This is a genomic window from Komagataeibacter oboediens, from assembly GCF_003207815.1.
GTDB lineage: Bacteria > Pseudomonadota > Alphaproteobacteria > Acetobacterales > Acetobacteraceae > Komagataeibacter > Komagataeibacter oboediens.
In genome coordinates this window covers 1-115,343 of record NZ_NKTX01000001.1, presented here as the reverse complement: position 1 = coordinate 115,343, position 115,343 = coordinate 1, and the positions used below count along the sequence as shown (strand labels likewise).

The 115,343-nt window shown below is 64.5% G+C and carries 96 protein-coding genes, 1 tRNA gene, 1 pseudogene and 1 riboswitch; of the genes and pseudogenes, 44 read left to right on the top strand and 54 right to left on the bottom strand.

Annotation, left to right across the window (positions count from 1 at the left end; all coding sequences use genetic code 11):
• Positions 1–123: 123 nt before the first annotated feature.
• A pseudogene (locus CFR80_RS00505) lies at positions 124–691 on the top strand (ferritin-like domain-containing protein).
• 162 nt (positions 692–853) lie between these two features.
• Entirely contained in the window at positions 854–2,302 is a 1,449-nt protein-coding gene (aldA, locus tag CFR80_RS00500) for an aldehyde dehydrogenase (RefSeq protein WP_010513934.1), read from the top strand.
• A 220-nt stretch (positions 2,303–2,522) separates the two neighbouring features.
• Here the strand turns inward: aldA and coaA are convergent, their stop codons facing one another.
• Entirely contained in the window at positions 2,523–3,500 is a 978-nt protein-coding gene (gene coaA / locus CFR80_RS00495; RefSeq protein ID WP_110507006.1) for a type I pantothenate kinase, read from the bottom strand.
• A gap of 294 nt (positions 3,501–3,794) precedes the next feature.
• Between coaA and CFR80_RS00490 the strand changes: the two genes are divergently transcribed.
• Positions 3,795–5,120: a glycerate kinase type-2 family protein gene (locus CFR80_RS00490; protein ID WP_029329387.1), complete on the top strand. Its 1,326-nt coding sequence runs from the start codon at positions 3,795–3,797 to the stop codon at positions 5,118–5,120.
• Between the two features lie 99 nt (positions 5,121–5,219).
• On the opposite strand, the gene CFR80_RS00485 is transcribed toward CFR80_RS00490, so the two are convergent.
• The 3 genes from CFR80_RS00485 to CFR80_RS00475 all read right to left on the bottom strand — a co-directional run bounded on the left by CFR80_RS00485 (position 5,220) and on the right by CFR80_RS00475 (position 8,358).
• Positions 5,220–5,591, bottom strand: coding sequence for a hypothetical protein (locus CFR80_RS00485; protein ID WP_029329388.1), 372 nt, complete (start codon positions 5,589–5,591; stop codon positions 5,220–5,222).
• Positions 5,592–5,713: 122 nt separating this feature from the next.
• On the bottom strand, positions 5,714–6,760 hold the full coding sequence (gene recA / locus CFR80_RS00480) for a recombinase RecA (RefSeq protein WP_010513938.1): 1,047 nt from the start codon (positions 6,758–6,760) through the stop codon (positions 5,714–5,716).
• 176 nt (positions 6,761–6,936) lie between these two features.
• Positions 6,937–8,358, bottom strand: coding sequence for a gamma-glutamyltransferase (locus CFR80_RS00475; RefSeq protein ID WP_042658810.1), 1,422 nt, complete (start codon positions 8,356–8,358; stop codon positions 6,937–6,939).
• 245 nt (positions 8,359–8,603) lie between these two features.
• Between CFR80_RS00475 and CFR80_RS00470 the strand changes: the two genes are divergently transcribed.
• Positions 8,604–9,404: a DsbA family protein gene (locus CFR80_RS00470; RefSeq protein ID WP_010513941.1), complete on the top strand. Its 801-nt coding sequence runs from the start codon at positions 8,604–8,606 to the stop codon at positions 9,402–9,404.
• Positions 9,405–9,464: 60 nt separating this feature from the next.
• On the opposite strand, the gene hemA is transcribed toward CFR80_RS00470, so the two are convergent.
• The gene (gene hemA, locus CFR80_RS00465) at positions 9,465–10,796 is read right to left on the bottom strand and encodes a 5-aminolevulinate synthase (protein WP_372380130.1); all 1,332 of its coding nucleotides are present in this window, start codon (positions 10,794–10,796) and stop codon (positions 9,465–9,467) included.
• A 133-nt stretch (positions 10,797–10,929) separates the two neighbouring features.
• Complete coding sequence (locus tag CFR80_RS00460) at positions 10,930–11,394, bottom strand: hypothetical protein (protein ID WP_010513944.1); 465 nt, start codon at positions 11,392–11,394, stop codon at positions 10,930–10,932.
• Between the two features lie 134 nt (positions 11,395–11,528).
• Between CFR80_RS00460 and CFR80_RS00455 the strand changes: the two genes are divergently transcribed.
• Genes CFR80_RS00455 through CFR80_RS00445 form a run of 3 tightly spaced genes read left to right on the top strand, consistent with a single transcriptional unit; the run spans position 11,529 to position 15,736 of the window.
• On the top strand, positions 11,529–13,460 hold the full coding sequence (locus tag CFR80_RS00455; protein ID WP_010513945.1) for a transketolase-like TK C-terminal-containing protein: 1,932 nt from the start codon (positions 11,529–11,531) through the stop codon (positions 13,458–13,460).
• Positions 13,461–13,490: 30 nt separating this feature from the next.
• Positions 13,491–14,513 carry a type I glyceraldehyde-3-phosphate dehydrogenase gene (gene gap / locus CFR80_RS00450; protein ID WP_010513946.1) on the top strand — a complete coding sequence of 341 codons (1,023 nt, stop codon included), beginning with the start codon at positions 13,491–13,493 and terminating at the stop codon, positions 14,511–14,513.
• Positions 14,513–15,736, top strand: a complete 1,224-nt coding sequence (locus CFR80_RS00445) for a phosphoglycerate kinase (protein WP_010513947.1) — start codon at positions 14,513–14,515, stop codon at positions 15,734–15,736. The genes gap and CFR80_RS00445 overlap by 1 nt, the downstream gene beginning before the upstream one ends.
• Positions 15,737–15,914: 178 nt before the next feature.
• On the opposite strand, the gene ftsY is transcribed toward CFR80_RS00445, so the two are convergent.
• From ftsY to CFR80_RS00425, 4 genes are all read right to left on the bottom strand, one after another.
• On the bottom strand, positions 15,915–16,931 hold the full coding sequence (gene ftsY / locus CFR80_RS00440; RefSeq protein WP_010513948.1) for a signal recognition particle-docking protein FtsY: 1,017 nt from the start codon (positions 16,929–16,931) through the stop codon (positions 15,915–15,917).
• A 1-nt stretch (position 16,932) separates the two neighbouring features.
• Entirely contained in the window at positions 16,933–18,180 is a 1,248-nt protein-coding gene (gene mtaB / locus CFR80_RS00435) for a tRNA (N(6)-L-threonylcarbamoyladenosine(37)-C(2))-methylthiotransferase MtaB (RefSeq protein WP_010513949.1), read from the bottom strand.
• The gene (dapF, locus tag CFR80_RS00430; protein ID WP_029329390.1) at positions 18,177–19,001 is read right to left on the bottom strand and encodes a diaminopimelate epimerase; all 825 of its coding nucleotides are present in this window, start codon (positions 18,999–19,001) and stop codon (positions 18,177–18,179) included. Before dapF ends, mtaB begins: the two co-directional genes overlap by 4 nt.
• 73 nt (positions 19,002–19,074) lie before the next feature.
• Positions 19,075–19,476: a VOC family protein gene (locus tag CFR80_RS00425; protein WP_048856186.1), complete on the bottom strand. Its 402-nt coding sequence runs from the start codon at positions 19,474–19,476 to the stop codon at positions 19,075–19,077.
• Between the two features lie 89 nt (positions 19,477–19,565).
• Here CFR80_RS00425 and CFR80_RS00420 point away from each other — a divergent pair, with 89 nt between their 5' ends.
• The 3 genes from CFR80_RS00420 to CFR80_RS00410 all read left to right on the top strand — a co-directional run bounded on the left by CFR80_RS00420 (position 19,566) and on the right by CFR80_RS00410 (position 22,717).
• A complete protein-coding gene (locus CFR80_RS00420; protein WP_110507005.1) occupies positions 19,566–20,213 on the top strand; it encodes a class I SAM-dependent methyltransferase in 648 nt (215 codons plus the stop codon).
• A 162-nt stretch (positions 20,214–20,375) separates the two neighbouring features.
• The gene (locus tag CFR80_RS00415; protein ID WP_010513954.1) at positions 20,376–22,259 is read left to right on the top strand and encodes a hypothetical protein; all 1,884 of its coding nucleotides are present in this window, start codon (positions 20,376–20,378) and stop codon (positions 22,257–22,259) included.
• A 155-nt stretch (positions 22,260–22,414) separates the two neighbouring features.
• Positions 22,415–22,717 (top strand): hypothetical protein, encoded by a 303-nt coding sequence (locus tag CFR80_RS00410; RefSeq protein ID WP_029329391.1) that lies wholly within the window; start codon positions 22,415–22,417, stop codon positions 22,715–22,717.
• A gap of 7 nt (positions 22,718–22,724) precedes the next feature.
• Here CFR80_RS00410 and CFR80_RS00405 read toward each other — a convergent pair whose 3' ends face one another.
• The 7 genes from CFR80_RS00405 to CFR80_RS19175 all read right to left on the bottom strand — a co-directional run bounded on the left by CFR80_RS00405 (position 22,725) and on the right by CFR80_RS19175 (position 30,343).
• Positions 22,725–23,471 (bottom strand): ABC transporter ATP-binding protein, encoded by a 747-nt coding sequence (locus CFR80_RS00405; RefSeq protein ID WP_010513957.1) that lies wholly within the window; start codon positions 23,469–23,471, stop codon positions 22,725–22,727.
• Entirely contained in the window at positions 23,468–24,469 is a 1,002-nt protein-coding gene (locus tag CFR80_RS00400) for a FecCD family ABC transporter permease (RefSeq protein WP_373636449.1), read from the bottom strand. Before CFR80_RS00400 ends, CFR80_RS00405 begins: the two co-directional genes overlap by 4 nt.
• 2 nt (positions 24,470–24,471) lie before the next feature.
• A complete protein-coding gene (locus CFR80_RS00395) occupies positions 24,472–25,482 on the bottom strand; it encodes an ABC transporter substrate-binding protein (protein WP_083819078.1) in 1,011 nt (336 codons plus the stop codon).
• A gap of 252 nt (positions 25,483–25,734) precedes the next feature.
• Positions 25,735–28,629, bottom strand: a complete 2,895-nt coding sequence (gcvP, locus tag CFR80_RS00390; protein WP_010513961.1) for an aminomethyl-transferring glycine dehydrogenase — start codon at positions 28,627–28,629, stop codon at positions 25,735–25,737.
• Positions 28,630–28,659: 30 nt separating this feature from the next.
• Positions 28,660–29,025 (bottom strand): glycine cleavage system protein GcvH, encoded by a 366-nt coding sequence (gcvH, locus tag CFR80_RS00385; protein ID WP_010513963.1) that lies wholly within the window; start codon positions 29,023–29,025, stop codon positions 28,660–28,662.
• A 47-nt stretch (positions 29,026–29,072) separates the two neighbouring features.
• Complete coding sequence (gcvT, locus tag CFR80_RS00380; protein ID WP_010513964.1) at positions 29,073–30,206, bottom strand: glycine cleavage system aminomethyltransferase GcvT; 1,134 nt, start codon at positions 30,204–30,206, stop codon at positions 29,073–29,075.
• Complete coding sequence (locus tag CFR80_RS19175) at positions 30,203–30,343, bottom strand: hypothetical protein (RefSeq protein WP_181418147.1); 141 nt, start codon at positions 30,341–30,343, stop codon at positions 30,203–30,205. The genes gcvT and CFR80_RS19175 overlap by 4 nt, the downstream gene beginning before the upstream one ends.
• A 113-nt stretch (positions 30,344–30,456) precedes the next feature.
• A riboswitch (glycine riboswitch) is annotated at positions 30,457–30,544 on the bottom strand.
• A 124-nt stretch (positions 30,545–30,668) separates the two neighbouring features.
• On the opposite strand from CFR80_RS19175, the gene CFR80_RS00375 reads away from it, so the two are divergent.
• On the top strand, positions 30,669–30,980 hold the full coding sequence (locus CFR80_RS00375) for a putative quinol monooxygenase (protein ID WP_029329393.1): 312 nt from the start codon (positions 30,669–30,671) through the stop codon (positions 30,978–30,980).
• Between the two features lie 122 nt (positions 30,981–31,102).
• On the opposite strand, the gene speE is transcribed toward CFR80_RS00375, so the two are convergent.
• The 3 genes from speE to uvrA all read right to left on the bottom strand — a co-directional run bounded on the left by speE (position 31,103) and on the right by uvrA (position 35,760).
• A complete protein-coding gene (gene speE / locus CFR80_RS00370; protein ID WP_010513967.1) occupies positions 31,103–31,963 on the bottom strand; it encodes a polyamine aminopropyltransferase in 861 nt (286 codons plus the stop codon).
• Positions 31,964–32,097: 134 nt separating this feature from the next.
• The gene (speD, locus tag CFR80_RS00365) at positions 32,098–32,562 is read right to left on the bottom strand and encodes an adenosylmethionine decarboxylase (RefSeq protein WP_025437442.1); all 465 of its coding nucleotides are present in this window, start codon (positions 32,560–32,562) and stop codon (positions 32,098–32,100) included.
• A gap of 159 nt (positions 32,563–32,721) precedes the next feature.
• Positions 32,722–35,760: an excinuclease ABC subunit UvrA gene (gene uvrA, locus CFR80_RS00360; RefSeq protein WP_110507049.1), complete on the bottom strand. Its 3,039-nt coding sequence runs from the start codon at positions 35,758–35,760 to the stop codon at positions 32,722–32,724.
• Between the two features lie 313 nt (positions 35,761–36,073).
• On the opposite strand from uvrA, the gene ssb reads away from it, so the two are divergent.
• The 7 genes from ssb (at position 36,074) to eda (ending at position 43,922) form a co-directional block, all read left to right on the top strand.
• Entirely contained in the window at positions 36,074–36,631 is a 558-nt protein-coding gene (ssb, locus tag CFR80_RS00355) for a single-stranded DNA-binding protein (protein WP_010513969.1), read from the top strand.
• A 160-nt stretch (positions 36,632–36,791) separates the two neighbouring features.
• Positions 36,792–39,590, top strand: a complete 2,799-nt coding sequence (gene gyrA, locus CFR80_RS00350) for a DNA gyrase subunit A (protein ID WP_010513971.1) — start codon at positions 36,792–36,794, stop codon at positions 39,588–39,590.
• A complete protein-coding gene (coaD, locus tag CFR80_RS00345) occupies positions 39,583–40,095 on the top strand; it encodes a pantetheine-phosphate adenylyltransferase (RefSeq protein ID WP_029329394.1) in 513 nt (170 codons plus the stop codon). The genes gyrA and coaD overlap by 8 nt, the downstream gene beginning before the upstream one ends.
• A gap of 66 nt (positions 40,096–40,161) precedes the next feature.
• The gene (locus CFR80_RS00340) at positions 40,162–40,653 is read left to right on the top strand and encodes a peptidylprolyl isomerase (RefSeq protein WP_010513973.1); all 492 of its coding nucleotides are present in this window, start codon (positions 40,162–40,164) and stop codon (positions 40,651–40,653) included.
• A gap of 225 nt (positions 40,654–40,878) precedes the next feature.
• A tRNA-Lys gene (locus CFR80_RS00335) sits at positions 40,879–40,954 on the top strand.
• Positions 40,955–41,423: 469 nt separating this feature from the next.
• Positions 41,424–43,262 carry a phosphogluconate dehydratase gene (edd, locus tag CFR80_RS00330; protein WP_010513980.1) on the top strand — a complete coding sequence of 613 codons (1,839 nt, stop codon included), beginning with the start codon at positions 41,424–41,426 and terminating at the stop codon, positions 43,260–43,262.
• Between the two features lie 45 nt (positions 43,263–43,307).
• Positions 43,308–43,922: a bifunctional 4-hydroxy-2-oxoglutarate aldolase/2-dehydro-3-deoxy-phosphogluconate aldolase gene (gene eda, locus CFR80_RS00325; protein WP_010513981.1), complete on the top strand. Its 615-nt coding sequence runs from the start codon at positions 43,308–43,310 to the stop codon at positions 43,920–43,922.
• Positions 43,923–44,088: 166 nt separating this feature from the next.
• On the opposite strand, the gene alkB is transcribed toward eda, so the two are convergent.
• Together alkB and CFR80_RS00315 are read right to left on the bottom strand one after the other, a co-directional pair.
• Complete coding sequence (alkB, locus tag CFR80_RS00320) at positions 44,089–44,742, bottom strand: DNA oxidative demethylase AlkB (RefSeq protein WP_010513982.1); 654 nt, start codon at positions 44,740–44,742, stop codon at positions 44,089–44,091.
• 75 nt (positions 44,743–44,817) lie between these two features.
• On the bottom strand, positions 44,818–45,576 hold the full coding sequence (locus CFR80_RS00315) for a DUF2076 domain-containing protein (RefSeq protein ID WP_010513983.1): 759 nt from the start codon (positions 45,574–45,576) through the stop codon (positions 44,818–44,820).
• 210 nt (positions 45,577–45,786) lie between these two features.
• On the opposite strand from CFR80_RS00315, the gene CFR80_RS00310 reads away from it, so the two are divergent.
• Both CFR80_RS00310 and glyS read left to right on the top strand, forming a co-directional pair.
• Positions 45,787–46,677 carry a glycine--tRNA ligase subunit alpha gene (locus CFR80_RS00310; protein WP_010513984.1) on the top strand — a complete coding sequence of 297 codons (891 nt, stop codon included), beginning with the start codon at positions 45,787–45,789 and terminating at the stop codon, positions 46,675–46,677.
• Between the two features lie 7 nt (positions 46,678–46,684).
• Positions 46,685–48,745, top strand: coding sequence for a glycine--tRNA ligase subunit beta (gene glyS, locus CFR80_RS00305; RefSeq protein ID WP_110507004.1), 2,061 nt, complete (start codon positions 46,685–46,687; stop codon positions 48,743–48,745).
• 94 nt (positions 48,746–48,839) lie between these two features.
• Here glyS and CFR80_RS00300 read toward each other — a convergent pair whose 3' ends face one another.
• From CFR80_RS00300 to CFR80_RS00275, 6 genes are all read right to left on the bottom strand, one after another.
• Complete coding sequence (locus CFR80_RS00300) at positions 48,840–49,232, bottom strand: DUF3293 domain-containing protein (RefSeq protein WP_010513986.1); 393 nt, start codon at positions 49,230–49,232, stop codon at positions 48,840–48,842.
• Positions 49,232–50,386, bottom strand: a complete 1,155-nt coding sequence (gene rodA, locus CFR80_RS00295; protein ID WP_048856172.1) for a rod shape-determining protein RodA — start codon at positions 50,384–50,386, stop codon at positions 49,232–49,234. Before rodA ends, CFR80_RS00300 begins: the two co-directional genes overlap by 1 nt.
• Positions 50,387–50,448: 62 nt before the next feature.
• Positions 50,449–52,368, bottom strand: coding sequence for a penicillin-binding protein 2 (gene mrdA, locus CFR80_RS00290; protein ID WP_048856171.1), 1,920 nt, complete (start codon positions 52,366–52,368; stop codon positions 50,449–50,451).
• A 36-nt stretch (positions 52,369–52,404) separates the two neighbouring features.
• The gene (locus CFR80_RS00285; protein ID WP_010515045.1) at positions 52,405–52,971 is read right to left on the bottom strand and encodes a hypothetical protein; all 567 of its coding nucleotides are present in this window, start codon (positions 52,969–52,971) and stop codon (positions 52,405–52,407) included.
• The gene (gene mreC / locus CFR80_RS00280) at positions 52,968–53,882 is read right to left on the bottom strand and encodes a rod shape-determining protein MreC (RefSeq protein ID WP_010515047.1); all 915 of its coding nucleotides are present in this window, start codon (positions 53,880–53,882) and stop codon (positions 52,968–52,970) included. Before mreC ends, CFR80_RS00285 begins: the two co-directional genes overlap by 4 nt.
• A 144-nt stretch (positions 53,883–54,026) precedes the next feature.
• Positions 54,027–55,073 (bottom strand): rod shape-determining protein, encoded by a 1,047-nt coding sequence (locus CFR80_RS00275; RefSeq protein ID WP_010515049.1) that lies wholly within the window; start codon positions 55,071–55,073, stop codon positions 54,027–54,029.
• 303 nt (positions 55,074–55,376) lie between these two features.
• Here CFR80_RS00275 and CFR80_RS00270 point away from each other — a divergent pair, with 303 nt between their 5' ends.
• Positions 55,377–55,943 (top strand): hypothetical protein, encoded by a 567-nt coding sequence (locus CFR80_RS00270; protein ID WP_010515051.1) that lies wholly within the window; start codon positions 55,377–55,379, stop codon positions 55,941–55,943.
• Between the two features lie 89 nt (positions 55,944–56,032).
• On the opposite strand, the gene CFR80_RS00265 is transcribed toward CFR80_RS00270, so the two are convergent.
• The 3 genes from CFR80_RS00265 to CFR80_RS19170 all read right to left on the bottom strand — a co-directional run bounded on the left by CFR80_RS00265 (position 56,033) and on the right by CFR80_RS19170 (position 59,356).
• The gene (locus tag CFR80_RS00265; protein WP_010515052.1) at positions 56,033–57,607 is read right to left on the bottom strand and encodes a 2-isopropylmalate synthase; all 1,575 of its coding nucleotides are present in this window, start codon (positions 57,605–57,607) and stop codon (positions 56,033–56,035) included.
• 309 nt (positions 57,608–57,916) lie between these two features.
• The gene (locus tag CFR80_RS00260) at positions 57,917–58,876 is read right to left on the bottom strand and encodes an N-acetylmuramoyl-L-alanine amidase family protein (RefSeq protein ID WP_010515053.1); all 960 of its coding nucleotides are present in this window, start codon (positions 58,874–58,876) and stop codon (positions 57,917–57,919) included.
• A 48-nt stretch (positions 58,877–58,924) separates the two neighbouring features.
• The gene (locus CFR80_RS19170; protein ID WP_010515054.1) at positions 58,925–59,356 is read right to left on the bottom strand and encodes a hypothetical protein; all 432 of its coding nucleotides are present in this window, start codon (positions 59,354–59,356) and stop codon (positions 58,925–58,927) included.
• Positions 59,357–59,536: 180 nt separating this feature from the next.
• Here CFR80_RS19170 and CFR80_RS00245 point away from each other — a divergent pair, with 180 nt between their 5' ends.
• Positions 59,537–62,482 carry an Rne/Rng family ribonuclease gene (locus CFR80_RS00245; RefSeq protein WP_010515055.1) on the top strand — a complete coding sequence of 982 codons (2,946 nt, stop codon included), beginning with the start codon at positions 59,537–59,539 and terminating at the stop codon, positions 62,480–62,482.
• A 439-nt stretch (positions 62,483–62,921) separates the two neighbouring features.
• Here the strand turns inward: CFR80_RS00245 and CFR80_RS00240 are convergent, their stop codons facing one another.
• From CFR80_RS00240 to CFR80_RS00225, 4 genes are all read right to left on the bottom strand, one after another.
• A complete protein-coding gene (locus CFR80_RS00240) occupies positions 62,922–64,421 on the bottom strand; it encodes an ATP-binding protein (protein ID WP_010515056.1) in 1,500 nt (499 codons plus the stop codon).
• Positions 64,418–65,674, bottom strand: a complete 1,257-nt coding sequence (locus CFR80_RS00235; RefSeq protein ID WP_010515057.1) for a TIGR03862 family flavoprotein — start codon at positions 65,672–65,674, stop codon at positions 64,418–64,420. The genes CFR80_RS00240 and CFR80_RS00235 overlap by 4 nt, the downstream gene beginning before the upstream one ends.
• The gene (gene cysE, locus CFR80_RS00230) at positions 65,674–66,483 is read right to left on the bottom strand and encodes a serine O-acetyltransferase (protein ID WP_232275760.1); all 810 of its coding nucleotides are present in this window, start codon (positions 66,481–66,483) and stop codon (positions 65,674–65,676) included. Before cysE ends, CFR80_RS00235 begins: the two co-directional genes overlap by 1 nt.
• Before the next feature lie 105 nt (positions 66,484–66,588).
• Complete coding sequence (locus CFR80_RS00225; protein ID WP_010515059.1) at positions 66,589–67,821, bottom strand: UbiH/UbiF/VisC/COQ6 family ubiquinone biosynthesis hydroxylase; 1,233 nt, start codon at positions 67,819–67,821, stop codon at positions 66,589–66,591.
• 204 nt (positions 67,822–68,025) lie between these two features.
• Between CFR80_RS00225 and CFR80_RS00220 the strand changes: the two genes are divergently transcribed.
• Both CFR80_RS00220 and CFR80_RS00215 read left to right on the top strand, forming a co-directional pair.
• Entirely contained in the window at positions 68,026–68,364 is a 339-nt protein-coding gene (locus tag CFR80_RS00220; RefSeq protein ID WP_010515060.1) for a P-II family nitrogen regulator, read from the top strand.
• 43 nt (positions 68,365–68,407) lie between these two features.
• Positions 68,408–68,887, top strand: coding sequence for a hypothetical protein (locus tag CFR80_RS00215; RefSeq protein ID WP_010515061.1), 480 nt, complete (start codon positions 68,408–68,410; stop codon positions 68,885–68,887).
• A gap of 206 nt (positions 68,888–69,093) precedes the next feature.
• On the opposite strand, the gene CFR80_RS00210 is transcribed toward CFR80_RS00215, so the two are convergent.
• The 3 genes from CFR80_RS00210 to CFR80_RS00200 are packed head-to-tail and all read right to left on the bottom strand — an operon-like array spanning position 69,094 to position 72,002.
• Complete coding sequence (locus CFR80_RS00210; protein ID WP_110507003.1) at positions 69,094–70,056, bottom strand: retroviral-like aspartic protease family protein; 963 nt, start codon at positions 70,054–70,056, stop codon at positions 69,094–69,096.
• Entirely contained in the window at positions 70,056–71,012 is a 957-nt protein-coding gene (gene pip, locus CFR80_RS00205) for a prolyl aminopeptidase (RefSeq protein WP_048855622.1), read from the bottom strand. Before pip ends, CFR80_RS00210 begins: the two co-directional genes overlap by 1 nt.
• A gap of 12 nt (positions 71,013–71,024) precedes the next feature.
• Complete coding sequence (locus tag CFR80_RS00200; protein ID WP_010515064.1) at positions 71,025–72,002, bottom strand: tyrosine recombinase XerC; 978 nt, start codon at positions 72,000–72,002, stop codon at positions 71,025–71,027.
• A 104-nt stretch (positions 72,003–72,106) separates the two neighbouring features.
• On the opposite strand from CFR80_RS00200, the gene CFR80_RS00195 reads away from it, so the two are divergent.
• Complete coding sequence (locus tag CFR80_RS00195) at positions 72,107–74,356, top strand: primosomal protein N' (protein ID WP_010515065.1); 2,250 nt, start codon at positions 72,107–72,109, stop codon at positions 74,354–74,356.
• Between the two features lie 98 nt (positions 74,357–74,454).
• Here the strand turns inward: CFR80_RS00195 and CFR80_RS00190 are convergent, their stop codons facing one another.
• On the bottom strand, positions 74,455–76,140 hold the full coding sequence (locus CFR80_RS00190; protein ID WP_010515066.1) for an NAD(P)/FAD-dependent oxidoreductase: 1,686 nt from the start codon (positions 76,138–76,140) through the stop codon (positions 74,455–74,457).
• A 150-nt stretch (positions 76,141–76,290) separates the two neighbouring features.
• On the opposite strand from CFR80_RS00190, the gene CFR80_RS00185 reads away from it, so the two are divergent.
• From CFR80_RS00185 to CFR80_RS00175, 3 genes are all read left to right on the top strand, one after another.
• Positions 76,291–77,358: a cation diffusion facilitator family transporter gene (locus tag CFR80_RS00185; RefSeq protein WP_010515067.1), complete on the top strand. Its 1,068-nt coding sequence runs from the start codon at positions 76,291–76,293 to the stop codon at positions 77,356–77,358.
• Between the two features lie 22 nt (positions 77,359–77,380).
• The gene (locus tag CFR80_RS00180; protein WP_010515068.1) at positions 77,381–78,283 is read left to right on the top strand and encodes a cation diffusion facilitator family transporter; all 903 of its coding nucleotides are present in this window, start codon (positions 77,381–77,383) and stop codon (positions 78,281–78,283) included.
• A 159-nt stretch (positions 78,284–78,442) separates the two neighbouring features.
• Positions 78,443–79,798 carry a chloride channel protein gene (locus CFR80_RS00175; RefSeq protein ID WP_010515069.1) on the top strand — a complete coding sequence of 452 codons (1,356 nt, stop codon included), beginning with the start codon at positions 78,443–78,445 and terminating at the stop codon, positions 79,796–79,798.
• Here CFR80_RS00175 and CFR80_RS00170 read toward each other — a convergent pair.
• From CFR80_RS00170 to CFR80_RS00130, 9 genes are all read right to left on the bottom strand, one after another.
• A complete protein-coding gene (locus CFR80_RS00170) occupies positions 79,781–80,818 on the bottom strand; it encodes a glycosyltransferase (protein WP_029329561.1) in 1,038 nt (345 codons plus the stop codon). The two genes, CFR80_RS00175 and CFR80_RS00170, sit on opposite strands and share 18 nt — an antisense overlap.
• Before the next feature lie 116 nt (positions 80,819–80,934).
• Positions 80,935–81,999, bottom strand: coding sequence for a WD40 repeat domain-containing protein (locus CFR80_RS00165; RefSeq protein WP_010515072.1), 1,065 nt, complete (start codon positions 81,997–81,999; stop codon positions 80,935–80,937).
• Positions 81,996–82,997, bottom strand: coding sequence for a CobW family GTP-binding protein (locus tag CFR80_RS00160; protein WP_010515073.1), 1,002 nt, complete (start codon positions 82,995–82,997; stop codon positions 81,996–81,998). Before CFR80_RS00160 ends, CFR80_RS00165 begins: the two co-directional genes overlap by 4 nt.
• Positions 82,998–83,118: 121 nt before the next feature.
• Positions 83,119–84,216, bottom strand: a complete 1,098-nt coding sequence (locus CFR80_RS00155; protein ID WP_029329563.1) for a glycosyltransferase family 4 protein — start codon at positions 84,214–84,216, stop codon at positions 83,119–83,121.
• 16 nt (positions 84,217–84,232) lie between these two features.
• Entirely contained in the window at positions 84,233–84,901 is a 669-nt protein-coding gene (locus CFR80_RS00150) for a glutathione S-transferase family protein (RefSeq protein WP_010515075.1), read from the bottom strand.
• Positions 84,898–86,007, bottom strand: a complete 1,110-nt coding sequence (mnmA, locus tag CFR80_RS00145; RefSeq protein WP_010515076.1) for a tRNA 2-thiouridine(34) synthase MnmA — start codon at positions 86,005–86,007, stop codon at positions 84,898–84,900. The genes CFR80_RS00150 and mnmA overlap by 4 nt, the downstream gene beginning before the upstream one ends.
• 118 nt (positions 86,008–86,125) lie before the next feature.
• Complete coding sequence (locus CFR80_RS00140) at positions 86,126–86,440, bottom strand: ferredoxin family 2Fe-2S iron-sulfur cluster binding protein (protein ID WP_010515078.1); 315 nt, start codon at positions 86,438–86,440, stop codon at positions 86,126–86,128.
• Between the two features lie 32 nt (positions 86,441–86,472).
• On the bottom strand, positions 86,473–87,654 hold the full coding sequence (locus CFR80_RS00135; RefSeq protein ID WP_010515079.1) for a cysteine desulfurase family protein: 1,182 nt from the start codon (positions 87,652–87,654) through the stop codon (positions 86,473–86,475).
• The gene (locus CFR80_RS00130; RefSeq protein WP_010515080.1) at positions 87,651–88,787 is read right to left on the bottom strand and encodes a cysteine desulfurase family protein; all 1,137 of its coding nucleotides are present in this window, start codon (positions 88,785–88,787) and stop codon (positions 87,651–87,653) included. The genes CFR80_RS00135 and CFR80_RS00130 overlap by 4 nt, the downstream gene beginning before the upstream one ends.
• A 575-nt stretch (positions 88,788–89,362) precedes the next feature.
• Between CFR80_RS00130 and CFR80_RS00120 the strand changes: the two genes are divergently transcribed.
• From CFR80_RS00120 to CFR80_RS00110, 3 genes are all read left to right on the top strand, one after another.
• Complete coding sequence (locus CFR80_RS00120) at positions 89,363–90,028, top strand: alpha/beta hydrolase (RefSeq protein WP_010507247.1); 666 nt, start codon at positions 89,363–89,365, stop codon at positions 90,026–90,028.
• 118 nt (positions 90,029–90,146) lie between these two features.
• Positions 90,147–91,394, top strand: a complete 1,248-nt coding sequence (gene tyrS, locus CFR80_RS00115; protein ID WP_029329564.1) for a tyrosine--tRNA ligase — start codon at positions 90,147–90,149, stop codon at positions 91,392–91,394.
• An 11-nt stretch (positions 91,395–91,405) separates the two neighbouring features.
• Complete coding sequence (locus tag CFR80_RS00110) at positions 91,406–91,924, top strand: DUF4186 domain-containing protein (protein ID WP_029329565.1); 519 nt, start codon at positions 91,406–91,408, stop codon at positions 91,922–91,924.
• On the opposite strand, the gene CFR80_RS00105 is transcribed toward CFR80_RS00110, so the two are convergent.
• Complete coding sequence (locus tag CFR80_RS00105) at positions 91,887–92,225, bottom strand: Rieske (2Fe-2S) protein (protein WP_010515084.1); 339 nt, start codon at positions 92,223–92,225, stop codon at positions 91,887–91,889. The two genes, CFR80_RS00110 and CFR80_RS00105, sit on opposite strands and share 38 nt — an antisense overlap.
• A gap of 127 nt (positions 92,226–92,352) precedes the next feature.
• On the opposite strand from CFR80_RS00105, the gene CFR80_RS00100 reads away from it, so the two are divergent.
• Together CFR80_RS00100 and CFR80_RS00095 are read left to right on the top strand one after the other, a co-directional pair.
• Positions 92,353–93,600 carry an aminopeptidase gene (locus tag CFR80_RS00100; RefSeq protein ID WP_110507002.1) on the top strand — a complete coding sequence of 416 codons (1,248 nt, stop codon included), beginning with the start codon at positions 92,353–92,355 and terminating at the stop codon, positions 93,598–93,600.
• Complete coding sequence (locus tag CFR80_RS00095; protein ID WP_010515086.1) at positions 93,597–94,142, top strand: hypothetical protein; 546 nt, start codon at positions 93,597–93,599, stop codon at positions 94,140–94,142. The genes CFR80_RS00100 and CFR80_RS00095 overlap by 4 nt, the downstream gene beginning before the upstream one ends.
• Positions 94,143–94,296: 154 nt before the next feature.
• Here the strand turns inward: CFR80_RS00095 and CFR80_RS00090 are convergent, their stop codons facing one another.
• The 4 genes from CFR80_RS00090 to CFR80_RS00075 all read right to left on the bottom strand — a co-directional run bounded on the left by CFR80_RS00090 (position 94,297) and on the right by CFR80_RS00075 (position 99,208).
• Positions 94,297–95,427 carry a glycosyltransferase family 4 protein gene (locus tag CFR80_RS00090; protein ID WP_010515087.1) on the bottom strand — a complete coding sequence of 377 codons (1,131 nt, stop codon included), beginning with the start codon at positions 95,425–95,427 and terminating at the stop codon, positions 94,297–94,299.
• The gene (locus CFR80_RS00085) at positions 95,424–97,097 is read right to left on the bottom strand and encodes a heparinase II/III family protein (protein WP_010515088.1); all 1,674 of its coding nucleotides are present in this window, start codon (positions 97,095–97,097) and stop codon (positions 95,424–95,426) included. Before CFR80_RS00085 ends, CFR80_RS00090 begins: the two co-directional genes overlap by 4 nt.
• A gap of 37 nt (positions 97,098–97,134) precedes the next feature.
• Complete coding sequence (gene rpe / locus CFR80_RS00080; RefSeq protein ID WP_048855635.1) at positions 97,135–97,812, bottom strand: ribulose-phosphate 3-epimerase; 678 nt, start codon at positions 97,810–97,812, stop codon at positions 97,135–97,137.
• A 61-nt stretch (positions 97,813–97,873) separates the two neighbouring features.
• The gene (locus CFR80_RS00075; RefSeq protein ID WP_110507001.1) at positions 97,874–99,208 is read right to left on the bottom strand and encodes an RsmB/NOP family class I SAM-dependent RNA methyltransferase; all 1,335 of its coding nucleotides are present in this window, start codon (positions 99,206–99,208) and stop codon (positions 97,874–97,876) included.
• Between the two features lie 70 nt (positions 99,209–99,278).
• Here CFR80_RS00075 and CFR80_RS00070 point away from each other — a divergent pair, with 70 nt between their 5' ends.
• From CFR80_RS00070 to CFR80_RS00045, 6 genes are all read left to right on the top strand, one after another.
• Positions 99,279–99,962, top strand: coding sequence for a YggS family pyridoxal phosphate-dependent enzyme (locus tag CFR80_RS00070; protein WP_010515091.1), 684 nt, complete (start codon positions 99,279–99,281; stop codon positions 99,960–99,962).
• A 126-nt stretch (positions 99,963–100,088) separates the two neighbouring features.
• Positions 100,089–102,089: a potassium transporter Kup gene (locus CFR80_RS00065; protein ID WP_010515092.1), complete on the top strand. Its 2,001-nt coding sequence runs from the start codon at positions 100,089–100,091 to the stop codon at positions 102,087–102,089.
• Positions 102,090–102,224: 135 nt separating this feature from the next.
• The gene (hemW, locus tag CFR80_RS00060) at positions 102,225–103,397 is read left to right on the top strand and encodes a radical SAM family heme chaperone HemW (protein ID WP_010515093.1); all 1,173 of its coding nucleotides are present in this window, start codon (positions 102,225–102,227) and stop codon (positions 103,395–103,397) included.
• Between the two features lie 118 nt (positions 103,398–103,515).
• Positions 103,516–104,574, top strand: a complete 1,059-nt coding sequence (locus tag CFR80_RS00055; protein ID WP_042658905.1) for a nucleoside hydrolase — start codon at positions 103,516–103,518, stop codon at positions 104,572–104,574.
• 17 nt (positions 104,575–104,591) lie between these two features.
• Positions 104,592–105,035: a DUF1489 family protein gene (locus tag CFR80_RS00050; protein WP_010515095.1), complete on the top strand. Its 444-nt coding sequence runs from the start codon at positions 104,592–104,594 to the stop codon at positions 105,033–105,035.
• A 32-nt stretch (positions 105,036–105,067) separates the two neighbouring features.
• Positions 105,068–106,129, top strand: coding sequence for a lytic transglycosylase domain-containing protein (locus CFR80_RS00045; RefSeq protein ID WP_029329567.1), 1,062 nt, complete (start codon positions 105,068–105,070; stop codon positions 106,127–106,129).
• A 107-nt stretch (positions 106,130–106,236) separates the two neighbouring features.
• On the opposite strand, the gene CFR80_RS00040 is transcribed toward CFR80_RS00045, so the two are convergent.
• The gene (locus tag CFR80_RS00040; protein ID WP_232275757.1) at positions 106,237–108,273 is read right to left on the bottom strand and encodes a glycoside hydrolase family 3 protein; all 2,037 of its coding nucleotides are present in this window, start codon (positions 108,271–108,273) and stop codon (positions 106,237–106,239) included.
• A gap of 224 nt (positions 108,274–108,497) precedes the next feature.
• Between CFR80_RS00040 and CFR80_RS00035 the strand changes: the two genes are divergently transcribed.
• From CFR80_RS00035 to CFR80_RS00005, 5 genes are all read left to right on the top strand, one after another.
• Positions 108,498–109,031, top strand: coding sequence for a DUF3576 domain-containing protein (locus tag CFR80_RS00035; protein WP_010515098.1), 534 nt, complete (start codon positions 108,498–108,500; stop codon positions 109,029–109,031).
• A gap of 100 nt (positions 109,032–109,131) precedes the next feature.
• Entirely contained in the window at positions 109,132–111,765 is a 2,634-nt protein-coding gene (gene leuS / locus CFR80_RS00030; protein ID WP_110507000.1) for a leucine--tRNA ligase, read from the top strand.
• A 3-nt stretch (positions 111,766–111,768) separates the two neighbouring features.
• Positions 111,769–112,629 carry an LPS assembly lipoprotein LptE gene (locus CFR80_RS00025; RefSeq protein ID WP_010515101.1) on the top strand — a complete coding sequence of 287 codons (861 nt, stop codon included), beginning with the start codon at positions 111,769–111,771 and terminating at the stop codon, positions 112,627–112,629.
• Positions 112,626–113,645 carry a DNA polymerase III subunit delta gene (holA, locus tag CFR80_RS00020; RefSeq protein WP_010515102.1) on the top strand — a complete coding sequence of 340 codons (1,020 nt, stop codon included), beginning with the start codon at positions 112,626–112,628 and terminating at the stop codon, positions 113,643–113,645. Before CFR80_RS00025 ends, holA begins: the two co-directional genes overlap by 4 nt.
• 1,505 nt (positions 113,646–115,150) lie before the next feature.
• Positions 115,151–115,343 (top strand): transposase (locus CFR80_RS00005; RefSeq protein ID WP_146221606.1); only part of this gene is annotated, 193 nt, incomplete at its 3' end.

The window sequence follows — 115,343 nt, the reverse complement described above, 5'->3', positions numbered from 1 at the left end:
CGGACTCTCCTGCGCCCTGCCACGGGTTTTTGGGAACCCCTTTCCCGTCGGCCCGTTACACCAGCAACGATCCGTAACGGACATGCAGCCCGCCGCATGCCCGCCACAGACAAGGAGAGCATCATGGCCGATGCAGGCGAAAATACGTTCCTGACCGATGTGCAGACCCTGCGGGAACGCGCGAAGAAATCGATTGAAAAGGGCGCCGTGACCCCCGCGTACCAGGGCCAATGTCCAGACCGCAATCGACCTGCTGCAGACTGTGGTGGCGACCGAACTGGTCTGTGTACTGCGCTATACCATGCACTCCATTTCCGTAACGGGTATTACCAGCGAAAGCGTGGCCAGGGAATTCGCGACCCACGCCAAGGAAGAACGCGCCCATATGATGTGGGCGGCCGACCGCATCGACCAGCTTGGCGGCGTGCCCAATCTGTCACCCGAAGGACTGGCCACCCGTTCCGCCACCGAATACGGCGATGGCGGCAACCTGGTGGAAATGGTGCGCCAGAACCTGGTGGCCGAACGTCTGGTCATTGAACATTATCGCGAACTGATCCGGTATTTTGCCGACCATGATCCGACAACGCGGATCATGCTTGAAAAGATCCTTGCGGAAGAAGAAGACCACGCGACCGACATGCATGACCTGCTGGTCGCCCACGAAGGCCGGCCCTTCCTCGCATCCTGACGGCCTTCTTCTTCTCCATTCCCCTTTCGCCTGCCTCTGCCTGAGACCCATGCACGTGCCCATCCTGCCCCGGAGCTGACCGGGGCGGGTGGCACGGCCGCGCGTGGCGTCCTACCATATGGCGGGCAATCCATAGAACAGCCTGAAAACGGAGAGTACCCCATGACCAAGCCGACAACCCATGACCTGTTCATTGGTGGCGAATGGTCCAAGGCTGACAACACCGAACGCGACACCATCCGCAATCCGGCAACGGGGGACGTGCTGGCCCATGTGGCCGTCGCGGGCGAAAGCGATGTCAAGCGTGCCCTGCAGACCGCACAGGACGCCTTTCCCGCGTGGCGCGGCCTGATTGCGACCGACCGGGCGGATTACCTGTACCGACTGATTGAACTGATCCGCCGCGATACGGAAAAGCTGGCCCGTATCATTACCTCTGAAAACGGCAAGCCGCTGAAGGAAGCCCGGATCGAGGTCAATTTTGCCATCCAGCTGATCCGCTTCGCCGCCGAAAATGTCCGTCGGCTGGAAGGCAACATCATTCCCGGCAGCCGCCCGGGCGAGAAGATCCTGATTGAAAAGATCCCCCACGGCGTCGTGGCCGGCATTTCAGCATGGAACTTCCCGCTTGCCCTGACGGCGCGCAAGCTGGGTCCGGCGCTGGCCGCGGGCAATACCTTTGTCATCAAGCCGCATGAACTGACCCCCCTTTCCACCCTCGCGCTGGCGGAACTGTCGGTTGAGGCCGGTTTCCCGAAGGGGATCTTCAATGTCGTCACCGGCGGCGGGGTAACGGTGGGCAATGCGCTGGTGACCAACCCGATCACCAGGCTGATCACCATGACGGGCAGCACGCCCGCAGGCCGCAAGATCATGGCTGCAGCATCCGAAGGGCTGAAGGAAGTCCGGCTGGAACTGGGTGGCAAGGCCCCGTTCATTGTCATGGAGGACGCGGATATCGATGCTGCCGTCAATGCCGCCGTTGCCGCGCGCTTCATGAACTGTGGCCAGGTCTGCACCGCCAATGAACGCACCTATGTCCATATGGCGGTCTATGACGAGTTCCTCAAGCGCCTGCGCACGAAGGTCGAGGCCCTGAAAACCGGCAACCCGCTGAATGAAGACACCGACATGGGACCGAAGATCAGCGCGCAGGAACTTGAAAAGGTCGATGCCATGGTCCGCAAGGCCGTGGAACAGGGGGCGAAGGTCGAACTGGGTGGCAAGCGCCTGACAGGCGGTGCGTATGACAGGGGCAATTTCTATGCCCCCACGCTGCTGACCAACGTGAAGGGCGACATGGACATCGTGCAGAACGAAGTGTTCGGCCCCGTGCTGTCGCTGATCCGCGTCAAGGATTTTGACGACGCCATCACGCAGGCCAACAACTCGCGCTACGGCCTGTCGGCCTACATGTTCACGCAGGACCTGAAAAACATCATGCGCATGACCAACGAACTCAACTTCGGTGAGATCTACGTCAATCGTGAAGGTGGTGAGGCAGCACAGGGCTTCCATCATGGCTATGGCGATAGCGGCATTGGCGGGGAGGACGGCCAGTACGGCCTGGAAGCCTATGTCGATACCAAGACCGTTTACCTGAACGCATAAAGACCGACTTCCGGCGACAGGGCGGCCCGACATGATGTCGGGCCGCCTTTTTTTATGCCCTGTTCAGGAGGACCGGATGGACCGCCCCGTGATGGTACGGGGACAATGACAACGTTTCTGGTGACACTTTTAGAAAAGGTGGCACGCGGAAACCGTTCCCTTCTGTCGATCTCATGCCACCGGGCGCTGATACGCATACCGGCTGGAATTCAGGGTGCATTCAGATCTGGCGCATCCACACCGTATCGACCGCGTGGCTCGGGCTTTTGTGCATGACCACGCGGGCACGTTCGCGCGTGGGCAGGATGTTCTGCTGCAGGTTGGGCAGGTTGATGCGCCGCCAGATGTCACGCGCCATGCGTTCCGCCTCATCCCGGGTCAGGTCGGCGCAGTGATGGAAGTAGGACGTAGGCTTGCGGAATGCCGTCTGCTGCAGCGACAGGAAACGTCTGACGTACCAATCCTCGATCACCTGCGTATCCGCATCGAGATAGATGGAAAAGTCAAAGAAGTCAGACGCCATGAACGGCTGTTCGGATACGGTCTGCAACACGTTCAGCCCTTCGAATATCAGGATGTCAGGCTGGTCAATGACCTGATAGCGATCCGGCACGATGTCATAGGCTTCGTGGGAATAGACCGGCACCTTCAGGTTACGCTCGCCCGCCTTCAGCGCGGCAAGGAACGCGATCATGTGCCGCAGGTCGTAACTTTCGGGAAAGCCCTTGCGGTGCATGAGCCTGCGCCGTTCCAGTTCCCGCGTGGAATGCAGGAAGCCGTCCGTGGTGACCAGCGCCACGTTCGGGTGGTCCGGCCAGCGCGCCAGCACCGCCTGCAGCAGGCGCGCAAACGTACTTTTCCCCACTCCCACGCTGCCCGCAATGCCGATCACGAACGGCGTGGTCACGGCCGGGGCGCCGATAAAGGCACTCTTGACCATGTTGTTCATGCTGCGCGTCGCCATGACATGCAGGTTGAGCAGACGCGACAGCGGCAGGTAGATCTCGGTGATGTCTTCCAGCGAAACCGGCTCGTTATGCCCGCGCAGCGACGCGATGTCCGCCTCCCCCAGCGACTGGAGCACATTCGCACGCAACGCCGCCCATTCAGGTCGGGGAAAGATCAGATAAGGCTGCACCACGCCATGGGGTGACTGCGCGGAGGGAACGGGACGCGCGTCCAGCACACAGTTCTCCATGCCCTTGTCCTTTCTGCTGTGGCGCCTGCCCACTGGTGCAGGCCATCTGCCGCGTATCACCATCACCCATACCAATCCATACACTCGCCCCCCAAATTAGCGTGTGCAACGCCCATGGGCCGGGACTTTCCCCCCATCCTGATAGAGACGTGATAATTGTGACACACTGTCCGCCACCGCATGGATGATATGGACCGGGCGCAAGGGCCAGCGTGCATCCCATCCACGCACCGCGCGTTACGGTATGAACCCGGCCCGCGTGCCGACGCATGCCTGAAGGATCTGGATACTGTAATGAACGACACCACCATCCATCCGTTTTCCGCTACAGCCCGTACCACCACGGCCACGGACTGGACGGACGGTCGCGCACGCACGACCCTGAGGGGCATACTGGACGCCGCCATCCGCAGCGCCATGCCCGATGTGGTTCTGGCGCGCTACCTGCCACCCCGGCCAAAGGGCAGATGCGTGGTGGTGGGCGCGGGAAAGGCGGCGGCGTCCATGGCCGCGGCACTGGAACAGGCATGGCCGGATGTCGACCTGACCGGGTGCGTGGTCACGCGCGACGGACATATGGCCCCCACGCGCCGCATCCGCGTGCTGGAAGCGGCCCACCCCGTCCCCGACAGCCGCAGCGAGGCTGCCGCCCGTGCCATGATGTCCGAAGTTGCGGGGCTGGGCCAGGACGACCTTGTCATCGCCCTGATCTCCGGCGGGGGTTCGGCGCTGCTGGAACTGCCCAAGGATGGCCTGACGCTGGATGACATCCGCGCGGTCAACCGCGCCCTGCTGCATTCCGGGGCCAGCATCCGCGACATGAATGTCGTGCGTCGCCACCTGTCGGCCATAAAGGGCGGTGGCCTCGCGGCGGCGGCCAGCCCCGCACGCGTGGTCACGCTGGCCATAAGCGATGTGCCGGGCGATGATCCGCTGACCATTGCCAGCGGCCCGACCGTGGCCGACCCCACCACCGCTGCCGATGCCCGGTCCATCGTCGCACATTATGGCATTACCGTATCCGATGCGGTGCGGCGTGTGCTCATGCAGCCGCCGGTCAATGGCACCCTGTCGCCGCGCAATCGCTACACCCTTGTTTCCACGCCGTTCATGGCGTTGCAGGCCGCCGCCAGCGTCGCGCGCGAATACGGGCTGACGCCCCTGGTGCTGGGTGACGCGCTGGAAGGGGAAAGCCGGGATGCGGGCACGTTGATGGCGGGCATCGCCCTGTCCGCCCGTCAGCATGGCATGCCGGTGGCAGGCCCCGCCGTGCTGCTGTCAGGCGGCGAGACGACGGTCACCATCAGACCCGACCAGCCCACGCCGGGGCATGGCGGCCGCAATACGGAATTCCTGCTGTCCATGGCCAACACCCTGCAGGGGCACGAGGGGATATGGGCCATTGCCGCCGATAGCGACGGAATTGACGGAACCGAGGACGCGGCAGGCGCGATCATCACCTCCACCACCCTGTCCCGCGCCCGCGCGCTGGGGTGTGACCCGCGCGCGTGCCTGCGTGCGCACGACAGCTACACCCTGTTCCAGCAGACGGGCGACCTGGTCATGACCGGTCCGACCCTGACCAACGTGAACGATATCCGGGCGGTGCTGGTCGTCTAAAGGGGTTTTTGGTGACGCTTTTTGCAGAAAACGCCAAAGAACGCCGCCTTTCTGAAAAAAGGCGGCACCCAAAAACTTCTGCTGATTTCTATATGCGCTTCAGTGGCTGCCCTGCCCCTGCCTGCCGTAGCTGACCTGCGTATCGGGCACGACAAAGTGCTTGCCATCATCACTGTCAGACCCGTTATCATCATCCCCGGCCTGATTGGGGTCATAGCCTGACGAGATCATCTGCATCGCCGCTGAATCAGGCGGGGTGTGATAGGCTTCGGTGCCGGTTTCATCGGTGGGATCGGGCGGTCTGGGCAGGTGCCGCGACAGCGGGCGCAGGACATCGCGGGCATGGGCGGCACTGCTGCGTACGCCCCCATGGGAACCCAGCGGGGGCGGGGACTCATCCACATCGGCTGGATCATTATTGTCGTCGTGCCCCGCGCTACAGGCCGCAAGGCACGCCAGCAATCCGATCATTGCAAGACGCGGTTTCATGCCGGCTGCCCTCATCCCCGTTTTTCAGTTTCCACACCATGCGCCGATACGATAACGCACGGGTGGAAAACGATAGCCTGCCATAACGGGACAGGCCAAGGGGATCAATGTTCGGCGCCGTCCTCGTCCGGGCCGACCAGCATGGCTTCGGCCACCACGCCCGCCTGCTCACGCACGCGGCGTTCGATATCGGCGGCCATTTCCGGGTGATCACGCAGGAACTGCTTGGCGTTCTCACGCCCCTGCCCGATGCGCTGGCTATCACAGGAGAACCATGCCCCGGATTTTTCAACGATGCCCGCCTTGACACCAAGGTCGATCAGTTCCCCAACCTTGCTGATCCCTTCGCCATACATGATGTCGAATTCGACCTGACGGAAGGGGGGCGCCATCTTGTTCTTGACCACCTTCACGCGCGTCTGGTTGCCCGTGACCTCGTCCTTGTCCTTGATCGAACCGATCCGGCGGATATCCATGCGCACGGATGCATAGAACTTCAGCGCATTGCCGCCCGTCGTGGTTTCAGGGCTGCCGAACATCACACCGATCTTGAGCCGGATCTGGTTGAGGAAGATCAGCATGGTGTTGGACCGCGAGACAGACCCCGTCAGCTTGCGCAGCGCCTGGCTCATCAGTCGCGCGTGCAGGCCCACATGGCTGTCGCCCATGTCACCTTCCAGTTCCGCGCGCGGCACGAGGGCGGCCACGCTGTCGACCACCAGCACGTCAATCGCGCCGGAGCGGACCAGCGTATCGGCAATTTCCAGCGCCTGTTCACCCGCATCGGGCTGGCTGATCAGCAGGTTGTCGACATCCACCCCCAGCTTGCGGGCGTAACCGGGGTCAAGCGCGTGCTCGGCATCGATGAAGGCGCAGGTGCCCCCCTTGCGCTGGGCTTCCGCAATGGCATGAAGCGCCATGGTGGTCTTGCCCGAACTTTCGGGGCCATAGATCTCGATAATACGGCCACGCGGCAGGCCGCCAATCCCCAGCGCGATGTCCAGACCCAGCGACCCGGTGGAGATCACGTCCACCTGTTCGGTCGGGCGTTCGCCCATGCGCATGATCGATCCCTTGCCGAACGCGCGCTCGATCTGGCTCAAGGCCCCTTCCAGGGCCTTGCTTTTGTCTATACCCGGAGCCTGTGCCATTGCTGCCTACCCTGACGTTTGAGAAGAAAAAACCAAGACCGGGCATCCTGCCCTGCGCCCCTGCCGCAACAGGTGGCAGGTCATGCAGTGCAATATGGAACAAAACAGGATCATTTACAATGGCCCCATGCCTGCCCGTCCGGAATAATACCGCCCGGCAGGCCCGGGCCCGTAGCCTAGCGCGGCCCCATGGCCAGTCCCGCGCCACGCGGATCGGTCGCGGCGGTGCAGGTGCTGGCGTCACCCGGCAGGCCATGCGGGCAGGACACGGCATTGACCCGGCCCTGGGCCGTGACGGGATGGGCGTCGGGCGTCTGTCCCGCCATGATCTGCCGCATGGCGATACCCACGGCGGCAGCGGCATCATTCTGCCCCGAACCGGCAACCGCGGCACGGAAGGCGCGGCCCTGGCTGGCGATGGCGGCGGTAAACAGCGGCAGCGGCAGGCGCGCAGGCGATGCCCCCAGCACGATGCCGGTATTGCCCGCCATACGCCCGGTGCCAAACAGGTTGTCCATACTCAGGCTGCACGCCACGGCCATGCCCGAATGATCAACCACGGTGAACGAGGTGGACGCCGGAAGCGAAGGCAGCCCGCCGCCACTTCCTCCGCCGCTGTTGACGAATGTCTGTGCGCGCGCCGTCAGGTCGTCCCCCGTACCCGAGGCGTGGTTGCCATTCTGCGCCCGCCATGCCGCGATGCTGGACTGCGCGCGCGTCGCCGCATCGGACGAGGATCCGGCGCGGAATGCAACGGCGCTGCCCAGGCCGCCATCAGCAGGCGGCGGCAGGAAGGCGATCTGCGTTTCCCCGCTGGTCAGGCTGATGGGCAGGCGTTCGGACGGAATGGCATGACGCAGGTCCGTCATCTGCAACCCGCCGCCGGCGGCCTGACTGCCCGCGACAAAGGACTGCCCCAGCGCGCCATTATACAGGTCGCCCACGCCCATGCTGCGGATCTGGTCCAGCGCACCGGACAGATGGGTCTGGACCAGCGCATCGCCTTCCGCCAGCGCCTTGCCGTCCGAACGGCTGAACACCGCGCGGATGCCCGCATCAGCCAGTAGCGGCACCTGAACGGCGGCAAGGTCGCTGGCCAGCTGCCGGCTGACATTGATGCCATTGGCCGCCAGCGCGATCGCATCGGGCACCAGTTCCGAAAATGCAGCCGACCCGTACTGCAGGTGCATGAGGTACAGCCCCCGCGCCAGCATCGGGACCGCGGCCGGACGGTCGGCATGCGGCATGTCGGGGGCCGCCACCGTCCCCGCGGTGGGCAGGAACATGAAGGCACGCCCGCCATTCTGGTCACCCGGACGATAGGCAAGGCACGCCCCGCCCGCCCCCAGTGATGCACGCGACGGCAGCGTGACCGACAGCGCCAGCCCCATGGCCGTGGCCGCATCAGCCGCGTTGCCACCGCGTTGCAGGATATCACGTCCCACCAGCGTCGCCTGCGGTTCGTCCGACGAAACCGTACCGATCAGCGGCCCGGGCGACGGACCGAACATGTGCGAGACAAGCCGCATGGGCGAATAACGATGACCGGCGCACCCAGCAACCGAAATTGCCAGAACGGCCGAAAGCGCCGTACGCATGTACCGACGGGCAACAGGGGTGATCGAAGGCTCAGGCACGCAACGCTTCTCCAATGGGCAGTCGGCTTTGATAAACTCAACGGATTCCGCACGACCGCGCGATCATGGCAGACCCATCACGACTTAACGGCCTTACGGGCCGTCGGCAACAGGTCAGGCCGCCCTGTCCGCCGCCATGGCCCATTCCTTTCCCGTGCCCGATCATTTACAGACACATTATCCCGACATGACAACGGAGCAAACCCGTGACATTCATTTCCCCCCGCCGGCACCGTCCGCGCCTGCTGAACGCCCTGCTGGCCGCGGGGGCAATGATGACCGCGACAGCCACCATGCCCGGCGCGGGCCACGCCGCAACTGCCGCCAGCAGCAGTTTCACCCCCGCGCAGCGGCAGGAAATCGTGGACATCATGCGCAATGCGCTGAAAACCGACCCCACCATCCTGTCCGATGCAATCGCGGCCCTGCGCAACAGCGCCAACGCGGCCCAGCAGAACGCGGCCCGCAATGCGCTGGACTCCCACCGTACCGACCTGCTGACCCCGGCGGCCACCGATGCGATACTGGGCAATGCCACGGGTCATACCACGGTGGTGGAATTCTATGACCCGCGCTGCCCCTACTGCCGCAAGGTGCTGCCTGACCTTGACCGCCTGGTAAAGGAGGACAAGGACCTGCGGATTGTTGAAAAGGTCATTCCCGTTCTGGGACAGAGCAGCCTGATCGCGTCGCAGGCGCTGGTGGCGGCATTCGTGCAGGGGGGACAGGCGGCGTATTTCCGCATGCAGGCGGCCATCATGAATGATTCCGTCACCCCCACCGCCGACCGGATGCGCACGCTGGCCACCCAGTCCGGGCTGAACGCCGGCATGCTGGCCAGTGACATGAACGGCACCAAGGTCACGTCCATCCTGCAGGCGAACATGGAACTTGCCCGCGCCATCGGGCTGGATGGCACGCCCACCTTTGTCTTCAACGCCCGGCAGATCATTCCCGGCGCCGTCAGCTATGACGACCTGAAAAAGGCCATAGCGCAGAGCCGTTGACCCCGGGCACCGCCAGACGGGCCAGCCCGCGTCCCGGCCATGCCGGGCGCGGGCGGTGGCTCAGGCCATGGCGGCGACAGGCTGCGCGGCAAGATCGTTGATGCGCAGCAGGCGGGACAGGGCCGTCACCATGTCGTCCATCATCTCGTCCGTATGGAACGGCCCCGGCGTCAGGCGCAGGCGTTCGGTGCCACGCGGCACGGTGGGATAGTTGATGGGGGTGGCGTAAATCCCGTAATCATTGAGCAGCCGGTCACTCAGTTCCCGGCAGCGCTGGGCATCACCCACCGGTATCGGGACAATGTGGCTGGGTGTCATGGTGAAGGGAATGCCCGCCTTGCGCAGCTTGTCGCGGAAGGTATTGACGCGTTCGAACATGCGCTCGCGACGCCAGCCATCCTTGCGCACCAGCCGCACGCTGGCCAGCGCCGCGGCCACCACCGCAGGCGGCAGCGCCGTGGTGAAGATGAAGCCCGACGCCGCAAGACGCAGGTATTCGACAATATCGCTGCGTGCGGTGATATAGCCGCCATGCACGCCAAACCCCTTGGCCAGCGTGCCTTCGATGATGTCCACCTGATCGGCCACGCCATCGCGTTCGGACACGCCGCCACCCTGATCGCCATACAGGCCCACGGCATGCACTTCATCCAGATAGGTCATGGCGCCATATTTGCGCGCCAGCGCGCATGTCCCGGCAATGTCGGATATGTCGCCGTCCATGGAATACACGCTTTCAAACGCGATCAGCTTGGGCGCATCCTTGGGGGCGGCGGCCAGCTTGGCTTCCAGGTCGGCAAGGTCGTTATGTTCGTAGATGACCGTGGTCGAACCGCGCGCACCCTTGATGCCCGCGATCATGGAGGCATGGTTCAGCCGGTCGGAAAAGCAGATCCAGCCGGGCATGCTGCTCAGGATCGTCTGCAGGGTTGCCTGGTTGGAAACATAGCCGGAGACGAACAGCAGCCCAGCCTCCTTGCCGTGCAGGTCGGCCATTTCGGCTTCCAGCGCGGTATGGACAGGGCTGGTACCCGCGATATTGCGCGTGCCGCCGGCCCCCGCGCCATGTTCATGGATCGCCTGAATGGCGGCTTCGACCACGGCGGGATCGACCCCCATGCCCAGATAGTCATTGGAGGACCAGACAACCACTTCCCGGTCCTGCGGGCAGGCGGGAGTTGACGGAGTGGCCTGTGTTTCCGGCTGGTCATACAGGGGATAACGCTCGGCCTGGCGTGCCAGTGGGGTGAACTGCCGGTAGCGACCCTGCGCGCGTATATTCTCCAGCGCCGTCCGGCAGAACCGGAAGAACGGATGCCCATCCACTTGATTACTGGACACTGCTGCTTTTCTCCATGCACGCCCCGGTCTGTTCACGGGGCCTTCATTCATTACGGTCACCATTACGGATGACCCGCGCCGGGGGGATGATGCTCCCCTCACGCGGCGCTACCGCCGAGGGTTAACCGCCAGCGGACCACCCTTTATGGCATGATGGAGGCGGAGATTGCAAAAGCGCATTGAACTACTCCGCGTAAATGCAGACCTGCGTTGCGCTGTTCGCGGGCACGCTGCGGGCGTCCATTTCCGTCTGTCCCCCGCCCGCGCCGGCATCCATCACCGCCTGCAGGACAGGCTGGCCATCCGCATCCACCACCTTCGGCATGTCCGGCAGGCTGCCATCGGCGCGCTCGGGCACGCTGACCACGATGGTGAACAGCGCATTGGGCTTGCGCGACAGGGCATCGGCCACGGCGGCGCGGACGGCGGGTTTCCACTGTGTTTCCGGCGTCCCGGCCACGATCGTGACCAGCGCGGGACGGTCCATGCCGGGCACCGGTGGCGGCGGGCGCTGCGGCAGTTGTGGCGGGTCGCCCGCATGGCGGTTGAATGTTTTCTGGCTGACCAGCGCGCACCCGCCCAGCACCGGCAGGCAGGCTGCGGCGGCAAGGACGGCACGGCGGACGGGGCGCGGGAACGGACGGGACATGACCCCATACCGATACAGTATCCCCCCCACGTGGCATAGTGGGACAATAGCGCAATATTGCCGCCGCCCGCGCAGCGCAGTAGTCATGCGGAAACGGCCCCGACCGATCATTCCCCGACCCCAGGACGATGCCGATGCCAACAGACCAGATCAGCATGACCCCGCCCGCCACGCTGCCAGCCGCGGCCCCCAGCATGCCGCAGCGGCTGACGACGGCCATCCGCCATGCCATCGGCATCCATGAACCCAATCGCCGCTATGCCCCCCATGCCCGGGTCATGTCGTGTTTCTGCGCGGTATTGTGGAGTCGTTTCCTGCGCTTCGATCCCGCCAGCCCGGAGTGGCCGGACCGGGACCGCTTCGTGGTGTCCTCCCCCCGCTATCGCGTGCTGCCGCGCATCATGGCCGAACTGTCGGGACAGGCGCCGCTTCCACCACGCGTGGGTGACCACCCCGCCCCGCCGCATGACCGTCAGGCCTGCGGCCCCAGCGGGCAGGGGCTGGGGGCCGCGATCGGCATGGCGCTGGCGGAACAGACGCTGGCGGCACGGTTTGGACGATCACTGGTCAACCACCGGATATGGGGGCTGGGCTGCTGGACCGAACTGTCCACCGGCGTCGCGCTGGAAAGTGCGGCGCTTGCGGGCCAGATGGGGCTGGACCGGGTCACGCTGGTCGTCGGCCTGTGGACAAGCGAGCGCGAGGCCGTGGACGCCATCCTGCCGCGCTACAGCGCATCGGGCTGGTCAGTGCGGAAGGTGGACGCCGACAGCCCCGAACAGATCGCTGCCGCCATCACGTCGTCACAGCGCACGCACAAGCCCTGCCTGATCGCATGCATCGCCTCACCGGAAATCGACCCGCCGCCCCCTTTTGTCGATGATCCGGGCCTGTGGGCGGGCGCCGCACGGCGTGGGGCCAGCGCGCGGCGCTCGTGGCTACGCCGGCTGCTCAAGGACCGGCAGAAGGCCGAATTCGAACGCATGGCCCACAACCAGCGCCCCGCCTTCTGGCAGCCCGACTGGCAACGGTCATGGCGCGAACACGGAAGCGCCATCGCCCGTGTCGCCCCCACGTTCGCGGCCCGGAGGGGACTCGAGACGCTGCATGAACTCCTGCCGGAACTGACCTGCCTGCGCTCGCGCCGGGGCATGCTGGCCGACCTGCCCACGAACCGCCGCAACGGCGGCGAGGCGGACCTGTCATGCGGAACGCAGGTGCATGGCATGGCGGCCCTGCTCAATGGCATCGCCATGCATGACGGACTGCTGGCGGCGGGCACATCGACCATCATCGCGGTGGACCGCATGCGCCCCGCCCTGCGCTATGCCGCCATGACGGACCTGCAGGTGATCTACCTGCTGACCGATGACGACCTGCTGAGCGGCGACGGCGCAGCGGGCGACCAGCCGGTGGAACAGCTGGCCAGCCTGCGCGCCATGCCAAACGTGGCGGTTTTCCGCCCTGCAGACCACCGCGAGACGATGGAATGCATGGAACTGGCGCTGCGGCGGACCAGCGGCCCCAGCCTGCTGACACTGGAATCCGCCCCTGCGATGGCGACGGCGGGCGCCCCGGAACGCGAACAGCACGGGCTGACCAACCTGTGCGCGCGCGGCGGCTACGTCCTGGCGGAAGCCGAAGGGACGCGGCAGGTCACGCTGGTCGCCACGGGGCACGAGGCGATACTGGCGCTGGCGGCACGCAAACTGTTGAAGGACGCAGGGGTTGCGGCGGCTGTCGTATCCCTTCCATGCTGGGAACTGTTCGCCGCGCAAAAAATGACGTATCGTGCCGCCGTGCTGGGAACGGCACCCCGGATCGGCATTGAAGCCGCGTCAGGGTTTGGATGGGAACGCTGGCTTGGGACAGACGGGCTGTTTGTTGGCATTGACGGGTTCGGGACGGCCGCCCCGGACCAGCCGGACAGCGCGACTGACATCACGCCGGAACGGATCTGCCGCGACGCGCTGCGTCTGGTCCGTCCCCTGTCCGATACCCTGACTGAACCGGCGGGAGGAAACGGCGCGCCGCCCGGGATGACATCGGCCGATGTCAGTGTGTGAAATGTCTGACCTTACGGAGAAAATAAGAAAATGGCTGTTAAAGTCGCAATAAACGGTTTCGGTCGCATTGGTCGCCTTGTGCTGCGTGGCATTATCGAAAGCGGGCGTACCGATGTCGTGCCCGTCGCCATCAATGACCTCGGCAGCGTGGCAGACAACGCACACCTTCTGTCCTATGACAGCGTGCACGGTCGCTTCCCCGCCGATGTGAAGGTGGATGGCAATCAGATCATCATTACCGCCAACGGCCGCACCTACGACCCCATCACCGTCTCGGCCGAGGCCGACCCGACGAAGGTGCCGTTCCAGGGCGTGGACGTGGCGCTGGAATGCACCGGCCGCTTCACCGACAAGGAAAAGGCCGCCCAGCTGATCAAGGCCGGCGCGCGCAAGGTGATCGTGTCCGCCCCCGCATCGGGCGTGGACGCCACCATCGTGTTCGGCGTGAACCAGGATGTGCTGACGCCCGACATGACCGTCATTTCCAACGCATCGTGCACCACCAACTGCCTGGCCCCGGTGGCCAAGGTGCTGGATGACACGTTCGGCATCGAATGCGGCTACATGGTCACCATCCATTCCTACACCGGCGACCAGCGCACGGTGGATACCCTGCACAAGGACCTGCGCCGCGCACGCGGGGCGGCGCTGAACATGATCCCGACCTCCACCGGGGCCGCGCGCGCCGTGGGGCTGGTGCTGCCGCACCTCAAGGGCCGCCTGGATGGCACCGCGATTCGCGTGCCCACGCCCAATGTCTCGCTCGTCTCGCTCGACTTCGTGCCGAAGAAGGCCCCGGCCTCGGTCGAGGAGGTGAACGAAGCACTGCGCAAGGCATCCGAATCCGGCCCGCTGAAGGGCATCCTCGCCTACAGCACCGCGCCGCTGGTCAGCACGGATTTCAATCACTGCCCCGCGTCATCCACGTTTGATGCGACCCAGACCGCCGTGATCGACGGTGGCAGGCTGGTGCGCATCTGCAGCTGGTATGACAATGAATGGGGCTTCTCCAACCGCATGGCCGACACGGCGGCCGTATTCGGGGCACTGTAATGGGCGCCACATCCTTCAAGACGCTGGATGACCTCGACGCCACTGGCAAGAAGGTCCTCCTGCGCGCCGATCTGAACGTTCCGGTCCGCAATGCCCAGATCACCGACGCCACGCGCATCCTGCGCCTGCTGCCCACCATTCAGGAACTGGCCCAGAAGGGTGCGAAGGTGATTGTCGTCAGTCACTTCGACCGCCCCAAGGGCAGGCCCGTGCCGGAAATGTCGCTTGGCCCGATTGCCGATGCGCTGGGAGATGCGCTGGGCCGCCCGGTCACCTTTGTCGATGACTGTATCGGCCCGAAGGCCCGGCAGGCGGTGGACGCCATGCAGGATGGCGATGTGGTGGTGCTGGAAAACACCCGCTTCTACCCCGGGGAGGAGCAGAACGACCCCGCGCTGGCGAAGGAGTTCGCGTCGCTGGCCGATTATTACGTCAATGACGCGTTTTCCGCCGCCCACCGCGCCCATGCCTCGACCGAAGGCGTGGCCCGCCTGCTGCCGTCCTTTGCCGGGCGGCTGATGGAAACGGAACTCAACGCGCTGAACATCGCGCTGGAAAACCCTGCCCGCCCGGTCGGGGCCATCGTGGGGGGGGCCAAGATTTCCACCAAGCTGGACCTGATCGGCAACCTGCTGGCAAAAGTGGACATGCTGATCATTGGTGGCGCCATGGCCAACACGTTCCTTGCGGCACAGGGGGTGAATGTGGGCCGGTCGCTGCAGGAAGCGGAGATGCACGACACCGCGCGCGACATCCTTGCGAAAGCAAAGGAAAAGGGCTGCGAGATCGTACTGCCGGTTGATGCCGTGACCGCAACCGACTTCCAGGCCAATGTCCCGACCCGCACCGTGCCCGTCAACGCCATTCCTGCTGATGCCATGATGCTGGATGTCGGGCCGGAAACGGTGAAGCTGATCGAGCAGAAGATCGCGACACTGAAGACGCTGGTCTGGAACGGCCCGCTGGGCGCGTTCGAGATCACGCCGTTCGACGCGGCAACCAATGCCGTAGCGCGCGACGTCGCCCGCCTGACCGATTCCGGCGCACTGAAAAGCATCGCGGGCGGTGGAGACACGGTTTCGGCCCTGCGCCATGCGGGGGTGGAGAAGCATATCTCCTATATTTCCAGCGCGGGCGGGGCTTTCCTTGAATGGATGGAAGGCAAGACGCTGCCGGGCATCATGGCGCTGGAAAACATCTTTGAACGTGCCATGCCGATCTGAAGACAGGTCATAAAAGTTTTTGGGCGCAGCCTTTTTTCAGAAAGGCTGCGTTCTTCGAGGCTTTAAAAAAAGCTTCGCCAGAAACTTTTCCCTGTTTTCCATACAGTCCCGGACTGAAACGAAAAAGGGACCATCCCCCGGGATGGTCCCTTTTTTATACCTGAACGGTCGTGCGGGATCAGCCCTGCTGCGGCGGGTGTTCCGCCTCGGGCGGAGGCGCTTCGGCATCTTCCGCCTGCCCTTCGGCGGGCATGCCGTCGCGTTCAATGACCTTGATCGAGTCCCCGACCAGCCCTTTGGCAAATGCCTCGGCGGAGAAGGGACGCAGGTCATCGGCCTGTTCCCCCACGCCCACCAGATGCACCGGCAGGCCGAAGGCATCGGCCAGCGCCACCACGATCCCCCCGCGCGCCGAGCCATCCAGCTTGGTCACGACCAGCCCGGTCACGTTGACCAGTTCCTTGAACACGCGCACCTGCTCCACCGCGTTCTGCCCGGTGGTGGCGTCCAGCACCAGCAGCACAGAATGGGGCGCGGTTTCGTCAAATTTGCGCATGACGCGGATGATCTTGGCCAGTTCCTCCATCAGCGCGCTCTTGTTATGCAGGCGGCCCGCGGTATCGACCAGCAGCAGGTCGGCTTTTTCCGCCGTGGCGCGCTTGAGCGCTTCGAACGCCAGACCCGCCGCATCGGCATTGGGTTTGCCGGAAATGACGGGCGCGCCCACGCGTTCGCCCCATACCTGCAACTGTTCGACGGCAGCGGCGCGGAAGGTATCGCCCGCCACCATCATCACCTTCTTGCCCTGCTCGCCATAAAAACGGGCCATCTTGCCAATGGTGGTGGTCTTGCCGGTGCCGTTGACGCCAACCACCAGCACCACATGCGGCTTGTGCTTGGGGTCGGGTTCAAACGGAATGGCGACCGGCTGGAGGATGGTGGCAATTTCCTCCGCCAGTGCCTGACGCACTTCCTCATCCGTCACTTCCTTGCCGAATTTGGACCGGCGGAAGGACTCGATCACCTTTTCCGCCACGCTCGGGCCAAGGTCGGCGGAGATCAGCAGGTCTTCCAGATCCTCCAGCGCCTGATCATCCAGCTTGCGCCGGGTGAAGACGGCGCTCAGCCCGCCGCTAAGCTTCTGTGTGGAGCGCGAAAGCCCCGCCTTGAGACGTGAGAAGAAACCAAGTGCCATATCAGAGAATTTCCGCAACCAGTCCGTTATCGTCAACCGCCACCGGCCGCACCGTTTCGATGCGCCCGACCACGGACATCCCGCCATCCACCAGCCTTACCGGGGCGAATTCCTCGCTATGTCCCGAGGTGTCCGTTTCCATCAGCACCCGCAGCGTGCGGCCCATAAGCCGTTCGTGGAAATCACGCGCCGCCTGCGCACCTGCCGCCCGCAGCCGGGCCGCGCGCTCCTTGCGCGCGGGTACGGCAATGGCGGGCATGCGGGCCGCGGGCGTGCCCGGGCGCTCACTATAGGGAAACACATGCAGGTAAGGCAGGGCGTGCGTGCGCACGAAATCGAGCGTCTGTTCAAACAGGCCCTCATCCTCGGTCGGGAAACCGGCGATGATGTCCGCCCCGATGCCAATATCGGGCCGCAGCGTCCGTGCCCGCGCCACCACCGCGGCCGCATCTGCCGTCAGGTGCCGGCGCTTCATGCGCTTGAGGATGATGTCACACCCCGCCTGCAGCGACAGGTGCAGGTAGGGCATGAAGCGTGGTTCGTGTTCCAGCAGCTTCCATATGTCCTCATCGATTTCCACCGGATCGACCGAGGACAGGCGCAGCCGCTCCAGTTCGGGCACAAGGGCCAGCAGCCTGCGGCACAACTGCCCCAGCGCCGGCCTGCCCGGCAGGTCATCTCCCCATGAGGTAATGTCCACACCCGTCAGCACCACTTCGCGGTAGCCTGACTGCACAAGCGCGCGCACCTGCTCCACCACGGCGCCCACGGGTACCGAGCGCGAGGGCCCCCGCCCGAAGGGAATGATGCAGAAAGTGCAGCGATGGTCGCAGCCCTGCTGCACCTCCACAAATGCGCGGGTGCGGCCGGCGAATTCAGTGACCAGATGCGGCGCCGTCTCGCGCGCGGCCATGATGTCGGACACGGCGTTGCCCTGCCCCATGGCCATCTCGCTCCAGCTTGCGGCGTCCAGCTTTTCACGGTTACCCAGCACGCGGGTCACGCCAGGCAGTGCCGCCCAACGGTCGGGGTCGATCTGGGCGGCGCAGCCGGTGACCACGATCCGGGCGTCGGGCCGTTCGCGGTGGGCGCGGCGCACTGCCTGCCGGGCCTGCCGCTCCGCCTCCCCCGTCACCGCGCAGGTGTTCACGATCACCACGTTGTCCAGCGCGGCCGCGTGATTGCGCATCACCTCGCTTTCATACGTATTGAGGCGACAGCCGAAGGTCAGGATTTCCGGCTTCTTCATCGGGGGTAGTCTTCCGGGTTGAATGTGCCCATGAAACTGGTTGTCGCGGGTCCGGTCATCAGCACATGGCCGTCGCCTTCGCGCCATGTAATGGTCAGTTCGCCACCATCCATTTCCACCGTGCAGGTGCGTTCCACCAGCCCGCGCCGCACGGCGTTGACCACGGCGGCGCACGCACCTGACCCGCAGGCCCGCGTCAGGCCGCTGCCGCGTTCCCACACGCGCAGGCGCATGGCATCGGGTGCCGTGACATGGGCAAAGCCGATATTGGCGCGATGGGGAAACAGTGGATGATGTTCCAGTACCGGTCCCGCCACGCATGGGTCCATGGCATCTGGCATGGACAGGAAAAAGGTCGCATGCGGGTTGCCCATGGACACGGCGGCAGGGTCGCCCGCGACTGGCAGGTGCAGCGTGTCCATTGCTTCCGCCAGCGGCACGTCCGCCCAGTCCTGCGCGGGTGTTCCCATATCCACCGTGACCAAGCCGGGGCGGATAATGGTGGCGTGCAGCACGCCCGCACGGGTCTGTAGCCCGACATGCTCCTGTCCCGTCTCACGCGCCACAAGATCGGCAATGCAGCGCGACGCATTGCCGCATGCCCCCGATTCCGACCCATCGGCATTGAAGAACCGCACGAACACGTCCGCCCCCTCCGCACAGGCAGGGCGCAGGGTCACGAACTGGTCGCAGCCAATGCCGGTATGCCGGTCACATAATGCAGCGATCCGGGCAGGCGTCAGGTCATGGCGGTGGACGCGTTCATCCACCACCACAAAGTCATTGCCCAGCCCATGCATCTTGAGAAACCCGGTCATCATCCGTCCTGTATAGAGGGAACCCGCCCATATGAAGGAGCGGGATGGCACCCCACGCGCGGCCTTGCAAGCCTGATCAGAGAAAACGCCCCGGCCTGCCGCGCTGCAGCACCTCGATCCTGTAGCCATCGGGGTCGGTCATGAAGAAAAACCGGCCCACGAACCGCTCCCCGCACGACATGTCCTTTATCGCCAGCGGCGACAGGCCCGCAGCCGTCAGCCGGGCATGTTCCGCATCCACATCCGCAACCGATACCGCCAGGTGGCCATACCCGTTCCCCAGGTCATAGGGGGTGGTGCGGTCATGGTTGATGGTCAGTTCCAGTTCGAATGTCTGTTCGTCATTGGACAGGTAGATAAGGGTGAAGGTGTCAAAAACAAGCCGGTCGGCCACTTTCAGGCCAAAGGCCGTGTCATAGAATGCAAGGCTTGCGGCTTCATCACGCACGCGGATCATCGAATGGATCATACGGGCCATTCTGCTTTTCTCCTGTTCCCTACGGGGGCGCGCATGATAATACGCCCACCGCATATGGCGTTGTTACTTCCGTACTGTCTGGCACATTCATGAACGACCTGCACGGGTTTCACCCGCATTCCTTCACGGCGGCCTCGGCTGAATCCGATACGCTCTTCTATTCCCGCAGGCCTGCAGGGCCCATGCTGGACCAGGGCGCGCTTACGGCCATTACCGCGCTGTACCGTACGCTGCTGCCCGAAGATGGCAATATCCTTGATGTCATGGCCGGACCCGACAGCCACCTGCCGCCCGACATGGAATTCGACAGCGTGATCGGCATCGGGGTCAATGCACAGGCACTGGACAGCAACCCGCGGCTGACCGACCGCGTGGTGGAGGACATGAACGAAACCCCCGACATCCCGCTGGCCGATGAAAGCATGGACGCCGCCCTGCTATGCGACGTGGTGCCCTACCTGCGCCAGCCCGTCGCCATCTTTCGTGAAATCGCCCGGGTGCTGCAGCCCGGCGGCCTGATCGTCATCACATTCGGGGACCGCTTCATTCCCCAGAAGGCCACGGCGCTGTGGCAGGCGCTGGATGATGAGGGGGACCGCCGCCGCATGCTGTCGGTGCTGCTGCAGAGCGCCGGTTTCGGCCCGGTGGACAATGGCAATGTTACCCCGGCGCCTGAAGACCTGTTCTGGCATGACGCCGTGCATGCCATGACGGCGCGCCGTCCTGACATTTTGTAACATTGGGCAAATACTACCGCCCGCTTCGGCGTATTATGACGGGATGCACGGCACGGGTTGCCGCACTGTCACATATTAAAAGAAATTATCATTTACCCCTTCTTTTAGACATGTTTTGACATATTATTGTTCAAAACCTAGTTTGGGGCCTCCTGACCATACATGCGGATTCCGTCCTTTTCCATAACCCGGCCAGTGCGTTTCGCGCGGGCGCTGATGGTGTGTTCCGTTCTGGCCCCCCTGCCCGCATGGGCGGATGAAGATCCGGAATCGCTGGATATCATGGAACGCCAGATGGAGCAGCTGCAGCAGCAGCAGATGGCGCTGCAGAAAAGCCTGCAGGCCATGCGCCAGCAGATCATCCAGCACCGCGCCCAGATGGGCGGCACCGCGACCCATGGCGGCCACCCGCTGGCGGTCACGGGTTCGGGCGGGCATGTGCATGGCGGCTGGACCCCGGTGGAAGGACACACCCCCGCATCTTCCCAGATGGCGGAGGGCGAACACATGGCGCGTCCGCGCATCGGCGGCCATTCCGATCCGGTTTCAGAACTGGGCGATCAGCCGACCTATGAATCCGTGGTGGCACACCGTGAGGAAGACCTGATTTCCCACATGGCCAACAACAATGTCGGCCCCCACAACCGCGAAACGGTGGGCGCGCAGTCTGCGGGTGCGCTGGGCAGCAAGGTGTTCCACCTTGGCCCCGTCTCCATCATCCTCGGCGGTTTCTTCGATGCAGCGGCACTGGTGGAAAACCGGCAGGTTTCGTCGGGCATCTTCAACTACTGGAACGCCATTCCCTTCCGTAACAGTTCAAATTTCCACACCACCAACTTCAATGGCGATGCGCGGTATTCGCGCTTCTCGCTCATGGCGCGGGGGCAGCTGAACCCGCACCTGACGGTGGCGGGGTTCGTGGAAACGGATTTTGGTGCCAGTGCCGAAACCACCAACCCGTATGAAAGCAATTCCTACGTGCCCCGGCTGCGGCAGGCGTACCTGACGCTGGATGATTCACGCGCCGACATGCATTTCCTGATCGGTCAGGCATGGACCATGCTGACACCCGACCGCGTGGGCATCGTGCCACGACAGGAAAGCCTGCCGGAAACGATCGAATCCTCCATCCTCGCGGGGCAGACATGGTCGCGGCAGTGGCAGCTGCGCGTGGTCAAGGATTTCATGCACCACCGTGTCTGGACGGGTTTCTCGATTGAAAATCCCGCGACGATCTATGACACCACCGGGTTTTCCACTGCAGGCGACAATGGGGAATACGCCCTGCCTGGCAACGGCAGCAACTATGCCAAGGTTGGTTCGAACGGCGTGGGGCTGAGCAGCAACACCACCAACTATTCCAACGAAATCGCCCCGGATATCATCGGCAAGGTGGCATGGGACCCGACATGGGGCCATTACGAAATCGAGGGGCTGCTGCACTTCCCGCACGATCGGTCCGTCATCAACGGCGTGGGCGAAAACCATACCGCCATTGCATGGGGCGCGGGCGGGTCGATGATCCTGCCGATCATTCCGCACCGGCTGGAAGTGCGGCTGGCGGGACTGGCGGGCCGGGGCATCGGCCGCTACGGCTCGGTCCTGCTGCCTGATGCCACGTTGCGGGCCAATGGCGCGCCCGCCCTGCTGTCCAGCGCGCAGACAACTGCGGGCGTGATCGCGCACCCGAACAAGGTGATCGATGTCTATGGCTATTTCGGCATGCAGCGTTCGGGGCGCAGCTATTTTGATTCGAATGGGCAGACTTATGGCTATGGCAACCCCATGGCCAACAATACCGGATGCGAGACGGAAACATCAGATGCGGTCAGCGCAACGCTGAATAACTGCACCGCCAACATCCGTTCGGTGGAGGAATTCACCATCGGCGCATGGTACCGCTTCATTCACGGCCAGTACGGCACGGTGCAGGCGGGCACGCAGTTGGCCTATTCGCGCGTGCATACATGGGGCGGTATGGGTGGCGCGCCCACGACCAGCCTGAGCGAAATCTTCTTCGATTTCCGTTACCTGCCATTCCAGTAATCCCGCCATCCGGTGGCGGATATTGCGTCCGGCATGGAAAAGGAGGATGGTGACCGGGATCGGGAATGAGGGAAAGGCCAGCGCTTATGTCAATCAGGTTACGGCACGTGGTTCTGCTGGGCATACTATGCGCCCCTGTCGTGCCGGGTGTGGCGATGGCTGACGGCGGGCATGCCAATGCGGGCAATGAAGACCCCGGCGAGGCCTCGCAACGCCATTTCTCCATGCACCAGCTGTCCAAGCGCCCCCCCCTGCCCCGGCTGCACATGGACTACAGCCAGTACCGCTTCATCCCGCCGGGCGACAAGATAAAGGAACAGCCGGACGTGAACCGGCTGCTGTTCTGGACGCCCACGGGGGAACCCGATGGCTATGCCGAAAAACGCGGCAACGCCATCCTGTATTATGACCGCACCGGCAAGGCCGTACGCGTCGATACAAACCCCTACAACCGCTAGACCACCCCTATTCCTCAGATCCCCCCTGTGGGGCATACAGCCGGTCCAGCATGACCGGGACCAGCAGGGCGGCTGCGGGCCCGTCTTCCATGACGCGTCCATGACGCAGCAGGATGGCGCGGTCGAATATCCGGGCCGCCTGAACCGGGTCATGGGTGGTGGCGACAATGGCGTGTCCCCGTTGTGCCAGCCGGCGCAGCAGGGCGTACAGCCGCTGTTTCTGTCCGTAATCCAGCCCTGTTTCCGGTTCATCCAGAATCAGGATATGCCCGCCCTGCGCCAGCGCGCGCGCCAGCAGCACCGCCTGGCGTTCCCCCCCCGACAGTTCGGTATAGGGGCGCGCGGCCAGGTGTGTAATGGACAGTTCCGCCAGCGCATGCGCCACCGCATCACGGTCCCTTTCGCGCAGACGGGGGGCGAACGGCGCCTCCGCCAGTCGTCCCATGCCCACAATATCGCGCACGCTGTAGGGAAACAGCGGCGCATGGCCCTGCGGCACGTAGGCAATGCGCCGCGCGACCTCGCGCCGGGACCAGTGCGCCATGGGCTGCCCATCCAGCCAGACCTGCCCTGAATCCGGGCGCGCAAGGCCCAGCAGCAGGCGCAGCAACGTGGTCTTGCCCGCGCCATTGGGCCCCAGCAGGGCGGTCATCTCACCCGTGCGGACACCCAGCGAGACATCATGCAGCACCGCACGCCGCCCCCGGTGGAAGCCCACGTGGTCCAGCCGCAGGACTGGCTGCGACCCGTTCATGCCCGCCATCCGCGCCGCAGCAGCGGCAGGACGGCGACAAACACCACCACCCCCAGCAGGTCGGCAATCAGGCCCACGGGAATTTCCTCCGCCGACAGGGTGCGCGCCAGGTCATCACATGCCAGCAGGAACATCCCCCCCACGCACGCACTGACCGGCAGCACCCGCATGTTGCATGGCCCGACCAGCAGGCGCGCGACATGGGGGACCACCAGCCCGATCCAGCCGATCATGCCCGCCACCGCGACCGTCATGGCCGCCAGCACCGTAGCCCCGCCAATTACCCCGTATCGCAGCGCCATGACCGGAATGCCCAGCGTGCGCGCTTCCTCATCCCCCATGGCAAGGCCATCGAGCATCCGCCCGCAGGCCGACAGCAGCACGATCCCCACCACAACCGGCCCCACCAGCACGCCCAGTGCCTGCGGCGTCACCTGCGTCAGGCTGCCCAGCAGCCAGAAGACGATATCGGGCAACTGGTTCTGCGGGTCCGCCACGTATTTCAGCAGCGACAGGAACGCCGTAAACAGCGCCGAACTGATCAGCCCGCCGAATATCAGCATCAGCATGGATGCGGCATCGAACATCTGCGCCACGCCCACACCGAATGCCACCGCCGCCAGCCCCCCCAGAAAGGACAGGGCCGCCACACCCGCATGCCCCATACCCCATACAATGCCCAGCGCAGCACCCGTGCCCGCACCCGCCAGCACGCCCAGCAGACCAGGGGACACCAGCGGGTTACGGAACACCGCCTGATACGCAGCCCCCGCCACCGACAGCGCCGCCCCCACGCAGATCGCCCCCCCGATCCGCGGCAGGCGCGCGCCGAACAGGACGGTATGCACCATGTCGCCACCTGCCGGGGCGTGCCCCACCGTCAGCAGGGCATGCAGCACCTGCCCCGGCTGCAGCGCAAACCGCCCGAGACAGGCCGACAGCACCGACAGCACTAAGAGACCGGCAGCACACAGGCATCCGACCACGCTACCGCGCAGGGTCACTGCACCCTGTCCGCCACCGGCTGTGGTGGCTGGCCCGCAAGGATGCGTCCGGCATCATCCGCATTCAGGTCATAGTGGAAATAGGTGCGGTAGAAATCGCGTGTCAGCGTCAGCAGGTCCACATCGCCAAACCGGTCGGGATGCAGGGTTTTCGCAGCCCAGCTGATCTGCAGCGGCAGTTCGCTGCCGTAGCGGTCCCACGTGAAAACACCCGACGGATTGTTATGCACCCTGCCCTCGCGCACCGCGCGCAGGCGTTGCCATATTCCGCCATTGGCTGCCGGGTCCAGCGTGCCGCAATCCGGGCCGAGGATGATGACATCAGGATCCCACGCCGCCACCTGCTCAACCGAAACCGGCTTCATGTTCCCGCTTACGCCCTGTACCGCGTTGCGGCCACCGGCAAGGGTGATCCATTCATCGACAATGCTGTCCGCCCCGTCCACCTTCAGGGGATGCAGCGACTGGATATGCAGCACGCGCGGGCGCTGCGCATCCGTCAGGCCGGACAGCCGGTCATGCACGTCATTGACGGTCTGCCGCATCATGGTGCGGTAATGGGTGGCGGTCGCATGGGCCTGTTCCGTGCCCAGTGCGCCTGCCGTCATGTCCACCACCCGCAGCAGTCCATCGACATCCCGGAAAGAGGCGACAAGGGTTGGCACCCCCACCCCCCGGAATGACGCAATGGCGGCCGTAGCATCGGGCACGAAGACAAGGTCGACATGGTCCTGCAGCAGGGTTTCGGCATTGACCTGCGGACCGTTGACCACACGGGCCTGATACAGGGAAGGAAAGACTTTATACATCCATGGCCGCGCCTGCGGGCGATCCACGGTCATGACGATCTGCCTTGCCCCGCCCAGCATCAGCACCAGTTCATTATGGGCGAACCACAGGTCGGCAATCCGCGCCGGGTGGTCGGGCACGGACTGGGTCACGCCGGCCATGTCCGTCACCTCCCGCGCCATGGCGGGCGACAGGACGGACGCACCCGCCACAACCATGCCCGCCAGTGCCCCGATGTTCAGCCTGCGTCTGCCCCAATTCACCGTGCTGTCCCCTTACTCATGGCCCAATGTATTATATCGAAACAGATATATACACGAACCACCGGGACACAATCAGCCCAAAAGGGACCGGTTCCACCAGCCCGCCCCCGGACATGCCCTGAAAATGCAACAGGTTTTCTGCAAAAAGTGTCAGGGGAACACCGCCTTTGTCGAAAAAAGGCGGTGCCCGGTTATTTTTTAAAATTCCTAGTCAGCATAGGTGCCGATATCGGGGCATGAACAGACAAGGTTGCGGTCGCCGTAGGCATTATCCAGCCGGTTGACGGGGGACCAGTATTTGCTGGCGGCCACCACCGCGCCGGGCAGGCAGGCCTGCGCGCGATCATAGACATGGTCCCAGTCCGGGCCGGTCACGTCACGCACGGTATGCGGGGCGTGACGCAGGGGGCTGTCGTCCATGCCCAGTTCCCCCTTTTCAACCGCCATGATTTCCGCGCGGATGGCAATCATCGCATCGCAGAAACGGTCCAGTTCGGCCCGGCTTTCGGATTCGGTCGGTTCGATCATGAACGTGCCCGCAACAGGGAAGCTGACCGTGGGCGCATGAAACCCATGGTCGATCAGGCGTTTGGCAATGTCATCCACCGTAACGCCGACCCTGTCCTTCAGCGGACGCAGGTCGATGATGCATTCATGCGCCACCCGCCCGTCCGCCCCACGGTACAGCACCGGGTAATGATCCGACAGGCGGGCCGCGATGTAATTGGAGTTCAGGATCGCGACCTCGGTCGCGCGCTTCAGCCCCGCATCCCCCATCATGACCATGTACATCCATGAAATGGGCAGCACATCGGCGGACCCGAAGGGTGCGGCCGAAATGGCGTTGGCCTCCCCCTTTTGCGGCGTACCCGGCAGGTAGGGGGCAAGATGCGCCCCCACCCCGATCGGCCCCATGCCGGGGCCACCGCCGCCATGGGGAATGCAGAATGTCTTGTGCAGGTTGAAATGGCTGACATCGCCGCCATACACGCCCGGCTGCGCCAGTCCCACCTGCGCGTTCAGGTTCGCGCCATCGACATAGACCTGCCCGCCCGCCGCATGCACAAGGGCGCAGATCTCACGCACGTTGTCTTCAAACACACCATGGGTGGAGGGATAGGTAATCATGATCGCGGCCAGATGGTCGGCATGCTGCGCAATCTTGACCTTCAGATCCCCGATATCGACATTCCCCTGCGGGTCACACGCCACCACCACCACGCGCATGCCCGCCATCTGGGCCGATGCCGGGTTGGTGCCATGCGCCGATGCCGGGATCAGGCAGACGTCGCGCCCCACGTCACCGCGTGCATGGTGGTAGCCGCGAATGGCCATAAGCCCTGCAAATTCCCCCTGCGCACCGGAATTGGGCTGGAGCGAGACGGCGCTGTAGCCGCTGATCTGGCACAGCATCCGTTCAAGATCGGCAAACAGGCGGGCATAACCGCGCATCTGGTCCGCGGGCGCGAAGGGATGGATATCGCAGAATTCCGGCCATGTGATCGGCAGCATTTCCGCCGTGGCGTTCAGCTTCATCGTGCATGACCCCAGCGGAATCATGGAACGGTCCAGCGCCAGATCACGGTCGGCCAGGCGGCGCAGGTAGCGCAGCATGTCCGTTTCCGACCGGCAGGCCGAGAAAATGGGCCGGTTCAGCGGCCGCCCCGTACGGACAAGGCCCGTGGGGACGGTGCCTGCCACATCAGACAGGTCGGCCTCGCCCCGTGCCGCCGCTGCCGCATCGCCACAGACGCTGGCCCAGACCGCGCGCACCGTGTCCGGCGTGGTGGTTTCATCCAGGCTTATGCCCACATGCGTCGCATCCACGCGGCGCAGGTTCATGCCCACGTCCAGCGCACGCGCCATGATGGCATCCGTCTCCGTGCCGGTCTGAAGCGTGACGGTATCAAAGAACGCCGTCGTTTCCACTGTCGCACCCAGCGCGCGCAGCCCCGCAGCCATGACGGACGCCAGCCGATGGATGCGCGTGGCGATGGCCGTCAGCCCCTCCGGACCATGATACAGCGCATACATGGAGGATACGATGGCAGGCAGCGCCTGGGCTGTGCAGATGTTGGATGTCGCCTTTTCACGACGGATATGCTGCTCACGCGTCTGCAGCGCCAGACGGTAGGCGGGATTGCCGCGCGAATCGATGGACACGCCTACGATCCGCCCCGGAATGTTGCGGCGGAAGGCATCGCGCGTCGCCATATAGGCCGCATGCGGGCCACCTGCCCCCATGGGCATGCCGTAGCGCTGCATGGACCCGACCGCTATATCCGCCCCCAGCGCGCCGGGGCTTTCCAGCAGCATGAGCGCCATGGGGTCCGCCGCCATGGTGGCGATGGCGCCTGTCGCGTGCAGGCTTTCGATCCATGCACGCGGGTCACGGATTTCCCCTGATGATCCCGGATACTGGAACAGCGCACCAAACACGGCCTGCGGGTCCAGGTCGGTGGCAGGGTCGCCCACCACGATCTGCCAGCCCATGGGTTCGGCACGGGTGCGCACGACGGCGATGGTCTGCGGGTGGCAGTCGGCATCGACAAAGAAGGCGTTCGCTCTGGTTCTGGCCACGCGGCGGGCCATGGCCATGGCTTCGGCTGCCGCAGTCGCCTCATCCAGCAGCGAGGCATTGGCCACGTCCAGCCCGGTCAGTTCGATCACCAGCGTCTGGAAGTTCAGCAGCGCTTCCAGCCGTCCCTGGCTGATTTCAGGCTGGTACGGGGTATAGGCGGTGTACCAGGCCGGGTTTTCCAGCACGTTGCGCTGGATCACGCCTGGCAGGATGGTATTGTAATATCCCTGCCCGATCAGCGATGTCAGAACCCGGTTTTCCGAAACAATGGCACGCAGGCGGGCCAGTGCGACATGTTCGGGCAGGCCAGCGCCAAGACCCATGGCACCCGACAGGCGGATATTGCCCGGCACCGTCTGCGCCATGAGTGTATCGAGACTGTCCGCCCCCACCACACGCAGCATGTCCGCCACGTCATGCGCGTCCGGCCCGACATGACGGGAGCAGAACGCACCGGCATCATCATCCGGATCATGCCACAGGGAAGAAGAACGAGGGGGGGAAGACGTCACGGCCTGCATACTCCGTAAAGAAAGGGACGTTCAGGAAAATCAGCCAACCAGCGCGGTATAGGTGGCCTTGTCCATCAGGCCCTCAAGCTGGCCTGCATCCGCAATGGTCATGCGCACGATCCAGCCTTCGCCTTCGGGGTCGCGATTGACCAGGGCGGCGTCATCCGTCAGCACGTCGTTGAACGCCAGCACATCCCCCGTTACCGGCGCATAGATGTCGGACGCCGCCTTGACCGATTCCACCACGGCCACGCTGTCACCCTGCTCCACCGTGGTGCCGGGGTCGCGGGCTTCGGCAAAGACCAGTTCGCCCAGTTCGTTCGCCGCGTGGGCCGTAATGCCGACAACAGCGACATTGCCCTCGACACGCAGCCATTCATGTTCCTTGGTGTAATAAACGGTCATATCCGTGCTCCATCACTTTGAAATACGTTTGAAAAACAGGGGAAAACCTAGCGTCTGAAGGTCGGCGCCACGAAGGGCATCGCCGTTACCGTCACCGGCAGCAGCCGGCCACGCACGCTGGCGAACAGGGGCGTGCCGGTCGTTGCATGATCTGCCGCCACGTACCCCATGGCGACGGGACCACCAACGCTGGGACCAAACGCGCCCGACGTCACGCGGCCTGCCGGTTGCGTGCCCGCTTCATCCGCAAACAGGTCAGCCCCGCCACGCACCGGCGCACGGCCATGCGCGCGCAGGCCCACGCGGCGACGCGTCGTACCATCGGCCAGCTGATCCGCCACGATCGCAGCCCCGGGATAGCCGCCCGCGCGCGCACCGCCGGGCCTGCGGCTTTTCTGGATGGACCATTCAAGTGCTGCCTCGACCGGGGTCGTGGTCAGGTCGATATCAGACCCATACAGGCATAATCCGGCTTCCAGCCGCAGGCTGTCGCGCGCGCCAAGTCCCGCGGGCGCGACATCGGGGTGGGCCAGCAGGGCGCGGGCCACGGTGACGGCGCCACCGGCCGCCATGCCGATCTCAAATCCGTCCTCACCGGTATAGCCGGACCGTGAAACGATGCAGGCCACACCCGCCAGTTCCAGTTCCGCCACATCCATGAAGCGCATGCCGGCGGCCCGGGGGTTCAGGCCCGCAAGGGCTGCTTCCGCTGCGGGGCCCTGCACCGCGATCAGGGCACGATCGGCCAGCATGTCCACATCACAGGTCGCACCCAGCGCATCACGCACATGCGCGAAATCAGCATCCTTGCACGCGGCATTGACCACCAGCAGCAGCCAGTCACCCATGTTGGCCACCATCAGATCATCGCTTATGCCGCCATCCGCCGTGGTAAACAGGGCATAACGCTGCCGGCCGGGTTTCAGGCTGACAATATCGGCGGGCACCAGCGCTTCCAGCGCACGGGCGGCGTCCGCAAGCAGGCCGGATCTGGCGCAAAGACGCACCTGCCCCATGTGCGAGACATCGAACAGGCCCGCCTTTGCGCGGGTATGCAGGTGTTCTGCCATGACACCGGCGGAATACTGCACCGGCATGTCATAGCCCGCGAACGGCACCATCCGGGCACCAAGTTCAAGATGAAGGTCGTACAGCGGCGTACGCAGCAGGGGCGGGTTCATGCGGGCTGGGCCTTGTTCAGGTCCGCATGCACGCACGCAACCCCACATGCATGGCATGCGGGCGACAGGGCACGATACGCGCCAGCGGAACGGAAAATGGGAAACAGGGGCGTGAAGACAGCGGAAGGCGTGGACATGCGGGACTCCTGTTGAATCCTGTCGGATTCCAAGTGCCCCTTCTGTCGCATGTGCCTGAGATCGCTATCCCGTCGGCGGGTATCCGGGTTGCGGATACCTCTTTCCAGAAGTCTTGGCCGACCGGTCCTTTGGCCTGAGAGTTTCCGGGGCGGTTGCTCCTTCGGCGCTGGCGTGAAGCCAGTCTCTCCCGTGTCGACAAGCTGACTTGACATGACCGGATGCGCCAAGTCAATCCATGAAAACCATGCTGGCTTCAGGATGCCCGGAAGCACGTCCGGCACCCATTCCGTTGTGGAACGGCAGCTTAGACAAGGATTGATTCCCATGCCCTCACGCCCCCTTACCATCGTGGCCGAATTCCGCGTTCCTGCTGAAAACCGCGCGCGTTTTCTGGAACTGTGCGCCTATGACAGCGAACGTTCGGTAGCGGATGAAGACGGTTGCCAGCGCTTCGAGGCCGTCAGCCCGCTGGACGATGCCCAGACGATCATCCTGGTTGAAGTGTACGATAACGAGGCCGCTTTCGAGACCCATCTCGCCACGCCTCACTTCAAGGTGTTCGATGCGGGGGTAAAGGAACTGGGTGCCCAGTTGATCAGCCTGCGCAAGACCGTGCGCGTGGCCCCCGCGGCCTGATTACGGCAGATAGCAGAAAGGCCGGGGAACATCATGTTCCCCGGCCTTTTTTTACACAACGTCAGAAGCCTGCCACGGCACACCCCGCATATGTCGGTGATGCGGCAGGAAGGCCCTTATGCTCAGCGCGGCAGGTTCTGCGCGATGTAGGGCGGCAGGGTAAAGGATGCGACGTGCATTTCCGGCGTCCAGTACCGCGTGCCCGTAATGCCCGCTTTGTGCGCGCGCGCGCGGATCACATCGACCGGCTGCTGGCCCGGCACGCGCCCCTTGGCGGCGACACCCAGCGTCATGAACCCGCCAACATAGGTCGGAACGGCGGCGACATAGGCCGAAACATGGTCAAAGAACTGCGCACGCCGCGCGCTGGTGTCACGCAGTTCGTCCGCCTGCATGAACGGCACGCCGCACTGGTTCACGATAATGCCGTTCGCCGTCAGGATACGCGCGCAGTGTCTGTAGAACGAATCGGTAAACAGCACTTCGCCCACGCCAATCGGATCGGTGCTGTCTACGATGATGACATCAAACGACCCATCCGCCGCGTTGGTCACGTATTCGATCCCGTCGCCCACGATCACGTCGGCACGCGGGTCGTTCCAGGCATCCCCCGCAATGGAGGGCAGGAATTCCTTCGACAGCGCGATCACGTCCCCGTCGATTTCGACCATCACGGCCTTTTCCACGGTGCTATGTTCCAGCACGCGCCGCAGCACGCCGCCGTCGCCCGCGCCAATGATCAGCACGCGCTTCGCATCGCCATGTTCCAGCAGGGGTACATGGGTCAGCATTTCCTGATAGACGAACTCATCGCGTTCCGTGATCTGGACCACGCCATCAAGCATCAGCACGCGACCGAGATCGACGTTCTCGAACACGGCGATATCCTGAAACGCGCTTTTCCTGCGCGCCAGCATCCGGTCCACACGCAGTTCCTGCCGCCAGCCTTCGTACAGACCTTCGCTGATCCACTCACGGGACATTGCGATCCCCCTTTTCCGTCCTAATCAATGCACATGAAAAAGCGCGGGCCGGAAATCAATCCGGCCCGGCACTTCTGTTCTTTTTCGTGAAAGATGCCCCGGGGCATGAACCCGCACGCCCCGGCCACAGCCGGTTAAAGCTGCACGCGCCCGCGACGCTGTTCATCCACCTCGATACGACCGGCCTGGAACAGGCGCTGCATGACGGGGATCGCAAGATGCGGATCACACGCCCCACACATGAAAATATCCACGGCGGCAAAGTTCCGCTCGGGCCATGTATGGATCGAGATATGGCTTTCCGCCAGCACGACCACGCCCGACACGCCGCCATTGGGCGTGAAGTGGTGGAAGTGGCTGTGCAGGATCGTCGCCCCGGCCGTCACCGCGGCTTCGCACAGGGTACGGTCGATCTGCTCGGGATCATCAAGATTCCGGGCGTCCCAAAGATCGACAAGAAGATGCGTTCCCGCAAACTTCATCCCGTCTTTTTCGACGAAGTAATCTTTCCGGTCGTCCTCGGACGAAAACGGCGCTGAAGAGATCTGGTTATCGCTCGGGTGTTCCGAGACCATCCCCAGTTGAGCAAGTGCGTTCATCACGTACCCCCAAACCAGTAGACAGCCTGTTGGGCAAGATTGCCCCCTTGGGCCAAGAGAGGCGCTGATAGGGCCTGCGGGCCTCGTGTTGCAAGTGTTTTTCGCAGCCTGCGAAAAGTTTTTTGCATACCCACCGGCCCCATCCGCGCAAAGTCGCGTCTATTTTGCGGGTTTCCGCTTCGCTTTCGCCAGTTTCCCACCATTTCTGGAACTGTCCGGCCCTTTGGCCACTGTGGCTTTTTTGCCGCGTGCCCTGCCCTTGCCCGCAGGCTTTTCCACCGGTTCGGGAACCGGCACCAGCGGCCTGTGTTCCAGCAGTGGACGCAGGAATCGGCCCGTATGGCTGTCGGGACTGGCGGCCACCTGTTCAGGCGTGCCGCAGGCCACGATCCGGCCACCACCGTCACCACCCTCCGGTCCCATGTCGATCACCCAGTCGGCGGTCTTGATGACCTCCAGGTTATGCTCGATCACCACGACGGTGTTGCCCTGGTCCACCAGCGCGTGCAGCACCTCCAGCAGCTTGCGCACGTCTTCGGTATGCAGCCCGGTGGTCGGTTCATCGAGGATATAGAGCGTACGACCCGTGGCCCGGCGCGCCAGTTCCTTGGACAGCTTCACGCGCTGCGCCTCGCCCCCCGACAGGGTGGTGGCCTGCTGGCCGAGGGCGACATAGCCCAGCCCCACCTTCTGCAGTATGGCCAGCCGGTCGCGGATACGCGGCACGGCGGAGAAATAGGGCAGCGCCTCATCCACCGACATGGCCAGCACGTCGGCAATCGACTTGCCCCGGAACTTCACATCCAGCGTCTCGCGGTTGTAGCGGGCCCCCTTGCAGGTGTCGCAGGTCACGAACACATCGGGCAGGAAGTGCATCTCGATCTTCAGCACACCGTCGCCCTGGCACGCTTCGCATCGCCCGCCCTTGACGTTGAAGGAAAAGCGTCCGGGCTTGTACCCCCGCGCCTTGCTTTCGGGCAGTTCGGCAAACCAGTCGCGGATGGGGCCGAACAGGTCGGTATAGGTCGCAGGGTTGGAACGCGGCGTACGGCCAATGGGCGACTGGTCGATGTCGATGATCTTGTCGAGCTGGTCCAGCCCGTCGATCGCCGCATAGGGGGCCGGGTTCTGGCCTGATCCCATAAGCCTGCGCGACAGGGCCTTGTACAGCGTGTCGATCACCAGCGTGGACTTGCCGCCGCCCGACACCCCGGTCACGCAGGTGAACGTGCCCAGCGGGAACCGGGCCGTCACGTCCTTCAGGTTGTTGCCCGTCGCCCCACGCAGCACCAGTTCGCGCTTCGGGTCGATCTTCCGGCGCTTTTCCGGCACGGGAATGCATTTGCGCCCCGACAGGTAGGCGCCCGTCAGGCTGTTGGGATTTTCGGCCACTTCCTGCGGCGTACCCGCAGCCACGACCGTGCCGCCATTCACGCCGGCACCCGGCCCCATGTCGATCAGCCAGTCGGCGGCGCGGATCGCGTCCTCGTCATGCTCGACCACGATCAGGGTGTTGCCCAGCTTCTTCAGCCGGTCCAGCGTACCCAGCAGACGTTCATTGTCGCGCTGGTGCAACCCAATGGAGGGTTCGTCGAGTACATACAGCACGCCTGTCAGCCCCGACCCGATCTGGCTGGCCAGCCGGATGCGCTGGCTTTCGCCGCCCGACAGCGTGGCCGACCCGCGTGACAGCGTCAGGTAATCCAGCCCCACGTCATCAAGAAAACGCAGGCGGTCAAGGATTTCACGCAATATGCGGTGTGCGATCTCGGCGCGCTGCGGCGTCAGCGTCGCCTCCACCGTGCCGAACCAGTCCAGCGCCCGGCGGATGGGCATGTCAGAGGCCTGCGCAATGTTCAGCCCCGCAACCTTCACCGACAGGGCTTCGGGCCGCAGGCGCGCGCCATCGCAGACATGGCAGGGCTTTTCGGACTGGTAGCGCGACAGTTCCTCACGCACCCATACGCTGTCGGTTTCCGCCATGCGGCGGCGCAGGTTCCTGACCACGCCCTCGAACGGTTTGGTCAGGCTGTAGGCGCGGCGGTCGTCGCGGTAGGTAAACTCGATCGGGTCCTTCCCCCCCTCCAGGATCACATCGCGCACGCCTTCGGGCAGATCCTCCCACGGCGTATCCATCGATACGCCATAATGCTTCGCGATGGAGGCCAGCGTCTGGGTGTAATAGGGGCTCTGGCTGTTACGCCACGGGGCGATGGCCCCGCCCGCCAGCGAGAGCGATTCGTCGGGCACGATCAGACGGGGATCGAAAAATGTCTCCTGCCCGATACCATCACAGGCCGGGCACGCGCCCTGCGGCGCGTTGAAGGAAAACAGGCGGGGTTCGACCTCCTCCAGCGTAAAACCGCTGACCGGGCAGGCAAAGCGCGAGGAAAACACCGTGCGCGGGGCCTCTTCCCCCTCAGGCAGGTTTTTCACCACCTCTTCCGCATAGACCAGCCCGTCGGACAGGCCGAGCGCTGTCTCGAAACTGTCGGCAAGGCGGCTTTCGATGCCTTCCTTGACCACGATGCGGTCCACCACTGCCTCGACCGTATGGCGCAGACGGCGGTTGAGTTCGGGCACCTCGTCAATAGTATACAGCGTGCCGTCCACCTTCACGCGGGTGAAGCCCTTGCGCTGGAGTTCGGCCAGTTCCTTTTTGCATTCCCCCTTGCGGTCGCGCAGTACCGGGGCAAGCAGCATGAGGCGCGTGCCCTCGGGCATTGCCATGACGCGATCGACCATCTGGCTGATCGTCTGCGCCTCGATCGGCAGGCCGGTGGCGGGGGAATACGGCACGCCCGCGCGCGCCCACAGCAGGCGCATGTAGTCATGCACCTCGGTAACGGTACCGACGGTGGAGCGGGGATTCTTCGATGTCGTCTTCTGCTCGATGGAAATCGCGGGCGACAGCCCCTCGATCGAATCGACATCGGGCTTGCCCATCAGTTCCAGGAACTGCCGCGCGTAGGCCGACAGGCTTTCCACATACCGCCGCTGCCCTTCGGCATAGACGGTGTCGAACGCCAGTGACGACTTGCCCGATCCCGACAGGCCGGTCATGACCGTCAACGCATCACGCGGTATGTCGATATCGACATTTTTCAGGTTATGCGCCCGTGCCCCGCGCACACGGATGGATTGCGGGCTGACATGCTGTGCCGCCGGAACCTGTTCCGGACGCGAAGAAACGCTCATGAACTCTCCCTGTTCCGTTCCCGTAAGGGAAAGCGGATACCGGCCGCCATTTCGGGCCACCCCATATCTGGTCCTGACGGTCCATTCCGACAAGGGCCGCACCATGGCGACCCGGACAACGCGGCGCACCCGCCCCATCTGGCGACCTGCCCCGGGGTTGATGGCGACATCGTCCGCACACTCGCATTTTGTGCGGCCATCCGGTAAGATCGCCGCATCTATTCCGCCACTGTCGCCGTCCGGCGATGTGTGGCGGCAGCCGGTGGCGGTTCAGCCCCGCCGGTCCCATACTCGAACTGCAGCAGGACAGCATATGGCGGGCAGCGTCAACAAGGTCATTCTGGTGGGCAATCTGGGCAAGGACCCCGAAGTCCGCACCAGCCAGAGCGGGGCGAAGATCGTCTCGCTGACATTGGCCACAAGCGATACATGGAATGACCGCGCGTCGGGCGAACGGCGCGAACGCACGGAATGGCACCGTGTCGTCATCTTCAACGAACGCATTGGTGACGTGGCCGAACGTTTCCTGCGCAAGGGCCGCAAGGTCTATCTGGAAGGTTCGCTGCAGACCCGCAAATGGACCGACCAGAGCGGCCAGGACCGGTACACGACCGAAGTGGTGGTGGACCGCTTCCGTGGCGACCTTGTCCTGCTGGACAGCAACCGTGGCGGTGACGCCGGTGGTGGCGACGACATGGGTGGCGGTTATGGCGGTGGCTATGGTGGCGGCAGCGGTGGCGGCAGCTACAGTGCACCCGCCCGAAGCCAGCCCCAGCGCACCGAACGCCCCGCCACGGGCGGCGGCGGTAATGGCGGCGGCTGGGATGCGCCCGCCGGCGGCAGCGACCTGGACGACGAAATCCCGTTCTAGCGCTGTCCCGCCCCCCGCGTGGCGCTTCGCTGCGGGGGTGGTCCATGCTATACATCACGCAGGGACATGATGGCCGCGACCTGCGCCATGCCTGCCTTCCGTTCCACCCGCGTGCCCAAACGGCCACGGGGGTGGATAACCCTGACATGACGGAACTGCCTTGACCGAGATACCCGACGATCCCCTGCCCCCGTCCGACATGCTGCCGGTCACGATCGAGGAGGAAATGCGCTCCTCCTACCTGGCATACGCGATGTCCGTCATTGTCAGCCGCGCCCTGCCGGACGTGCGCGACGGGCTGAAGCCGGTGCATCGCCGCATCCTGTATTCCATGCGCGAAAGCGGGTTCACCCACGACAAGCCCTATCGCAAATCGGCCCGCGCGGTCGGTGACGTGATGGGTAAATACCACCCGCATGGCGACTCCTCCATCTATGACGCCATGGTGCGCATGGCGCAGTCATGGTCGATGCGGGTGAAGCTGATCGACGGGCAGGGCAATTTCGGGTCGGTGGACGGGGATTCGCCCGCCGCCATGCGATATACCGAAGCGCGCCTGGCCAAGGCCGCGTCCTTCCTGCTGGATGACATCGACCGCGATACCGTCGATTTCCAGCCCAACTATGACGAAAGCGAGCAGGAGCCCCAGATCCTGCCCGCCGCCTTCCCCAACCTGCTGGTCAATGGCGCATCCGGCATCGCGGTGGGCATGGCGACCAACATCCCGCCGCACAACCCCGGCGAGATCATTGATGCCACCCTGGCGCTGATCGAACGTCCGGACATGACGCTGGACGACCTGCTGGACTACGTGCCGGGGCCGGACTTCCCCACCGGGGGCACCATCCTGGGCCGGGCGGGCATCCGCAGCGCGTTCGAGACGGGGCGCGGGTCGGTCATCATCCGTGCCAAGGCCGAGATCGAGGAAATCCGCAAGGACCGCCGCGCCATCATCGTGACCGAAATCCCCTATCAGGTGAACAAGGCCACGCTGCAGGAACGCATTGCCGACCTGGTACGCACCAAGCAGGTCGAGGGCATTTCCGACATCCGTGACGAAAGCGACCGCTCGGGCATGCGCATCGTCATCGAGATCAAGCGCGAGGCCACGCCGGAGGTGGTGCTGAACCAGCTCTACCGCTTCACGCAGCTCCAGACCTCGTTCGGCGTGAACATGCTGGCCCTTGATGGCGGCCAGCCGCGCCTGATGGGGCTGAAGGACGTGCTGGAAGCCTTCATCCGCTTCCGCGAGGACGTGATCCTGCGCCGCGCGCGCTTTGACCTGAACAAGGCGCGTGACCGGGGCCACCTGCTGGTCGGCCTTGTGATTGCCGTCGCCAATATCGATGCGGTGATCGCGCTGATCCGCGCCGCCCCCGACACGGCGGCCGCACGCGCGGCACTCATGGCGCGCGCGTGGGACGCGGCCGATGTCGCCCCGCTGCTGGAACTGATCCATGACGAGGGCAATGTCATCATCGATGGCAAGGTCCACCTGACGGAAGCGCAGGCGCGCGGCATCCTTGAACTGCGCCTGCAGCGCCTGACGGGGCTGGAACGCGACAAGATCCAGCAGGAACTGTCCGAAGTGGCGGTCAGGATCAACGACCTGCTGGACATCATCGCCAGCCGCCCGCGCCGCATGGAGGTCATGCGCAATGAACTGGCCACCATCCGCGCCGAACTGGCCACCCCGCGCGCCACCGACATTGCCGATTACGCTGGCGACCAGACCGATGAAAGCCTGATCGAACCGGGACAGATGGTGGTCACCATCACGCGCGAAGGCTTCATCAAGCGCACGCCGCTGGATGTATTCCGCGCGCAGAACCGTGGCGGCCGTGGCCGGACGGCGGCGGGGCGGCGGGGTGACGACATCATCGTGCGCTCGTTCAACGCGCATACGCACCAGTGGGTGCTGTTCTTCTCCTCCGGCGGCAAGGCGTATCGCGAAAAGGTATGGCGCCTGCCCGAAGCCAGCCCCACCGCCAAGGGCCGTGCGCTGGTCAACCTGCTGCCTGACCTTGGCAGCGACACGATCACCGCCGTCCTGCCCCTGCCGCAGGATGAGGAACTGTGGGAAAACCTGCACCTTGTCTTCGCCACGGCATCGGGCAGCGTGCGGCGTAACCGGCTGAGCGATTTCCGCAACATCCGCTCGTCAGGCCTGATCGCCATGAAGCTGGATGAAGATGACCGCCTGATCGGCGTCGCCACCTGCCGCGAGGGACAGGACGTGTTCCTGGGCACGCGCAACGCGCGCTGCATCCGCTTCCAGATCACCGATGACACGCTGCGCGTGTTTGCCGGTCGCGGCAGTTCGGGCGTGCGGGGCATCAGGCTGGCCGAAGGCGACAGCGTGAACAGCCTGTGCGTACTCAACCATGTCGAGGCCACGGTGGAAGAACGCGCCGCCTACCTGCGCATGGCCAATGCCCGCCGCCGCGCCGAAGCCGCGCAGGAAGGCGAGGAAGCGGAGGAGATCACGGCAGCCGATGACGGCGACACCCCGACCGACGACCTGCCACTGACCCCCGAACGCTTTGCCGAGCTTGAAGCGGCGGAGGAAGTGCTGCTGATCGTCAGCAACGCGGGCTATGGCCGCCGGTCCTCGGCCTATGACTACCGTGTCAGCGGACGTGGCGGGCAGGGCATCAACAACATGACCTTCTCCGCCAACAAACGCGGCAACGCCGTCGTGGCGACGCTGCCGGTGCTGGCGGACACGGACATCATGCTGGTGACCGATGCGGGGCGCCTGATCCGCCTGCCCATTAATCAGGTACGCATCATGTCACGGCAGGCCAGCGGCGTGACCCTGTTCCGCCTGAACGATACGGAAGAAGTCACCAGCGTCTTCCCTGTCATGGATGACGGGGACGAAGGCGAAGACGTGGAGGGCGGCGACGCCACTGCAACCGACGCCACGCACGACAGCGACGCAGGCCATGATGACTGAGGCCACGACCCTGCGCACGGGGTTCTACCCCGGCACGTTCGATCCTGTGACCAGTGGCCACATGGATATCATCGAACGTGCGGCGGGGCTGGTAGACCGGCTGGTGATCGGGGTTGCGGAAAACCGTGACAAGCACCCCCTCCTCCCGCTGGAGGAACGGCTTGTGTGCCTGCGCACCGACATCGAACCGCTGAATGCCGGGCGCGCCATCCCCATTACCGTGGTCGGTTTTACCGGGCTGGTGGTGCATGCGGCCCGTACGCATGGGGCGCATGCAATCATTCGCGGGCTGCGGGCGGTTGCAGATTTTGAATACGAGAACCAGATGTTTGGTATGAACCAGCATATGGCACCGGACATTGACGCGCTGTTCCTGATGGCGCGGGAGGGGCATCAGTACATCTCCTCCCGGCTGGTCAAGGAAATCGCCCGGCTGGATGGGGACATTTCCGGTTTTGTCCCCCCCTTTACCCGCAGGCATATCCTGAGCCGCCTGCGTGGCTGAGATAGACCGGGACCACATGGACCGGTCCCGTTCTTCCACCCCCTTCACTTTACGAAACGGATCACAATGTCTGCTACAGAAAACAAGTCCGACCTGATCAACATGGATCTCAAGACAGGGCGGGTGGTGATCCGCCTGCGTCCCGACATTGCCCCGCTTGCGGCCGAGCGTATCCGCACGCTGGCGGCGGAAGGGTTTTACGACAATACTCCCTTCCATCGCGTGATCCACGGCTTCATGGCGCAGGGCGGCGACCCGACGGGCACCGGTACGTCGGGCAGCAAGCTGCCGGACCTGAAGGCCGAATTCACCAATAAGGCCAAGTTCGAACGCGGCACGGTCGGCATGGCGCGCACCATGAACCCCGACAGCGCGAACAGCCAGTTCTTCATCATGTTCGAGCCCTCCCCGCACCTTGATGGCCAGTACACCATCGTGGGCCAGGTGATCGAAGGCATGGACCACATCGACCAGATCAAGCGCGGCGCGGGCCAGAGCGGCATGGTTCAGGAACCCGACCGTATCATCAAGATGCGCCCTGCTGACGCTGAAGCCTGATTGATACCCATGACCGGACAGGCGCCCCTTGGCGTCCTGCCCGGTCAGTGGCCTGTATCCGGCCACCTGCCTTTACGAAGGCAGGTGGCTGGCACGACAGCATGTTTTGCTGGCCTGATCGTGCCATGCACAGGTTGACACCCCCGCCGGGGATGTTTAGAGACCTGCCCAAGGCGTCGCATCACGGGTTTTTCCCTGTTGCTGGCCCCTTCATACAGGTGATGTGAGCCGGTAGCTCAGTCGGTAGAGCATTCGACTTTTAATCGAATGGTCGTGGGTTCGAACCCCACCCGGCTCACCATTCCCTGCTTCCCCCTTTCATACAATGCTGCCATTCCCCCTTGGGGTCATGTCTTCTGTCCGGGCATCGGTTACCGGGGCGGGTGCGTTCGCGCGTGGGTATGCGAACCGGGGACATCTATAGCCCAAAATATTGAAATAGAATGATTTATGGCCTGCCCAGGCGGCAAATGCATGGGAAAATCGCAGCCTGAATCCAGCCTGCCATAAGGGATAACGGGAACCTGCAACCCATGCAGCAGGTTTATGAATGTTCGATTTAATAATTAAGTTATCTATTTGTGATTAATTTTATAATTTTATGTCTTGCTCTTGGCCTATTTTTTCAAATAAATGACCCTTCGCCATGCGGTTACAGGATATTCGCACATTCCGGCCGCTTTTAAACCCGCTATCGTTGCCGGTGCAATGGATGGCGAACGCGCCCGCCCCGCATGTATGGGCAGGCTTACCAATGTCTGTGAGAGTCCATGACCCTGCATCCCGTCCTGACCGCCGTGACCGAACGGGTCATTTCCCGTTCGGCCCGCACCCGCAAGGCGTATCTGGAACTGATCGCGCGTGAGCGTGAAAACGGCATCAGCCGCCCCCGTCTGGCCTGCGGCAATCTGGCCCATGCCATCGCGGCATCCGGGGATGACAAGGCGGGCCTGCGTTCGGCACGCGGCATGAATATCGGGATCATCACGTCCTACAACGACATGCTGTCCGCCCATCAGCCCTATGGCCGTTACCCGGACCAGATCAAGCTGTTCGCGCGCGAAGCAGGCGGCACGGCACAGGTGGCGGGGGCGACGCCCGCCATGTGCGACGGCGTGACGCAGGGACAGCCGGGCATGGAAATTTCCCTGTTCAGCCGGGACGTGATCGCCATGTCCACGGCGGTAGGGCTGAGCCACGGCATGTATGAAGGGGTCGCGATGCTGGGCATCTGTGACAAGATCGTGCCCGGCCTGCTGATCGGCGCCCTGCGCTTTGGCCACCTGCCCGCCATCCTGATCCCGTCCGGCCCGATGCCCTCAGGCCTGCCCAATAGCGAGAAGCAGCGCATCCGCCAGCTTTATGCCGAAGGCAAGGTGGGCAAGGACCGCCTGATGGATGCGGAATCCGATTCCTACCATGCGGCGGGCACCTGCACCTTCTATGGCACGGCCAACACCAACCAGATGCTGATGGAAGTGATGGGGCTGCACCTGCCCGGCTCATCCTTCGTGCCGCCCAACACAAAGCTGCGGCAGGAACTGACACGTGCCGCCATCCACCGGCTGAACGAGATCGGGGCGCGTGGCGACGACTACCGTCCGCTGGGCCTGTGCGTGGATGAACGCGCCATCGTCAATGCCGCCGTGGGCCTGCTGGCTACGGGCGGTTCCACCAACCTTGCCATCCACCTGCCGGCCATGGCGCGGGCGGCGGGGATCGTGATCGACTGGAACGACCTGGACCAGCTGTCCTCCATCGTGCCGCAGCTGACCCGTGTCTATCCCAACGGGTCCGAGGACGTGAACGCCTTCCACGCCGTGGGTGGCATGCCCAGCCTGATCGGTTCGCTGCTGGATGCGGGACTGCTGCATCCCGATATCATGACCGTGGCCCGTGGCGGCTTTGCCGAATACCGCAAGAAGCCCTGCATGCACGATGACGCATTGACATGGGAAGACGCCGGTCCGTCCACCGACGACACCATCCTGCGCGCACCGGCCAACCCCTTCCGTGCCGATGGCGGCATGAAGGTGATGGAAGGCAACCTGGGACGCGGCATTTACAAGACCAGTTCCGTCGCCCCCGAACGTTGGACGATCGAGGCCCCGGCCGCCGTGTTCGACCATCAGGAAGACGTGCTGAAAGCCTTCCGTGATGGCAGGCTGGACCGGGACGTGGTGGTTGTCGTGCGCTTCCAGGGCCCCGCCGCCAATGGCATGCCCGAACTGCACAAGCTGACGCCCACGCTGGCGGTGCTGCAGGACCGGGGGCACAAGGTGGCCCTGGTGACCGATGGCCGCATGTCGGGTGCCAGCGGCAAGGTGCCCGCCGCCATCCATATCGGTCCCGAAGCCTATGTCGGCGGGCCGCTGTCGCTGCTGCGTGACGGGGATGTCGTGCGTGTATGCGCCCGGACGGGCAGCGTCGAGACACTGGTTTCAGCCACCGAGCTGGCGAACCGTACCCCCTCCCGTCCGCCCGCGCCGCAGTTCGGCACGGGGCGCGAATTGTTCGCGCTCATGCGCGGGAATGTGGACATGCCCGAACAGGGGGCATCGGCCATCCTTGCCTCCATGGACCACATGGCCGCACAAGAAGACGCCTGACCCCGGCGCACGCGCCGCGAACCGTTGTGAAAAAGGAAGGCTGACATGGCCCGCATTGAAGACATCATGACCCTTGCCCCGGTTATACCGGTGCTGGTCATTCACGACCCCGCCCATGCCCGCCCGGTGGCCGAGGCCCTTGTGGCCGGTGGCCTGCGCGCGCTGGAAGTCACCCTGCGCACCGAATGCGCGCTGGAGGTCATTGCCGAAATGTCCAAGGTGGAAGGCGCCGTGGTCGGCGCTGGCACCGTACTGAACGGCGATGACCTGAAAAGTTCGGTGGACGCGGGCGCGCGCTTTATCGTCAGCCCCGGCCTGACCGCCAATGTGGCCCATGCCGCGAATGCGTGCGAAGTCCCGCTGCTGCCCGGCACGGCCAATGCCAGCGACATCATGCGCGGGCTGGACCTTGGGCTGACGCATTTCAAGTTTTTCCCGGCTACCGCCGCAGGCGGCATCCCGGCGCTGAAGGCCCTGTCCGCCCCGTTTGGTCAGGCGCGTTTCTGCCCTACCGGCGGCATCAAGGCCGATACGGCCGCGGACTGGCTGGGCCTGCCGTCCGTCCTGTGCGTGGGTGGATCATGGCTGGTGCCCGCAGGCACGCCGGATGTCGCGGCCATTACGGCCCGCGCGAAGCAGGCTGCATCCCTCGCGGCCTGACGCCTTCATACACCCGGCAGGCCAGCCCCGCCGGGACATGCAGGCAGATGATGAAAGTTTTTGGCGAAGCTTTTTGCAAAAAGTTTCGGAAAATGTCGCCTTTTTAAAATGAAGGCGGCACCCAAAGACTTTCATGCCCGCCCAATATTCAACACCGGATGACCGGTTACCCCACCCGACGGAATGTCAGGTTATACCGGCATGGCCCCGTCACGGCGTGATCGCCCGCCCGCAGGACCGCCACACCGTGGAAGACAAGTCGCGATGGGCCACCCCACACGACCACATCCCCATGCCGTAGCGGCACACGACGCAGCGGGTCCGTACGTCGCAGCCCACCCCACTGGAATATTGCAGGCAGGCCAAAGGAAACCGACACCACCGGCGCGTCCAGCCGTTCATCCCGGTCCTGATGCAGCCCCATGCGGGCACCGGGGCGGTAGCCGTTGATCAGGCAGACATCGGGCACGAATCCCCCATACCCTGCCTGTCGCGCAGCTTCAGTGGCGAAATCGCGCCATGCATCCGGCATGGCGGGCCATGGCCTGCCGGTTTCCGGATCCCGGGCGACATAACGATAGCCGCGTTCGTCGCTCCACCATCCGCCTGCCCCGCATGCGGTCATGGCGACTGACATCCGTCCCCCGCCGGGTGTCGCCATGCGGCGGAATGGCATGGCCCGCGCGATATCCCTGATCCCGGCAATCATGCCGGCCGCGTGGCCCGCGGCATGGCCACGCAGTACGCATGCCCCCGTATCCAGCACCTCCGGCGAGTGCGCATATGGTGGCGGATCAAGCATGAATTCGTGCTGCATCATGGTGCGATCCCTTCCCCCAAACGAAAAAGGGCACCCATGATGGGTGCCCCTTTCCCTGACATGCCGTGGGGCCGATCAGAAGCTGTTATCGTCGCCTGCGTCGAAACCGCCGCCGTCGAAGCCACCACCATCATCGCCACCACCGGCGTCAAAGCCGGAATCGGCGCTGGTGCCACCACCGGCAAACGGATCGGCGCCAGCAGCGGGTGCTGCGCTGTCACCGTAGTAGTTGTTGACCGTCTCGCTACCCGGCTGCGGCATGCCGCTGGCGAATCCGCCCGCGTCATGATGGCCGCTGAACAGGCCCGTCAGCGCATTGCCCATCATCATGCCACCGGCGACACCCGCCGCCGTGGTCAGGGCCGAGCCAAGGAACCCCGAACCACGCGCGGGGAACATGCCCGGCTGCATGCCCGGCGGGTAGACCGGCTGCGGCGGCGGGGCGGACGGTGCGGCTGCACCCCAGCCCGGCGGCGGGGCAGCCTGCGCGCGCTGCTGCCCGCCACCGAACATACCGCTAAGGAAGCCACCACCGGACGAAGGCTGGGAAGGCTGCTGCTGAAGCTGCTGGATCTGCTGCTGCGCCTGCTGCAGCTGCCACTGGAGCTGGCGAATCTGGTTCTGTGCCTCCGCCAGGGCCGCTTCCTGCACCACGGCGGTCTGGGTGATGCGATAGCGGGCTTCAGGATATTTCTGGAACATCTCCCCGATATACTGGTCGGCCTGCGGGTCGATTGGCGGAAGGGCGTTGGCCGTCTGGGGCACGCTGCCGGGGGCACTGCCCCCGACGCGGGCAAAAAACTGTGTGATCAGTTGACGTTCCTGGTCATTCATCCTGTCTGTCCTGCCTTGGGCTGGGGATAGCGTTTCCCTGCCGATGTGGTTTGTCCGGGCACAATAAGCAAGGGCGGATCGGGCGATGCATGGCCGATCCGGGCTTAGGGCACGCCCTACCTTCCGGTCGGGGCCGCATAACGGTATGCTGTCCGGCGATTTTGCGCCAGATGGTGCATACCTGTCCCCGTTTTGCGGAGCATCTTGTTCATGGACCCGGCCCCCGTGCCCCGATCACCTACATCCTCCCGCCCGCTGTCGTTTCAGGGGCTGATCCTGAAACTGCACCAGTTCTGGTCCGATCAGGGCTGCGCCATCCTCCAGCCCTATGACACGGAAGTGGGCGCGGGCACGCTGTCGCCGCATACCACGCTGCGCGCGCTGGGATCGAAGCCGTGGAAAGCGGCCTATGTCCAGCCCTGCCGCCGCCCGTCCGATGGGCGCTATGGCGAAAACCCGAATCGGCTGCAGCACTATTACCAGTATCAGGTACTGCTCAAGCCCACGCCAGAAGACAGCCAGAAGCTGCTGCTGGACAGCTATCGCGCCATCGGCATCGACCCGCTGGAACACGACATCCGCTTTGTCGAGGATGACTGGGAAAACCCCACCATCGGCGCATGGGGCCTTGGGTGGGAAGTCTGGTGCGACGGGATGGAGGTGACGCAGTTCACCTACTTCCAGCAGGTGGGCGGCATTCCCACCGTCATGCCCTCGACCGAACTGACCTACGGGCTGGAGCGCCTGGCGATGTACGTGCAGGGAATCGAGAATGTCTATGACCTCGATTTCAACGGCCAGGGCCTGAAATACGGCGACGTGTTCCTGCGCGCGGAGCAGGATTATTCCCGCCACAACTTCGAGGTGGCGGACGTGGAGATGCTGCACCGCCACTTCATCGATGCCGAGCGCGAATCCACCGCCCTTGCCGAAGCGGGCCTGGCCCAGCCCGCCTATGACCAGTGCCTGAAGGCCAGCCACCTGTTCAACCTGCTTGACGCACGCGGCGTGATCAGCGTCAGCGAGCGTGCATCCTATATCGGCCGCGTCCGCACGCTGGCCAAACGCTGCTGCGAAGCGTGGCTGGCGGGCGAGGAATAAAAAGAACATGCCCGAACTTCTTATCGAACTCTTTTCCGAGGAAATCCCCGCCCGCATGCAGGCGCGCGGGGCGCAGGACCTTGAACGCCTGGTGTGCGAGGCACTCGCCCCGCTGAACCCGCGCGATGCCACGGCATTCGCAGGCCCGCGCCGCATCGCGCTGTCGCTTACGGTGGATGCCATGGTGCCCGGCGGCACGGTGAATGAACGCGGCCCGCGTGAAAGTGCGCCGGAAAAGGCGCTGGCCGGCTTCATGCGCAAGCATGGGGTGGAGCGTGATGCGCTGGTGGCGGAAAACGGATTCTGGGTACTGCACCGGGATATTCCCGCCATTCCCGCGGCACAGCAGATCGCAGCCGTCCTGCCCGGCCTGCTGCGCCGCTTTCCGTGGCCCAAATCCATGCGCTGGGGTGTTGGCAGCGCCTTTACATGGGTGCGGCCCCTGCGCCGGATCGTATGCATCCTTGATGGCGTGGTCGTGGACTTCACGCTGGCGGAAGGCGAGGATAACGGCCATGGCCTGAAATCCGGCAACCTGACCGAAGGCCACCGCTTCACCGCCCCGGGCGCGTTTGCCGTAACCGGCACGAAGGAATGGCTGGATGGCCTGCGCGCACACCAGGTCGAACCCGACGCCGCCGCGCGCCGCACCACCATTGCCGAAGGTGTGGCAGGCCTGGCGGCCGAGGAAGGGCTGAGCGCCGTGGCTGATCCCGGCCTGATTGACGAAGTGGCGGGACTGACCGAATGGCCGGTGCCCTTCCTTGGCCAGATCGACGACGAATTCATGACCCTGCCGCCCGAGGTGATGCAGGTGTCCATGCGCGTGAACCAGCGATATTTCGCGCTGCGCAATGCCGATGGATCGGCCGCACCCCGCTTTGCCTTCGTCGCCAACCTGGTGCCCAGCGACGGCGGCGCGCTGACCATTGCAGGCAATGAACGCGTGTTGCGCGCCCGCTTTGCCGATGCCCGCCATTTCTGGGACCTTGACCGCGCCCGCACGCTGGAAAGCCGCGTGCCCGCGCTGGACAGGATCGTGTTCCACGCATCGCTTGGCAGCCAGGGCGCGCGCGTGCGGCGCATTGTCCGTCTTGCCGGCCTGCTGGCCCCGCTGACGGGTGCGGACACGGCACAGGCCGAACGTGCGGCCCTGCTGTGCAAGGCAGATCTGACCACCGGCATGGTAGGCGAGTTCCCTGAACTTCAGGGCGTCATGGGGGCCTATTACGCCCGCCACGATGGCGAACCCGACGCCGTGGCCGATGCCATTGGCGCGCATTATATGCCACGCGGGCCGCACGATGACGTGCCCCATGCCCCGGTTTCGGTCACGGTGGCGCTGGCGGACAAAATCGACATGCTGGTCGCCTTCTTCGCCGTGGGCGAAAAGCCGGGTGGATCGGGCGATCCTTACGCCCTGCGTCGTGCAGCCCTTGGGGTTATCCGCATCATCCGCGAAAACGGGCTGCGGCTGGATCTGGCCAAGGTGTTCTGGGAAGCGGCACAGGGCCTGCCCGAAGCCATGCGCCTTGCCCCCGACCTTGACGTGTTGCCGGAATTCGTGGCCGACCGCCTGCGCGTGCAGCTACGTGGCGAAGGCGCGCGGCATGACATCCTGGCCGCCGTATCGGTTGGCAATACGGATACGGACATCGTGCGCCTGCTGGCGCGTGCGAAGGCCATTGCCGACATGCTGGAAACCGGGGACGGGCGCAACATGCTGGCGGCGACCAAGCGCGCGGCCAATATCCTACGCATCGAGGACCGCAAGGACGGCCCGCATGAAGGCACGCCCAACCCCGCACTGTATACCCAGCCCGAGGAAAAGGCGCTGGCTGACCAGCTTCAGAAAACCATTCCGGCAGTTGAGCAGGCCATCGCACAGGAACGCTACGAAGACGCAATGCGTGACGTGGCCGCCCTGCGTCCCGCCCTTGACCAGTTCTTTGACAAGGTCACGGTGAATGACGCTGATCCCGCCGTGCGCGCGAACCGCCTGCGGCTTCTGTCGGAACTGCGCCGCATGACGGTGCTGATCGCCGATTTCAGCCAGATCGAGGGCTGAACAGCCTGCTGATAAAAGTTTTTGGGTGCCACCTTTTTAAAAAAAAAGCGGCACCCAAAAACTTCTGAAAGATACTGCGGCCTGTCCGCAGGTCTCAGGCCAGATACACCAGCCGCGCGCGCCGCGCACCATGCAGCACGACCACCGCGTTCTGCCGGAACAGCCGTGCAAGACGCAGCCCGCGTGCCAGCGGCACCTGCACCGCATATAATGGTTCGGACCACCGGCCCAGCCGCCCCTTCCCCAATGCATGGGGTACGTCGCGCAGGTACTGCGCCAGCGCATGCATCATCCGCCGGTTCCAGCCATCCGCATACAGCCTGCCGCCGGGGTTGCATGCGCTCAGCAGCACGATATCCCCTTCTGGCGCCCGACCGCGCCAGCGCGGCCTGTGGCCAATGCGGATGACCGGCAGGCCGGGCACATGGTAGGTACTCAGCCGATAGGCGCGGTGAACGGCGACGGTCGGGGGAAGGATACCTGCCATCAGTCCTTCTTGTCCGCCGTTTCACCAAAGGTATCATTCCGGTGCACCCAGGCGGACATGAGCAGCCCGAAACCGAACATGACCATGAGCATGGCCGACCCGCCATAGGAAATCAGCGGCAGCGGCACGCCACCCACCGGGATCGCCCCCATCACCATGGACAGGTTGACTGCGCAGTAGAGAAAGAAGTTGACTGAAATACCCAGCCCCAGCAGCCGCCCGAACTGGTTGCGGCTGCGCATGGAAATCAGCATGCCGCCAAAGACCAGCAGCAGCAGCATGCCGATAACGGTAATGCCGCCGACATAGCCCCATTCCTCGGCAATCATGGTGAAAATGAAGTCGGTCTGCTTTTCAGGCAGGAAGTTCAGCTGCCCCTGCGTACCATGCAGGTATCCCTGCCCCCACATGCCCCCCGAACCCAGCGCAATCTTGGACTGGATGATATTGTAGCCCGCCCCCAGTGGGTCGCTTTCAGGGTGCAGGAAGGTCGTGACCCGCGCCTTCTGGTAATCATGCAGGTGGCCATAGGCAATCTTGGCCAGAAACGGCATGGGCAGGATCAGCAGCGCGATCTGCCACAGCCGCATGCCGGCGGCGAAAAACATGCAGGCCCCCACCGTCCCGATAATAACGGCGGTGCCAAGATTGGGTTCCTTGAGCACAAGGGCAACCGGCACCAGCACCATGATGGCAGGGGGCACCAGCAGCAGCGGATTGCCCATGCGGCGGTAACTGATCTTGTGAAACCACGCCGCCAGCATCAGGACAAGGGCAATCTTCGCCAGTTCCGATGGCTGCACCTGCAGGCCACCCAGCATGAGCCATCGCTCCGCCCCCTTGCCCACGTGCCCCATGCGCAGCACGGCCACAAGCAGGATGAGGGAGAATATATAGAGCGGCCACGCCATGCGTACCAGAATGGCCGGGCTCATCAACGAAATGCCCAGCATCATGACCACACCAAAGCAGAAGCGGATGGACTGTGGCCCCGCGAACGGCCGCGACGTACCGCCGCCCGCTGAATAAAGCGCCCCATATCCCACTACCGCCAGCGCGCAGATCAGCAGCACGTACAGCCAGTTGACCTGCCACAGCTTGGTCAGGATCTGGAAATTGGGTTCGGCACGCAGAAGGCGCTTCTGGAATTTCATTCCATTCTCCACATCTGGCACGGCAATGGCATGGCTGGCCCCAGGAGGTGCCTGGGGGCAGGTCAATCCACTTCGGCCTGCGCCACTTCCTGTCCCGGCGGTTCACGGTGGTTGACCGGGTCGCGGCGCAGGGTATCGGTCATGATATCACGCGCAAGGGGGGCCGCGACATCAGCGCCCGCATTGCCATGTTCGATCACCACCGCCGTGGCGTAACGCGGCGCGTCATACGGGGCATAGCAGATGAACAGCGCATGGGGGCGGTACTCCCATGGCAGGTTGGCGGAATTGAAGTGGCCGCTTTCACGCATCGCGCGGGACACGCGACGCACCTGCGCCGAGCCGGTCTTGCCCGCCATCTGCACGCCCGGAATATCCAGCCGGGCCTTGGGCGCCGTGCCGCCTTCTTCATTCACCACTGCGTACATGCCCGCACGGATGTCCTGAAAGAAATGATCCGGCATATCCATGCCCGACGCATGGCCAAGATCGGCCAGCGCCGCCGTGCGTCCCGCGATGGACCGGATCAGGTGCGGCTGCACGTCCCGCCCCGTGGCAATGCGCGATGCGTAGGTCGCCAGTTGCAGCGGGGTGACCTGCACGAAGCCCTGCCCGATGCCACTGACAATGGTATCGCCACCATTCCAGTGATGCCCATGCTTGCGCCGCCACGTTGGCGTGGGGATCAGGCCCTGCCGCACATGGGGCAGTTCGATATCCGGCAGTTTCGCCCCCAGCCCGAACAGTTCGGACGTGGCCGCGATCGCATCCATCCCCGTCCGGCGCGCGACTTCGTAAAAGAAGACGTCGCAGGAATACTTGAGCCCCTGGCGCAGGTTGATCGACCCATGCCCGTAGCGCGACCAGCAGTGGAACCGCGTGCCGCCCACGTCAATGTAACCGGGGCAGCTGATCCTGTCGGACGGTGACAGCGTGCCCGCGCGCAGCGCCGCCATGGCCACGGCGGGCTTGAAGGTGGAACCGGGGGGATACAGCCCCGACACCGCCTTGTTGATCAGCGGGGTCTGGCTGTTGTTGGTCCATTCGATCCACTGGGCCTGGCTTACGCCACTATCGAACAGGGAGGGATCAAAGGACGGGTTGCTGACCATGGCCAGCACCTCACCATTACGGCAGTCCATCACCACGGCACTGGCCGACTGGTCGGCAATACGGCCCAGCACCTGCTGCTGCAGGCCGCTGTCGATCGTCAGCGCGATCTCGTCACCCGCCAGCCCCTCGTCACGGTCGAGTTCGGCCATGACGCGGCCAACGGCGTTGACCTCCATCTCGACGGAGCCGACCTGCCCGCGCAGGCTGCTGTCCTGCGTCTGCTCGATCCCTGAACGACCGACACGCATGCCCGGCAGCGCAAGCTCGGCATTATGCACGACGTCCTTTTCCGCAGGCGGAGCGACATATCCCACCACATGCGCCAGCAGCGGACCAAAGGGATAGACGCGCGTGGTGCCCACGTCGATCAGCACGCCGGGCAGCGAGGGCATGTTCAGTTCCAGCCGCGCCATGTCATCCCATGACAGGAAATCACGCAGCATGATCGGGATGAACCGCCGCTTGTGACGCAATTCGTGTTCGATACGCGTCAGGTCACGCGGTTCCAGCGGCACAAGCTGGGCAAAGCGTTCCAGCGTGCCGGGAATATCGGTGGTTTCTTCCGCCAGCAGCAGCGCGCGCCAGTTGATGCGGTTGGATGCAACCGAAATGCCGAACCGGTCCGTGATCCGCCCGCGCGGCGGCGCGAAGAAGCGTTTGCTCAGGCGGTTGTTTTCCGCAAGCTTCGCATAATGACTGCCATTGAGAACCTGAAGCCCGTACAGACGTTCCCCCAATGCACCCAGCACCGCGCCCTGCGCTGCCATGAGCAAAAGGGCACGGCGGGTGAATACGCCACGGGAAGGATTCTTGCCTTCCTCGGGACGGGACATGAGCCGGTTGCCGGATTTCTTCTTACGAAACTTCATTCATTTATCCGGCACGGGCGCACTATCGCATCCGCTTCAGGAAGGATCCGCGTTATTGACGACAAAACGGTAGGTCCAGACAAACCCTGTATACAGGACAGGAAAACTGCCGATGGCCAGGACTGTCTCGAAAACAAAGGGTAGAAACTCCACAATATGCAATGCCAGTGCGGAACACAGCACCCATTGTAGCGCCGTAACGCCCACCATCACCACGCCAAACACAAACCAGAGTACAAAAAAATTGACCCGTGCCAGCGTATAGCGTCCCGACAGCGCGACCCCGTGCACGATCAGCATCATCAGCAGCATGACCCCGGCAGGCCCGAAGCTGAGGATATCCGCCCATATTCCCAGCACGAACACCGCAAGCGACGGCATGAAGGCGGGAACAAAGACCGACCACAGGAAAATGGTGGCCATGATGATGGCCGGCATCAGTTCCACCTGCCCCGGCAGGTTCAGCGGTGCCGACAGCACCAGCGTCACGAAAAACACGAACAGGCACGGTATGCTGCTGCGCACGCCGTTGTCGATCAGGTAACCCAGCCCCGAACGCGGGTGGATGCCGGGCCGGATGGGGGGCGGCGTGAAGTTTTTCATCCATGCAGCCCCTGATCAGGGTGAGACTGGAACTGTGACGGCAGGGACAGCGTGCGCCCGACGGACGGCAGCGGCACGCGCCCCGGCGCATCCGGCGGGGATACGCTGTCCTCGTAATCGAATATCCGCAGGATATCGACATGGTCCAGCGCGGCGGCCGGCACCACAACCGGCTGTCCCGGGCGCAGGTAATGCACATGCCCCACCGGCAGGCCGGCGGGCAGACTTTCGATTTCCCCGTTGGTCACGACACGCTCGCCCTCGATCGGGGCATTGTCCTGAGGATAGAAGATGATGCGCGGCAGGGCGGTATTGTCCCCCGCCATGATCGCTGCCGCGTGGCTGGATTCCAGCGTGACCGGCAGGCGACTGGACGAATCGGTAATCAGCAGTACCCGCACCGACCGCTTGCCCACTTCGGTAACCCTGCCCACCAGCCCCGATCCATCCAGCGCGATCCCGCCCTTGCGGACTGCCGTGTCGGGATTGATCGCCAGCAGAACGGCACGCGCGTACAGCCCGCTGGTATCACGCACCACGCGCCCGGTGACAAAGGCGGGCGCATTATCAGGAATCCAGTGCAGGTTTGATTTCAGCGCGGCATTTTCATCTGCCAGCGCCGCCGCCACGTCATACCAGTGGCGCAGCGACACGTTTTCGGCGCGCAGGCGGATATTCTCGGCTTCAAGGTTGCGGATGTCCTGCAGGTTGCCCGACAGCCAGCGCAGCTTCGCCTGCGGCCACGCCACCAGCCCGTAGGCCGGGGCCAGCAGGTCCGCCGTCTGCATGCGCAGTTTTTCAATAAGCGGTCGATCCGCCTTGCCCAGCAGGATCACCCCGCAGGCCACAAGGATCAACGCAGGCAGCACCAGCTTGCCAAGCGCCTGACGGAACTGGATGGAAACAGGCATCAGCCCACCTTTCCACGCGCAACGGTTACGTCACGCCTGCCGGGTCGTCCAATACTGCCTGATCGCCGGACCTGCATCGTCCTGCGTCTCCCCCATCAGCACGCTGCCCTCCATCCGCAGCAGGCAGCGCACTTGTCCCGTTCGTCAGTACATACTTGTCAGTACATTGCGCAGACGCTTCATTTCCTCCAGCGCGCGCCCCGTGCCCATCGCCACGCAGGACAGCGCGTCCTCACCCACCGTAACCGGCAGGCCGGTTTCACGCCGCAGCACTTCATCCAGACGGTAAAGCAGCGCACCGCCACCCGTCAGGACAATGCCCTTGTCCACGATATCGGCCGCCAGTTCCGGTGGCGTATTTTCAAGCGCCGTGGTCACCGCGTCAAGAATCTGGCTGACCGGTTCGGCCAGGCTGTCGGCAATCTGCGCCTGAGACACCACGACTTCACGCGGGACGCCGTTGATCAGGTCGCGCCCCTTGACCTCGCGCCACGGACCCGGATCATCCGGGTCATCAGGCGGCATGGCGGAGCCGAGGTGGATCTTGATCTGTTCGGCCGAGCTTTCACCGATCAGCAGGTTATGGTTGCGACGGATGTAGGAGATGATCGCCTCATCCATCTTGTCGCCACCCACCCGCACGGAACGGGCGTACACGATACCGCCAAGCGAGATCACGGCCACTTCCGTCGTGCCACCACCGATATCGACGATCATGCTGCCCGAGGGTTCGGTCACGGGCAGGCCCGCGCCGATGGCAGCGGCCATGGGTTCCTCGATCAGGAACACCTTGCGCGCGCCTGCGCTTTCAGCACTTTCCTGAATCGCGCGGCGTTCTACCGCGGTCGAGCCGGAGGGCACGCACACGATGATGAGCGGGCTGGCGAACATGCGGCGGTTATGCACCTTGCGGATGAAATGCTTGATCATTTCTTCCGCAACTTCAAAATCCGCGATCACGCCATCACGCAGCGGGCGGATGGCCGTGATATTGCCGGGGGTACGGCCAACCATCTGCTTGGCTTCCTCACCGACTGCAAGAACCTGTTTCTTGCCCCGTACCTCTGCCAGCGCGACGACCGACGGTTCATTCAGGACGATACCCCGCCCCTTGACGTAAACCAGCGTATTCGCCGTGCCGAGGTCGATCGCCATGTCAGCGGAAAGCAGACCCAGTACACGAGCAAACATCCAGAACTCCCGACAACAACACCAGACAGGACCGTCCCACATCCCGACCGGCAATGCATGCCCTCACGGCATACCTGCGTAACGTCGAAAACCGTCTGGATCAGGTTGAGGGATTACCGGCGCAGACAGGGAGGGGCAAGAGGCCAGACAATTTTAATTTGTTAAAATCTTCACACTTTGGGCGATTGTTACAAAATGCCCCGCTTTCGTCATGGCCAAACCACATGGGCCATACCATTTTGTAGCCTCAGGCGGCAGGGATGTCATTGTGCCATCCATGTCCGCGATACCGGAAAAACGTACATGAAGATTACATTTCCCCGCATGACCATCCGCCCGACGGCGCTCCTTGCCGCGGGGCTGTGCCTTGGCCTTGGCGCGTGCGAGGACACCCGCGATCCCGGCCAGCGCGCCATTGGCGGCGGCCTGCTGGGCGCAGGCGGCGGTGCGCTGATCGGCGGCCTGGCCGGTGGCGGGCGCGGGGCGGCCATCGGCGCGCTGGCCGGTGGCGCCGGCGGGGCTGCGATCGGGGCCGCGACAACACCCCCGCGCCGCCCCCGCACGGAAGCCCCGTCCACCATATGCCCCGACGGGCGCGTGCTGCCGCCGGGCTATCCCCCCCAGTCCTGCCCGCAGGCCGCAGGCGCGCCGCGCGCAGCCTATCCCACCCAGCAACAGGGCGGCGGCTATGGCTATGCCCAGCCCAGCTATCCCCAGCAGGGTGGTTATTACGGGCAGCAGGGCGGATATTACGGACAGCAGCAGGGTGGGTATTACGGCCAGTCCACCGGATACGGGCAGGAAGGCTATCCCCAGCAGGGCGCCTATCCGCAGGAAGGCGCGTATCCCGCAGGATATGACGGCTACTGATCCGCGCGAAGCAGGCCCCGTACAACAGAACACCCCGCCACGGACTGTCCCGTGGCGGGGTGTTTTACCAGAAGCGGCCCGGCAGGCGGTCAGGCATCCAGCGCTGCAGGTTCCGCACGATCACGCTTGACCAGCAGCTTGTTCAGCGCATGGACATAGGCGCGCACGGCTGAAACCAGCGTATCGGCATCCGCCCCCTGCCCGTCCACCAGCTTGCCGCCCTCTTCCAGACGGACCGAGGTGCGGGCCTGCGCGTCACTGCCTTCGGTCACGGCGCCAACGGAATACAGCTGCAGGGTGGCGTCATGGGCGACAATGGCGCGGATCGCGTTGAACGCGGCGTCAACCGGTCCCTGCCCTTCTGCATGGCCTTCCTTGCGCTCACCATCGACTTCCAGCACCAGATCGGCCGTGGCGGGACGGCGGGATCCGGCGGTCACGTCCAGCGAGACAAAGCGGATGCGGGCGTGATCACGCACTTCATCATCGACCAGCGCCACCAGATCTTCGTCGTAGATGACTTTCTTGCGGTCGGCCAGATCCTTGAAGCGGCTGAAAGCCTCGTTGAACTGAGCTTCTTCCAGATTGTCGTAGCCCATCGCCTTCAGCTTGTCGCGGAAGGCCGCGCGCCCCGAATGCTTGCCCAGCACCAGCGACGACCGGGTCCAGCCCACGCTTTCGGGCGTCATGATCTCATACGTCGCGGCGTTTTTCAGGATGCCATCCTGATGGATGCCGCTTTCATGCGCAAACGCGTTGCGGCCCACGATGGCCTTGTTGGGCTGCACGTCAAAGCCGGTGATGGTGGCCAGCATGCGCGAGGTACGCAGCAGGCGCTCGGTATGGATGCCGGTAGTGAACGGCAGCACGTCATGGCGCGTGCGCAGCACCATGATGATTTCCTCCAGCGCCGCGTTGCCCGCGCGCTCGCCAATGCCGTTGATGGTGCATTCCACCTGCCGTGCCCCGGCCTTCAGCGCGGCGACCGTGTTGGCAACACCCAGCCCCAGATCGTTGTGGTTGTGGGTGGAGAAGATCACCCCGTCCGCACCCGGCACGCGGGCGCGCAGGTCGGCAAAGATGCGGGCCATGTCCTCGGGCGTGGAATAGCCCACGGTGTCGGGAATGTTGATGGTGGTCGCACCCGCGCGGATGGCGGTTTCCACACAGCGGCACAGGAAATCGGGATCGGTGCGCGAGCCATCTTCGGCCGACCACTCCACGTCATCGGTGAACTGGCGGGCGGCGCGGTTGCCGGCCTCGATCACCTCCAGAACCGTTTCGGGCTCCATGCGCAGCTTGTACTTCATGTGCAGCGGCGAGGTGGAGATGAAGTTGTGGATACGCCCGCGCTTCGCCGGCCGGATCGCCTCGCCCGCGCTGGCGATGTCGTTCCTGCCGCCGCTGCGCGCCAGCGCGCATACGACAGTGTCCTTCACCTTCTGCGCGATCTGGTAGACGCTGTCGAAATCCCCCTTCGACGCGACAGGAAAGCCCGCTTCCATCACGTCCACGCCCAGTTCCTCCAGCGCTTCGGCCATGCGCAGCTTTTCCGTGAGGTTCATGGAAAAACCGGGCGACTGCTCCCCGTCACGCAGGGTCGTGTCGAAGATGATGACGCGATTGGGGTCGATACGGCCAAAGGAAGGATGGTCGATGCTCATGGTAATACCTTCTTGTGGGACGGGAGGCGGTACGGTTGCGTGCCCCTGTCATTCGTGTTCGCAGGCCGGCGTGAACCGGCGAGATCAGATCCCCTGGGCGCGCCGGCACGCAGCCGGCCCTGATCGCTCAGGGGCGGATAAGTCGAAGACGAAGAAGCCCGGCACCAGCACATGCGCGCGCGGACAGGTGCGCGTGTGCGCCCGTTCCAGCCCCAGCAATGTGCGCTATCGCTACCATGGCGCGCACAATACAGGCCCGAACCCCGATTGCAACCGTAAAAGCGCCCGCTTTCCCCATCACGCGCCGCGTCAGCCCGTGGCATGCGTCACCATGCTATCGGTTGCGAAATAGCGGTCGATCGCCTGCACCATGGCTCCGGCCACCACCATGCGGTGGGCGGCCTGGCGCAGGGCGGCTTCGTCCATGTGGTTGGACATGAACCCCATCTCCACCAGGACCGAGGGGATATCGGCCGATTTCAGCACCACGAACGAGGCATGGCGCGAAGGATGCTGCAACAGCCCGATACGCGGGCGGAAGGCGGTGACAATGCTGCTGGCCATGTGGGCGGCGCCGTGACGGGTTTCCTCGGTCACGAGGCTGGCGAGGATTTCCTGCACTTCGGGCGAATCCGCATGTACCTGCGGGCCGCCATAGCGGTCGGCGCTGTTTTCCGTCTGCGCCAGCATGGCCGTCTGCCGGTCCGACGCCTTTGATGACAGGGTATAGACACTGGCCCCACGCACCGCGCGGTTGGTCAGGGCATCAGCATGCATGGATATGAACAGCGACGCCCTGTGGCTGTGGGCGATGTCCACCCGTCCTTCCAGCGGGATGAAACGGTCATCCGCGCGCGTCATCGCGACGCGGTACCGCCCGCTGGCTTCAAGCTGGCGCTGCAGTTCGCTGGCCGCGGCTTCCGCCACATGCTTTTCGTATGTGCCGGAAATACCGATCGCGCCGGGGTCCTTGCCGCCATGGCCGGGATCCAGCATGACCAGCGGTTTTGGCGGCGCGGCGCGGCCCACAATGGCGGGGGCGTGCAGCGGCGCATGGGCCGGATGGGCGACATGACGGGCGGCTGCGGCGGGCACATGGGCATGAACGGGCGCATGCGCCGTCACCCGCGCCAGCGCTGCCGACGGCACCAGCCCCGTCAGCCCACCCACCAGCATGCGCCGCGTCAGGTCGGGCACGCGCGTATGCCTGTCATCGCGCCATGGCGCGCGGGGGTGGGCATCATTTCCATCCGGCCGGCCTGTCGGCATGCATCTTGTTCCGGTCAAAAACAGTTATGGGTCCGTCCGCTTCCCTTATCACCGTACGGGCCGGGCGTCAGCGGGATAAACGCACGCCCCCCTTGCAGGAATGGATTCATTGCGCCATGCTTCCCAGCCGTGATGGACCACGCCAAGTCCGGCTGCCTTGCTGGCATGTCCGAAACGGCAGGATGCCAGAAGGCATGATTTTCTCCATCCGGCATGCATCATGCATGCGCGGCATACGCTTACCGGCTTTTTCCGGCCACGCCACGGCGTGGGGGCACATGCCGCGCACGACCTGACGCTGCCGCGCCGGTGTTCCCCATCGACAGGAAACCGGATGGCATACCCGTCGATACGGAAGGTCCCGCCCCGGCAATAAGGCCGGGCCGCGCCCTCCCCAGCCATGACCGAGGATGGATTGAACACCACGCGGGTTTTTGCCGCACATGCGATGACCCCATGCCCGAACGCGGGCGGCGCCACGGCGCCGCATCCGCATGTCAGCCATGGCCTGTCCGCCCGCGCGCCGCGCGGTGGTGTTCCGTCCGGGTCCGGTCGCCCGTTTTTTCATGTTTCTGTCCGTTCCCCTTACGTCCCCCTGCCGCCACAAAAGACGCGCGCAGCCCGGATGCCGGAACGTGACATACCGGAGTGCGCCTATTTATGAGCAAACGCATGCTGATCGACACGACCCACGCGGAAGAAACCCGCGTGGTCGTGATGGATGGTAACCACCTGGAAGATTACGATGTTGAAGCCGCTTCAAAAAAGCAGCTGAAGGGCAACATCTATCTGGCCAAGGTTATCCGCGTGGAACCCAGCCTTCAGGCTGCGTTCGTGGATTATGGCGGCAACCGCCACGGGTTCCTTGCCTTCAGTGAAATCCACCCTGACTATTACCAGATCCCCGTAGCCGACCGCGAAAAGCTGCTGGCGCTGCAGGAAGAGGAACGCCGCGCGGAAGAAGAACGCCGCGCCCGCGATGACGAGGAAGACGACGCCCCCCGCGCCGAGGACGAGGCCGACGCCCCGGTTGATCAGGACGGCGACGAACCCGAAACCGTAGGCGGCGAAAACGATACCGGCGACGAAGCGCAGGCCCAGCGCCGCATCGCGCGCTTCCTGCGCAACTATAAGATTCAGGAAGTCATCCGCCGCCGCCAGATCCTGCTGGTGCAGGTGGTCAAGGAAGAACGCGGCAACAAGGGTGCGGCGCTGACCACATACGTCTCGCTGGCGGGCCGCTACTGCGTGCTGATGCCCAACTCGCTGCGTGGCGGGGGCGTTTCGCGCAAGATCACGTCGGTGGCCGACCGCCGTCGCCTGCGTGACATCATTACCGAACTGCAGATCCCGCGCGGCATGGCCATGATCGTGCGCACCGCCGGCGCCCAGCGCCCGCGCGCCGAAATCATGCGCGACTGCGAATACCTGCTGCGCCTGTGGGACGACATCCGCCAGCATACGCTGGAATCGGTCGCACCTGCGCTGATCTACGAAGAAGCCAGCCTGATCAAGCGCGCCATCCGCGACATCTACACCCGCGAAGTCAGCGAGATCCTGATCGATGGCGAGCCGGGCTGGAAATCCGCGCGTGAATTCATGCGCATGCTCATGCCGCAGAACGCGCAGAAGGTGAAGCTGTGGCAGGACCATGAACAGACCCTGTTCTCCCACTACAAGGTGGAGGGGCTGCTGGATTCCATGCTCTCGCCGTCCGTGCAGCTGAAATCGGGTGGCTATCTGGTCATCAACCAGACCGAGGCACTGGTCGCGATCGATGTGAACTCGGGCCGCGCCACGCGGGAGCGCAATATCGAGGAAACGGCACTGCGCACCAACCTCGAAGCCGCCGAGGAAGTCGCCCGCCAGCTGCGCCTGCGCGATCTGGCCGGGCTGATCGTCATCGACTTCATCGACATGGAAAGCCGCAAGCACAACGGCATGGTCGAGCGGAAGCTGAAGGACGCCCTGCGCACCGACCGCGCGCGCATCCAGGTTGGCCAGATCTCGCATTTCGGCCTGCTGGAAATGTCGCGCCAGCGCCTGCGTCCCTCCATTGCCGAATCCGCCTTCATGCCCTGCCCGCACTGTCAGGGCACCGGCATCGTGCGCGGGATCGAAAGCTCGGCACTGCACGTGCTGCGCGCGATCGAAGAAGAGGGCATGCAGCGCAAGGCGGCGGAAATCTCCGTTGGCGTCGCGCCGGAAATCGCTTTCTACATCCTCAACCACAAGCGCAACTGGCTGTCAGAAATCGAAACCCGCCACAAGATGCAGGTTTCCTTCGCCCCCGATGCCGCCCTGCAGCCGCAGGAGTGCAAGATCGAGCGCATACGCCAGCAGACGGCCCGCTTTGACGCACCGGTGATCGAACACGCCCCGGCCGAAAGCAGCCATGTGCGTGAAATCCAGATCCAGGCCGAGCCGCCCGCGGCCGATGCCACGCCAGACGCCGTCGCCACGACGGATGAGGATGAGGATATCGCGTCGGGTACCGACCACCGCCGTCGCCGCCGTCGCCGTCGCCGTCGTGGTGGTGCCGCAGCACAGGCCGGACAGACGCAGGCAGCCGAGGATACGGCTACGGAACAGGCACCGGCTCCGGTCGCGCCGACGCCCGCACCGGAACCCGCGCCGCGCGAAGTCTATCGTGGCCCCACCCCGGCCGATCCGTACGGCGATGCGATCATCGACATCTTTGATGTGATCGAACAGACAACCGCACCGAGCGAAGTGGTTGTCGAAGCCGATCCGGTCGTGGTCGAAGTGGAGGAAGCCGCCCCGGCCCCCGTGGCCGAGGAAGAAACCACCAAGGCGCGCCGCACGCGCCGTCGTACCACCCCGGTCGAAAACGGGGCCGCCCCCGTGACACAGGACGCCGAGGCCACGGCCGCCCCGGTTGCCGAACCTGCCGTCCCGGCCGTGGAAGCGGAAGCCGCCGAACCCGAAGCTGCTCCCGCACCTGCGGAACCGGCTGCGGAAGAAGCGCCCAAGCGCCGCCGCCGTGCCAGCACGACCACCACGCGCCGCACGACCAGCCGCCGCAAGGCTGCTGAACCGGTAACCGAGGAACCGGCAGAGGAAACCAAGGCAAAACCGGCAGACGAGACGGCAGCCGAGGAAGCCGCACCCGCCAGGCCCGCGCGCAAGCGTGCGGCCAGCCGCAGCACGGGCACGACGGCCACTACACGCCGCCGCACCACCCGCACGGCGGCAAAGACGGCGGACAAGGCCGAGGAACCGGCGGTGGAAACACCCGCCACGACCGAAGCCGCCGCACCTGCCACGGAAGAAGCCCCCAAGCGCCGTCGTGTCACGCGCCGCAAGAAGGCTGAACCCGTAGCGGATGCAGCAGCCGATGCGCCCCCGGTCGAGACCGAGGCCAAAACGGCGGACGCCAAAGCGGAAAAGGCTGAAAAGCCCGCCCCGAAAAAGCGGACCACAACCCGCAAGACGGCCACGACCACGACGGCAACCCGCCGTCGTCGCAAAAAGGCTGATGAGGCGGCGGAAGCCACCGACACCCCGGCGGACACGGCCATTACGCCGGTCGACGTGGATGCGACCCCGACCACCCACCGTCGCACGGGATGGTGGAAGCGCTGAGGCCATCTGCTTCGCCAACAACAGAAAACCCTGCCTTCACGCGAAGGCAGGGTTTTTTATTATCCAGACGTCCTTACGGGAAAACCGGATAGCCTCATGTCGTGAATGACGATGGCATTGCTCGAAATCCATCCTGCCCGCATCCCTATATCGCCTTCCACCATGACCGTTGACGTCACAGGCACGGATTGTCCGAGCGAGCCTACATGTGAATAATCGACTGACAGAATAGCGGGACCATTCTTTCGCCAATGGCGGATTCTGCCATGCGGGTGGTCTCGTCCCATTCCATGCTACCGGGGCATATCTAAAATCAGTTCATTGATAGGAAATGGTTTTCGTGTGTCATCCAATTTCAAAACAGTGAGGCTTCCTGAAGCTTTTTGAACCAAGCTTCACCAAAAGCCTTTCTGTTGAATCAGATGTTTTGAAAAACGTCCTACCCGTTCCCATCCGGCATGGCCGGGGCGGTTTCCCAGCCGGGACCGATAATGGCGGCACTGCGCCGGCCCAACCCGTCATTGCGCAAAACAATCATGTTCTGCTCCTCCAGATACGCCAGTTGCCGCCGGGCGCGTCCCAGCGAATGGGTGCCGTAGGTACGGGCGATCAGGCTGTCAGACGGACAGGGTTCGCCATGCAGGGCGGCACGGGCAATCAGCAGGAAGATACCCTGCACGTCATCGGGCAGCACGCCAGCCATCAGTTCGGCCTGCCGCCACTGCCCGCTTCCCGCCGTCTGCGCATCCACGCCCGCCTTGGCCACCGCCAGCAGGCGGCGAAAGCGCGGCATGTCCAGCGCGTCACGCCCCATGCCCTCGATCCGGCAGCGGACAAGGAAATCCTGATACAGCACATGCACGGGACGAAAGCCCGCATCCTCGTCACGCAGGATATCGCTCAGAATCTCGATAAAGCGCAGCCGCTGGGCTGCCGCATCCACAGGTGGGGTGGCCGGTTCGTCTTCCGCCGCCTCCACGGTTGCGGTTTCGGCGTGGGCAGCAAGCTGGGCCAGAATATCGGGGGGCGGGCTGAAACTGCGCGGTGGACGGGCCGGGATCTCGCGTTCAGGCACGGGGGTCAGGATCAGTTCGCGAATTTCCTCGCCCGCAGGCACCGGCTCGAACGGCATGAGCGTGGGACCAGCCGAGCGGCTTTCGGTTTCCACCGGGCCGATTTTCACCGCCAGCGGCCTGCGGCATATGGCGGGGCCAAGGGCGACAAAATAACCACGTTCAAGATCGCGGAAACTTTCCGCCTGCCGCCGCTCCATCCCCAGCAGGTCGGCGGCCCGCATCATGTCGATGTCAAGGAAAGTGCGTCCCATGAGGAAGTTCGAGGCTTCAGCCGCGACGTTTTTCGCCAGCTTGGCCAGGCGCTGGGTCGCGATCACCCCGGCCAGCCCGCGCTTGCGCCCACGGCACATGAGGTTGGTCATGGCGCCGAGCGAGGCACGGCGCGCTTCATCCGACACCTCGCCCGCCGCCGCAGGTGCAAAAAGCTGGGCTTCATCCACCACGACCAGCACGGGGTACCAGTAATCGCGCGGCACCTCGAACATGCCGCCAAGGAAAGCGGCAGCGCGGCGCATCTGCACATCCGCATCTACGCCCTCAAGGTTCAGTACGACGGATGCCCGGTGCATGCGCATCCGCTCGCCCGCCGCCTGCAGCGCCGCTTCGGTATGTTCAGCAGCGTCAATGACCAGATGGCCGAAGCGTTCAGCTATGCTGACGAAATCGCCCTCGGGGTCGATGATCGCCTGCTGCACCATGCGCGCCGACTGTTCCAGCAGGCGGCGCAGCAGGTGCGACTTGCCCGACCCGGAATTACCCTGCACCAGCAGGCGGGTGGACAGCAGTTCCGCCAGATCCATCGTCACGGGGGCATCGGTTGCCGTGGCCCCGCGCCGTTCACCTATCGTGATCGCAACACTCATGGCGCTGACGGATACCGCCCGCGCTGCGAGTCACGCAACCATTCCCATGCACCCTGCCCCGCCATGCGGCCGGTCGCGATGCAGCCCTGCAGAAGGTAACCGCCGGTCGGGGCTTCCCAGTCCAGCATTTCACCGGCGGCGAAAACACCGGGCAGTGCGCGCAGCATGAAATGTTCGTTTAGCCCGGGCCATGCGATTCCCCCCGCCACCGAAATGGCACGGTCCAATGGCGCAGGCGCGCGCAGCATCACCGGAACCGCCTTGACCAGGCGGGCGAGGGCTGCGGGATCACGCGCTGGCGGTCCGCCTTCCCCTTCGCGCAGCAGGGCGACAGCCACGGGCGGCAACCGCAACGCCTTGCGCAATGTGTTGGACAGGCTTTCACGTGAGCGCACGCGGGCAATCCGGGTGGCGATTTCCGCCACATCCAGCGCGGGTCGCAGGTCGATATGAACCAGCGCCTGCCCATTGCGTGCAATCCGGTCACGAATCGCAGCCGACAGGGCATAGACCGCGCCACCTTCAATACCCATACCGGTGACCACGGCCTCACCACGGACCGTATCCCCCTTATCCAGCGTCAGCGCGATGCCCCGCAGCGGCGTGCCCGCAAAGCGGCTGGTGAACGCGTCACGCCACCCGGTCACGAAACCACAATTGGCCGGCGCGAATGGCGAAACATCGACATTGAGGCCCAGCAGGCACTCCCGCCATGCACCATCCGACCCAAGGCGCGCCCAGCTTGCCCCACCCAACGCCAGCACCGTTGCATTGACGCGCCAGCAGACCGGACCACCGGGACCCGATACCCGCAGCCTGCCATCCGCGTCCCACCCGTCCCAGCGGTGGCGCGTCAGCAGGCGCACGCCACGCGCCGCGAGCCGCGCCAGCCATGCCCGCAGCAGCGGTGACGCCTTCATGGCGCGGGGAAAAATGCGCCCGCTGCTGCCGGTAAAGCAGGGCTGTCCCAGTTCCCCGGCCCATTTTACCATGTCCTGCGGGGTAAAGGCCTGCAGGGCGCGCTCCATCATCGGACGCGCGGCGCCATAGCGCGCGGCAAAGGCATCGGCCGGTTCGGAATGGGTCAGGTTAAGCCCGCCCCGCCCGGCCATGAGCAGCTTGCGCCCCATGGTGGGCATCTGTTCCACCACGCTGACACCACAACCATGGGCGGACAGGACTTCGGCTGCGGCAAGCCCGGCGGGGCCACCGCCGATCACCGCGACATGCGGCCTGAAAACGAATTCGGTCATCAGATGATATAATCGATCGGCGGCAGCATCTGGTCCATGGTGAAGGCCGGCAGGCTGGAATGCCGCGTGCCGACGATCCGGGCGGGATTGCCCACCACGGTGGTGTAGGGCGGCACGGATTCCAGCACGATGGAGCCGGCACCCACCTTCGCACCTTCCCCAATTTCGATATTACCCAGGATCTTGGCCCCCGCCCCGATCAGCACGCCACGGCGTACCTTGGGGTGACGGTCGCCCACATTCTTGCCCGTGCCGCCAAGGGTTACGCCCTGCAGCAGGGAGACGTCGTCCTCCAGCACCGAGGTTTCCCCGATCACGATGCCCGTGCCGTGATCCAGCAGGATACGCCGCCCCAGCTTTGCCGCGGGATGGATATCAACGGCAAACAGCTCGGAACACCGGCTTTGCAGATGCAGCGCCAGATAGCTGCGGTTGTTGTGCCACAGCCAGTGCGCCACGCGATAGCTCTGCACCGCGTGATACCCCTTGAAGAACAGGAAGGGCGTCACGTAATTGGCCGTGGCCGGGTCACGTTCACGGATGGCGACCAGATCGGCCGCCGCCGCACTGACGATATCGGGATCAGCGTCGAATACCTCGCTCACCAGTTCGGCCAGCGCGTCATCCGCCACCGAACGGTCCCCCAGCTTGCGTCCGATCAGGGCGGCCAGCGCACAGCGGAAGGATGCATGGTTGCGGATGCCGGTGGCCAGCAGTCCCTTGACCAGCGGATCATTGCACCCGCATGCGCCGTTCACGATTTCCTGCCACAGCGTGGTCGGGTCCACATGCCCCAGCGTTGGCGGCATGACGGGACGCGTGCGTGTATCCATGGGAATGCCAGCAGGCTGCTTTTCAGACATTAAGCCATCCGTTCCGGCCCTGAGGCCCAGTTATTCGTCGCGGTCCCCGTTTTACAGGCCCATGGCGTGCCGGGCAAAGCTGCGGCGCAGCGGGGTGATGCGGTTGACGGTCGCAAGCCCCACGTCGCGCGCCAGCCGCAGGACCGGGTTGTCATTGCCAAACAGGCGTTCCAGCGCATCGGTCGCCACCAGCATGAGCATGTTGGCGGGCCGGCAGCGGGCCTGATACCTGCGCAGCACATCCGCCGCACCAACGTCCCCGCCACCGGCATGCACGCCACGCAGGATGTCGGTCATGGCAATGACGTCACGGAAACCAAGGTTCAGCCCCTGCCCCGCAATGGGGTGAATGCCGTGCGCCGCGTCCCCCACCAGGGCAAGGCGCGTATCAATATAACGCTGCGCGTACTGCGCCGAAAGCGGATAGACCCACCGCCGCCCCACCGGGTTGACCGCACCCAGCCAGTCATCGCCCATGCGGCGGCGGATTTCATGCGCGAAGGCGTCATGCGGCAGTTCGGCCAGACGGTGGGCCACCTTCTCGCTTTCGGTCCAGACCAGGGCGGACAGGTTGGGGTGTTCGGCCGTTCCCGCCATGGGCAGCTGCGCGAAAGGACCGGCGGGCAGGAAATGCTCCAGCGCGCGACCTTCATGCGGGCGTTCATGGGCCACGGCGCAGACGATGCCGCACTGATTGTAAGGCAGGCGCGTGACGGTAATGCGCGCCTGATCACGCAGCGGGCTGCGTCGCCCTTCGGCCGCGACAACCAGTCGCGCATGGATAACGCGCCCGCTGGTGGTGCGGATGACTGCGCCATCGGGGTTCCGGGTCACCACGCCTTCATCGGGGGCAAAAACATGCAGGCCCGGCGTCGCGTGCAGCGACGCATTCAGCGCCACGCGCAGGGCACGCGCCTCGATCATGGCACCGAAGGGCTGGTCGGCGTCTTCACGCCCGAATTCAAGGAACAGGCGCGACGGCGGACGCCCCGGCCTGCCGTCAGTCACGCGGATTTCGCGGATATCACACGAATCCATGGGCAGGCGCTGCCACACGCCCGCATCTTCCAGCAGGCGGCGCGAGCCTGCGGCAATGGCATAGGCGCGCCCGTCAAAGGCCGGGTGCTCCATGGGCGGCAGGGCCGCGCGGTCAATGATCGCGACCTTCATGCCATCTGAGGCAAGGCGGCAGGCCAGCGTTGCACCCACCGGTCCCGCCCCCACGATGCAGACATCGACCTCAAGGGGTCCGGACGTGGTGGTGGAGGACATGTTCGCGGTCATTTCGTTTCCTGTTCTGGCCCTGCGGGCAGGTGCGGCAAGCCCGTCGGATTTACTCCCCCCCACGGGGGAGGCACAAGCGCGCTTACCATATCGGATGTGCGAAGGCGGATGACATGTATCACCCGATCAGGGTATAGACGGGATGTTACTTTATCTTTCACACACGGTCAGCCCGGCCGGACAGCAGAATGGAGACGCGGTGAGATGAAGCTTGTCACAGCCATCATCAAGCCTTTCAAGCTCGACGATGTGCGTGAAGCCCTGACCCCGCTGGGGATTCAGGGGCTGACCGTATCGGAAGTCAAGGGTTTTGGCCGCCAGAAAGGCCAGACCGAAATCTATCGCGGGGCGGAATACCACGTCAGTTTCCTGCCCAAGATCAAGATCGAGGTCGCCGTGACCGACGACCTGGTGGAACAGGCGGTGGAAACCATTCTGGAAGCCGCCCATACCGGCAAGATCGGCGATGGCAAGATCTTCATCTCCCCGCTTGAGAGCGTCATCCGCATCCGCACGCGGGAGACGGGCGACAGCGCGCTGTAACCCGCATATTTTCACAACCGTCATTTCAGGACCGACCAACCCCATGACCACATCCTTCCGCTTCGGGATCGCAACTGCTTCCGTACTCGCGCTCGCGCTGTCCACAGGTGCCGCGCATGCACGCGAAACCTCCAAGTCGTGCCACCAGAAATTCACCACCGCCCGCACCGCAGGCACGCTGAACGGCCAGAGTTACAAGGATTTCAAGACCGCCCAGTGCGGTGACGTGGCCGCCCCCGAAACCAGGGCCGCAGAACCCGCAGCCCCTGCCGCCGCCAGCCCCGTTGCCGCACCGGCCGCACCAAAGGCGTCCGCCCCGGCTGCGGCCCCCGTGTCCACCAACGCCACGCTGCCCGATGCCGTTTCCCCCAAATACAGCAAGGAAGCCGCCGGCAAGGCCCGCCTGCACACCTGCCTTGACCAGTACAACGCCAACAAGGCCACCAACGCCAATGGTGGCCTGCGCTGGATCCAGCGTGGCGGCGGGTACTACAGCGTGTGCAACGCCCGGCTGAAGGGCTGATCCTCCTCCGCTCACCCCAACGCCAGCAGGGTCCGGCAGTCCATGCCGGGCCTGATTTTTCCGGAGCTGCCGGAACAGCCAGCCCGAACGGCCTCCTGCCATCATGCAGGGATGTTACCGGTGAAGCGTTTGCAGAAAGCTTCAGGCAACGCCGTCCTTATGAAAAACGGGGGGCCCGGACACCTCTGGCGTTGCCGGAGATTCCCTTATCTGGTCGGCTGCCGTGGCGCGGGACGGACAAATGCCTGGTTCGTGGCATAGGATATCCACACCCGGTGGGACGCGAACCAGTCCGACCCCAGCAGCATTTCCAGATGTTCGCGCAGGGGGGCCACGGTCAGCGTAACATTGCGCTCCAGCTCATGACCGACCTGCAGGTTGTCGAAACGGTGCCAGTGATAGATGTCCTTGTGCCCGTCCACGCCTGCGGTCACGCCGCCGGGATCGCGGTCCAGCTGTGACTGGCTGACACCCGCGCGGTGCGCCACCTCCGGCGAGACAATGCGCGAGCGCGCGCCACTGTCGAGCAGCGCCGTGACCGGCCTGCCATCCAGCTTCACTTCCAGCAGGAAACGGTTGTCCTGCCTGCGCAGCGGCAGGGTCTCATATGGCCCGTCCCATGCCGGTGGCGGGGCACAGGCCATGGAGCCATGCTGGATGTTCCACAATGTCAGCGTGCCACCGGGCACATCCATGTCCAGATCGAACCGCGACAGGATATCCCCCCCCAGCAGCCCGGCAACGGGGGGGTGGATCATCGGCTGCCCCGGCAGTTCACCCACCGGCACCGAACGCGCGCCGAAATCGACCCCACCCACCCGCAGGTCGGGCACAAGGGCGTTGGGTGTCGCCTGCGCAATCCCGCCAGTGCCATGGACGACGGTTTCGTGGTCGGGATCAAGCCGCAGGCGCAGGTAGCCCACCATGTCCGGCGTCAGCAGCCCGCCATCCGATCCGGTATCCACCAGCGCGCTCAGGTCATGCCCGGCAATGCTGATGACAATGGACAGGTACCCCCCGTCATCACGCAGCGGCACCTGCGCCACGCGTTCATGGTTGCACAGCCTCAGCTCCGTGCCCTGTGCCGCCATGGCGGGCACGCCCGCCAGCCAGCAGGCCGTAACGGCGGCAGCACCACATGCCGCAAGCCATGCGCGGACCCCGGCCATCAGGCCAGTCGCCCGGCCATGGTGTCCGTGGCCTCCAGCAGGGCGGACAGGATACCCGGTTCGGTCATGGCATGGGCCGCCGTGTCGATAATGTGCAGCTTCGCCTCGGGCCAGGCGCGATGCAGGTCCCAGGCCGTGCGCATGGGGGTCGTGACATCATAACGCCCCTGCACGATGACGGCGGGAATATGCCGTATCCGGTCCACGTCACGGATCAGCTGGCCTTCGTCCAGCCACCCGGCATTGACGAAATAATGATTTTCTATACGCGAAAACGCCAGCGCGTAACGCGGGTCGGCATGCTGTATGACGGTATCGGACGCAGGCAGCAGGGTGATGGTGCGCCCTTCCCAGACACTCCATGCAATGGCGGCCTTCATCTGCACGTCCGCATCCTGACTGGTCAGCTGGCGGTGATAGGCGGCCATCAGGTCACCGCGTTCGGCGGGGGGAATGGGGGCGACAAACTGTTCCCACAGATCGGGAAACAGCCATGACGCGCCATCCTGATAATACCATAGCAGTTCCGCCCGGCGCAGGGTGAAGATACCGCGCAGCACCAGCGCACTGACGCGGTCGGGATGCGCCTGTGCATAGGCCAGCGCCAGCGTTGACCCCCATGACCCGCCAAACACCATCCATGCATCCGCGCCCGTCATGACGCGCAGCCGCTCAATATCCGCGACAAGGTGCCATGTCGTGTTGTTGACCAGTGCCGCATGCGGGGTCGAGCGCCCGCAGCCACGCTGGTCAAACAGCAGGATGCGGTACCGCGCGGGGTCGAACATCTGGCGCTGGAAGGCCGAACAGCCGCCGCCGGGACCACCATGGAGGAAGACAACGGGAATACCGTCGGGATTGCCACACAGTTCCCAATAAATACGATGCCCTTCGCCCGTATCAAGCCAGCCGTGGTCGTAGGGGGCAATCGGGGGATAGGGGAACCGCTGGGACATGGGCAATCCTGTTCATCGTGCAGTATCGGTGGCATGGGGGTGGGCACGTGTCCACACATCCATAAGCCGGGCTTCATCCGCCAGCGTATAACGCTGCGTGGTCGACAGGCTGGCATGACCCAGCAGGTCCTGTATCACACGCAGGTCCGCGCCGCCTTCCATCAGGTGGGTGGCAAAGGAATGGCGCAGCGCATGCGGCGTTGCATGTTCGGGCAGGCCCGCCATGTGCCGCCATGTCCGCATCGCGCGCTGGGCAATGCCCGCCTGCAGGCGGCCACCGCGCACCCCCACGAATAACGGCGCATCGGGCTGTGGCAGCGGGTGTGTGCTGCGCCAGCGCGACAGGGCCTGCATGACCTGTGGCAGCACCGGCACCATGCGTTCCTTCCCCCCCTTGCCGCGTATGCGCAGCACGCCATCACCTTTTGTGCCATCACCAAGGGTACGTGCCAGATCAAGGTCGCGCACATCCAGCGCCAGAGCTTCGGAAATGCGCAGGCCACACCCATACAGCAGCATGAACAGCGCCCCGTCGCGCACCCGCGCCATGGGGGTATGGGCAATGTCCGACACCCCTTCGGGCACCTCCAGCGCCTGCGTCTTTGGCAGCGGGCGGGGCAGCGGGCGGCGCGTACGCGGCGTGGCCAGCAGCCCCGGCGCCGGATTGTCGACGCCATGATAGCGTGCAAGATAGCGATAGAAGGACCGCAGCGCCGACACCCGGCGCGCGCGCGTTCGCGCAGCGCGGTCCTGCGTAGTGGGACGCCGTCCACCCAGTGCTGCAGCATGTTCATGGGCCAGCCATGCCCGCAGGTCGGTCAGCGACAGACCCGCCAGCGCCCCCATGTCCGGCTCCGCCCCCAGATGCTTGGTCAGGAACGCAAGGAACCGGTCCAGATCCCCCCGATAGGCCGTAAGCGTCAGGGCGGACGCCCTGCGTTCGGTCTCCATCCAGTGCAGGAAGGCGTCACGCGCCCCGGTTGCCATCATGTCGCGCACCCTTTCATCGTGCTGTCGCGTGCCTTAATGACGATGTGTGCGCCATGCGCCCATGATGGACAAGACACGGGCGACGGGCGACGGTAGAAAAACACATGCCGCATCGCAATCCTTCACAACCGGACCTGCTGCCCGCCCCTGCCGATGGCCGCGTGCGGGTCATGCTGACCCTGCCCTTTGCCGGGCCGCTGGACTACCTGCTGCCACCGCGCCTGGCGGATGCCCGCCCCGGTGACATCGTGACCGTACCACTGGGCCGCCGCACCGAAACGGGGGTGATATGGGACGCAATCTCCTGTCTGCCCCCCGAATTCACCCCTACCCCCCAGAAGGAGGTGGCGACATCGCGCCTCAAGCCCGTGGCGGCCCGCCTGGACCTGCCGCCACTGCCCGCGCAACTGCGGCAGTTCGTGGACTGGGTGGCGGCCTATACCCTTTCCCCTCCGGGCATGGTGCTGGCCATGGCGTTGCGGGCCAATGCGCTGGCGCCGCTGCCACGTCCCGCCACCGGATGGGCCGCGGCCCCGACGCTGCCTGCGGACCTGCGCATGACACCCGCGCGCCAGAAAGTGCTGGATGCCGCCGCCGGAGGAACGCCCCTGACCACAACGGAACTGGCCCGCCGCGCGGGTGCTGGTGCTGCCGTGATCCGGGGGCTGGCGCAGGCGGGCGCGCTGCGGGCGGTTGAAATCGCCCCGCCGCCACCTTTCGCCCGTCCCGATCCCGCGCATTGTCTCCCCGTTCTGGAAGGTGACCAGGCGGAGGTCGCAACCGAACTGCGCGCCCGCGTGGCGGAAGACAGCTTTTCCATCACCCTGCTGGAAGGCGTGACCGGGTCGGGCAAGACCGAGATTTACATGGAGGCCATCGCCGCATGTATCGCAGCGGGACGGCAGGCGCTGGTGCTGCTGCCGGAAATCGCCCTGTCGGCCCAATGGACGGGGCGGTTTTCCCGCCGCTTTGGCACGGAACCCGCCCTGTGGCATTCCGACCTCGGGTCACGCCTGCGCCGGGTGACATGGCGGGCAGTGGCCGATGGCACGGCGCGGGTCGTGGTGGGCGCGCGCTCGGCGCTGTTCCTGCCGTTTGACCAGCTTGGCCTGATTATTGTCGATGAGGAGCACGAAACCGCCTTCAAGCAGGAAGACGGCGTCACCTACCACGCCCGCGACATGGCGGTAGTCCGCGCGCGCATGAGCCGTGCGCCCGTGGTGCTGGTTTCCGCAACGCCCAGCCTTGAAAGCCTGGCCAATGTTGGCGCGGGCCGGTACCGGCACCTGAAACTGGGCGCACGCCACGGCAACGCCAGCATGCCAGACGTGGAAACGCTGGACATGCGCGCGGACCCGCCCGAACGCGGGCTGTTCCTGTCGCCCGTGCTGACCGGGGCGATCAACGACGCGATCGGGCGTGGCGAACAGGCGATGCTGTTCCTCAACCGGCGCGGATACGCGCCGCTGACACTGTGCCGCACCTGTGGCCACCGCATGCAGTGCCCCAACTGTACCGCGTGGCTGGTGGAACACCGTGCGCGCCATATCCTGACCTGCCACCATTGCGGATATGACGAACCCATTCCGCAGACCTGCCCCAAATGCGCCGATGCCGACAGTCTGACCCCCATCGGGCCGGGCGTGGAGCGGATAACGGAAGAAGCCCGCGCCACCTTCCCTGATGCGCGGATACTGGTCATGGCCAGCGATACACTGAACGGTCCCGCCGCCACCGCCGCCGCGGTCGAGCGCATAGCACGGCGCGAAATCGACCTTGTGATCGGCACGCAGATCGTGGCCAAGGGCTGGCATTTCCCGCATCTGACGCTGGTGGGAATCGTGGATGCCGACCTGGGCCTGGGCGGTGGCGACCTGCGTGCGTCCGAACGCACGGTTCAGCTTCTGCATCAGGTCGCAGGACGTGCGGGCCGTGCCGAGGCGCCGGGCCGCGTGCTGCTGCAAAGCTACGTGCCCGACCACCCGGTCATGCAGGCGCTGGTATCAGGCGATTTCGCCAGCTTCATGGAACAGGAAGCCGAACAGCGCCGCCCCGGTTTCTGGCCCCCCTTTGGCAGGCTGGCGGCCCTGATCGTCAGCGCCGAAACACCCGACGCGGCGGACCTGACCGCGCGCGCGCTGGGCCAGAACGCCCCACGGCTTGATGGCGTGCAGGTGCTTGGCCCGGCGCCGGCGCCACTGGCCATCCTGCGCGGGCGGCACCGCATTCGCCTGCTATTGCGCGCGCGACGCAACATTGCGGTGCAGCCGATCGTGCGCGAATGGCTGTCGCGCGTGAAACCCGAACGCGGGGCGCGGATCGACGTGGATATCGATCCGGTCTCGTTCCTTTAATTGCTTGATGAAAAAGTTTTTGGGTACCGCCTTTTTTCAAAAAGGCGGTGTTCCTCGAAGCTTTTTTGAAAAAAGCCTCACCAAAAACGTCCTATGATTTACTGCGCATCGGTCGCGTGCGTCATGCCGCGCTGCATGGCCACTTCCACCGGGCGACCGGCCAGTGACAGCGCCACGGCCTCGGCAATGCGGATACCGTCAATCCCCGCCGACAGGATGCCACCGGCATAGCCTGCCCCCTCACCCGCGGGGAACAGGCCACGCACGTTCACGCCCTGCCCATCCATCCCGCGCGGAATGCGCAGGGGGGAGGATGTGCGCGTCTCCACCCCCGTCATGACGGCGTCCCGCATGGAAAAGCCCGCTATCTTGCGTTCAAACGCAGGCAGGGCTTCGCGCATGGCGGTCACCGCAAATTCAGGCAGACAGCGCGCAAGATCGGTGGGCGTGACACCGGGTTTATAGGACGGCACGACATCGCCCAGCGTGGTGGATGGCCTGCCATCCAGAAAATCCCCCACCGTCTGGGCCGGGGCGAAATAGGCGCCGCCCCCGGCCTCGAACGCGCGGCGTTCCCATTCGCGCTGGAAGGCGATACCCGCCAGCGGACCACCGGGATAATCGCGTTCCGGCGTCACCCCCACCACAATGCCTGCATTGGCGTTGCGTTCGGCGCGGGAATACTGGCTCATGCCATTGGTCACCACCTGCCCCTCCTCCGACGTGGCCGCGACAACGGTACCGCCAGGGCACATGCAGAAGGAATAGACCGCGCGTCCGTTGGCAGCGTGGTGTACCAGCTTGTAATCCGCGGCCCCCAGCAGCGGCACGGTATCGGGCTGCCCGTAACGGGCGGTATTGATGATGGATTGCGGGTGTTCGATCCGCACGCCAATCGAAAACGGCTTGGCCACCATCTCCACCCCGGCGGCATGCAGGGAGCCAAACGTATCACGCGCGCTGTGTCCGATGGCCAGCACGACGTGGCGTGCCGCAATTTCATCCCCGTCCGCCAGCCGCAGGGCGGCGATGCGCCGGCCGCCCGCACCATCATCATGCACCACGAAATCGGTCACATGCGCGCCAAAACGGTATTCGCCCCCAAGCGCCTCGATCTCCGCACGGATATGCTCGACCATCGAGACAAGGCGGAAGGTACCGATATGGGGACGGGACAGGTAGAGGATTTCCTCCGGCGCGCCAGCGCGCACGAATTCCGCCAGCACCTTGCGCCCGTAGTGACGCGGGTCACTGACCTGGCTGTACAGCTTGCCATCCGAAAAGGTGCCTGCCCCCCCTTCGCCAAACTGCACGTTGCTTTCGGGGTTCAGGATGGATTTGCGCCACAGGGCGAAGGTATCGACCGTGCGTTCCCGCACCACCTTGCCACGTTCCAGCACCAGCGGGCGCAGTCCCATCTGTGCCAGCACCAGTGCCGCCATCAGCCCGCATGGCCCGGCGCCAATCACCACCGGGCGCACGAAATCCGCACGTCCCGCCATGGCGGGACCGTCATCAACCACGAAATGATAGGACGTATCCGGCGCTGCCATGATGTCGCGCGCACCGTCATGCGCAGCCAGAACGCGCGCTTCGTCCCGCACGGCGCAGTCCACCGTATAGACCAGAACGATACGGTGGCGGCGACGCGCGTCATGCCCCCGTCGGAATATGCGTATATCCGTGACGTCAGCAACCGGCACGCCCAGCCGGTCGGCCACCGCGTTCGTCAGGGCGGTGGCATCATGGTCGATTGGCAGGCGCAGTTCGGTCAGTCGGATCATCGGGTCGCGTTTCCATGGCAATGGGGCCGTGGCGATGCCATATCACGGTGGTCTCACGCACAAAATGCGCTAAGTGCTGGTGACGTGCCGTAACCTTCTGCTAGGAAGGCGGCATATTTTCAGTTCCCCCGGATGAATGGATGCGGCCCCATGGATGAGTGCCAGCATAATCATGGCGATCATGACCGCCATGAGCATAATCATGATCATGGTCTTGATGACCACGGCCACGACGATCATGCGGGCCACGACCATGACAGCCATGATCACGCGGACCATGACTGCGGGCATGACCATGGGGGGCTGTTTGGCCACCACCATGTCCACACGCCCGCATCATATGGCCGGGCCTTCGCCATCGGGATCGTCCTGAACCTTGTCTACGTCATCGGGGAAGCGGCATGGGGCGTGCGCAGCCATGCGCTGTCGCTGCTGGCGGATGCGGGGCACAACCTGTCGGACGTTCTGGCGCTGGGGGCCGCGTGGCTGGCGGAAATCCTGTCGCGGCGTTCACCCAGCCGCAATTTCACGTACGGGCTGCGCCGTTCTTCCATACTGGCCGCGCTGGGCAATGCCGTCGCCCTGCTGGTCGTGACCGGCGGGATCATGTGGGAAGCCGTGCTGCGGCTGATCCACCCGCACCCGGTGGCCGGCGTTGCCGTAATGGTGGTGGCGGGCATCGGCATTGCGGTCAACGGGGTGACGGCCATGCTGTTCGCCAGCGGGGGCAAGACGGACCTGAACCTGCATGGCGCGTTCCTGCACATGGCGTCGGATGCGCTCATGTCGCTGGCGGTAGTGGCCGGTGGTGGCCTGATCCTGATGACGGGATGGCTGCGAATCGACCCGGTCATCTGCCTTGTGGTGTCGCTGTCCATCATCGTGGCGACGTGGTCACTGCTGCGGGATTCGCTGGACATGGCGCTTGACCGCGTGCCCCGTGGCATCAACGCAGCACAGGTGGATGCCTTCCTGCGCACGCTGCCCGGCGTGTGCGACCTGCATGACCTGCACATATGGCCGATCAGCACCACCGAAACGGCGCTGACGGTCCACCTGGTGCGCAGCGCCAGTGAAAACGGGCATGCCCCCGATGGACTGCTGAACCGCGCGGCCCATGAACTGCGTGAACGCTTTGGCATCGTCCACCCCACCTTCCAGATCGAAACGCTGAGCGATGCCGATCACTGCGTCCTTGCCGACGCCCGTACAGTCTAGGTTCCAGAGTTCCCTGCCCGATATGTTTTCCAATACCAACACCAAGATACGCGCGGCATGGTGCAGCGTCGTGGTCAGCATCATCGCGCTGGGCATGAAATACGCGGCATGGCGGGTTACGGGCAGCATCGCGCTGTATTCCGACGCGATCGAGACGATCATAAACGTGGTTTCCGCCGTGGCGGGCCTGTGGGCGCTGCGGGTGGCCAGCCTGCCGCCCGACCACAACCATACCTATGGCCATTACAAGGCCGAATACCTGTCCGCCGTGGCGGAGGGGGTACTGGTGGTCATCACCGCCCTCACCATCGCGCATGAGGCATGGGTTGGCTTCATGCACATGCACCCGCCCGAGGATTCGCTGCTGGGCATTTCGCTCAATGGGGGGGCGGGGCTGCTCAACCTCGGCTGGGGGCTGTTTCTCATGCGCATGGGGCGGGCGCACCATTCCCCCGCCCTTGTGGCCAGCGGGCACCATGTGCTGTCCGATGTCTGGACATCGGCGGTGCTTATCTGCGGCTTCGTCCTGATCCCGCTGACGGGGTGGCTGTGGCTGGACCCGCTTCTGGCGGCCATGATCGCGGTGAACGTACTGCGCACGGGGTGGGACATGATGCGCACCTCCATTGCCGGGCTTATGGACGAAGCACCGGATTCCCGGACACTGGGGGAAATCCGCTCCATCATTTCCCATACCGCCACCGGCGCGATCGAGGCGCATGACATCCGCGCGCGTATCGTGGGCGCCATGACATTCATCGAATTCCACCTTGTCGTGCCCGGCGCCATGAGCGTAGAGGATGCCCACCATATCTGCGACCGGATCGAGGACGGGCTGCGCGCGGGTGTGGGGGATGCGCTGATCCACATCCACGTCGAACCTGAACGCAAGGCCAAGCATACGGGCGTGCTGGTACTGCCATAGGATCCTCCGGCCGTTCGCCAGATGGTCGGCTGACCTGCGATAAATGCTGCCCTGGCCCCGCAACCGGACTGTCCCGGCCCGGTTTTACATGTCAGTGCCGTTGCTGAAAGTACATTGCCGGTAATGCGAACCGACCTTACTGAGATCCGCAGGAAGCATATGCGCCACCTGCGCCGTTCCGCCCGCATCACCACCGAACAGTGGCGGCGCAAGCTGGCATGCTGGGCAGCCGCCGTCGTGGTGGGGGTGGTTGCGGTGGGTTTCGCCATGGCAGCGGATGCGGCGGCCACGCTGCGCAACCATATCATCGCCATCAGCCCATGGATCATGCTGGCGCTCACGCCCGCGGGGCTGGCGCTGTCCACGTGGCTGACGCGCACATGGTTCCGGGGCGCGCAGGGCAGCGGCATACCGCAAACCATCGCCACGCTGCACCTTGAGAATTTCGCCATCATCGACCGGCTGCTGTCGCTGCGGGTGGCGGCGGGCAAGATCGTGCTGACCACGCTGGGCCTGGTGGCCGGTGGCTCCATCGGGCGTGAGGGGCCGAGCGTGCAGATAGGTGCCGCCATCATGCATGCCTGTGGACGGTGGCTGAACCTGTCCACCGTCAGCATGCGGCGCGGGCTGATCCTGGCCGGTGGGGCGTCGGGGGTGTCGGCTGCGTTCAACACGCCGCTGGCCGGTATCGTGTTCGCGATCGAGGAACTCAGCCATTCCTTTGAACAGCGCACCAGCGGCACCATGCTGACGGGGGTGATCCTGTCGGGTGTCACGGCCATCGCCCTGGTGGGGAACTACAGCTATTTCGGGCATACGGATGTCGTGGTGCCAATCGGCATAAGCTGGATCGCCGTGCCGACCTGCGGCATCCTTGGCGGGATCGGGGGCGGGGTCTTTTCCGCCATCCTGATCCGGGCCACGCGCGGCCTGCCCGGCGGGCTGGGGCGGTTTGCGCGCGGCAGGCCGGTTGCCTTCGCCGCCGCGTGTGGGCTGCTGCTGGCGGTGATCGGCATCGCATCGGACGGGATCACCTATGGCACCGGCTATGAACAGGCGCATGAAATCATTGAAGGCAAGACGCATTATCCCGCGTCTTTCTTCATCCTGAAATTCATCGCCACCATCATTTCCTACTGTTCGGGCATTCCGGGGGGGCTGTTCGCGCCGTCGCTGGCCATCGGGGCCGGGTTCGGGGGGTGGGTCGCGCAGTTCCTGCCGCATACCACGCCCGGCGCCGTGGTGCTGTTGGGCACGGTGGCCTATTTTTCCGCCGTGGTGCAGTCACCGCTGACCGCATCGGTCATCGTGATGGAAATGTGTGACAACCAGCAGGTGACGCTGGCGCTGCTGGCCACGTCGTTCCTGGCCTATGGCGTCTCGCGCATGATCTGTTCGCAGCCACTTTATGCCGCACTGGCCGAAGCGTTCCTTGATGGCATGGCCACCGCACCCCGCACCCCGGTGGCGACACCACGCCCGCCGGCCGCGCCGCCCCTACCCGCCGCGCGCTGACAGCACGCGGTCATACAGCGCACGCCACTGTGCCGTGACCGCCTGACGGGTAAAACGCGCTTCGTAGTCCCGCCGCCCTCCGGCAACGATCCGCGCGGCCAGCGCCGGGTCATCCAGCACGCGCCGCAGGGCGGCGGCCAGCGCGGGCGCGTCATCAATGGGTACCAGCATGCCATTTTCCCCATCGCGCACATGCGCCCGGGGACCTGCCGTGGCACAGGCGACCAGCGGCACATCCGCCGACCATGCATCGAGGATGACGGTACCAAAGGGTTCATACCGCGACGGCAGCACACATATGTCCGCCGCCGCCATCAACGCCCCCCGATCCGACCGCCAGCCAAGGAAATGCACGCGTTGCGCAAGGCCCAGCCGCGCCGCCTGTGCCATAAGGGCCGCTTTCAGTTCCCCTTCCCCCGCCAGCCACACATGGCAGCGCGGCAGCAGGGCCAGCGCATCAAGCAGCGTCTCCAGTCCCTTGGCCGGATGCAGGCGCGACAGCACCAGCAGCACCGGCGCGTCATCCGGCGTATCCAGCGACCGGCGGGAAACCGGCGGCTGGGGCGTGACAGAGGGAAAGGTCGGGACATAGGCCACCCGGTCCGCAGGTGCGCCGCGTTCGCGCATGGACTGCGCCATGTCCGGCGTGCAGCCCACAAACCAGTCGCAATGCGCGAAGGGACGCAGGTCCTTGTAATTGCCAAACCAGCCAATGACGGGAACACCCGTATGCGCGGGCACAAGTTCCGCCGCACGACGCAGCCAGCAATGGATCAGGTCGGGCTGCATGCGTGCAATCAGGCGGCGCAGCGCGTGACGGACCAATGGGCGCAGGGGCAGGCGCAGCGGTGCCGTTTCCACTGCTACGCCCGCCTGCTGCAGTTCCATGCAGCGGGGAGCTTCGGAGTGCATGACCACGCATTGCGCAAGACCCGCGTCATGCAGGCTGAGCATGACATCGGTGGAATACAGTTCGGCCCCACCATTGCCACGGGCCGCCATGACATGAAGTACGCGCATAACGTCCTGCAATTCATGCAAAAGTTTTTGGCGAAGCATTCTTCAGAAAGCTTCTGGAAGACGCCGCCTTTTGAAAAAAGGCGGCACCCAAAAACTTCCTTTACTCATTATCCGGCTTATTTGGCGCTCAGATCCACCACGCAGGCGCGGCCATCTTCCGAACCAAAGGCAAGGCAACAGCCATCGGGACTGAATTCCAGCGCCGTCACCGGACCGGATCCCCCAATGCATACCGGCAGGATACGCTGTGCCCCGGTATCGGCCATCAGCACCGACCCGTCGGCAAACCCTGCCGCCACGATGTCATGAACGGGATGGCAGGCAACGCGGGTGCACATCACGCCCGGCAGCCCCCCGGCCTCCGCCGGGGGCTTGCCCATCGGCCCCCCGCCAAAGAACGGCCACATCACGATGGTGTCCGCCCCGCTGGTCACCAGCCATTTGCCATTCCGGGTAAAGGCCATGGACTGCACCTTGGACGGATACCCGCTCATGCGCATGTTGTGCCCGTCCGCCAAACGCCAGCCATGCAGTTCCGATTCCTGCATGGAGGTCACCAGTGCCTCGCCTGCCGGGTGGATGGCGATGCCGATATGGCTGCCCTTCCATTCCAGGGGACGCACGGTATCCACCTTCGCCTGCACGAACCACATCGACGCGCCATTGTAGTGCGAGGCCGCGATGCGCTTGCCCTTGGCGTCAAACACGATGCCACTGACAGTGGACGGGTGATCCAGCACCTTCAGCGTCGTTTGCCCGTCCGCATCGCGCAGTTCGACCTGCCTGCCCGATGCAAAGGCGATCACGCCGCCTTTGCCGCTGCTCCATGTCGTGACGTGTTCGATCCAGCGGCGGCCTTTCACAAGGTCACTTACGCTGCCATCGGCCGCAATGCGACGCAGGGCGCTGTCATCGCCACCCGTCAGGAAGCCGGTGGGGCCGGCGTCGGGCGCGATGGCAAGGATCGTGCCGTCATGCACGGTCGTGACGGTCCATGCATCCGACTGGCCCCAGTCGGTACGGTCCGCCACCATGATGTCGCCTTCACCCGTGACGAAGGCCACCTGCTGGCTGTCGCGTGAGACGGTGCAGCCGGTGATCTGGCCTTCAAGCTGGCGCATGGCCCCACGGCGTTCAAGCAGGCCGGTAGGCGGGATGGTATCGTTCACGGTATCGCTCATTTCGCACGGCAGCTTTCAAAACCGCGACGAAGCTGCGGACGGTTGAGGTTACGACCAATGAAGACAAGGCGCGAAACGCGCGGCTCGCCTTCCTTCCACGGACCGATGAAGCCGCCATCGGCCATCATGTGCACGGCCTGAAAGGCGAAGCGCTGGTCTTCGCCAGCATAGTTCAGGATCCCCTTGGCGCGCAGGATATCAGCACCCTGTTCCTGCAGCACCGCGCCGATCCATGCCTGGAACTTGGCCGCGTCCAGCGGTTCCTCCACTTCATAGGACAGGGAGGTCACGTCCGCTTCGTGGGAATGGCTGGTGTCCTCAAGGAAATGCGGCGCGTGTTCCAGCGCGCGCTGCAGGTCGAACCCGCCCTGATCCAGCACATCGGACAGTGGCACGTCGCCACGCTGCGCACGGTGGATGCGGGCCACGGCGTTGATGGAACGGATGCGCGATTCGATGGTAGCCAGCGCGACTTCATCCACAAGGTCGGTCTTGTTGAGGATGATGACATCGGCAAACGCGATCTGGTTCACTGCCTCGGGGCTTTCATCCAGCGTCTGGATGACATTATAGGCATCGACCACCGTGACCACGGCATCCAGACGGGTCTTGCCACGCACGTCCTCATCGACAAAAAAGGTCTGTGCGACCGGGGCGGGATCAGCCAGGCCGGTTGTCTCGACAATGATGCCGTCAAACTTCGCCCGGCGTTTCATGAGGTTGCCGAGGATGCGGATCAGGTCGCCGCGCACGGTGCAGCAGATGCAGCCGTTGTTCATCTCGAACACTTCCTCGTCGGCATCCACCACGAGGTCGTTGTCCACGCCGAGTTCACCGAACTCATTCACCACCACCGCGTATTTGCGGCCATGCTGCGCCGTGAGGATATGGTTGAGCAGCGTCGTCTTGCCCGCGCCGAGGAATCCCGTCAGCACCGTCACCGGTACAAGGGCATTCTGGGCTGCGGCGTCGGGCGACGCCTGAACGGTATCGGACATATGGCCTCCGGTCTTTTCAAATTGCCTGCATCATACGTGGCGTTAAGCCTTGTCTGCCCAGATATAGGGCCATGGGTCGACCTGTCCCATACCCGTCAGCACAGAAAAACGGAAAAGGCGGTCAGGCCCCGCCCCGGTGCAGGGCTGCATCACGCATTGCCGCGCGACAGGCGCGGGCATGATCAATACTGAAACGCGCGGCCTGTGCGCGCCCGCGCGCGGCAAGGGCATCACGCGCGGGCAGGTCGTCCATCAGTCCGGCAATGGCCTGTGCCAGCCCCGCCGCGGGATCGGGTGCACACAGCAGGCCGCCATTGCCCACCACTTCCGGCAATCCGCCCGCGGGGGCCGCGATCAGGGCGGCACCCGCGGCCATGGCTTCCAGCGCGGTCATGCCGAACGGTTCGGGCCAGCGGCTGGGCACGACCACGATGGATGCCTGCGCCATGGCGGCCAGCACCTGTGCATGTGGCCTGTATCCGGCCATCTCCACCCCCGCCGCCGCAGCGCTGGGCAGGAGGTCGGAGACGAACGGGGTCACAGGCGCATCGGCCCGGAAGCGGTCGGCGCCGATCATACAGGAATTCCAGTCGGGATGGATCTGCGCAAGCCGTGCGCAGGCCGCGACAAACAGGTCGGCCCCCTTGTCCGCAACGATGCGCCCGGCAAACAGCACGCGGCGGGCACGCTGCGCCATGGGGGGAACAGCTGCTGGCAACGCCACGCCATTGGGCGACAGCCCCACATGCCGCGCACAGGTATCGGGCAGGCCATCAAGGAACCGCTGCCGCAACCAGCCCGACACGCAGGCTACGTCCATAAGCCGCAGCAGACTGCGCCGCTGGGCCGGGGTTTCCGCATCCCGCATGCCCTGCGGGTCGTTATGCAGCACCAGCAGCACGCGCTGTCCGGGGCGGTGGCGGGCAATATAATGGGCGGTATCGGGGCGGTTGTGGACTTCCACCACCGCCGCGCCACTTTCGGCCACCGCGCGCAGCACGGCGGCGGCGTACCGCACGCTACGCCTGCCCGGTGGCCACAGGCCGGGCTGCACGGCGCGGTAATCATGGCCCGGCAGCAGGGACGGTCCTGCCAGCGGTGGCCCGATGATGACATCCTGTGGCCCTGCAAGAGCCGCAACCTGAAGGCCGATCGCCCCCACGGCACCGGGGGAAAACCCCTCACGCGCGGGCAGGACCACGGCCACGCGCCATGGCATGATCACGGGCGGGGTCTCAGGCGATGTCCTCGAAACGGGACTGCCGCCATTCGGCGGGTTCCTGTGCGGCCTGCTGGTACCAGTCATCAACCAGCGGATGGGCGCGCACGGCCATCATGTAAGCCCGCGATTCCGGTGACGGGTTGATGCCATAGGACAGGAAACGCGCGACGATCGGTGCGAACATGGCGTCCGCCATGCCGAATGTCGCCCCGAACAGGAACGCGCCCCCCTTGCCGAAATCCAGCCGGGCTTCGGTCCAGATGGCGTCGATACGGGCGATGTCCGCATCAATATCCGGCGTGGTGCCCGCCGCGAGCGGGCGGCTGTCCCGCCCGAGGTTCATGGGCATGGCCTGCCGCACTGCCCGGAATCCTGCATGCATTTCTGCCGAGATGCTGCGCGCGTATGCCCGCTGCCGCGCATCCTGCGGCCACAGGCCGGGGGCCTGTTCGGCACAGTATTCGCATATGGCGATGCTTTCCCACACCGCGATGTTCTTATGTTCCAGATAAGGCACCTTGCCATTGGGCGAAATGGTTCGGATGGCGGGCGTTTCCCCATTATCCGCCAGCGGAATCACCTGTTCGCGCACATCCAGCCCGGCCAGCCGCACAGCCAGCCACCCGCGCAGCGACCATGACGAATACCGCCGCGTGCCAATGACCAGAATCCCGTCACTCATGATGCCGCCTTTCCTTCGCTTCCGGCCTGAACCGCGTCCACCCGGCGGATAAAGCCACCGCCCAGCACCCGCGTGCCATCATACATCACGCAGGCCTGCCCCGGTGCGGGCACCGCACCTTCATCCAGTTCCACCCGCGCGCCATTATCCGGGGCCTGCCAGACCGTGGCGGGCCGGGCGGCTTCACGCGCACGGATCTGCACGGCACACCGCAGGCCCTCCGGCCCCGGCGGAGGCACCAGCCAGTTCATGTTGCGCAGCATGAGCGTACGGGCCACGGCCTGCGCGCGCGGGCCGATCACCACACGTTTGCTGGCTGGTTCGATGCCGACCACCATCTGGCGTTCGCCATGCTGCATCGCGGCATTGCCCAGCCGTTTGCTCTGCCCCACGGTGTAGCGGGTCACACCTTCATGCTGGCCCACCACATGACCGGACCGGTCCACGATTTCGCCCGCCCCCGTCACATCGGGCCGCAGTTTTTCCACCAGCCCGGCATAGGAGCCGTCGGTCACGAAACACAGGTCCTGACTGTCGGGCTTGCCCGCAACCGCCAGGCCAAAACGTTCCGCTTCCGCCCGCACGGCGGCCTTGTCCGGCATGTCGCCCAGCGGAAAGCGCAGGAAATCAAGCTGGTCGCGCGTAGTGGCGAACAGAAACCATGACTGGTCACGCCCCGCATCCACGGGGCGGTGCATTTCCACGCCATCCGGGCCATCCACGCGGCGGACGTAATGGCCGGTCGCCATGGCGTCCACCCCAAGGTCACGGGCCATGCCCAGCAGGTCGGTAAACTTCACGCCCTGATTGCACGCAACGCAGGGCACCGGGGTTTCGCCCGCGGCATACGCATCGGCGAACGTGCCGATCACGCTGTCATGGAAACGGCGTTCGGCATCGATGACGTAATGGGGAATGCCCAGCCTGTCGGCCACGCGACGGGCGTCATGAATGTCACGGCCCGCGCAGCACGCGCCCTTTTTCGTACTCTCGCGTGAGTCATAGAGCTGGAGGGTCGCGCCGATCACCTCGTGCCCCTCGTCCACCAGACGGGCGGCAACGACGGAACTGTCCACCCCGCCGGACATGGCCACAAGAATGCGCATGGCTTGGTTCCACTTCCCGATGACAGGCAATGCCCGCAGGACTATCCGCCCCCGGGCATCGCACGTCAAACATCATGTTGCGCGCGTATCATTCCGCGCGGTGTATAACAGGCGCCGGTCAGGACGTGCGCGGCAGACGCACCACCAGACCGTCCAGTGCCTCGGTCATCACGATCTGGCAGCCCAGACGGGACGTTTTTTCCAGACCGAAGGCAAGGTCGAGCATGTCTTCCTCGTCCTCGGTCGGTGGCGTCAGCTTCGGCGCCCATTCGGGGTCGACCACCACGTGGCAGGTGGCGCAGGCCAGCGAGCCCTCGCACGCGCCTTCCAGGTCGATCCCGTTCTTGTGGGCGATTTCCAGAACTGACAGGCCCAGCGGGGCCGCAACTTCACGGCGGGTGCCGTCACGCTCGATGAATACTATATGCGCCATCTTTCCATCCTGCCTGCTACCATTCGCCCGATCTATGGCGAAGAACTGCCTGTCGCGCGGCACCGTGCCACAGCCTGACACATGATTGCCGCCGCGCGATCCACATCGGCGGCTGAGGTATAGCGTCCGACGGCCAGACGCAAGCCTCCGGCGGCCTGAACACCGTCCAGCCCCATGGCCGTCAGCACATAGGATGGCGTCACCTCGGCCGAGGAACAGGCCGACCCGGTGGACAGGCACAGCTGCGGCGCAGCCCGCAGAAGGTCCAGCGCCCGCACCCCGTCAAAGCGCAGGTTGAGGTTGCCCGCCAGCCGTCCCGACATGCTGCCATGGACATGCACGCCCTCACATCCCGCCCGCAGCGCCGCCAGAAACCGGTCCCGCAGGCCCGCCAGCCGCGCGCGCTCCGCCGCCCCTTCGCTGCGTGCGATCCGGCACGCGGCCCCGAATCCGATCACCAGCGGGGCAGGCAGCGTACCCGACCGCAGACCGCGTTCCTGCCCGCCGCCTGAAAACAGCGGAGCCAGCCGCACGCGCGGCCTGCGGCGCACGAACAGTGCGCCCACCCCCTTGGGGCCATACAGCTTGTGCCCCGACACGGATGCAAGGTCGAGATCCCATGCCCGCACGTCCACGTCCACCTTGCCCACGGCCTGCGCCAGGTCGCTGTGCAGCAGGGCGCCCGCCTTGCGGACCAGCGGGGCGAGGTGCGCGAGATCTTGCATCACCCCGGTTTCGTTATTGGCTGCCATGATGCTGACCAGCAGCGTCGGGACACGCAGCGCCTCCTCCAGCACGGCCGGGTCCAGCGTGCCGTCTGGCCGGACCGGCAGGATCACCGGCTCGCACCCCTCACGGCCCAGGTCACGCACCGATTCCAGCACGCATTTATGTTCGGTCGCCAGCGTGATGACACGCCTGCGCGGATCGCCACGCTCCAGCAGGTGACGCACCGCGCCCTTGATGGCGATGTTGTTGGCTTCCGTCGCACCGGAGGTCAGCACGATCTCACGCGCGTCTGCCCCCAGTATCGCCGCAACGTCGGCCCGGGCCTGTTCCACCGCGTCATGGGCCGCGCGCCCCGCCGCATGGTCCAGGCTGTGGGGATTGGCGAAGCTTTCGGTAAACCACGGCATCATTTCCGCCATTACGCGGGGATCGCATGGCGTGGTGGCCTGATAGTCAAGGTAGATCAGGTCAGGATACGCATTCATGCCGCACCTGCCTGCACCGCGGGCAGGCGCCCGGCCATGGCCGTGTAGGCCGCTATGAAGCCATCGACCTGCGCCTGTGTCACCGACCATGGCAGGGACACACGGATGGCGCAGCCCGCGTCCTCCCCAAATCCCATGGCGTCCAGCACGTGCGAACGCGTGACCTTGCCCGATGAGCAGGCTGACCCGGCCGAAACGCAGCACCCCGCCATGTCCAGCGCGATCAGCTGCGTCTGCGCCCGCCGTCCGGACAGCAGCAGGCTGCTCGTATTGGCCAGGCGCGGGGCATCCGCGCCGCAGACCTGCGCACCCGCCGCCACCGCCGCCGCCTCGATCCGGTCGCGCAATGCGGCCAGCCGGGTGGCCTGCTGCGCCATATCCGCCACCGCCACCGTGGCGGCAGCCGTCATGCCGGCAATGGCGGGCAGCGCGGGCGTGCCGCCACGCCGACCCTGTTCCTGCCCCCCACCTGCCAGCAGCGGGGTGATGGCGTGGAACCGCGCACCCGCCAGCAGCAGCGCACCAGCCCCCTTCGGACCGCCAAATTTATGGCCTGAAATGGCGATACTGTCCGCCCCCAGCCCATCCATGGTGAAGGGAATGCGACCCGCTGCCTGCACCGCATCCACATGCACCAGCGCACCATGGGCATGGCACAGCGCAGCAATGTCGCGTACGGGATTGATGACACCGGTTTCGTTATTGGCCAGCATGACACAGACCAGCGCTGGCGTGCCGCCATCGGCTGCCAGCATGCGTTCCAGCGCGCCGGTATCCAGCACACCATCGCGACCAACGGGCACCACCTGCGCCCGTGCCGCCGCCCTGACCGCGTCATGTTCGCTGGCCCCCACCAGCACCCGCCTGCCATGGGCCTGACCGGTAATGGCCAGCACGTTCGCCTCTGTCCCGCCCGATGTCAGGACACAGTTTTCCGCCATCACCCCGAACAGGGCGGCCAGCCCCTCGCGCGCGGTTTCCAGAACGGCACGCGCGGCACGCCCCGCACGGTGAACGGATGCGGGATTCCCCACTACGTCCGCCGCCGCAACCATGGCGGCCAGAGCCTCGGGCCGGACGGGTTCGGACGCATTCGCGTCGAGGTAGCTAAAACTGTCGCGTCGGGTGTTCATGCTATCCAGCCATATGGTTACGCCAAGTCGTTTTGCGACATGGATTACGATTTATCTGGCATTTTGTGAATCCACACCGCTATAAGGCAGCGCAACATAATATTTATTGCAACGTGTTATGGCTGGTGCACACACCATTTCCATACCGCTGCCTCAATGTCGCCCGCCCGCCATCCGGGCATGGCAAGGAGAGCAAACCGATACGACACACCCGGCCCGCCACCGAAAAAAGCCTGATCCCCATGCCGGGTGGACACGATGCATGACCATATCTGCCCCCCGCGCAGGGCACGCCTGCCGAAGACGCACTTTTGTCCGGTAGGCAACAGGCCCATTATCAGGCGGGTTGGTATACTTTCGGCCTGACATACCAGACCGGATCAATTCTGTTTTTCGTGTGACCGCCAGCGGGTGAATACACGGTGTATTCCAGCTTCCGGCACAGTTGACACCGAAAGACAGCATTTTCTCTGCCTGCCGACCTGACGGGGCATCGCCGGTCGGGCGGGCTGCAACAGCAACATTTCCTGCCGCAATGCCTGGAATGCGCGGGAAAACGCAAATGCGGGACACCTATGCCTGAGGTCATGTTTGCCGGCCCTGATGGCCGTCTGGAAGGTCGATACCATCATTCAAGCGCGCCCAACGCGCCGCTTGCGCTGGTACTCCATCCCCACCCGCTGCATGGCGGAACCATGAACAACCGCATCACCTATGCGATGTACCGCGCGTTCGAGAAAATGGGCTTCTCGGTCATGCGCTACAATTCACGTGGGGTCGGGCGCTCGCAGGGGCGCTATGACGGCGGCATTGGCGAGATTTCGGACGCCGCCGCCGCCCTTGACTGGATGCAGATGGTCAACCCGAACGCCAGCGGCCTGTGGATCGCGGGCTATTCGTTCGGTGCGTTCGTCGGCATGCAGCTGCTCATGCGCCGCCCCGAGATCACGGGCTGGATCAGTGTGGCGCCCCCGGCCAACCACTATGATTTCGGCTTTCTTGCCCCCTGCCCGTGCGGTGGGCTGATGATCGCGGGCGAGAATGACGAACTGGTGCCCGAACCCGCCGTGCGCAAGCTGGTGGACAAGCTGAACACCCAGAAGGGCGTGACAGTGGACTACCGCATATTCAAGGGCGCGGACCACGTCTTCGCCAACCATGCCGACCAGGTGGCCGAGGCGCTGGAAGACCATGTCAGCACGGTCATGAACCGCAAGGCGCTGGCGCTGGCCGCCGACTGATCCCCCCAACCCACCCCGGTCGGGCCCGGCTGTTCCATGATGGGCCGTGAACATGCTAGAGGCTGGTCCGCGCCGGGGCGGCCCGGCCAGCGATGCCTATCACAGCGCGGAACAGATCATGCCCAAGAGTGAATTCCTCCGGGAAGCCGAAGCACGCGGCTTCATTTTCCAGTGCACCGACATGGACGCGCTTGACGCGGCCATGCAGGCCGGTCCGGTGGGGGGCTATATCGGTTTCGATCCCACGGCGGACAGCCTGCACGTGGGCAGCCTGATCCAGATCATGATGCTGCGCCTGCTGCACCGCCATGGCCACCGCGCCGTGGCGCTGGTGGGTGGCGGCACCGCGAAAATTGGCGATCCGTCCTTCCGGGAGGAAGCGCGCAAGCTCATGACGGCGGAAACCATCGCCACCAACATGCGCGGGGTGGAGGGCTGCCTGCGGCAGTTCCTGCCGCTGGGCACCGGGCCGGCCGACCCGCTGCTGACCAACAATGCCGACTGGCTGGACCGTCTGTCCTACATCGACCTGCTGCGCGATGTGGGCATCCATTTTTCCGTCAACCGCATGCTGTCCTTCGACTCGGTGCGGTCGCGGCTGGAACGTGAGCAGGGCCTGACGTTCCTGGAGTTCAATTACTCCATTCTCCAGTCCTATGATTTCCGGGAACTGAACAGCCGTCATGGCGTGACCCTGCAGATGGGGGGATCGGACCAGTGGGGCAACATCGTCTCGGGCATTGATCTTGTCCGCAGGATGAACGGCGCCCAGGTCTTCGGCCTGACAACGCCATTGCTGACCACAAGTTCCGGCGCGAAGATGGGCAAGACGGCGCAGGGCGCCGTCTGGCTTTCGGCGCAGCGGCTGCCGGTTTTCGAATACTGGCAGTTCTGGCGCAATGTGGAGGATGCGGATGTTGGCCGCTTCCTCAAGCTGTTTACCGAGCTGCCCATTGCGGAATGCGACCGTCTTGCGGCCCTTGGCGGCGCGGAAATCAATGAAGCGAAGAAGGTCCTCGCCACCGAGGCCACGGCCCTGTGCCACGGCCGCGCCGCCGCCGAGGAAGCCGCCGAGGCCGCACGCCGCACGTTCGAGGAAGGGGCCGTCACCGCCGCCGCCCTGCCCACCGTGTCCCTGCCCGCCGCCCTGCTGGCCGAAGGCATGCCCGCCTTCCGCGTGTTTGTGGAAGCCGGCCTTGCCGCAAGCAACGGGGAGGCCCGTCGCCTGATCCGTGGCGGCGGCGCACGGGTGAATGACGTGGTGATCCGGGACGAGGCGCAGGTCGTATCCGACAGGGACCTGATTGACGGCGCGCTCAAGCTGTCATCGGGCCGCAAGCGCCATATCCTGGTCCAGCCGGCCTGAAGGATACGGCCATGACACGCAGGCAGGCAGGCCGTGACAGGGCGCAGGCACAGCAGCCCGACCTGTTCGCGCCAGCAGCGCCTGCCTCCACCCCCGCATCCGAATCCCCACGCGCCGCGCCCGCCAGCCTGCCACCGCTGCCTGCCGTGCCGCCGGAACTGTGGGAACGGCTGGCCTATTCACGTTTCCGCGCGCGCTTCCACCTTGGGGCAAAGGAACGGGAGTACCTGGCCACGCGGGGCCTGCCAGAAGTCATGACGCATGCGGCGGATTTCATCGCCACCCGACTCGCCCCCGCCCACCCGGAAAAGGACGGACGGCAGACCCCGTGGCGGGGACACCCGGTTTTCATCGCCCAGCATGCCACGGGCACCTGCTGTCGTGGCTGCGTTGCCAAATGGCACGCCATGCCTGCAGGCCAGCCACTCGATGCAACACAGCAGGCCTATATCCTGTCGGTCATACAGGAATGGATACGGCGCGATGCGACCGCTACGCCGCAATCCGCGCCCAGACCTGATCCCCGCTGATCCAGCATTCATACGAACGTGGCATCGGGCCTGCGGCCTCCACCCGGCCACCGGGGGCCTGCGCGCGCCCGTCGGGACCGAAGGTCCACATATGTAGCGGACAGACAATGCGGCCATACAGCACGTAACCGGCGGACAGGCGGGCATTGCCATGGGGGCAGCGGTCATCGATCACGGCGGGAAGCACGTCATCCACCATCCACACCACCAGCGCCCGGCCATCGCACATGACCCGCTGGGGCGCCTCACGCGCGGCGGATAACGTGCACAGGGGACGGGAACCCGGTAACGCCTGTTTCATTGACTCCATGCCTTCCCCCCTGCTGCGCAGTTACCATCTTACGTGAATGGGGTGCGTCGTCTATCGTGCATGCGCCCTGTCGCAGGCATGCGGCGCACCGGCCAACATTAACAGGATATGATGACGCATGGTTCTTTCACCCCAGCATGAACATCTTCTGGACCGTCTGGCTGAGGTCGCCGTCCGCGTTGGCGTGAATGTCGCACACGGGCAGCAGCTTCTGATCACGGCACCACTGGATGCCGTGCCGCTGGTCCGCCGCATCACGGAACACGCCTACCGGGCCGGGGCGTCACTGGTGACGCCGTTCTATGCCGATGACGTGGCGACACTGGCCCGCTTCCGCCATGCCGCCGATGATACGCTGGACACTGCCGCCGACTGGCTGCAGGACGGCATGGCCAACGCCTACCGCAAGGGGGCGGCGCGCATGGCGATCACGGGTGGGAACCCGGTGCTGCTGGCCAATGAAAATGCCGAACGCGTCTCCCGCGTGGGGCGTGCGGCATCGCGCGCGGGGCGTCCGGCCATGGAACTGATCACCCGCTTCGCCATCAACTGGAACATCGTGGCCTTCGCCACCCCCGCATGGGCGGCCCAGGTGTTTCCCGACCTGTCGGCGGATGCGGCGGTCAGCCGGTTGTGGGACGCCATTTTCCAGGCATCACGCGTGATGGTGGACGACCCGGTGGCCGAATGGAAAGCCCATAACGCCCACCTGCACAAACGTGCGACATGGCTGAACGAACGCCGTTTCGCGGCCCTGTATTTCACCGGGCCGGACACCGACCTGACCGTGGGGCTGGCCGATCGCCATGCATGGGCCGGGGGCGCGGAACCCGCGGGCAACGGGATCACCTGCAACCCCAACATCCCGACCGAGGAAGTGTTCACCACCCCGCATGCCCGCAAGGTCAGCGGAACGGTACGCGCGACCAAGCCGCTGTTCCATCAGGGCACGCTGATTGACGATATCGCCGTGCGTTTTGAAGACGGCCGCATTGTCGAAGCCCATGCCCGCACCGGGCAGGACGTGCTGGAACGCATACTCGATACCGATGATGGCGCACGCAGGCTGGGTGAAGTGGCGCTGGTGCCCGCGTCCTCCCCCATTTCACAAAGCGGCATCCTGTTCCGTAACACGCTGTTTGACGAAAACGCCGCCAGCCACATCGCGCTGGGCCAGTCCTATGCCAAATGCATGCTGGATACCGACAGCCTGACCGAAGCCCATCTGGCGCAGCAGGGGGCCAATACCAGCTTTATCCATATTGACTGGATGATCGGGTCCAGCAAAATCGACGTGGACGCCATCAACCATGATGGTACCCGCGAACCCCTGATGAGACAGGGCGAATGGAGCAACCAGCCATGACTTCTTCCTTCGTGCGCAAGGCGCTTTTGGCCACCACCTGCGCCCTTGCCCTGACCCGCCTGCCCGCCGTCATGCCATCCGCCATGGCCCAGCAGTCCACACAGCAGATGACCCAGCAGGCCCCAAGTGCCGCCCAGCAGGCCGCGATCAGGCACGATATGGAAACCGTGGCGCAGTACAGGCTGCCCAAGGATTTCTTCACGCGCATGACGCCGGTGATGGAACAGATCCGCAACTCGCGCATCACCCCCCCCGAAACGCCGAACCTGTCGCTGGAAGATACGATCAAGCGCACCGAAGCCATGCCCCAGCTTGCGCCGATCCTGCAGCAGGGTCACATGACGGCACGTGAATTCGTCATGGGCATCACCACCTTTGGCATGACCGCCGCCGTCATGCAGCACCCCCCGCAGGACAGCAAGTCCATGCCGCCGCTGAACCCGGACAATGTCAGCCTGCTCAAGTCACATACGGCGCAGACACAGGCACTGATCCAGATCATGAACGGTAGCGACAGCCAGCAGCAGGAAATGGGGCGTTAACCCCCTGTTGATAAAAATAAAATTCTGGGTGCCGCCTTTTTCCAAAAAGGTGGCATCTCCTGAAGTTTCCTGAAAAAGCCTGACCAGAAATGCCTTCATGACTGACGCGGCGTGACGCAGGCGGTCTTTGTGAACCCACCTTCCTGCCCCCTGCTTATGCGGCAGCAGGACATCCTGCCGTCAGCAGGGCAACCGTCCGCGCCATGATGTCGGCCTGCGTGTAATGGACCAGCGCGCGCATCCGTCCCACCTCCCCCATGCGCTGGCGCAGCACACCATCACGCACCAGCCGGTCCAGCGCCGTAGCCAGCCGTGCGACATCGCCCGGCGGCACCAGCAGGCCGGTCTCCCCCTCCACCACCTGTTCGCACGGGCCGGAAATATCACTTGCCACCACGGGCAGGCCGCACAGCATGGCCTCGATCACGCTCATCGGCAGGCCCTCGAAATGGCTGGGCAGGGCAAAAATGTCCGCAGCCGCCATGATCGGCGCGACATCCGCACGATATCCAAACATGACCATGCGCGTGCCAAGGGCTGCCTGTGCCGCGGCAAAACACGCGCCAAGATCCACGCCCCGGTCACTGGGCAGACGTTCACCCACCACCCATAACACCGCATTGTCAGGCAGGCTGCGCATGGCCGCCAGCAGTTCAGGATAGCCCTTGCCCCGCACCAGGCGGGAGACGGCAAGGATGACAACCTGTCCCGCGCCCACCCCCATCCGCGCGCGCAGCGCCGCACGCTGTTCGGGCATGGGGTGGAAAATAGCCGGATCACGTCCGTTGCCGATGGCCGTGGCGCGGGGATTGATCCGCAGCCTGCGGGCGTCATGTGCCTCTTTTTGCGAGACCGTCAGGTAGATGCCGGTCACCTGTCCCGCCAGCCATTCCAGCACAAGGGCTACGGCACGCCGCAGCCGTGATCCCGGCTGGTTGAACAGGAACCCATGGCAGGTATAGGCAATGCAGGGCACCCCGCACTGCCATGCCGCGAAACGCGCCAGCAGGCCGCTTATGGGCATGTGTGCATGGACCATATCGGGCTTTTCCGCGCGGATCAGGCGCACGAGCGCCCGCCATGCCCGCCATTGCGCAAGGGGGGACAGGGTGCGCGACATGGGCACGGTCTCGACCCGCAGCCCACGCACGCGCACCTCCTTCAGCAGGGGACCATCGGCACAGGCTCCCACCACATCATGCCCTTCATCCCGAAGCGCCAGCATGAGGGGAAACAGGAACTGGCGTAACGAAAAATCGACATTCGTGACTTCAAGGATCTTCATGCCAGAAGCAGCAGCTTCTCACGTCGCAGCGCCCAGCGCACCACCTGCCGAACCTTGCCCAGCGGGGCACCCCCACCTATGGCCGGGGCATCCGGGGTGTCCCCGTCTTCCTGCTTCTGCCGGGCTGCGGGATCGACCCGCACGACCAGCTGCAGGGTCGGCTGCGGCACCTGGCCACCGGAATAGACGCTTTCCTCAATCGCGACCTCACCGCCCGCAGCCCGGAACCGCCAGTGCTGCTCCCCCGCTTCCAGCAGGATGGAACCATCCTGCGCATCCACCGCCGTCACCGTCGGATGCAGGTGCAGACGCAGGACGAAGGCCAGTTCCCGCTCGCCTTCCAGCATTTCCTCCCCGCGCAGGATCTCGCCATCCCCGCCCAGGTACAGCCTGCGGTAATACGTCACCCCCGCCGAAGGGTGGTAGCCGTCATGCGACAGGTTCAGCCAGTGCGCGCCTTCGGCCACGGCATGATCGACACTGACATGGGTTGGCCTGCGCCGCACCGTGCCATCTTCCCCGAATTCGGACGAGGACATGTCCTCCACCACCACGACGGAATGGGCCGCAGTCTGACGCAGGGCCTCTTTCCACGCGGGCAGGACCCCGCCACCGCAATTGACGATCAGGCGCTGCCGCGCACAGGAGAATTCGAATGACAGCGTCCCCGCATGCGCGTTGCGGTCATATTCGGGCGGGGCGGGAATCCCCACATCCACCAGCAGCAGCGACCGCACGGCCTGCATGCGTATGAAACCGCCATCGGGCATGGCATTGGCCACAACGCGGGTGCGCGTGGCCTGCGACAGCACCATCTCGATCAGCGTCGCATTGCGTTCATGGCTGCCATTGAACAGCGCGAGCCCCCCGTCCCCATGTCGCATGGCCCGCAGCACAGGGCTCATCTTGTCCAGCGCGATGGCGACCGAATGCGGCAGGGCATGCTGCACCGCCTGCATCATGGCCCGCATTTCCGCCAGTTCGCGCAGCGCACGCAGCTGCACCTCCGGGCTGCGTTCGACATGCCAGCCATCAGGCAGGATCTGGCTTTCAACCTCGTTATCGATGTAGCGGCGGTACCGGGTCAGGAAACCGGTATACTCAGGCATGGCCACCGCTACCGCCAGCAGCCCCTTGAGCGCTGTAAGCGACTGCCAGCCATGCTGTTCAGGCGGCATGAGAGCAGCGATGGTGCGCCCTTCCACCAGTATCCGCTCCATCAGGCGCTGGCGGAAGGAATCGCTGGCCGATGCGGCAAAGAAATCATAATGCCCCAGCCACGCTGCGACACGGGCGCCAATCACCCCGCAATCCAGCGCCATGGGGTGCTGGGATGGATGGTGCAGCCAGTCATCAACCAGCGCGCGCGCCTTCAGCCGCGCGGCGTCCGTGCCCACCGCACGCAGGTCACGCAGCCAGCGGAAGCTGAGCAGCCCCTCACGGAAACCGGGTTCGAATTCGGGCGAATCCCACTGCCCCGGCCCGACGGGGTGAGTATAGCCCGCCCATGTCAGGCTGCCACGCGCAAGCTGCGCGCCCGCCGCCGGGTCCCCCGGCCACAGGTCACGCACATTATGGACAGGCGCGACAGGCAGCCGCCTGCCCCCGCCCAGCAACGGCAGCCGCGCGAATGAAAGGCGCGCACCCCGCGCCAGACGCTTCAGCGGCATGGGGCCCTATCCCCCCGATATGGCGGTACGCATACCCTCACGCCGGGGTATGCGTCCCGATCCGTAGGTTCCTGATGGCGGCGGCATAATCATCCTGCCCATACACGGATGTCCCGGCAATCAGGACATCAGCACCCGCGGCAACCGCCAGCGGCGCGGTTTGCGCAGTAATGCCGCCATCAACGCCAATGCGGATGTCACGGCCCGTCGCATCCGCCATGCGACGCAGGGTCTCGATCTTGCGCAGCTGGCTGGTCAGGAATTTCTGGCCACCAAAACCGGGGTTGACCGTCATGACCAGGATCATGTCCACCAGATCCAGCACTTCGCCCACCGCTTCGGGCGGGGTGGCGGGACAGATGGCGATGCCGGGCTTCACCCCATGGTCGCGCACGTGCTGCAGCGAACGGTGGGTATGGGGACCGGCTTCCACATGCAGGTGGATATGGTCGGCCCCGGCCTTCGCAAAGGCTTCGATATACGGATCGACGGGCGCGATCATCAGGTGCACGTCAAACGGGAGCTTCGACTTCGGGCGAAGCGCCTTGATCAGTTGCGGCCCCATCGACAGGTTCGGTACGAAATGCCCATCCATGACATCCAGATGCAGCCAGTCCGCACCAGCATTTTCGACAGCGGCGACTTCATCCGCCATGCGGGAAAAATCAGCCGACAGGACGCTGGGCGCGATGAGGGGGGTCTTGAGAGCAGCCATGCCTGTTTTTTAACAGCAATCAAAGACTAACGCCAATCTTTCCTCATGCCCCCTGCCCCTGTCAGGCCCGACGGAAACGCGCGGCGAAGAAGCCATCCATGCCACCATGATCCGCCAGCATGCCAGGATGGGTGCGCAGCCATCCCTCCGGCGTGCGGGCCTGCGGCAGGAAGGCCAGTTCCTCCGGCGTGAAAGGATCGGGGAGCAGGCCCATCGCCTCGGCCGCGCGGGCACGCTGCTCGCCTTCCTCGGGCTGCAGCGAACACACGGCATAGACCACGCGCCCGCCCGGCCGCAGCATGTCGCGACTTGCGGCCAGCAGCCGGTCCTGCCCTTCCGTCATGGTGGCGATGTCACGCGGGCGCTTGATCCACATGGCGTCGGGGTGTCGGCGGATGGTGCCGGTGGCCGAACATGGCGCATCCAGCAGAATCGCGTCCAGCGGAGCATCAGGCCGCCACTGTGCCGCATCCGCATGGATGACCTTCACCGCATCCAGCCCCAGGCGTGCCAGATTCGCGCGCAGCCGCTCGATCCGGCGGCCTTCGCGTTCAATGGCGAATATCTCCGCCCCGGCAAAGGCAAGCTGGGCGGTCTTGCCACCGGGGGCCGCACACAGGTCGGCCACGCGTTCGCCCGCCTTCACATCCAGCAGCCGCGCGGGCAGGCTTGCGGCCATGTCCTGCACCCAGAATGTCCCTTCGGCAAAGCCGGGCAGGTCCACCACCTTTACCGTCCCCGCGGCAAAGCGCACGCTTCCATTGGGCATCACCTCGCCGCCCGGCGGGGGTTCGGCACCGGGGCGGATGCTCAGGTCCAGCGGCGGTTCATGACCCAGTGCGCGGGCGATGGGACGTGCCAGCTTCCCCCACGACTGCCACAGCCACGGCGGCACATCCAGCCGCGCCTGGTCCAGCCCCTCCAGCGCCTGCGTCCCGCCAGCCGCAACGCGACGCAGCACGGCGTTGACCAGCCCCGCGAACGGCACCAGCCCCCGCCTGCGCGCAAGGGCGACGGACGTGGCCACGGCGGCATGGGCCGGCGTGTCAAGGAACAGGAGCTGCGCCACCCCGATCAGCAGCACCACGCGAACGGGTTCGGGCGGTTCACGCTTCAGGAACGGGGCCAGAACCTCATTCGCGGTGCCCATGTGCCGCAGCACGGTGGCCGCCAGCCGGTGGCCCGCGGCACGGTCGCGCGGTTCGGCCGCGCGGGCGGCGGCCGAATGGCCCAGCGACGTATCAAGCATGCGGCGGTGCACGATCACGCCTTCGACGATATCGAAGGCGATGTCGCGCGTGGGATCCGGGGCGACCTTGCCACCGCGCCGGTCGGGGCGGCCTGCGTTGGGGCGGCGGCCGGTGGGGCGGGACGACGGGGACGGGGAAGGCTTCATGGAATCCTGACCTGAAAACTGCGATACGCGGGGGCTTGACCGGGGAGGTATTCAGGCCAAGCCTAGAGCCATGTCAACATCCACATCCATAGCACAGGCGCTGACGGGCATCCGCGCCCGCATCACCACCAGCGCGCAGGCGGCAGGTCGCGCCCCGTCCACCATCGGCCTGGTGGCCGTTTCCAAGTTCCATCCGCAGTCCAGCGTCATCGCGGCACTCGAGGCGGGGCAGCGGATATTCGGTGAAAACCGCGTGCAGGAAGCCGCCGCCAAATTCCCTGCCCTGCGCGAACGCTGGCCCGACCTGCGGCTGCACATCATCGGCGGCCTGCAGACCAACAAGGCGCTGGAGGCCGTCCGGATCGCGGACATGATCGAAAGCCTCGACCGACCGTCCCTGTCGGACGCGATCGCGCGCGCGGGTGACAGGGCGGGCCGCCTGCCACACCTGCTGGTGCAGGTAAACACGGGCGACGAAACCCAGAAATCGGGCGTGCGGCGGGAAGACGCCGATACCTTCATCACCGCCAGCATCACGCGCTTTGGCGACGCGGTGCGCGGCCTTATGTGCATCCCGCCGCATGATCAGGACCCGACGCCGCATTTCCGGCTGCTGTCGGACATGGCGGCACGGCACGGGCTGCCGGTCGTGTCCATGGGCATGTCGGCCGATTTTGAACGCGCGATTGCCTGTGGCGCGACGCTGGTACGGGTGGGAAGCGCCATTTTCGGTGCCCGCCCCGCCCATGCCTGACCACGCCTGAATGGCACCTGAGCGGAGACGGGCCTTGCTGCGCATGGGGCGAGGCGGTAATGTGAAACTATCCGGTCGCGATGTGATGCCGGTTTTCTGTCTTCATTGCCGCGGAGCCGTCACGACATGACGCAACCCACGGGGCCTTCTGCCCCCGGATCCCCGACGCCGCCGGATGGCGCAGGTCATCCCGCCACTGCCGCGGACAAGGCCACGACCGCGCCCAAGATTACCGAATATGGCGCGGACCAGCACGAACATGCTGCAAACCCCGTAGGCTTTGCCGCCCTGCTGGGTGTGCTGGGCGTGGTGTTTGGCGATATCGGCACAAGCCCGATCTACGCCCTTCGGTCGACCATCATGGTCGTCTCGCAGCACCACCGGATCGCCCCGTGGGAGGTACTGGGCGTTCTCAGCCTGATCATCTGGTCGCTGCTGCTGATCGTGACGGTCAAATACGTCATCCTGATCATGCGCGCCGACCATAATGGGGAAGGCGGGATCATCTCGCTCATGTCGCTGGCCCAGCGCGTGGCCCCCAGCAACCGGCTGCGCATCGCGCTGGGCATGGTCGGCATCGGGGGGGCCTGCCTGTTCTTTGGCGATGGCATGATCACCCCCGCCATTTCCGTGCTGTCGGCAGTGGAGGGGCTGGAAGTCAGCTTCCCCGCCGCGCGTGACCTGGTCATACCCATTGCGCTCATGGTCCTGATCGGGCTGTTTTCGGTCCAGTGCTACGGCACGGGCAAGGTGGGCACCGTGTTCGGGCCGATCATGCTGGTGTGGTTCAGCCTGCTGGGCATACTGGGCGGACTGCAGATCCTGCATCACCCGGCGGTGCTGCTGGCCATATCGCCCACCTATGCGGTGCAGTTCATCGTCTATCACGGGTGGCTGTCGTTCATTGCGCTGGGCTCGGTCGTGCTGTCGGTCACGGGGGCGGAAGCGCTGTATGCCGACATGGGGCATTTCGGTCGCCAGCCCATCCGCTATGCGTGGCTGTTCTGCGTGCTGCCCTGCCTTGCGCTGAATTATCTGGGCCAGGGTGCGCTGATCATCGCGGACCCCGCGGCGCTGGCCAATCCGTTCTTCCTGCTTGGCCCGCACTGGCTGCAGGTGCCGATGATCATCCTGTCCACCTTCGCCACCGTCATTGCCAGTCAGGCGGGCATTTCGGGCGGGTTTTCGCTGTGCCGCCAGATCATCCAGCTGGGCTACCTGCCACGCATGCGCGTGACCCATACGAATGCGGAGGAGGAAGGCCAGATCTACCTGCCGGAATTCAACCGCTTCCTGATGGTGGGCGCGCTGCTGCTGGTGCTGGCCTTCCGCAGTTCGGACGCGCTGGCCTCCGCCTACGGCATTGCGGTGACGGGCACGTTCATGTGCACCTGCGTCCTGGCGATGGTGGTGTTCCGCAGGCTGTACCACTGGTCGCGGCCCGCCGCGATCGCAACCTTCGGCGGCTTCTTCCTGCTTGATGCCACGTTCTTCGCGTCCAATGCGCTCAAGATCCCGCAGGGCGGCTGGGTGCCGGTGCTGCTGGGCATCGTGCTGACGCTTATGATGACGACGTGGAAAAAGGGTCGTCAGCTGATCATGAACCGGCAGAAGCAGGACAGCATGCCCATGAACTCGTTCCTGGCCCGCCTGCCGCAGTCGCGCATCATCCGCGTGCCGGGCACGGCGGTGTACATGACCGGGAACCCCGATTTCGTGCCCGCCTGCCTGCTGCATAACCTCAAGCACAACAAGGTACTGCATGACCACGTGCTGTTCGTGACCGTGCAGACGCTGGACCAGCCCGAAGCCGATCACGGCCACCGCGTGGCGTTGCAGGAACTGGCGCCCGACATCTACCGGATCATCCTGCGGTACGGCTTCATGGAAATGCCCAACCTGCCCCGCGCGCTGGAGGACCTGAAGGCCAGCGGCCTTGATTTCGATGCGCTTCAGGCATCGTATTTCACCAGCCGTGAACTGCTTGTGCGTTCGTCCGTTCCCAAGCTGTCGCGGTGGCGGATGTCGCTGTTCCTGTTCATGGCGCGCAACGCAACCCCGGCGACGGAATTCTTCCGCATTCCGCCCGACCGCGTGGTGGAGCTGGGCGTGCGGCTGGCGATCTGAAAAATAACAGAAGCTTTCGGGTGTCGCCTTTTTTCAAAAAGGCGACATTCTTTTTGAAAAAAGCTTCACCAAAAACTTCATTCCGGTTTGCAAGGGGGTTCGTTGGCAGGCTTTTCAGACAGCCCTTTATCAGGCGTGGAAGAACCGCTGGCGCTGTACGTGCACTGGCCGTTCTGCCTGTCCAAATGCCCGTACTGTGATTTCAACAGCCATGTGCGTGATGAGATCCCCCGCGCCCGCTTCGGCGCGGCACTGCGGCGCGAACTGGCGCACGAAGCCGCCCGCATGGGCGATGACCGGGCCGAGCGACCGACCATAAGCTCCATTTTCTTTGGCGGCGGCACGCCATCGCTCATGGCACCCGAAACGGTGGCCGGGCTGATTGATGATGCCCGCATGCTGTTTGGCCTGACGGATAATGTCGAAATCACGCTGGAGGCCAATCCCACCAGCGTGGAAACCGGCCGGCTGCGCGCCTTCCGTGACGCAGGCGTCAACCGCATTTCCGTCGGTGTCCAGAGCCTTGATGCCGAAGCCCTGCGCTTTCTGGGGCGCGAACATGACGCGCCACAGGCCATGGCAGCGCTGGAGACGGCGCGTAGCCTGTTCGACCGGATTTCATTCGACCTGATCTATGCCCGCCCCGGACAGGACGCCGCGGCATGGCGGACGGAGCTGGAGACGGCGCTGTCGCTGGTCTCGGACCACCTGTCGCTGTACCAGCTGACCATCGAACCCGGTACGAAATTCGAAAGCCTGTACCGTCAGGGCCGCTTCCGCCTGCCTGATGGGGACGAAGCCGCGCGCCTGTATGAACTGACCGCCGAGGTCGCGGGCCGCCACGGGCTGCTTGGGTATGAAATCTCCAATTATGCCCGCCCCGGTGCCGAAAGCCGCCATAACCTGACCTACTGGCGGTATGGCGACTATCTGGGCATTGGCCCGGGCGCGCATGGGCGGCTGACCCGCAATGGCGTGACCTGCGCCACCCGGCGTCACCGCGCACCTGAACCGTGGGCAGAGCGGGTGGAACGCACCGGCACCGGCGCACATGCGGAAGAACGGCTGGATGACCGCGACCGTGCGCGCGAAATGCTGCTGATGGGGCTGCGGCTGGCAGAAGGGATTTCCACCACGCGGTTCGCCCGCCGCACCGGCATGACGGTGCACGACGCAACCGACGCCGACATCATGGCCGCCGCGGTGGAGGAAGGCTATCTGGTCGCTGATCCCGCCCGCCAGACCCTGCGCGCCACGGCCGCGGGCCGCCTGCGGCTGGAAAGCCTGCTGGCCGCGCTGGTGCTTTAGGAATTTAGGCAATACGATGGCGGCCCACCATACGTAAGGCCAAGGAGTGCATCGCGTGTTCTCATCCGCCCTTTCACTGACTGCCCGGTTTGCGGCCTGTCTTACGGCTGTCACGCTGATGGCCACATCGGCCCTCGCCGCCCCTGCCCCGGCTACGGCCGGGCAGGAACTTGTAATCGAGGATAACGACTTCCTTGGCCCGGGTGGGTCGGACCAGCTTTCGGCCATCCCGCTGCTGTTCAACCCGCATGTCCGCGTGCTGGGCTTTACGGTGGTGTCGGGCGACGGGTGGGAAAACGCGGAATCCGCGCACCTGCGCCGCCTGCTGGAAATCGTGGGACGCACCGACGTGCCGGTTGCCGATGGCGCGGTCTATCCGCTGGTCAACACGCGAGCCGAAATGAAGCTGCATGAACAGCAGTACGGCATCATTCCATGGAAAGGCGCCTGGGGCGGGGCGGGTTCGATCGACAGCGCCACGGACATCCAGCCCGCCATTCCGGCCATGAAGGAAGGGGCACCCCATCTGTCCCCCGTGGCGCAGAGTGCCGCGCAATTCCTGATCGAACAGGTCCATGCCCACCCGCATGAGGTCACGATTGTCGCGGCGGGACCGCTGACCAACCTGGCGCTGGCGATCCGTCAGGACCCGACCTTTGCCGAAACGGCAAAGCAGCTTGTTTTCATGGGGGGCCTGCTGGACACCAGCATGATGTCCATTACCGGGAATGCGGATTTCGCTTCCGATTTTAACATGATCTTTGATCCCGAAGCCGCCCACATCACGCTGACCGCACCGTGGAAAAAGGTGACCGTGGTGGGCAGCGTCTCGAATGATCTCATGCTGTCGAAGCAGTACCTGGCCCGGCTGACGGCAAAGAAGACACCGCTGACCGATTACATTGGCAGATATTATGATCCGCTGCCCATGTGGGATGAAATGACGACCGCCATCGCCGCTGATCCCACGCTGGTGACATCGGCCGTGGACGCCCGCATGGATATCGATACCAGCCGTGGCCCGCATTATGGCCATGTCTTTGTCGTGCCCGATTCGCTGGCCCCGCATGACAGCCCCATGCGCACCGTGCATATCGTGCGCAGCATTGATGCCGACCGCTTCCGCGACATTTTCGCGCAGCAGGCACAGACCGACCTGCCCGGTCGGGAGCACTGACGGGGAACACACGCAGCATGCTGCACATGGTCAAACTGGCGGTTGGCATCCAGTCCATCGAGGATCTGGCCGCACGCCAGTCTCTCCAGACGCCGCCGGTTGATGACCTGGACGGCACCAGCGCCACCGGCATGCCGTGGTTCCGTACCCGCATGTACCCCCGCAGGGCTGCGGACATACTGGATGGTGGTTCGATCTATCGTGTCATTGGCGGGCGCATCCTGTGCCGCCAGCGCATTACCGCAATCCAGCCCGACACGCGTGAAGATGGCACGCCATGCGCACTGGTGGTCATGGCGCCCGACATCATCCCGGTCCAGCCACGCGCCATGCGGCCGTTCCAGGGCTGGCGCTACCTCCGCCCCGAGGATGCGCCGCCCGACCTGCTGGCCAACAGCCATATGGGCGACGTGCTGCCCGAAGCCCTCCGTAACGAACTGGCGGAACTGTGCCTGATCTGAACATGTCCCCGACCCCTTCCTCCCTGCGGGGCATGACGCGCCTTGGTGTTCTGGTCCTGACCGGGCTGGGCCTTGCCGCCTGCGCCAGTTCGGGCGGCGGCGGTGGAAAGACGTCGCATTACAACAGCTATTATGAAGGCAAGGCCGCATACCGCGCGCCGGGTCCGGTCACGGACCCGTGGCAGCCCTATATTGCCGATGCCTCCACCCGGTTCGCCGTACCGCAGGAATGGATTCGCGCCGTGATCCAGAAGGAATCCGGCGGCCATGAATATATCGACGGGCACCTGACGCGCTCGGCCAGCGGGGCGATCGGGCTCATGCAGCTCATGCCGCCGACCTATGCCGACATGCAGCGGCGTAACCACCTTGGATCCGACCCGTACAATCCGCATGACAACATTCTTGCGGGCACGGCCTATATTCGCATCCTGTACGGGCTGTATGGCGCGCCGGGCTTCCTTGCGGCCTATAACGCGGGCACGCAGCGGCTGAACGACTACCTTGAAAATGGTCGCCCCCTGCCCAGCCAGACGGTCCGCTACCTGCGTATCATCACCCCCAATCTTGGCAACGAGGTCGCGTTGAGCGGACCGCTGGCGGTCTATGGCTCCTCCGGCCAGCGCGTCGCCGCCAACCCGCCCGCGCTGGGACCGGGCAACACCGGGGTCAAGGCCGACCATACCTATATCCAGTACGCCACCCTCAATCCGCCCGCCCCCGTGCAGCACCGCACGGCCTGCGTGCAGGACGCCAGTCTGGCGTATGATCCAACCAACACCACCTGCCATACCGACGCCCGCACGGCTGCCGCCCCTGCCGCCAGCGCCGGGGCCGGTTACGGGGCATGGATGGTACAGGTCGGGGCCTTTACCGCCGAAGGACAGGCCCGCTTCGCCACCACCATGGCCCGGCAGGGGGACTTTGCCGCCCTGCAGGGCGCGCGCAGCATGGTCATTCCAGTCAACAAGCCCGCCGGGGGCGTGATCTATCGCGCCCGCCTTGCCGGGCTGTCACAGGCGACGGCCACGCAGGCCTGTTCCACGCTGAAAAATCAGGGCCTGCCCTGCAGCGTGATCCGCCCGGGACAGTAAACGGGTTCGATTATGCCGTAATGGGGAATATAAAAGTTTTAGGATGTCGCCTTTCTTCAGGAAGGCGATGCCCGTCCGGAGTTTTCTTCACCTTAATATAACTATCCCTATTCCGAAGCCATAACCGGCGCGGCCGTGCTGTCCAGCGCACCGGGCACATGCAGCGCGGGCAGGTGCAGCGTCGCATGCCGCACCATCATGACGGAAGAAAAGCCCAGCGAGAGGGTATAATCCCCCGCCGCCACGCTCCAGTTGCCGCCCGCCGGGTTCCATTGTCCCACCAGCCGCAGGCTGACCGGCACGCTCAGCCGCACGGTATGTCCCGGCGCAACCATGATGCTGCGCCATCCGGCCAGACGACGGGCAGCCCCCGGCACATCATCGGGCATTTCCACATACAGTTGCGGAACCGCGCGTACCGGGGTGTCATCGGAATTGGTGATGGAGAAACTGGCCGTCGCATGGTTGCCATCGCGCACGACATGCAGATCGCTGAAGGTCAGGTGCCCCCGCGTTGACAGGCCATAGCCAAACGGAAACAGCGGCACGACATGGGCGCGGGCGAACGCGCGATAATCAGCATCCGCCAGACCTGGCGGATAGAAGCCCCCCGTCAGCGTAACCGGCAGATGGCCGGAAAAATCCTGCTGCCCGGACAGAAGGGCGGCCAGTGGCTGGGCATATTCATCCCGCCACGCCCATGCCTGCACCACGCTGTCCACCGTATCCAGCCAGGGCATCTGCCGGTCCGGGTCGTCCGACGCCAGCACCACGACAACGTGGCCACCCATTTCCGCCACGGTTGAAATCATCTGGTTGTCATCATTGCCCGCACTCAGCACCAGCGTGCGCGCGGCCTGCGATACGGCAGGTGGCAGGGTGCCGGGCGCACCCGCCCCCTCCGTCGCAACGGACAGCGCCACGTTCAGCCCCGCATGCCGCAGCGCATCAGCCAGCTTTTCCGCCGCAGGGCGCAACGCGGGATGGACCAGCATCAGGACAGGACCAAGGGCGGGATCAAAGGGTACGACCCTGTTTTCATTCTGCAGCAGGACCGCGCCCTGTGCCTCCACATCCGCCACCAGCGTGTCAGGGGATGCGGGCGGCGCGCCATTATGCGCGCTGGAGAAAGGGGGCGGATGGTCAAGACTGCCTGACATGTAGAACGAGGCGAGGATATGCGTCACCATTGCCTGCACCTGCGCGGGTTTCAGGCTGCCCTCGCGCACGGCCTGCCGCAGGGCTGCGCCAAAGACGTCATGGCCGTCCGTATCCACCTGTTCCATATCCACGCTTGCCGCGACGGCCGCCAGTGTGGGTGCAATATCCGCATTCCGGATCTCGCCCGCGCCACCGGGCCGCGCCATGACCATGCCGGGAAAATGCCAGGCGTCATGCACTATGGCCCCAAGGCCGGTTACGGTCTGGCACGGCGCCATGCCGCCACACAGTATGGCCCCCCCATGCGCCGTTTCCAGCGCCATGGCGACACCCAGCAGGCTCTGGGATGCAAGCTGGGCTGCAGGTACCTGCGTCGTGCGGTCGGGCAGGGTACCATCCGCGCGCGACTGTTCCTCCGTCGCGACTGACCCGAAGACCGGCAGTATATGTCCCGCCAGCAGTCCCGCACCGATCATGCCCGCCATGCTTCCGGCAAGAACCTGATCCTCCCCCGCCTGCAGGCGGCCTGATGGCAGCAGGTCAACGCCCCCCACCCGCAGCACCGCACGGCCATGCAGCCATTCGGAGCGTGCCCGCGCGCTGCCCGCCCGGCGGGCAAGGTCGGGATCCCATGTCGCCGCCAGCGCCAGCCATGGCAGCAGCGGATGGGGGGCGCCATCGGCAGGCTGGGCCGCATGGGCGAAATCCGGCATGCGCAGCACCGGCAGGCCCAGACGGGCAACGCCCGGCCATGCCAGCAGGTCACCTGCCTCTGCTGTCGTGCCCAGACCGGCAGCGGGGCGGGCCTGAACGACCGTCTGCTGTTCATCGGGCTGCATGCGCGCGGCCATGTCCGCCGCATGCGCGGTGCCCGTGCTGCCACCTAGCGCCCCGGCCGCATGGACCGGCAGGACCGACAGCCGCAAAAACACGATGCCCGTACACAGGGCGGCGACGTACCATGTGGCTGAGTGTCTCATCATGTCCCATTGCTGTTGAAAGGTGACGCCATTTTTGCACCTCCGGCCGGGATTGTCACGCAACGCAGGGTAAAGTGGCCGTGCGACTTGGCGGGACAGGCGGGGCAGGATATGAAGAACAGACAACGCGACAGGCCAGAACGCACCCTGCCCGGCATGGCCGGCAGGTCAGGCGCATGGCTGGATTACCACATGCGGGGGCCATCCCCGGCGTCCATAGAGGCATCATGACCCTTCGTCCGCCCAGTTCTGCCCCTTCTGCCGCCCCGTCGGGCCGCCACCTGCCGCCGCGTGCGATCGTGCCCGCGCTGCTGGCCATAAGCCTGCTGGCAGGCTGCGGCAGTGCGCCGCAGCATGACAAAAGCGGGCTGGCCATTCCCCAGAACCGCCTGCTGAAGGAAGACCGGGGCGCCAATGGCGGTTCCACCCCGCTGGAAAGCAACGGGGTCAATGCCTTCCTGTGGCGCGGCGCGCTGGATACGCTGTCCTTCATGCCGTTCGCCTCTGCCGATGCGGTGGCGGGCGTGATCCTGACGGACTGGTACACACCGCCCGCAACCAAGGATGAGCGGTTCAAGATCACCTGTTTCATCCTGTCGCGCAGCCTGCGTTCGGACGCGGTACGCGTATCGGTGTTCCGTCAGGTGTTCCAGGACAACCAGTGGGTCGATACCCCCGTTGCGGCCAATACCGTATCCGACATCACCGCGCGTATCCTGACCCGCGCACGCCAGCTGCGGACCGATAGCGGACAGCGCTGATCCCCGCCCCCGGCGTTCCTTTCCACCGGGTGGCACAGGCCGTGCTGCCCGCACCTTTCCGGCGGGGTATCCCCGCCCCCGCATACCGAACCAGAAGAAGATGACCGAAACCAGCACCCCACCGGACAGCGCCACCCCCGCCTATGACTTCCACACGGCCGAGCCGCAGTGGCAGGAACGCTGGGCTTCGTCGGGCATCTTCAATGTCCCCGATGTCCCCCCTGCCGATCGGCCCAAATATTATGTGCTGGAGATGTTCCCCTATCCGTCGGGACAGCTGCACATGGGCCATGTGCGCAATTACACGCTGGGCGATGTGGTGGCGCGGTACAAGCGTGCGCGTGGCTTCAGCGTGCTGCACCCGATGGGCTGGGACGCCTTTGGCCTGCCGGCGGAAAATGCCGCGCGCGAACGCGGGGTGCATCCGGGCAAGTGGACGATGGACAACATCGCCGCCATGCGCGCAACGCTGAAACGGCTGGGCTTTTCATTCAACTGGGACCGTGAGATCGCGACCTGCCTGCCGGAATATTATGGCAAGCAGCAGAAGCTGTTCCTCGACATGCTCAAGGGCGGCCTGGTTGAACGGCGTGAAAGCTGGGTCAACTGGGATCCCGTGGACAACACCGTGCTGGCGAACGAGCAGGTGGTCGATGGCCGGGGCTGGCGTTCGGGCGCGCTGATCGAACAGAAGAAGCTGTCGCAGTGGTTCCTGAAAATCACGAAATTCGCCCCGCAGCTGCTTGATGGCCTGTCCACCCTGCCGCGCTGGCCCGAACGCGTGCGCACCATGCAGGAACGCTGGATTGGCCGATCCGAAGGGGCAAGGGTCCGTTTCGCCCTGCATGAACCGCCCACGGGTTTCGATATCGACCTTGATTCGATCGAGGTCTTCACCACCCGTCCCGACACGCTGTTCGGCATGTCCTTCCTGGCCATTGCGGCCGACCATCCGCTGGCGGCCAAGGTCGCGGCCAAAAACGCGGCGGCCGGGGAATTCATTGCCGAATGCCAGCGTCTGGGCACGTCGGAAGAGGCAATCGAAACCGCTGAAAAACGCGGTTTCGACACCGGGCTGCGCGTCAGCCACCCCTTCATGCCCGATAAATCCTTCCCGGTCTGGATCGCGAATTTCGTGCTGATGGATTACGGGACGGGTGCGGTATTCGGCTGCCCGTGCGGTGATCAGCGCGACCTTGATTTCGCGCGCAAGTACAACCTGCCGGTCACCCCCGTCATCCTGCCACCGGGGGCCGAGGCCGCGACCTTCACCATGACCGACAGGGCATGTGATGGCCACGGCACGCTGTTCAATTCCGGCTTTCTGGACGGTCTGGATACCGAGACGGCAAAAAAGGAAGCGATCACCCGGCTGGAAGGCATGGGAATCGGCCAGGGTGTGGTCAACTGGCGGCTGCGTGACTGGGGCATTTCGCGCCAGCGTTACTGGGGCTGCCCCATTCCCGTCATCCACTGCACGGATTGCGGCGCGCAGCCCGTGCCCGATGACCAGCTGCCGGTAAAGCTGCCCGAGGACGTGACTTTTGACCGCCCCGGCAATCCGCTGGAACACCACCCGACATGGAAGCACGTGGCCTGCCCCAAATGCGGCAAGGCCGCCGTGCGCGAGACCGATACCTGCGACACCTTTGTGGATAGTTCGTGGTATTTCGCCCGCTTCACCGCGCCGCACGCGCCCACGCCCACCGTGCCTGCCGCAGCTGATGGCTGGCTGCCGGTGGACCAGTATATCGGCGGGATCGAACATGCGATCCTGCATCTGCTCTATGCCCGCTTCTTCACCCGCGCGATGCATGAGACAGGACACCTGCATGTGGACGAACCCTTCAACGGGCTGTTCACGCAGGGGATGGTCAACCACGAAAGCTACCGCGACGCGGACGGCAACTGGCTGTATCCCGAGGAGGTCGATCGCAGGGCCGATGGGGCCGTGCGCCGCGACAATGGTGCGCCCGTCACCATCGGTCGCGTGGAAAAGATGTCCAAGTCCAAGCGCAACACGGTGGCACCCGTCGCCATCATCGAACGCTTTGGCGCGGATACGGCACGGTGGTTCGTACTGTCCGACAGCCCGCCGGAACGCGACATGGAATGGACGGAATCCGGCGTTGCCGCGGCATCGCGCTTCCTGCAGCGCCTGTTCCGCCTTGTCCGCACGGTGGCGGAACAGACCCCGGCGGGTGCCGCGTGTCCCGCCAGTGTATCGCGCAACGCGGATGCCCTGCGCCGCACCACCCACCGCACCATCGCGGCGGTGACCGACGCGCTGGAAACCTTCAGTGTAAACGTGGCCGTGGCGCGGCTGCATGAACTGACCTCCGCCATGGCAGATGCGGAAAAGACGGCAGGCGAGGACGGCATGGCGTTCGCCCGGCGTGAAGCGGCCACCACGCTGGCACTGCTGTGCGCGCCAATGGTGCCGCATCAGGCGGAAACGATGATGGCGCTGCTTGAACCCGGCGGCCAGCCGGTGGTGGACCGCACGTGGCCGGTCGCCATCGCGGACCTGCTGAAGGCGAACGAACTGACCATCGCCGTCCAGATCATGGGCAAGCTGCGCGGCACGATCGCCGTGCCGCCGGACATGCCCGCGGACAGGGTCATCGCCATGGCGGAAGCCGAACCCAACGTGGCGCGCCTGCTGGATGGCGCGCGGATCGTCAAGCGCATCCATGTGCCGGGCCGGATCGTCAACTTCGTGGTTGCGAAATAGCCCATGGCGCATCCCGTCCGTCATCCTGTCGTGCTGGGTATCCTGCTGATGGTGGCAGGATGCGGCTTTTCGCCCATGTACAAGACGACGGGAACCCATATCGGCGCGGATGGCAAACCCACCGTGACCAATGTGGTGGCGGAACTGAAACAGGTGTACGTACCGATCATCCAGGAACGGTACGGCCAGCAGCTTCGCCAGTTCCTGCAGCAGGATCTGGGCGGGGCGGGGCCGGAAGACCCGACCGGTTACGAACTGCGCATCAGCACCTACATCATGAACGAAGCGGTGGACATCCACGCGGACAATACCAGTGGCCGCACGCGGACCACCGCCTTCGCCCACTGGCAGCTCTATACGCTGGGGGACAACCCGCACATGCTGGCGGGGGGAGATGCCTCGGTCGTGGATGGGGTGAACAATACATATGAACAGTATTTCGCCCTGACGCTGAACCTGGAAACCGTGCGCACCCGTGTCGCCAAGAACATGGCCGAACAGGTCACCCAGCAGGTAGCGACGTGGTTCCGCACCCATGCCCGCCCTGCGGTGGACGGGTCGGTCGCGGACCAGAACCAGCCGCGCTATGTCGATCCCAACAGCATCGTAAATCCCAATAACCAGATGCCATCCCAGCAGCCGGGCGCCGATGGCCTGCCCGCACTGGCGACGGGCCGGACCGATTCCCAGCTGAACGAGGAAAACAACGAAGGCAGCAGCCTGTCCACCCAAAGCGCCCCCATGGACAGCACGCCGCAATCCACCAGCGGCAACCGGAGCGGTTCGGGCACCTCCATGGCCCCGGATGTCGATACATCCCCCTCCTCCGGTATCAGCATAGGCGGCGGGGGCGCGAACGAGTGAAGATCGATGCCCGCGCCGTCAATGCCACCCTGCAGGCACCGGGTGCGCTGCGGGCCATTATCCTGCATGGGGATGACGCGGGGCTGATTCGTGAGCGGGCCACAACCGCGGCGAAAGCGGTCTGCGCGGACCTGCAGGATCCGTTCCGGGTCGCCATTCTGGGCCGCGAAGACCATGACCGGCTGGAGGAGGAAACGACCGCCCTTGCCCTGACGGGGGGGCGGCGCGTGGTCTGGCTGCGCGAGGCGGGTGACAGCCTGCTTGCCCCATTGCAGCACAGCCTGGGACTGTCATCCGATACACTGATAGTTATGGAAGCGCCGGGCCTTGCCTCGCGTTCGAAATTGCGCGCCTTTGCGGAAAAGGACAGGCAGTGCGGCGTGATCGGCTGTTACCCTGAAGAAGGACGGACGCTGGAAGCCGCCATCCGGCAGATGCTATCGGCGCAGAACGTCGGGATCGACCCTGATGCGCTGGGGTGGATGGTGGAGCGTGCAGGCCCCGACCGCGCGGCGACACGCAGTGAAGTTGAAAAACTGGCCCTGTTCGCCGGTGCGGGCGGCAGGCTGGGAATGGAGGACGTGCGCGCGTGCATTGGTGACGCGGCGGGCGTATCACTGGAAGACGCGGCCTTTGCCGCCATGGCGGGTGACCGCAGGGCGGCGGATGCGGCCGCGGAACGGGCGCTGACCACCGATGGCAGCAGCCCGGTCGCCCTGACACGCGTGCTGCTGTCACACATCCACCGGCTGCGGCGGGCACGGATTGCGGTGGATGGCGGGGCAAGCCGGGCGGACGCCATGCGGCAGTTGCGCCCCCCCGTTTTTTTCAAACGCACCGACAGCTTCGGTCAGGCCATGATGATATGGTCCGCCAACGCCCTGCTGCGTGCGGCTGAAGACACGCAGGCACTGGAACTGGCATGCAAACAGACCGGCAGCCCCGATGTCGTGCTGTGCCTGCGCCATATCGCCCGGCTATGCGCACAGGCGCAACAGATGCGCAGGCGGCATTAAGGGAAAATATTCCCCCTTCCCTTCGTGAAACATCTTGCCGGGGTGGGCTGCCTCGGTTAGAAAATCCGGGTGTGTCCGCGTAGCTCAGCCGGATAGAGCACAGGATTCCTGGTTTGCAATTGGGCGTCACGACGGGAAACCACGTGGCGGATCTGCTCAAATTCGGGGAACGCTCTGGCAAATGCCGTGCCAATCCCGAGCCAAGGCCGGTTTTCCGGCAAGGTGTAGAGACTGGATGGGCAGCACCTGTCAACCGCATGCGGTTTATGGTGAAGGGACAGTCCAGACCACGAACGCCATATCCCTATGGCGGCGGTGAAAGCCGAAGTGGTACGAATCCTGGGGCCGTGGGTTCGAATCCCGCCGCGGACACCACAAATCCCTGCCAATCCCATGACCATCAGATCTGCGGCAGGATCTGTTCCTTCGCGGCAGGATGGTGCCCGCCCTGCATGGTCACATCAGCATGGAACGCGCCACCGGAACTGAAACCATCCGAGTGCCAAGGCCGGCCCCTGTCAGATCGCATGCTGGCCGGTTGAATGCGTCCACCGTTTTGGTTCCATTCGTGACAGACATGGCAGATGACCGACCCGCTCTTCAGGCATATCTGACACGAAATGCGCAGCGACATCGTGCATGGAATGCGTGCCGTGTGGGCATGACATCCCGGATGCCGTCTGGCTGGCATTCATGCACGAATTGCCATTACACCGGCAGCATGCCTGTTACAATGAAACACTGCGATATATTGCAGCCCGTTGTCATCATGATATCCAAGACATTTACAATTACATCCCTATCAATATACAGGTTCCATGTTCATTTCCTGAATGGAATTAATTTCTGATTACCCATGTAAGATACATCTAAAAATTCATAATTCTACATAAATATTTTTCTTAATTCATATAATATCATGAATGTATATTTTTACATTACATGAAAATAAATCAGCGTTCTGCAAATTATATTTCAATATGTTCTGTAGAATTCCTTGCAGGAAGAATAAAAAAATGACCCACTTCCGCGGACTACAGATTTTCTTTCCATGCAGAATTTTCCGCCATTTATTGTTTCACTGTATATATTCAAAAATATAATGAATAGCGATATTCATTCAGAATACATTCTGATAAAATAATAAACAATTGGCATCAATAAGATCAATTTATGAATTGATCCTATCTTCACTCACACCTGCCTTAACAAAGTGTTTCTATTCATTCAGAGATATAACCTACCCATAACGAATAGAACATATTCAATGCATATAAAGTATGGGGGTAAGAAAAGTTCCCTGACTACAGTCAGTTAATCAAAAAAATGTTTCAAAATCCGATTCAGGCCATAAGCATCCGTCGAAAGTGTGTGATTTGTACCAGACCGGAACTTTACACCCATGCCTACTTTTTTTGTGATTGTTGTCTGAGAGCCTGATCCGAAAGTTTTTGAACAATACCAGCCTGTTGTGATTCATCCGTCTTTACGAAGAGATGGAGTGAATGGTGACATGGACTGGTATTGCCCGACGTGAACATAGCCGGGAAGGACTGCGATATCCATCGGATATGATGGACGGGGAATGGGCTTTGATCGTGCCATTTGTGCCCCCTGCGAAACGGGGCGGTCGCCCTCGCACGACGGATATGCGCGAGGTGGTCAACGCGATGCTCTACATAGCCTCGGCCGGGTGCG

What these genes read in the sequence shown, in the direction of transcription:
- aldA (WP_010513934.1), top strand. Translation starts at nt 854, where the DNA reads ATGACCAAGCCGACAACCCATGACCTGTTCATTGGTGGCGAATGGTCC.
- coaA (WP_110507006.1), bottom strand. Translation starts at nt 3,500, where the DNA reads ATGGAGAACTGTGTGCTGGACGCGCGTCCCGTTCCCTCCGCGCAGTCA.
- CFR80_RS00490 (WP_029329387.1), top strand. Translation starts at nt 3,795, where the DNA reads ATGAACGACACCACCATCCATCCGTTTTCCGCTACAGCCCGTACCACC.
- CFR80_RS00485 (WP_029329388.1), bottom strand. Translation starts at nt 5,591, where the DNA reads ATGATCGGATTGCTGGCGTGCCTTGCGGCCTGTAGCGCGGGGCACGAC.
- recA (WP_010513938.1), bottom strand. Translation starts at nt 6,760, where the DNA reads ATGGCACAGGCTCCGGGTATAGACAAAAGCAAGGCCCTGGAAGGGGCC.
- CFR80_RS00475 (WP_042658810.1), bottom strand. Translation starts at nt 8,358, where the DNA reads ATGCGTACGGCGCTTTCGGCCGTTCTGGCAATTTCGGTTGCTGGGTGC.
- hemA (WP_372380130.1), bottom strand. Translation starts at nt 10,796, where the DNA reads ATGAATGAAGGCCCCGTGAACAGACCGGGGCGTGCATGGAGAAAAGCA.
- CFR80_RS00460 (WP_010513944.1), bottom strand. Translation starts at nt 11,394, where the DNA reads ATGTCCCGTCCGTTCCCGCGCCCCGTCCGCCGTGCCGTCCTTGCCGCC.
- CFR80_RS00455 (WP_010513945.1), top strand. Translation starts at nt 11,529, where the DNA reads ATGCCAACAGACCAGATCAGCATGACCCCGCCCGCCACGCTGCCAGCC.
- gap (WP_010513946.1), top strand. Translation starts at nt 13,491, where the DNA reads ATGGCTGTTAAAGTCGCAATAAACGGTTTCGGTCGCATTGGTCGCCTT.
- CFR80_RS00445 (WP_010513947.1), top strand. Translation starts at nt 14,513, where the DNA reads ATGGGCGCCACATCCTTCAAGACGCTGGATGACCTCGACGCCACTGGC.
- ftsY (WP_010513948.1), bottom strand. Translation starts at nt 16,931, where the DNA reads ATGGCACTTGGTTTCTTCTCACGTCTCAAGGCGGGGCTTTCGCGCTCC.
- mtaB (WP_010513949.1), bottom strand. Translation starts at nt 18,180, where the DNA reads ATGAAGAAGCCGGAAATCCTGACCTTCGGCTGTCGCCTCAATACGTAT.
- dapF (WP_029329390.1), bottom strand. Translation starts at nt 19,001, where the DNA reads ATGATGACCGGGTTTCTCAAGATGCATGGGCTGGGCAATGACTTTGTG.
- CFR80_RS00425 (WP_048856186.1), bottom strand. Translation starts at nt 19,476, where the DNA reads ATGGCCCGTATGATCCATTCGATGATCCGCGTGCGTGATGAAGCCGCA.
- CFR80_RS00420 (WP_110507005.1), top strand. Translation starts at nt 19,566, where the DNA reads ATGAACGACCTGCACGGGTTTCACCCGCATTCCTTCACGGCGGCCTCG.
- CFR80_RS00415 (WP_010513954.1), top strand. Translation starts at nt 20,376, where the DNA reads ATGCGGATTCCGTCCTTTTCCATAACCCGGCCAGTGCGTTTCGCGCGG.
- CFR80_RS00410 (WP_029329391.1), top strand. Translation starts at nt 22,415, where the DNA reads ATGGCTGACGGCGGGCATGCCAATGCGGGCAATGAAGACCCCGGCGAG.
- CFR80_RS00405 (WP_010513957.1), bottom strand. Translation starts at nt 23,471, where the DNA reads ATGAACGGGTCGCAGCCAGTCCTGCGGCTGGACCACGTGGGCTTCCAC.
- CFR80_RS00395 (WP_083819078.1), bottom strand. Translation starts at nt 25,482, where the DNA reads ATGGTTGTGGCGGGTGCGTCCGTCCTGTCGCCCGCCATGGCGCGGGAG.
- gcvP (WP_010513961.1), bottom strand. Translation starts at nt 28,629, where the DNA reads ATGCAGGCCGTGACGTCTTCCCCCCCTCGTTCTTCTTCCCTGTGGCAT.
- gcvH (WP_010513963.1), bottom strand. Translation starts at nt 29,025, where the DNA reads ATGACCGTTTATTACACCAAGGAACATGAATGGCTGCGTGTCGAGGGC.
- gcvT (WP_010513964.1), bottom strand. Translation starts at nt 30,206, where the DNA reads ATGAACCCGCCCCTGCTGCGTACGCCGCTGTACGACCTTCATCTTGAA.
- CFR80_RS19175 (WP_181418147.1), bottom strand. Translation starts at nt 30,343, where the DNA reads ATGTCCACGCCTTCCGCTGTCTTCACGCCCCTGTTTCCCATTTTCCGT.
- CFR80_RS00375 (WP_029329393.1), top strand. Translation starts at nt 30,669, where the DNA reads ATGCCCTCACGCCCCCTTACCATCGTGGCCGAATTCCGCGTTCCTGCT.
- speE (WP_010513967.1), bottom strand. Translation starts at nt 31,963, where the DNA reads ATGTCCCGTGAGTGGATCAGCGAAGGTCTGTACGAAGGCTGGCGGCAG.
- speD (WP_025437442.1), bottom strand. Translation starts at nt 32,562, where the DNA reads ATGAACGCACTTGCTCAACTGGGGATGGTCTCGGAACACCCGAGCGAT.
- uvrA (WP_110507049.1), bottom strand. Translation starts at nt 35,760, where the DNA reads ATGAGCGTTTCTTCGCGTCCGGAACAGGTTCCGGCGGCACAGCATGTC.
- ssb (WP_010513969.1), top strand. Translation starts at nt 36,074, where the DNA reads ATGGCGGGCAGCGTCAACAAGGTCATTCTGGTGGGCAATCTGGGCAAG.
- coaD (WP_029329394.1), top strand. Translation starts at nt 39,583, where the DNA reads ATGACTGAGGCCACGACCCTGCGCACGGGGTTCTACCCCGGCACGTTC.
- CFR80_RS00340 (WP_010513973.1), top strand. Translation starts at nt 40,162, where the DNA reads ATGTCTGCTACAGAAAACAAGTCCGACCTGATCAACATGGATCTCAAG.
- edd (WP_010513980.1), top strand. Translation starts at nt 41,424, where the DNA reads ATGACCCTGCATCCCGTCCTGACCGCCGTGACCGAACGGGTCATTTCC.
- eda (WP_010513981.1), top strand. Translation starts at nt 43,308, where the DNA reads ATGGCCCGCATTGAAGACATCATGACCCTTGCCCCGGTTATACCGGTG.
- alkB (WP_010513982.1), bottom strand. Translation starts at nt 44,742, where the DNA reads ATGATGCAGCACGAATTCATGCTTGATCCGCCACCATATGCGCACTCG.
- CFR80_RS00315 (WP_010513983.1), bottom strand. Translation starts at nt 45,576, where the DNA reads ATGAATGACCAGGAACGTCAACTGATCACACAGTTTTTTGCCCGCGTC.
- CFR80_RS00310 (WP_010513984.1), top strand. Translation starts at nt 45,787, where the DNA reads ATGGACCCGGCCCCCGTGCCCCGATCACCTACATCCTCCCGCCCGCTG.
- glyS (WP_110507004.1), top strand. Translation starts at nt 46,685, where the DNA reads ATGCCCGAACTTCTTATCGAACTCTTTTCCGAGGAAATCCCCGCCCGC.
- CFR80_RS00300 (WP_010513986.1), bottom strand. Translation starts at nt 49,232, where the DNA reads ATGGCAGGTATCCTTCCCCCGACCGTCGCCGTTCACCGCGCCTATCGG.
- rodA (WP_048856172.1), bottom strand. Translation starts at nt 50,386, where the DNA reads ATGAAATTCCAGAAGCGCCTTCTGCGTGCCGAACCCAATTTCCAGATC.
- mrdA (WP_048856171.1), bottom strand. Translation starts at nt 52,368, where the DNA reads ATGAAGTTTCGTAAGAAGAAATCCGGCAACCGGCTCATGTCCCGTCCC.
- CFR80_RS00285 (WP_010515045.1), bottom strand. Translation starts at nt 52,971, where the DNA reads ATGAAAAACTTCACGCCGCCCCCCATCCGGCCCGGCATCCACCCGCGT.
- mreC (WP_010515047.1), bottom strand. Translation starts at nt 53,882, where the DNA reads ATGCCTGTTTCCATCCAGTTCCGTCAGGCGCTTGGCAAGCTGGTGCTG.
- CFR80_RS00275 (WP_010515049.1), bottom strand. Translation starts at nt 55,073, where the DNA reads ATGTTTGCTCGTGTACTGGGTCTGCTTTCCGCTGACATGGCGATCGAC.
- CFR80_RS00270 (WP_010515051.1), top strand. Translation starts at nt 55,377, where the DNA reads ATGAAGATTACATTTCCCCGCATGACCATCCGCCCGACGGCGCTCCTT.
- CFR80_RS00265 (WP_010515052.1), bottom strand. Translation starts at nt 57,607, where the DNA reads ATGAGCATCGACCATCCTTCCTTTGGCCGTATCGACCCCAATCGCGTC.
- CFR80_RS00260 (WP_010515053.1), bottom strand. Translation starts at nt 58,876, where the DNA reads ATGCCGACAGGCCGGCCGGATGGAAATGATGCCCACCCCCGCGCGCCA.
- CFR80_RS00245 (WP_010515055.1), top strand. Translation starts at nt 59,537, where the DNA reads ATGAGCAAACGCATGCTGATCGACACGACCCACGCGGAAGAAACCCGC.
- CFR80_RS00240 (WP_010515056.1), bottom strand. Translation starts at nt 64,421, where the DNA reads ATGAGTGTTGCGATCACGATAGGTGAACGGCGCGGGGCCACGGCAACC.
- CFR80_RS00235 (WP_010515057.1), bottom strand. Translation starts at nt 65,674, where the DNA reads ATGACCGAATTCGTTTTCAGGCCGCATGTCGCGGTGATCGGCGGTGGC.
- cysE (WP_232275760.1), bottom strand. Translation starts at nt 66,483, where the DNA reads ATGCCGCCAACGCTGGGGCATGTGGACCCGACCACGCTGTGGCAGGAA.
- CFR80_RS00225 (WP_010515059.1), bottom strand. Translation starts at nt 67,821, where the DNA reads ATGACCGCGAACATGTCCTCCACCACCACGTCCGGACCCCTTGAGGTC.
- CFR80_RS00220 (WP_010515060.1), top strand. Translation starts at nt 68,026, where the DNA reads ATGAAGCTTGTCACAGCCATCATCAAGCCTTTCAAGCTCGACGATGTG.
- CFR80_RS00215 (WP_010515061.1), top strand. Translation starts at nt 68,408, where the DNA reads ATGACCACATCCTTCCGCTTCGGGATCGCAACTGCTTCCGTACTCGCG.
- CFR80_RS00210 (WP_110507003.1), bottom strand. Translation starts at nt 70,056, where the DNA reads ATGGCCGGGGTCCGCGCATGGCTTGCGGCATGTGGTGCTGCCGCCGTT.
- pip (WP_048855622.1), bottom strand. Translation starts at nt 71,012, where the DNA reads ATGTCCCAGCGGTTCCCCTATCCCCCGATTGCCCCCTACGACCACGGC.
- CFR80_RS00200 (WP_010515064.1), bottom strand. Translation starts at nt 72,002, where the DNA reads ATGATGGCAACCGGGGCGCGTGACGCCTTCCTGCACTGGATGGAGACC.
- CFR80_RS00195 (WP_010515065.1), top strand. Translation starts at nt 72,107, where the DNA reads ATGCCGCATCGCAATCCTTCACAACCGGACCTGCTGCCCGCCCCTGCC.
- CFR80_RS00190 (WP_010515066.1), bottom strand. Translation starts at nt 76,140, where the DNA reads ATGATCCGACTGACCGAACTGCGCCTGCCAATCGACCATGATGCCACC.
- CFR80_RS00185 (WP_010515067.1), top strand. Translation starts at nt 76,291, where the DNA reads ATGGATGAGTGCCAGCATAATCATGGCGATCATGACCGCCATGAGCAT.
- CFR80_RS00180 (WP_010515068.1), top strand. Translation starts at nt 77,381, where the DNA reads ATGTTTTCCAATACCAACACCAAGATACGCGCGGCATGGTGCAGCGTC.
- CFR80_RS00175 (WP_010515069.1), top strand. Translation starts at nt 78,443, where the DNA reads ATGCGCCACCTGCGCCGTTCCGCCCGCATCACCACCGAACAGTGGCGG.
- CFR80_RS00170 (WP_029329561.1), bottom strand. Translation starts at nt 80,818, where the DNA reads ATGCGCGTACTTCATGTCATGGCGGCCCGTGGCAATGGTGGGGCCGAA.
- CFR80_RS00165 (WP_010515072.1), bottom strand. Translation starts at nt 81,999, where the DNA reads ATGAGCGATACCGTGAACGATACCATCCCGCCTACCGGCCTGCTTGAA.
- CFR80_RS00160 (WP_010515073.1), bottom strand. Translation starts at nt 82,997, where the DNA reads ATGTCCGATACCGTTCAGGCGTCGCCCGACGCCGCAGCCCAGAATGCC.
- CFR80_RS00155 (WP_029329563.1), bottom strand. Translation starts at nt 84,216, where the DNA reads ATGCCATGGCGCGTGGCCGTGGTCCTGCCCGCGCGTGAGGGGTTTTCC.
- CFR80_RS00150 (WP_010515075.1), bottom strand. Translation starts at nt 84,901, where the DNA reads ATGAGTGACGGGATTCTGGTCATTGGCACGCGGCGGTATTCGTCATGG.
- mnmA (WP_010515076.1), bottom strand. Translation starts at nt 86,007, where the DNA reads ATGCGCATTCTTGTGGCCATGTCCGGCGGGGTGGACAGTTCCGTCGTT.
- CFR80_RS00140 (WP_010515078.1), bottom strand. Translation starts at nt 86,440, where the DNA reads ATGGCGCATATAGTATTCATCGAGCGTGACGGCACCCGCCGTGAAGTT.
- CFR80_RS00135 (WP_010515079.1), bottom strand. Translation starts at nt 87,654, where the DNA reads ATGAATGCGTATCCTGACCTGATCTACCTTGACTATCAGGCCACCACG.
- CFR80_RS00130 (WP_010515080.1), bottom strand. Translation starts at nt 88,787, where the DNA reads ATGAACACCCGACGCGACAGTTTTAGCTACCTCGACGCGAATGCGTCC.
- CFR80_RS00120 (WP_010507247.1), top strand. Translation starts at nt 89,363, where the DNA reads ATGCCTGAGGTCATGTTTGCCGGCCCTGATGGCCGTCTGGAAGGTCGA.
- tyrS (WP_029329564.1), top strand. Translation starts at nt 90,147, where the DNA reads ATGCCCAAGAGTGAATTCCTCCGGGAAGCCGAAGCACGCGGCTTCATT.
- CFR80_RS00110 (WP_029329565.1), top strand. Translation starts at nt 91,406, where the DNA reads ATGACACGCAGGCAGGCAGGCCGTGACAGGGCGCAGGCACAGCAGCCC.
- CFR80_RS00105 (WP_010515084.1), bottom strand. Translation starts at nt 92,225, where the DNA reads ATGAAACAGGCGTTACCGGGTTCCCGTCCCCTGTGCACGTTATCCGCC.
- CFR80_RS00100 (WP_110507002.1), top strand. Translation starts at nt 92,353, where the DNA reads ATGGTTCTTTCACCCCAGCATGAACATCTTCTGGACCGTCTGGCTGAG.
- CFR80_RS00095 (WP_010515086.1), top strand. Translation starts at nt 93,597, where the DNA reads ATGACTTCTTCCTTCGTGCGCAAGGCGCTTTTGGCCACCACCTGCGCC.
- CFR80_RS00090 (WP_010515087.1), bottom strand. Translation starts at nt 95,427, where the DNA reads ATGAAGATCCTTGAAGTCACGAATGTCGATTTTTCGTTACGCCAGTTC.
- CFR80_RS00085 (WP_010515088.1), bottom strand. Translation starts at nt 97,097, where the DNA reads ATGCCGCTGAAGCGTCTGGCGCGGGGTGCGCGCCTTTCATTCGCGCGG.
- rpe (WP_048855635.1), bottom strand. Translation starts at nt 97,812, where the DNA reads ATGGCTGCTCTCAAGACCCCCCTCATCGCGCCCAGCGTCCTGTCGGCT.
- CFR80_RS00075 (WP_110507001.1), bottom strand. Translation starts at nt 99,208, where the DNA reads ATGAAGCCTTCCCCGTCCCCGTCGTCCCGCCCCACCGGCCGCCGCCCC.
- CFR80_RS00070 (WP_010515091.1), top strand. Translation starts at nt 99,279, where the DNA reads ATGTCAACATCCACATCCATAGCACAGGCGCTGACGGGCATCCGCGCC.
- CFR80_RS00065 (WP_010515092.1), top strand. Translation starts at nt 100,089, where the DNA reads ATGACGCAACCCACGGGGCCTTCTGCCCCCGGATCCCCGACGCCGCCG.
- CFR80_RS00055 (WP_042658905.1), top strand. Translation starts at nt 103,516, where the DNA reads ATGGCCACATCGGCCCTCGCCGCCCCTGCCCCGGCTACGGCCGGGCAG.
- CFR80_RS00050 (WP_010515095.1), top strand. Translation starts at nt 104,592, where the DNA reads ATGCTGCACATGGTCAAACTGGCGGTTGGCATCCAGTCCATCGAGGAT.
- CFR80_RS00045 (WP_029329567.1), top strand. Translation starts at nt 105,068, where the DNA reads ATGACGCGCCTTGGTGTTCTGGTCCTGACCGGGCTGGGCCTTGCCGCC.
- CFR80_RS00040 (WP_232275757.1), bottom strand. Translation starts at nt 108,273, where the DNA reads ATGATGAGACACTCAGCCACATGGTACGTCGCCGCCCTGTGTACGGGC.
- CFR80_RS00035 (WP_010515098.1), top strand. Translation starts at nt 108,498, where the DNA reads ATGACCCTTCGTCCGCCCAGTTCTGCCCCTTCTGCCGCCCCGTCGGGC.
- leuS (WP_110507000.1), top strand. Translation starts at nt 109,132, where the DNA reads ATGACCGAAACCAGCACCCCACCGGACAGCGCCACCCCCGCCTATGAC.
- CFR80_RS00025 (WP_010515101.1), top strand. Translation starts at nt 111,769, where the DNA reads ATGGCGCATCCCGTCCGTCATCCTGTCGTGCTGGGTATCCTGCTGATG.